At 69.1% G+C, this 113075-nt stretch carries 109 protein-coding genes and 1 tRNA gene (1 of these 110 running past the window's edge); 61 read left to right on the forward strand and 49 right to left on the reverse strand.

The genetic code is table 11. The features are described from left to right. Positions 1–222 precede the first annotated feature (222 nt). From OC372_RS00005 to OC372_RS00015, 3 genes are all read right to left on the reverse strand, one after another. Positions 223–663: a DUF202 domain-containing protein gene (locus tag OC372_RS00005; RefSeq protein ID WP_262000564.1), complete on the reverse strand. Its 441-nt coding sequence runs from the start codon at positions 661–663 to the stop codon at positions 223–225. Beyond that, positions 660–1016 carry a YidH family protein gene (locus OC372_RS00010; protein WP_262000565.1) on the reverse strand — a complete coding sequence of 119 codons (357 nt, stop codon included), beginning with the start codon at positions 1014–1016 and terminating at the stop codon, positions 660–662. The genes OC372_RS00005 and OC372_RS00010 overlap by 4 nt, the downstream gene beginning before the upstream one ends. A gap of 69 nt (positions 1017–1085) precedes the next feature. After that, positions 1086–1736 carry an HAD-IA family hydrolase gene (locus OC372_RS00015; RefSeq protein ID WP_262000566.1) on the reverse strand — a complete coding sequence of 217 codons (651 nt, stop codon included), beginning with the start codon at positions 1734–1736 and terminating at the stop codon, positions 1086–1088. A 70-nt stretch (positions 1737–1806) separates the two neighbouring features. On the opposite strand from OC372_RS00015, the gene OC372_RS00020 reads away from it, so the two are divergent. Beyond that, entirely contained in the window at positions 1807–2949 is a 1143-nt protein-coding gene (locus OC372_RS00020) for a DUF998 domain-containing protein (protein WP_262000567.1), read from the forward strand. 3 nt (positions 2950–2952) lie between these two features. Here OC372_RS00020 and OC372_RS00025 read toward each other — a convergent pair whose 3' ends face one another. From OC372_RS00025 to OC372_RS00050, 6 genes are all read right to left on the reverse strand, one after another. Next, entirely contained in the window at positions 2953–3873 is a 921-nt protein-coding gene (locus OC372_RS00025; protein WP_197021065.1) for a carbohydrate ABC transporter permease, read from the reverse strand. Then, the gene (locus tag OC372_RS00030) at positions 3870–4805 is read right to left on the reverse strand and encodes a carbohydrate ABC transporter permease (RefSeq protein ID WP_262000568.1); all 936 of its coding nucleotides are present in this window, start codon (positions 4803–4805) and stop codon (positions 3870–3872) included. Before OC372_RS00030 ends, OC372_RS00025 begins: the two co-directional genes overlap by 4 nt. 58 nt (positions 4806–4863) lie before the next feature. Beyond that, the gene (locus tag OC372_RS00035; protein ID WP_262000569.1) at positions 4864–6180 is read right to left on the reverse strand and encodes an extracellular solute-binding protein; all 1317 of its coding nucleotides are present in this window, start codon (positions 6178–6180) and stop codon (positions 4864–4866) included. A gap of 40 nt (positions 6181–6220) precedes the next feature. Continuing rightward, a complete protein-coding gene (locus tag OC372_RS00040) occupies positions 6221–6913 on the reverse strand; it encodes a PIG-L deacetylase family protein (RefSeq protein WP_029263046.1) in 693 nt (230 codons plus the stop codon). Then, complete coding sequence (locus OC372_RS00045; protein ID WP_197021064.1) at positions 6906–7889, reverse strand: GNAT family N-acetyltransferase; 984 nt, start codon at positions 7887–7889, stop codon at positions 6906–6908. The genes OC372_RS00040 and OC372_RS00045 overlap by 8 nt, the downstream gene beginning before the upstream one ends. A gap of 152 nt (positions 7890–8041) precedes the next feature. Beyond that, complete coding sequence (locus OC372_RS00050; protein WP_029263044.1) at positions 8042–8899, reverse strand: MurR/RpiR family transcriptional regulator; 858 nt, start codon at positions 8897–8899, stop codon at positions 8042–8044. Positions 8900–9033: 134 nt separating this feature from the next. Between OC372_RS00050 and OC372_RS00055 the strand changes: the two genes are divergently transcribed. The 5 genes from OC372_RS00055 (at position 9034) to OC372_RS00075 (ending at position 14324) form a co-directional block, all read left to right on the forward strand. Further along, positions 9034–9930 (forward strand): N-acetylglucosamine kinase, encoded by an 897-nt coding sequence (locus tag OC372_RS00055; RefSeq protein ID WP_262000570.1) that lies wholly within the window; start codon positions 9034–9036, stop codon positions 9928–9930. Next, on the forward strand, positions 9920–10855 hold the full coding sequence (gene murQ / locus OC372_RS00060; RefSeq protein ID WP_105709495.1) for an N-acetylmuramic acid 6-phosphate etherase: 936 nt from the start codon (positions 9920–9922) through the stop codon (positions 10853–10855). The genes OC372_RS00055 and murQ overlap by 11 nt, the downstream gene beginning before the upstream one ends. A gap of 85 nt (positions 10856–10940) precedes the next feature. Continuing rightward, positions 10941–11606 (forward strand): SDR family oxidoreductase, encoded by a 666-nt coding sequence (locus tag OC372_RS00065; protein WP_262000571.1) that lies wholly within the window; start codon positions 10941–10943, stop codon positions 11604–11606. 180 nt (positions 11607–11786) lie between these two features. Then, a complete protein-coding gene (locus tag OC372_RS00070; protein WP_262000572.1) occupies positions 11787–13235 on the forward strand; it encodes a glyceraldehyde-3-phosphate dehydrogenase in 1449 nt (482 codons plus the stop codon). Between the two features lie 42 nt (positions 13236–13277). Beyond that, complete coding sequence (locus OC372_RS00075; RefSeq protein WP_262000573.1) at positions 13278–14324, forward strand: winged helix DNA-binding domain-containing protein; 1047 nt, start codon at positions 13278–13280, stop codon at positions 14322–14324. 24 nt (positions 14325–14348) lie between these two features. Here OC372_RS00075 and hisC read toward each other — a convergent pair whose 3' ends face one another. Beyond that, positions 14349–15458 (reverse strand): histidinol-phosphate transaminase, encoded by a 1110-nt coding sequence (hisC, locus tag OC372_RS00080; protein ID WP_105709500.1) that lies wholly within the window; start codon positions 15456–15458, stop codon positions 14349–14351. 148 nt (positions 15459–15606) lie between these two features. Between hisC and OC372_RS00085 the strand changes: the two genes are divergently transcribed. Genes OC372_RS00085 through OC372_RS00105 form a run of 5 tightly spaced genes read left to right on the forward strand, consistent with a single transcriptional unit; the run spans position 15607 to position 20695 of the window. Beyond that, positions 15607–16575 carry a PDR/VanB family oxidoreductase gene (locus OC372_RS00085; protein ID WP_262000574.1) on the forward strand — a complete coding sequence of 323 codons (969 nt, stop codon included), beginning with the start codon at positions 15607–15609 and terminating at the stop codon, positions 16573–16575. A 23-nt stretch (positions 16576–16598) separates the two neighbouring features. Continuing rightward, on the forward strand, positions 16599–17801 hold the full coding sequence (locus tag OC372_RS00090) for an aromatic ring-hydroxylating dioxygenase subunit alpha (RefSeq protein WP_262000575.1): 1203 nt from the start codon (positions 16599–16601) through the stop codon (positions 17799–17801). 1 nt (position 17802) lies between these two features. Continuing rightward, the gene (locus OC372_RS00095) at positions 17803–18339 is read left to right on the forward strand and encodes a hypothetical protein (protein WP_262000576.1); all 537 of its coding nucleotides are present in this window, start codon (positions 17803–17805) and stop codon (positions 18337–18339) included. Beyond that, positions 18336–19517 carry an amidohydrolase gene (locus OC372_RS00100; protein WP_105709502.1) on the forward strand — a complete coding sequence of 394 codons (1182 nt, stop codon included), beginning with the start codon at positions 18336–18338 and terminating at the stop codon, positions 19515–19517. The genes OC372_RS00095 and OC372_RS00100 overlap by 4 nt, the downstream gene beginning before the upstream one ends. Then, entirely contained in the window at positions 19514–20695 is a 1182-nt protein-coding gene (locus tag OC372_RS00105; RefSeq protein WP_105709503.1) for a M20 family metallopeptidase, read from the forward strand. Before OC372_RS00100 ends, OC372_RS00105 begins: the two co-directional genes overlap by 4 nt. 36 nt (positions 20696–20731) lie before the next feature. Here OC372_RS00105 and OC372_RS00110 read toward each other — a convergent pair whose 3' ends face one another. Continuing rightward, positions 20732–21460 carry a FadR/GntR family transcriptional regulator gene (locus OC372_RS00110; RefSeq protein ID WP_105709504.1) on the reverse strand — a complete coding sequence of 243 codons (729 nt, stop codon included), beginning with the start codon at positions 21458–21460 and terminating at the stop codon, positions 20732–20734. 159 nt (positions 21461–21619) lie between these two features. Here OC372_RS00110 and OC372_RS00115 point away from each other — a divergent pair, with 159 nt between their 5' ends. The 7 genes from OC372_RS00115 (at position 21620) to OC372_RS00145 (ending at position 31339) form a co-directional block, all read left to right on the forward strand. Further along, on the forward strand, positions 21620–23287 hold the full coding sequence (locus tag OC372_RS00115) for a thiamine pyrophosphate-dependent enzyme (RefSeq protein ID WP_105709505.1): 1668 nt from the start codon (positions 21620–21622) through the stop codon (positions 23285–23287). A 1-nt stretch (position 23288) separates the two neighbouring features. Then, the gene (locus tag OC372_RS00120; RefSeq protein ID WP_105709506.1) at positions 23289–24728 is read left to right on the forward strand and encodes an aldehyde dehydrogenase family protein; all 1440 of its coding nucleotides are present in this window, start codon (positions 23289–23291) and stop codon (positions 24726–24728) included. Positions 24729–24830: 102 nt separating this feature from the next. Continuing rightward, positions 24831–26405 (forward strand): ABC transporter substrate-binding protein, encoded by a 1575-nt coding sequence (locus OC372_RS00125; protein ID WP_105709507.1) that lies wholly within the window; start codon positions 24831–24833, stop codon positions 26403–26405. Positions 26406–26409: 4 nt separating this feature from the next. Further along, positions 26410–27432 carry an ABC transporter permease gene (locus OC372_RS00130; RefSeq protein ID WP_091034413.1) on the forward strand — a complete coding sequence of 341 codons (1023 nt, stop codon included), beginning with the start codon at positions 26410–26412 and terminating at the stop codon, positions 27430–27432. Further along, on the forward strand, positions 27429–29354 hold the full coding sequence (locus OC372_RS00135) for a dipeptide/oligopeptide/nickel ABC transporter permease/ATP-binding protein (protein ID WP_262000577.1): 1926 nt from the start codon (positions 27429–27431) through the stop codon (positions 29352–29354). Before OC372_RS00130 ends, OC372_RS00135 begins: the two co-directional genes overlap by 4 nt. Further along, positions 29351–30154 (forward strand): ABC transporter ATP-binding protein, encoded by an 804-nt coding sequence (locus OC372_RS00140; RefSeq protein WP_197021063.1) that lies wholly within the window; start codon positions 29351–29353, stop codon positions 30152–30154. The genes OC372_RS00135 and OC372_RS00140 overlap by 4 nt, the downstream gene beginning before the upstream one ends. Further along, entirely contained in the window at positions 30155–31339 is a 1185-nt protein-coding gene (locus OC372_RS00145) for a M20 family metallopeptidase (RefSeq protein WP_262000578.1), read from the forward strand. A 21-nt stretch (positions 31340–31360) separates the two neighbouring features. Here OC372_RS00145 and OC372_RS00150 read toward each other — a convergent pair whose 3' ends face one another. The 3 genes from OC372_RS00150 to OC372_RS00160 are packed head-to-tail and all read right to left on the reverse strand — an operon-like array spanning position 31361 to position 35703. Next, the gene (locus tag OC372_RS00150) at positions 31361–32752 is read right to left on the reverse strand and encodes a S10 family serine carboxypeptidase-like protein (RefSeq protein ID WP_105709510.1); all 1392 of its coding nucleotides are present in this window, start codon (positions 32750–32752) and stop codon (positions 31361–31363) included. Then, positions 32749–34215: a S10 family peptidase gene (locus OC372_RS00155; RefSeq protein WP_262000579.1), complete on the reverse strand. Its 1467-nt coding sequence runs from the start codon at positions 34213–34215 to the stop codon at positions 32749–32751. Before OC372_RS00155 ends, OC372_RS00150 begins: the two co-directional genes overlap by 4 nt. 45 nt (positions 34216–34260) lie before the next feature. Further along, a complete protein-coding gene (locus OC372_RS00160) occupies positions 34261–35703 on the reverse strand; it encodes an XRE family transcriptional regulator (protein ID WP_029263022.1) in 1443 nt (480 codons plus the stop codon). A gap of 112 nt (positions 35704–35815) precedes the next feature. Here OC372_RS00160 and OC372_RS00165 point away from each other — a divergent pair, with 112 nt between their 5' ends. Next, the gene (locus OC372_RS00165) at positions 35816–37678 is read left to right on the forward strand and encodes a phosphoenolpyruvate carboxykinase (GTP) (RefSeq protein WP_262000580.1); all 1863 of its coding nucleotides are present in this window, start codon (positions 35816–35818) and stop codon (positions 37676–37678) included. 127 nt (positions 37679–37805) lie between these two features. On the opposite strand, the gene OC372_RS00170 is transcribed toward OC372_RS00165, so the two are convergent. Beyond that, complete coding sequence (locus tag OC372_RS00170; protein ID WP_262000581.1) at positions 37806–39692, reverse strand: ABC transporter ATP-binding protein; 1887 nt, start codon at positions 39690–39692, stop codon at positions 37806–37808. A 97-nt stretch (positions 39693–39789) separates the two neighbouring features. Continuing rightward, entirely contained in the window at positions 39790–39996 is a 207-nt protein-coding gene (locus OC372_RS00175) for an AsnC family protein (protein ID WP_262000582.1), read from the reverse strand. Between the two features lie 127 nt (positions 39997–40123). Here OC372_RS00175 and OC372_RS00180 point away from each other — a divergent pair, with 127 nt between their 5' ends. Continuing rightward, positions 40124–40375, forward strand: coding sequence for a FitA-like ribbon-helix-helix domain-containing protein (locus tag OC372_RS00180; protein WP_105709515.1), 252 nt, complete (start codon positions 40124–40126; stop codon positions 40373–40375). Then, a complete protein-coding gene (locus OC372_RS00185; protein ID WP_105709516.1) occupies positions 40372–40749 on the forward strand; it encodes a type II toxin-antitoxin system VapC family toxin in 378 nt (125 codons plus the stop codon). Before OC372_RS00180 ends, OC372_RS00185 begins: the two co-directional genes overlap by 4 nt. Positions 40750–40827: 78 nt before the next feature. On the opposite strand, the gene OC372_RS00190 is transcribed toward OC372_RS00185, so the two are convergent. After that, a complete protein-coding gene (locus tag OC372_RS00190; protein ID WP_105709517.1) occupies positions 40828–42288 on the reverse strand; it encodes an MFS transporter in 1461 nt (486 codons plus the stop codon). A 147-nt stretch (positions 42289–42435) separates the two neighbouring features. On the opposite strand from OC372_RS00190, the gene OC372_RS00195 reads away from it, so the two are divergent. Continuing rightward, positions 42436–42933, forward strand: coding sequence for a metallophosphoesterase family protein (locus tag OC372_RS00195; protein ID WP_262000583.1), 498 nt, complete (start codon positions 42436–42438; stop codon positions 42931–42933). A gap of 39 nt (positions 42934–42972) precedes the next feature. Here the strand turns inward: OC372_RS00195 and OC372_RS00200 are convergent, their stop codons facing one another. The 4 genes from OC372_RS00200 to OC372_RS00215 form a co-directional block, all read right to left on the reverse strand. Beyond that, positions 42973–44709, reverse strand: coding sequence for a glycoside hydrolase family 35 protein (locus tag OC372_RS00200; protein WP_262000584.1), 1737 nt, complete (start codon positions 44707–44709; stop codon positions 42973–42975). A gap of 66 nt (positions 44710–44775) precedes the next feature. Further along, a complete protein-coding gene (locus OC372_RS00205) occupies positions 44776–46137 on the reverse strand; it encodes an ABC transporter substrate-binding protein (protein ID WP_262000585.1) in 1362 nt (453 codons plus the stop codon). 65 nt (positions 46138–46202) lie between these two features. After that, on the reverse strand, positions 46203–47093 hold the full coding sequence (locus OC372_RS00210) for a carbohydrate ABC transporter permease (protein ID WP_051662277.1): 891 nt from the start codon (positions 47091–47093) through the stop codon (positions 46203–46205). 1 nt (position 47094) lies between these two features. Continuing rightward, the gene (locus OC372_RS00215) at positions 47095–48012 is read right to left on the reverse strand and encodes a carbohydrate ABC transporter permease (protein WP_105709521.1); all 918 of its coding nucleotides are present in this window, start codon (positions 48010–48012) and stop codon (positions 47095–47097) included. Positions 48013–48171: 159 nt separating this feature from the next. Between OC372_RS00215 and OC372_RS00220 the strand changes: the two genes are divergently transcribed. Next, the gene (locus OC372_RS00220) at positions 48172–49158 is read left to right on the forward strand and encodes a LacI family DNA-binding transcriptional regulator (RefSeq protein WP_410054850.1); all 987 of its coding nucleotides are present in this window, start codon (positions 48172–48174) and stop codon (positions 49156–49158) included. A gap of 10 nt (positions 49159–49168) precedes the next feature. On the opposite strand, the gene OC372_RS00225 is transcribed toward OC372_RS00220, so the two are convergent. The 7 genes from OC372_RS00225 to OC372_RS00255 form a co-directional block, all read right to left on the reverse strand. After that, positions 49169–49522, reverse strand: a complete 354-nt coding sequence (locus OC372_RS00225; protein ID WP_029263008.1) for a hypothetical protein — start codon at positions 49520–49522, stop codon at positions 49169–49171. Positions 49523–49593: 71 nt separating this feature from the next. Continuing rightward, entirely contained in the window at positions 49594–50067 is a 474-nt protein-coding gene (gene ribH / locus OC372_RS00230; RefSeq protein WP_262000587.1) for a 6,7-dimethyl-8-ribityllumazine synthase, read from the reverse strand. Then, complete coding sequence (ribA, locus tag OC372_RS00235; protein ID WP_262000588.1) at positions 50064–51332, reverse strand: GTP cyclohydrolase II; 1269 nt, start codon at positions 51330–51332, stop codon at positions 50064–50066. Before ribA ends, ribH begins: the two co-directional genes overlap by 4 nt. Continuing rightward, positions 51329–51958 carry a riboflavin synthase gene (locus OC372_RS00240; protein ID WP_029263005.1) on the reverse strand — a complete coding sequence of 210 codons (630 nt, stop codon included), beginning with the start codon at positions 51956–51958 and terminating at the stop codon, positions 51329–51331. Before OC372_RS00240 ends, ribA begins: the two co-directional genes overlap by 4 nt. Continuing rightward, on the reverse strand, positions 51958–53001 hold the full coding sequence (gene ribD, locus OC372_RS00245; RefSeq protein WP_262000589.1) for a bifunctional diaminohydroxyphosphoribosylaminopyrimidine deaminase/5-amino-6-(5-phosphoribosylamino)uracil reductase RibD: 1044 nt from the start codon (positions 52999–53001) through the stop codon (positions 51958–51960). Before ribD ends, OC372_RS00240 begins: the two co-directional genes overlap by 1 nt. 276 nt (positions 53002–53277) lie before the next feature. Continuing rightward, a complete protein-coding gene (locus OC372_RS00250; RefSeq protein WP_029263003.1) occupies positions 53278–54141 on the reverse strand; it encodes an Fpg/Nei family DNA glycosylase in 864 nt (287 codons plus the stop codon). Positions 54142–54192: 51 nt separating this feature from the next. Further along, complete coding sequence (locus OC372_RS00255) at positions 54193–54756, reverse strand: GNAT family N-acetyltransferase (protein WP_029263002.1); 564 nt, start codon at positions 54754–54756, stop codon at positions 54193–54195. Positions 54757–54835: 79 nt separating this feature from the next. On the opposite strand from OC372_RS00255, the gene mfd reads away from it, so the two are divergent. Beyond that, a complete protein-coding gene (gene mfd / locus OC372_RS00260; RefSeq protein WP_262000590.1) occupies positions 54836–58423 on the forward strand; it encodes a transcription-repair coupling factor in 3588 nt (1195 codons plus the stop codon). Positions 58424–58469: 46 nt separating this feature from the next. Continuing rightward, positions 58470–59072, forward strand: a complete 603-nt coding sequence (locus OC372_RS00265; protein ID WP_105709528.1) for a gamma carbonic anhydrase family protein — start codon at positions 58470–58472, stop codon at positions 59070–59072. Positions 59073–59133: 61 nt separating this feature from the next. Here OC372_RS00265 and gdhA read toward each other — a convergent pair whose 3' ends face one another. Together gdhA and OC372_RS00275 are read right to left on the reverse strand one after the other, a co-directional pair. Further along, positions 59134–60504: an NADP-specific glutamate dehydrogenase gene (gdhA, locus tag OC372_RS00270; protein WP_262000591.1), complete on the reverse strand. Its 1371-nt coding sequence runs from the start codon at positions 60502–60504 to the stop codon at positions 59134–59136. A 133-nt stretch (positions 60505–60637) separates the two neighbouring features. Beyond that, complete coding sequence (locus OC372_RS00275; RefSeq protein ID WP_262000592.1) at positions 60638–63331, reverse strand: phosphoenolpyruvate carboxylase; 2694 nt, start codon at positions 63329–63331, stop codon at positions 60638–60640. A gap of 113 nt (positions 63332–63444) precedes the next feature. Between OC372_RS00275 and nhaA the strand changes: the two genes are divergently transcribed. The 4 genes from nhaA (at position 63445) to OC372_RS00295 (ending at position 67509) form a co-directional block, all read left to right on the forward strand. Continuing rightward, positions 63445–64614: a Na+/H+ antiporter NhaA gene (gene nhaA, locus OC372_RS00280; RefSeq protein WP_262000593.1), complete on the forward strand. Its 1170-nt coding sequence runs from the start codon at positions 63445–63447 to the stop codon at positions 64612–64614. A 100-nt stretch (positions 64615–64714) separates the two neighbouring features. Continuing rightward, positions 64715–65320, forward strand: coding sequence for a MazG family protein (locus tag OC372_RS00285; protein WP_258134095.1), 606 nt, complete (start codon positions 64715–64717; stop codon positions 65318–65320). A gap of 64 nt (positions 65321–65384) precedes the next feature. Beyond that, positions 65385–66635 (forward strand): histidine--tRNA ligase, encoded by a 1251-nt coding sequence (gene hisS / locus OC372_RS00290; RefSeq protein ID WP_262001213.1) that lies wholly within the window; start codon positions 65385–65387, stop codon positions 66633–66635. 67 nt (positions 66636–66702) lie between these two features. Continuing rightward, complete coding sequence (locus tag OC372_RS00295) at positions 66703–67509, forward strand: SGNH/GDSL hydrolase family protein (RefSeq protein ID WP_410054845.1); 807 nt, start codon at positions 66703–66705, stop codon at positions 67507–67509. Here OC372_RS00295 and OC372_RS00300 read toward each other — a convergent pair. After that, a complete protein-coding gene (locus tag OC372_RS00300; protein ID WP_262000594.1) occupies positions 67478–68020 on the reverse strand; it encodes a VOC family protein in 543 nt (180 codons plus the stop codon). The two genes, OC372_RS00295 and OC372_RS00300, sit on opposite strands and share 32 nt — an antisense overlap. An 87-nt stretch (positions 68021–68107) precedes the next feature. On the opposite strand from OC372_RS00300, the gene OC372_RS00305 reads away from it, so the two are divergent. After that, positions 68108–68902, forward strand: coding sequence for an AraC family transcriptional regulator (locus OC372_RS00305; protein ID WP_262000595.1), 795 nt, complete (start codon positions 68108–68110; stop codon positions 68900–68902). Between the two features lie 2 nt (positions 68903–68904). Here the strand turns inward: OC372_RS00305 and OC372_RS00310 are convergent, their stop codons facing one another. Both OC372_RS00310 and OC372_RS00315 read right to left on the reverse strand, forming a co-directional pair. After that, positions 68905–70134 carry an APC family permease gene (locus tag OC372_RS00310; protein WP_262000596.1) on the reverse strand — a complete coding sequence of 410 codons (1230 nt, stop codon included), beginning with the start codon at positions 70132–70134 and terminating at the stop codon, positions 68905–68907. Positions 70135–70177: 43 nt separating this feature from the next. Beyond that, positions 70178–70648, reverse strand: a complete 471-nt coding sequence (locus tag OC372_RS00315; protein ID WP_105709536.1) for a PaaI family thioesterase — start codon at positions 70646–70648, stop codon at positions 70178–70180. A 102-nt stretch (positions 70649–70750) separates the two neighbouring features. On the opposite strand from OC372_RS00315, the gene OC372_RS00320 reads away from it, so the two are divergent. The 12 genes from OC372_RS00320 (at position 70751) to OC372_RS00375 (ending at position 81993) form a co-directional block, all read left to right on the forward strand. Then, positions 70751–71101 carry a GntR family transcriptional regulator gene (locus OC372_RS00320; protein WP_262000597.1) on the forward strand — a complete coding sequence of 117 codons (351 nt, stop codon included), beginning with the start codon at positions 70751–70753 and terminating at the stop codon, positions 71099–71101. Beyond that, positions 71098–72141 (forward strand): hypothetical protein, encoded by a 1044-nt coding sequence (locus tag OC372_RS00325; RefSeq protein WP_262000598.1) that lies wholly within the window; start codon positions 71098–71100, stop codon positions 72139–72141. The genes OC372_RS00320 and OC372_RS00325 overlap by 4 nt, the downstream gene beginning before the upstream one ends. A 5-nt stretch (positions 72142–72146) precedes the next feature. Continuing rightward, a complete protein-coding gene (locus OC372_RS00330) occupies positions 72147–73097 on the forward strand; it encodes a CPBP family intramembrane glutamic endopeptidase (RefSeq protein ID WP_262000599.1) in 951 nt (316 codons plus the stop codon). Between the two features lie 31 nt (positions 73098–73128). Next, the gene (locus OC372_RS00335) at positions 73129–73788 is read left to right on the forward strand and encodes an O-methyltransferase (RefSeq protein ID WP_105709539.1); all 660 of its coding nucleotides are present in this window, start codon (positions 73129–73131) and stop codon (positions 73786–73788) included. A gap of 118 nt (positions 73789–73906) precedes the next feature. Continuing rightward, on the forward strand, positions 73907–75187 hold the full coding sequence (gene eno, locus OC372_RS00340; protein ID WP_029262985.1) for a phosphopyruvate hydratase: 1281 nt from the start codon (positions 73907–73909) through the stop codon (positions 75185–75187). 98 nt (positions 75188–75285) lie between these two features. Next, complete coding sequence (locus OC372_RS00345; protein ID WP_105709540.1) at positions 75286–75852, forward strand: FtsB family cell division protein; 567 nt, start codon at positions 75286–75288, stop codon at positions 75850–75852. A 47-nt stretch (positions 75853–75899) separates the two neighbouring features. After that, positions 75900–76442 (forward strand): DUF501 domain-containing protein, encoded by a 543-nt coding sequence (locus tag OC372_RS00350; RefSeq protein WP_105709541.1) that lies wholly within the window; start codon positions 75900–75902, stop codon positions 76440–76442. After that, on the forward strand, positions 76439–77746 hold the full coding sequence (locus OC372_RS00355; protein WP_262000600.1) for a S8 family serine peptidase: 1308 nt from the start codon (positions 76439–76441) through the stop codon (positions 77744–77746). Before OC372_RS00350 ends, OC372_RS00355 begins: the two co-directional genes overlap by 4 nt. Positions 77747–77771: 25 nt before the next feature. Next, positions 77772–79286: an NAD(P)/FAD-dependent oxidoreductase gene (locus tag OC372_RS00360; protein ID WP_029262981.1), complete on the forward strand. Its 1515-nt coding sequence runs from the start codon at positions 77772–77774 to the stop codon at positions 79284–79286. A gap of 293 nt (positions 79287–79579) precedes the next feature. Beyond that, on the forward strand, positions 79580–80485 hold the full coding sequence (locus OC372_RS00365; RefSeq protein ID WP_262000601.1) for a cation-transporting ATPase: 906 nt from the start codon (positions 79580–79582) through the stop codon (positions 80483–80485). 6 nt (positions 80486–80491) lie between these two features. After that, entirely contained in the window at positions 80492–81157 is a 666-nt protein-coding gene (locus OC372_RS00370) for a DedA family protein (protein ID WP_262000602.1), read from the forward strand. Positions 81158–81372: 215 nt separating this feature from the next. After that, complete coding sequence (locus tag OC372_RS00375; protein ID WP_262000603.1) at positions 81373–81993, forward strand: hypothetical protein; 621 nt, start codon at positions 81373–81375, stop codon at positions 81991–81993. Positions 81994–82019: 26 nt separating this feature from the next. Here OC372_RS00375 and OC372_RS00380 read toward each other — a convergent pair whose 3' ends face one another. Continuing rightward, positions 82020–82736 (reverse strand): hypothetical protein, encoded by a 717-nt coding sequence (locus OC372_RS00380; protein WP_262000604.1) that lies wholly within the window; start codon positions 82734–82736, stop codon positions 82020–82022. A gap of 9 nt (positions 82737–82745) precedes the next feature. Next, positions 82746–83063: a helix-turn-helix transcriptional regulator gene (locus OC372_RS00385; RefSeq protein WP_315985373.1), complete on the reverse strand. Its 318-nt coding sequence runs from the start codon at positions 83061–83063 to the stop codon at positions 82746–82748. On the opposite strand from OC372_RS00385, the gene OC372_RS00390 reads away from it, so the two are divergent. Both OC372_RS00390 and OC372_RS00395 read left to right on the forward strand, forming a co-directional pair. Then, entirely contained in the window at positions 82984–83181 is a 198-nt protein-coding gene (locus OC372_RS00390; protein ID WP_262000606.1) for a hypothetical protein, read from the forward strand. The two genes, OC372_RS00385 and OC372_RS00390, sit on opposite strands and share 80 nt — an antisense overlap. 261 nt (positions 83182–83442) lie before the next feature. After that, on the forward strand, positions 83443–84051 hold the full coding sequence (locus tag OC372_RS00395) for a hypothetical protein (RefSeq protein ID WP_262000607.1): 609 nt from the start codon (positions 83443–83445) through the stop codon (positions 84049–84051). 329 nt (positions 84052–84380) lie between these two features. Here the strand turns inward: OC372_RS00395 and OC372_RS00400 are convergent. Then, positions 84381–84453: transfer RNA gene (locus tag OC372_RS00400), tRNA-Leu, on the reverse strand. An 87-nt stretch (positions 84454–84540) separates the two neighbouring features. On the opposite strand from OC372_RS00400, the gene OC372_RS00405 reads away from it, so the two are divergent. The 3 genes from OC372_RS00405 to OC372_RS00415 all read left to right on the forward strand — a co-directional run bounded on the left by OC372_RS00405 (position 84541) and on the right by OC372_RS00415 (position 87758). Beyond that, positions 84541–85788, forward strand: coding sequence for an alanine racemase (locus tag OC372_RS00405; protein ID WP_262000608.1), 1248 nt, complete (start codon positions 84541–84543; stop codon positions 85786–85788). Beyond that, a complete protein-coding gene (locus OC372_RS00410; protein WP_262000609.1) occupies positions 85785–87098 on the forward strand; it encodes a D-arabinono-1,4-lactone oxidase in 1314 nt (437 codons plus the stop codon). The genes OC372_RS00405 and OC372_RS00410 overlap by 4 nt, the downstream gene beginning before the upstream one ends. A 93-nt stretch (positions 87099–87191) precedes the next feature. Continuing rightward, positions 87192–87758, forward strand: coding sequence for a LemA family protein (locus tag OC372_RS00415; RefSeq protein ID WP_029262976.1), 567 nt, complete (start codon positions 87192–87194; stop codon positions 87756–87758). Positions 87759–87785: 27 nt separating this feature from the next. Here the strand turns inward: OC372_RS00415 and OC372_RS00420 are convergent, their stop codons facing one another. Together OC372_RS00420 and OC372_RS00425 are read right to left on the reverse strand one after the other, a co-directional pair. Then, complete coding sequence (locus OC372_RS00420) at positions 87786–88706, reverse strand: hypothetical protein (RefSeq protein ID WP_262000610.1); 921 nt, start codon at positions 88704–88706, stop codon at positions 87786–87788. Then, a complete protein-coding gene (locus OC372_RS00425) occupies positions 88703–89959 on the reverse strand; it encodes a winged helix-turn-helix domain-containing protein (protein ID WP_262000611.1) in 1257 nt (418 codons plus the stop codon). Before OC372_RS00425 ends, OC372_RS00420 begins: the two co-directional genes overlap by 4 nt. A gap of 88 nt (positions 89960–90047) precedes the next feature. Here OC372_RS00425 and OC372_RS00430 point away from each other — a divergent pair, with 88 nt between their 5' ends. Continuing rightward, positions 90048–91244 (forward strand): AI-2E family transporter, encoded by a 1197-nt coding sequence (locus tag OC372_RS00430; RefSeq protein ID WP_262000612.1) that lies wholly within the window; start codon positions 90048–90050, stop codon positions 91242–91244. Then, positions 91241–92470 (forward strand): threonine ammonia-lyase, encoded by a 1230-nt coding sequence (gene ilvA / locus OC372_RS00435; protein WP_029262972.1) that lies wholly within the window; start codon positions 91241–91243, stop codon positions 92468–92470. Before OC372_RS00430 ends, ilvA begins: the two co-directional genes overlap by 4 nt. Positions 92471–92535: 65 nt before the next feature. Here ilvA and greA read toward each other — a convergent pair whose 3' ends face one another. Beyond that, entirely contained in the window at positions 92536–93024 is a 489-nt protein-coding gene (gene greA, locus OC372_RS00440) for a transcription elongation factor GreA (RefSeq protein WP_029262971.1), read from the reverse strand. Positions 93025–93120: 96 nt separating this feature from the next. Further along, complete coding sequence (locus tag OC372_RS00445; RefSeq protein WP_029262970.1) at positions 93121–93507, reverse strand: DUF4307 domain-containing protein; 387 nt, start codon at positions 93505–93507, stop codon at positions 93121–93123. Positions 93508–93575: 68 nt separating this feature from the next. Between OC372_RS00445 and OC372_RS00450 the strand changes: the two genes are divergently transcribed. After that, positions 93576–93881 carry a hypothetical protein gene (locus OC372_RS00450; RefSeq protein WP_262000613.1) on the forward strand — a complete coding sequence of 102 codons (306 nt, stop codon included), beginning with the start codon at positions 93576–93578 and terminating at the stop codon, positions 93879–93881. Between the two features lie 48 nt (positions 93882–93929). Here OC372_RS00450 and trhA read toward each other — a convergent pair whose 3' ends face one another. Continuing rightward, a complete protein-coding gene (gene trhA / locus OC372_RS00455; protein WP_262000614.1) occupies positions 93930–94661 on the reverse strand; it encodes a PAQR family membrane homeostasis protein TrhA in 732 nt (243 codons plus the stop codon). A 98-nt stretch (positions 94662–94759) separates the two neighbouring features. Between trhA and OC372_RS00460 the strand changes: the two genes are divergently transcribed. The 4 genes from OC372_RS00460 to OC372_RS00475 all read left to right on the forward strand — a co-directional run bounded on the left by OC372_RS00460 (position 94760) and on the right by OC372_RS00475 (position 99351). Continuing rightward, positions 94760–95539 (forward strand): isoprenyl transferase, encoded by a 780-nt coding sequence (locus tag OC372_RS00460; protein WP_262001215.1) that lies wholly within the window; start codon positions 94760–94762, stop codon positions 95537–95539. Between the two features lie 40 nt (positions 95540–95579). Beyond that, positions 95580–96710, forward strand: coding sequence for an aminotransferase class V-fold PLP-dependent enzyme (locus OC372_RS00465; RefSeq protein ID WP_262000615.1), 1131 nt, complete (start codon positions 95580–95582; stop codon positions 96708–96710). A 158-nt stretch (positions 96711–96868) separates the two neighbouring features. Further along, positions 96869–98254 (forward strand): PhoH family protein, encoded by a 1386-nt coding sequence (locus tag OC372_RS00470; RefSeq protein WP_029262965.1) that lies wholly within the window; start codon positions 96869–96871, stop codon positions 98252–98254. 602 nt (positions 98255–98856) lie between these two features. Then, entirely contained in the window at positions 98857–99351 is a 495-nt protein-coding gene (locus tag OC372_RS00475; protein WP_258133898.1) for an endonuclease domain-containing protein, read from the forward strand. A gap of 147 nt (positions 99352–99498) precedes the next feature. On the opposite strand, the gene OC372_RS00480 is transcribed toward OC372_RS00475, so the two are convergent. From OC372_RS00480 to xseA, 5 genes are read right to left on the reverse strand one after another with little or no spacing between them, the layout of a single operon-like run. Further along, positions 99499–100920 carry a class II fumarate hydratase gene (locus OC372_RS00480; protein WP_105709551.1) on the reverse strand — a complete coding sequence of 474 codons (1422 nt, stop codon included), beginning with the start codon at positions 100918–100920 and terminating at the stop codon, positions 99499–99501. After that, complete coding sequence (locus OC372_RS00485; RefSeq protein ID WP_262000616.1) at positions 100917–101600, reverse strand: carbonic anhydrase; 684 nt, start codon at positions 101598–101600, stop codon at positions 100917–100919. Before OC372_RS00485 ends, OC372_RS00480 begins: the two co-directional genes overlap by 4 nt. Beyond that, positions 101597–102241 (reverse strand): DUF4245 domain-containing protein, encoded by a 645-nt coding sequence (locus OC372_RS00490; RefSeq protein WP_262000617.1) that lies wholly within the window; start codon positions 102239–102241, stop codon positions 101597–101599. Before OC372_RS00490 ends, OC372_RS00485 begins: the two co-directional genes overlap by 4 nt. After that, the gene (locus OC372_RS00495; protein ID WP_029262960.1) at positions 102238–102480 is read right to left on the reverse strand and encodes an exodeoxyribonuclease VII small subunit; all 243 of its coding nucleotides are present in this window, start codon (positions 102478–102480) and stop codon (positions 102238–102240) included. Before OC372_RS00495 ends, OC372_RS00490 begins: the two co-directional genes overlap by 4 nt. Before the next feature lie 36 nt (positions 102481–102516). After that, on the reverse strand, positions 102517–103794 hold the full coding sequence (gene xseA, locus OC372_RS00500) for an exodeoxyribonuclease VII large subunit (protein WP_262000618.1): 1278 nt from the start codon (positions 103792–103794) through the stop codon (positions 102517–102519). Between the two features lie 64 nt (positions 103795–103858). Between xseA and OC372_RS00505 the strand changes: the two genes are divergently transcribed. The 4 genes from OC372_RS00505 (at position 103859) to OC372_RS00520 (ending at position 107791) form a co-directional block, all read left to right on the forward strand. Beyond that, positions 103859–104938: a 4-hydroxy-3-methylbut-2-enyl diphosphate reductase gene (locus OC372_RS00505; protein WP_181156177.1), complete on the forward strand. Its 1080-nt coding sequence runs from the start codon at positions 103859–103861 to the stop codon at positions 104936–104938. Between the two features lie 2 nt (positions 104939–104940). Then, positions 104941–105732, forward strand: a complete 792-nt coding sequence (locus tag OC372_RS00510) for an IclR family transcriptional regulator (protein ID WP_029262957.1) — start codon at positions 104941–104943, stop codon at positions 105730–105732. 234 nt (positions 105733–105966) lie between these two features. Beyond that, complete coding sequence (locus OC372_RS00515; protein ID WP_262000619.1) at positions 105967–106500, forward strand: DUF6264 family protein; 534 nt, start codon at positions 105967–105969, stop codon at positions 106498–106500. A gap of 25 nt (positions 106501–106525) precedes the next feature. Then, positions 106526–107791, forward strand: a complete 1266-nt coding sequence (locus OC372_RS00520) for a hypothetical protein (protein WP_029262955.1) — start codon at positions 106526–106528, stop codon at positions 107789–107791. A 91-nt stretch (positions 107792–107882) separates the two neighbouring features. Here OC372_RS00520 and fbaA read toward each other — a convergent pair whose 3' ends face one another. Further along, on the reverse strand, positions 107883–108911 hold the full coding sequence (gene fbaA, locus OC372_RS00525) for a class II fructose-bisphosphate aldolase (protein ID WP_029262954.1): 1029 nt from the start codon (positions 108909–108911) through the stop codon (positions 107883–107885). Positions 108912–109096: 185 nt separating this feature from the next. Between fbaA and glpX the strand changes: the two genes are divergently transcribed. Both glpX and OC372_RS00535 read left to right on the forward strand, forming a co-directional pair. Continuing rightward, positions 109097–110083 carry a class II fructose-bisphosphatase gene (gene glpX / locus OC372_RS00530; protein WP_029262953.1) on the forward strand — a complete coding sequence of 329 codons (987 nt, stop codon included), beginning with the start codon at positions 109097–109099 and terminating at the stop codon, positions 110081–110083. A 177-nt stretch (positions 110084–110260) separates the two neighbouring features. Next, complete coding sequence (locus OC372_RS00535) at positions 110261–110551, forward strand: hypothetical protein (RefSeq protein ID WP_262000620.1); 291 nt, start codon at positions 110261–110263, stop codon at positions 110549–110551. A gap of 81 nt (positions 110552–110632) precedes the next feature. On the opposite strand, the gene OC372_RS00540 is transcribed toward OC372_RS00535, so the two are convergent. Then, positions 110633–111919, reverse strand: a complete 1287-nt coding sequence (locus OC372_RS00540) for a DNA recombination protein RmuC (protein WP_262000621.1) — start codon at positions 111917–111919, stop codon at positions 110633–110635. A 64-nt stretch (positions 111920–111983) separates the two neighbouring features. Beyond that, entirely contained in the window at positions 111984–112577 is a 594-nt protein-coding gene (locus OC372_RS00545) for an exonuclease domain-containing protein (RefSeq protein ID WP_262000622.1), read from the reverse strand. Between the two features lie 59 nt (positions 112578–112636). Between OC372_RS00545 and OC372_RS00550 the strand changes: the two genes are divergently transcribed. Further along, positions 112637–113075, forward strand: partial view of a class I SAM-dependent methyltransferase gene (locus tag OC372_RS00550; RefSeq protein WP_262000623.1) — the 5' portion only. 302 nt of this gene lie beyond the right edge of the window; 439 of the gene's 741 nt are visible here — the first part of the coding sequence; it begins with the start codon at positions 112637–112639; its stop codon lies beyond the right edge, outside the window.

Raw genomic sequence — 113075 nt, forward strand, 5'->3', positions numbered from 1 at the left:
CCGCATGCGCCACGGCACACCCCACGTCCGCGGACCCGCCTGGTGGGACCCCACCAGACGCTGGCGCACACCACAACCCCCGACACCACGACCCCCGACACCACGACCCCCGACACCACGAACAACGACCTCGCGAAACGACACGCGTTCTGTTCCGCTGCGGGTGTGAAGAGCTGCTGCGGGTGTGATCTGTCGTTGCCGGGAGGACGAGCGCCAGCCCACTCAGCGAACGAGGAGAGACACCGCGACGATGGCGAGGGAGACGGCGCCGAAGGCGGCGGCGAGCGCCGTCAAGGCGAGAAGCATCCCGCCTCCGGGCATCGCCTCGGAAGAGAGCTCCGCCGGTGTGGAGAGCTCCGCCGGTGTGGAGAGCTCCGCCGGTGTGGAGGAGGAGTGCAGGGCGGCGGTCGTCTGCAGCTGTCGGCGCCGGGCGGCCACCCAGAACGTGCATGCAGCGCCGATGCCGACAACTCCCGGCGCGAGTCCCCACGCAGCCGCGTCGGCCGGCAGCAGAAGGGGGAAGACCCTGAGGGAGACCACCGAGCCGATCGCGATGGCGAGCGCAGTCCGCCGCCACGCGAGTTCCGTGCGCTCCGGCTGCAGTCCCGGATCGAACGGACCCGAGACGAGTGCCCCCGGGGGGATGTGCCCCTGACCGGTCACCGCCAGAGCACCCCCGCCAGGACCAGCAGGCCTACGACCGTCACGACGACCGCGAGCACGACCGCAGAGAAGGCTCCCGGCAGCGGGCGCGACTGGCGCAGGGCGCGCTCCGCGCGCATCCACTCCCACCAGGCGAGGGGCGCGACCGCCGTGCCGGTGATCATCAGCAGCAGTGAGGCCGCGAGGCGGAAACCGGCGTGCAGGTCGAGGCCCAGGACTTCGAGCGCGACGCCACCCGCGATCAGCGCGAGGCCCGTGCGGGTCCACGCGAGGAACGTGCGCTCGTTCGCCAGAGAGAAACGCGGATCGGGTTCTTCGCCGATGCCGAACACCGAGGCGGGGAAACGTCGCATCGCCTCATCGTAGCGGCGGGGTGCGGCGGGGTGCGGCGGGGTGCGGCGCTCGCGGGGGAGCGACCGTCGTCAGGGAATCGTGATCTCGAAGCCGGCCGCGGTGGGGGTCACAGCCACCTGTGAGAGATCCGTGACCAGGACGGTCGGGTTGTGTGCTGCCGCGTGCTTCCCGACGCCGACGACCCGCATGCCGGCCGCGAGACCCGCCTGGATTCCCGCGCCGGAGTCCTCGAACACGATGCAGTCCGCGGGGTCGATCCCCAGCAGGCCCGCGGCACGGACGAATCCCTCGGGATCGGGCTTGGAGGCGGAGACGTCTTCGGCGGTCACGCTGCGCTCGGGGACGGTGAGCCCGGCGGCCTGCATCCGAGCGGTCATGAGGGCGACGTTGGCGGAGGTGACGATCGCGTGCGGGAACGGCTGCAGCGCCTCGAGCAGCGCCCGTGCGCCCGGGATCTCGATCACACCGTCGACATCACTCGCCTCCGTGGCGAGCATGACCTCGTTCTCACGGAGGTTGATGGCATGGTCGCGCTCGGGCAGCATGATCGCCATGCTCTGGTGACCCTGGCGGCCGTGCACGACGCGGAGCACCGTCTCGCGGTCGATGCCGTGCGGCTCCGCCCAGGCGAGCCAGAGCCGCTCCACGACAGCTGTCGAATCGACGAGGGTCCCGTCCATGTCGAGAAGGACGGCGCGGGCGGCGAGAGTCTGGGGCACCCCTCCAGGCTAGTGCGGGGCGGATCGGACGCCTGCCGACTTCTATGATGTGGACCGGGAGGCACGGACGATGAATGCACTCGCGAAGAGAGTCGTGCAGGTGCTGCGGCAGGTGCGGGGTCCCGACACGGCGGATGCCGTGTTCGAGGCGACTGCGCTGATCGTCGGCGCCGGGTTCCTCGTGATCGGCTTCCTCGTCGCGCTCCCGGTGTTCTGGGGACATGATCTGGCGATCAGCGGCAGCGGTTCGATCGGTGTCTTCGCCGCGTTCGGCGGAGCGATCACCGCGGCCATCGCCTTCGCCCTCGGACGCATCGCGGTGCGGCCGGAACAGGTGGATCCGGCCGCGGTCCGCGACGGCTTCACCGTGCCGGGCGATCGACTGCGCTGGTACGACCTCGCCGCCATCGCGTTCGCGCACGCGGCGATCGCCTACCTCGGCTGGCTCGGCGTCGCGGAGCTCCTCGAGCGGAGCTTCACGGATGCGCCGGTGTTCGCCTTTCCCGGCGCGGTGCTGGTGGCGGTCGCGTTCGCTCTGACCGGCTACGTCTCGTTTCTCAGCGCGGTGGCGCTCACGCCCATGGTCCTCTCGCTCGTGCTCGCGGTCTTCCTCGTCGTCGGCGCCTTCGCCAGCATGCTCGCCTCCAGCGACGTGCACTGGTGGCGCGACAACCTGTCGGCGCTCGGGATGAGCAGCAACAGCTCGTCCGTGGCCTTCAACGCGACCCTGATCATCGCCGGCATCATGGTGACGACCATCGCCCGGTATGCGACAGCCGGGCTCCCCGCCGACGATCCCGCCGACCGCCGCGGACGTTTCCTCGTGCGCGGAGGTCTGATCCTCCTGGGGATCTTCCTCGCCTGTGTCGGGCTGTTCCCCGTCGACGAGTTCTTCCTCCTGCACAACACCGTCGCGACCGGCATGACGGTCGTGTTCGGCGTCGTCGTGGTGGGACTGCCGTGGCTCCTGCCCAGCATCCCGAAGGTGTTCGTGGGTTTCGGCTGGGCCTTCGTGCTGGTGATCATCCTGCTGGCCGCATTCTTCGCGGTCGGTTACTACAACCTCACCGCGGTCGAACTCATCGCCGCAGTGCTGATCTTCAGCTGGATCATCGTCTTCCTGCGCACGGCGGGCTCGATCGGAACAGCGCCGCCCGCCCGCATCGACGAGGTCGAGCGGACGGGCGGCACCGTGCCGGGGGCTGCGGCGTGAGCGTCAGCCCTTCACACCACTGGCGGCGATTCCGGCGACGAACACCCGCTGCGTGACCAGGAACACCAGGAGCGTCGGAAGCGACGCGATGATCGCACCGGCCAGCACCACGTTCTGATACTCGAAGCTCATCGTGTAGGACATGAGCCTGTTCAGGGTCAGGACCACCGGGTAGAGCGCCTCCGAACGCAGGATCGAGAGCGGCCAGATGAAGTTGTTCCACGCATAGACGAACATGAAGACGGCGAGCGTGACGATCGCGGGCTTCAGCAGCGGAACGACGAACTGCCAGACGATCCGGAACTCTCCGGCGCCGTCCATCCTGGCCGCTTCGATGAGTTCGTCCGGAATGTCGCGGATGAACTGCCGCATCAGGAAGATGCCGAACGCGTTCGCCAACCACGGCAGCATCACGCCGAGATACGTGTCGGAGAGTCCCATGCTGTTGACCAGGTAGTACAGCGGCACCAGGGTCACGATCGGGGGCAGGAACATCGTCGCGACGATCGACCAGAAGAGTAGATCGCGCCCCTTGAAGGTGTGCTTGGCGAACACGTACCCCGCAAGGATGCTGGTGGCGAGGACACTGAGTGTGCTGCCGCCGGCGATGATGAGGCTGTTCATCATGGACTGCATGAACGGCACCGCCGTCAGCGCGGTCGCGGCCTGATCGAGCGTCGGGTCGGTCGGGAACCAGGTCGGCGGGATCTGGGAGAACTCCGCGGGCGACTTCAGCGCCGAGATCACCAGCCAGTACAGCGGGAACAGCGGCACCAGGGCGACGATCGCCAGCAGCACGTAGAGTCCAGCCGTCGACAGCCGCCGCCGCATCGGAACCGGACGCCGAGAGGCCGGCGCCGTCTTCGGCTTTGGAGCCCGAGGCGGCGTGGAGGTCGGGGTCGAGGTGCTGGTCTGAAGACTCATCGCGTGCGTCCCTTCATGATGATGCCGAGGACCCCGCCGACGGCGATGATCATGAGGAACAGCGAGACCGCGAGGGCCGAGGACTCACCGGCCATGCCGTACTGGAACGCGGTGCGCTGGATCTCGAACGAGACCATGTTGGTCGAGTTCGCGGGCCCGCCCTGGGTGAGGAGGTAGATCGGATCGAACACCTGGATCGAGTTGATGAAGGTCATCAGCACCACGAACACCAGCGACGGGCGCAGCAGCGGGATCGTGATCGACCAGGTCTGACGGACGATGCCCGCGCCGTCGATGCGTGCGGCCTCGTAGAGGTCCTCGGAGATCTGGGTGAGCCCGGCGATGAGCAGGATGACGTAGTAGCCGAGCATCTGCCAGACGTTGAAGATCACGAGCGAGACCAGGGCCCACTGCGGGTCGCTGAGCCATCCGGGTGGGTCTATCCTGACCGCGGCGACCATGGTGCTCAGCGGGCCGTAGCCGGGCGCGTAGATGTTGCTCCAGATGATCACGATCGCGATCGTCGGGATCACATAGGTCGCGAAGAGCAGCACCCGCACGATGCCCTTGCCCTTGAGGCGCGGAAAGTACAGCAGCAGCGCGATCAGCAGGGCGATCGGCACGGTGATGACGATCGACAGCAGCACGTAGAGGGCAGTGTTGCCGAGCGCCTGCACTCTGGTCGCATCGGCGAACAGCCCGGAGTAGTTGTCGAGCCCCACCCACGTCATCTCGGTGATGGGGGTGAACATCGACCAGCGGTGGAAGCTGATCCAGACCGTCATCAGGGTGGGGATGAGGGTGAAGACGCCGATGATGAGCAGCGCCGGGCTGAGGAACAGCGCCGACCAGCGTCGGGTGGAGGCGATGCTCCGGCGCTTCGAGGTGCGCACGACGGGCGGCGCGGCGGCGGGACGTTCGAGGGTCGTCAAGTCAGGCCTTTCGGGAGGATGGCGGGGAGGCGGTCGAGGCCGCCTCCCCGCCGGGGTGTCACTGAGCGGCGCTGAGCGCGGCGTCGACGTCGCGAGCGGCGTTCTCCATCGCCGTCTTCGCATCGACCTGGCCGTTCACGAGTGCCTCCAGCTGTCGCTGCAGGGCATCGGTCGCAGCCGGTCCGCCGAGCACGGTCGGGAACGGGGTCGCGTTCTCCAGAGCCGTCACGTACGACGACAGGAACGGCGTCTCCAGCTCGGCGGCGTGCGCCTCCAGGTCGGAGGAGCGCGTGGGCAGGATCCCCATCGACAGCAGGATGTCGGCCATCGCCGAGGAACCGGCTTCGCCGGAGTCCGGGCCGTTGAGGTAGGTGAGGAACTCCCACGCCGCCTTCTGACGCGCGTCGGAGGCCTTGCCGTTGACCATCGTCATCCAGGAGTACGAGATCGACGAGGACTCATCGCCGCTGGGGCCGACCGGGATCGGCGCGGTGGCGACGTTCTCGAAGTCGTCGCCCATACCGTCGCGGAGCGCGCTCTCCCACCAGTTGGCCATGACGATCATGCCGGTCTGACCGTTCACGAAGGCGTCGAGGTACGGGCCGGTGGTGTTGGCGTTCGCCGTCGACTTCCTGGGGTCGCTCGACCCGTCGGCGACCAGCTTCTCGTACAGTTCCGCCGTCTCGAGGGCTTCCGGGCTGGTCAGCTCGGAAGCCGTGCCCTCCTCGTTCAGGAACGAGCCGCCGTTCGACGCGAGCAGCGACAGGAACGGATGCACCACGCCGGAGTTCCAGCCGGTGATGAGGCCGAAGCCCTGCTGGTCTCCGGTGGTGAGCTTCGCGGAATCCTCGACGAGGGCGTCCCAATCGGCCGGAGGCTCGGCGATGCCCGCCGCGTCGAACAGCGCGGAGTTGTAGTTGAGCTGGTACAGGTCGATCTCGTTCGGGATGCCGTACACGTCGCCGCCGTTGCTCGCCGCCGAGACGACGCCGGCCGGCCAGTTCTCCGTGACCTCGTCGGCGACGTCGGCGGGCGCGGCAGCGGCGAGGCCGTCGCGCACCAGCTCGGGCAGCCACGCGTCGTAGATGCCGACGATCGCCGGGCCGTCCGCCGACGCACCCTGCGTACGCAGGGTCGAGAGCAGGTTGCCGAACGGGACCGCCTGCACCTTGACGGTGATGTCGGGATGGTTTTCGGTGAACGCCGCGCCGGCGGCCTCCAGCATCGCGACCTGGTCCGGTCCCCAGTGCGTGAGGAAGGTGAGTTCCTGGGGGCCGCCGGCATCGCCGGAGCCGCCGGAAGAGCCGGAGCAGCCGGAGAGGGTCAGCGTCGTCGCGAGCCCCAGAGCGGTGACCGCGAGAAGTGATTTCTTCATGGTTCCTTCGTTTCTGTGCGTATCGGGTGGGTGAGGAGGATCAGGGGCCTGCGAGGGTGAACTTCTCGGCCCCCGCAGATCGGAATGCGGCTGCGCGCCGCTCACCGACCAGGCAGCCCTTGACCTGCATGAGCGCGGAGTAGTAGTCGATGAAGCGGAAGCCGTAGGTCTCGCCGCGCGCGAAGGCGTGCTCCTGGATTCCGGTGAGCCAGAGGTCGAACGCCTCGTCGGGGATGCCGAAGAACGTGTCCGCCTCGAACCCCTCCATGTCCTCCCAGTTCTCGGCGTGCAGGATCCGCGGAACGGAATGCCGGGCCGCCTCGATCTCCTCGAGGGGGATGGAGGCGAGGAAGGCGCCGCGGAGGGCCGCCTGCGCCGCGCGCTCGTGGTCCCGGTGCATGGAGTGCACCCAGTGGGTGATCAGGACATCGGGCTTGGTCGCACGGATGATCTCGGCGATCTGCTCGGCGACCGCCTCGTCGTCCGGGAGGAACCCGTCGGAGTAGTCGAGGGTGATCAGCTCAGCGCCGATCGTCTCGGCGAAGAAGCGGGCCTCGTGGAGTTTCTGCTCGCGGTAGACGCTCGGTGCGACCGTCGGATGCCCGCGCTCGCCGTAGGTGCAGTCGACGATGATGGCGCGGCCGCCCTCGAGGACGACCTTGGCGAGTGTGGGGCCCGCCGTCAGCTCCATGTCGCCGATGTGGCCGCCGACCGCGATGACGGTGTTAGACATTGCTCTCTCCGATCTCTGCGCGCAGGATGTCGAATGTGCGGGTCGCGGCGAACCCGGTCTTGGCGTACAGGGCCGATGCGGTCGATCCCTCATCGGCCCAGAGGAACCAGGCGCTGTGTGCGCCGAGGGCGGTCATCCGCTCCAGGGTCAGGTGGAGAAGCGCCTTGCCGAGTCCCGTTCCGCGGCTCTCCGGGAGCACACCGAAGGGGCCGAAGCGCTCGATCACGGACTCGTAGGTGCCGTGCATGGCCCAGCCGAGTACCGTGCCCTCAGGGTTCTTGGCGATGAGGATGCGTTCCAGCGGCAGCCCGCCGAGAACGCCTTCGCGGATCGCACGCGCCCAGTCGGAATTGAAGGCTTCGCCGGCGATGCGGATCAACGGCACGAGGTCGTCGTCGCTCGGCGTTCCGAGATACCACCCGTCGGCGCGCAGCGCTTCGATCCGAGTGCGGACGTCGTCGGGCATCTGATAGCCGATCAGTGAACGGTCCATCGCGCTCGGACGCTCGATGCGAGAGAACCCCAGCGATTCGAGCAGTGCCGACGCGGCGGGGTAGCGGGCGGTATCGAGACCGGGCAGCACGTAGTTCGGCGTGTACGCCGAGAAGACGACCTCGGTCGCGCCGTGCGAGCGGAGCCAGCCGATCGCCTGGGTCAGCAGGCTGCGCCCGAGACCGTGTCCGCGCTGCTCGGGGACGACGAAGAAGAACGGGATCCACCCGGTCTCCGGCTGGAGATCGCCGGCGTCGTGTGCGATGCGGCGGCGGACGGCATAGGCCGCTCCGACGATCGCGCCGTCGCGCTCGGCGATGAGGAGGCCGTCCGCATCGAAGTTCCGATCGAGCAGGACCAGATCGCGCAGTCGTGCGGGCGTGATCCCGTCCTGCGGGGCGGATCGGGTCCAGGCCTCGGCAAGAGCAGCGCTCTCACCGGGTCGGAAGGGGCGCACCATCGTGGTGCCGTGCTCATACGTCAACGTCGTCGTCCTCTCGCCTTCGGGTGTGGCCAGTATGGCAACAATGTTCAAGAAAGTCGAGAGATACGTAGATCGTTTACATCACGGAAATATGACGATCTCGCCGCCGGTCGCCGTGGGTGTCGAACCTGGGGGAGGAGGCCGGCGCGAGCTCAGTCGCGGAGGGCGCGGGTGGCCTCGCGGGTCCGGCGCAGCGCGTCGACGGTTTCGGCGAAACGGCGCTTCGCGATGCCGACGAACAGGCAGTCGACGAGCGCCAGCTGCGCGATCCGGCTGACCATCGCTCCGGCGCGGAAGGTGGATTCGCGCACCTCGGTGAACAATGCGTGATCGGCGGCGCCGGCGAGGGGGGAGTCCTTGGCCGACGTGACCGCGATGGTCGCCGCGCCGTTGGCACGCGCCGTCTCCAGGAAGCGCACCGTCTCCGCGGTGGAGCCCGCATGCGAGAACCCGATGGCGACCGTGGGGGAGGTCTGCAGGACGGTCGCGGCGATCGCTTCGTGCGGATCGGAGGGGACGTGGGCATTCCTGCCCACGCGAAGGAGCTTGTGTGCGAGGTCTTCTGCGACGAACTGGCTCGCCCCGATGCCGAAGATCAGGATGCGGTCGGCGCGGTCCACGGCGTCGATCGCTGCCTCCAGTACGTCGAAGTCGAGTCGGGCCACCGTCTCCTCTATCGCGAGCAGTTCGAGAGAGGCGAGTTTGGACACTGCTTCGCTGAGCGTGTCCTCGTCGGAGATCTCGGACCCGAATGCGCCCCGCGCCGAGAACTGCGCCGCCTCCTTGCCCAGCTCGGTCGCGAGCGCCATGCGTAGCGGCGCATAGCCGCTGAATCCGATCGCGCGGCAGAACCGTACGACCGAGGCCACGGAGGTGTGGCACTCCTCGGCGAGTTCGTTGATGGTCATGTCGATGACGACGGACGGATTCTCCCGAATCGCTGCGGCGACGCGGGCGAGAGACGGGGGCAGCGTCGCGGCCGCTGCCTCGATCGTCGACTGAATGCTCATCCGCTTCCTCCAGAGATGTGGGATTCTCAGTATGTCGTGGGCCCCTGCGCAACGTTGGGTAAATTCTTTTCAGTAAGTCTAGATCCGATGTAGACTCTTTCCGAACTGTTGTGAACATCACAGCGAGGAGAAAGATGAGTAGCGCCCCGACGGCCGTAGCGATCGACCTCGGCAAGACACGTTGCCGCGCCATGGTCGACGCCGAGCAGCGCGTCGTACGCTCGGGCATCGGCTCCCCGGGGCTCGCGACGCCGAACGGCGTCGAGGACGCCGTCGCGTCGATCCTTCCTCTGCTCGACCCGGACGAGGCACCCGAACTTCTCGGGGTCGGCGCAGCCGGCGCCTGGGTCGCACCCGACGCCGCTCTGGCGCTCGCGGCCGCTCTCGCCGCGTCGGTGCGGGCGCGCGTCGCCGTCGCGTCCGACGTCGTCACCGCCCACGCGGGCGCTCTCGGCGGTTCGCCCGGAGTGCTGCTGATCGCGGGCACCGGCGCTGCGGCACTCGGCGCCGACGCAGACGGCATCCGTCTGATCGACGGCTGGGGGCCCGACATCGGCGACCTCGGCAGCGGATCCTGGCTCGGCCGCGAAGCGGCCAGAGCCGTGCAGCGGGCGACCGCCGGGCTCGGACCCGATACGCGACTGAGTGAAACAGTCGCCGCGAGCATCCTTCCCGCCGACGACGTGGTCTCCTGGCTCGCCGAGGACGGATCGGTCGCTCGGCGTCTCGGCTCCCTGGCGCCTCTCGTGCTCGACGCTGCGGAGACCGGTGACGACGTCGCCCACCGGATCGCGACGGAAGGCATCCGCCTGCTCACCGCCACGGCCGTCGCCGCCTCGTCACTGACTCGCGACATCGCGCTGCACGGCGGCCTCACGGATCACGCCTGGTTCCGAGACAGCCTCATCTCCTCGCTGCACGCCGCCGGACGCCGGGTGATCCCCGCCGCCGGCGACGCCCTCGACGGCGCGCTGCTGATCGCACGCCGCACCGATCTCCCTCACGAAAGGTTCGTCCACCGTGCCGAATGACGACTCCCGCCTCGCCTCCCTCCTCTCCGTACTGGAAGGCCTCGGCACCGAGGCATCCACGACCGAGCGCGGGGATCTCGACCTGTTGAGCACGGCCGAGCTCGTGCATCGGATGAACGACGAGGACCGGCGGGTCCCCGAGGCGGTCGCCGAACGGGCGGACGAGATCGCGGCGGTCGTCGACGCGATCACGGAGCGGTTCCGGCGCGGCGGTCGGCTCATCTACATCGGGGCCGGCACGGCAGGCCGCATCGGCGTGCTGGATGCCAGCGAGTGCCCGCCCACCTTCGGCACGGACCCCTCGATGGTGGTCGGGCTGATCGCCGGCGGCGAGATCGCGATCCGTTCGGCCGTGGAGAATGCGGAGGACGACGCGGAGGCGGCAGGTGGATCCCTGCGTGAACTCGGACTCTCGGCCGACGACACGGTGGTCGGCATCTCGGCTTCCGGCCGGACGCCGTATGTCGTCGGCGGGCTGAACTACGCCCGCAGCGTCGGCGCGTTCACGGCGGCGATCGCCTCGAACGCGGACTCCGAGATCGGTGCCGCCGCGGAGGTCGCCATCGAGGTCGTGACCGGACCGGAGTTCATCTCCGGATCGACGCGGCTCAAGGCCGGCACCGCGCAGAAGCTCGTCGTGAACATGCTCACGACCCTGTCGATGATCAAGCTCGGCAAGACCTACCGCGGGGTGATGGTCGATCTCCTCGCCACGAACGAGAAGCTCCACGCGCGCTCCATCCGTACCGTGTCGCAGCTCGCCGGCGTCGACATCGACGTCGCGGCCGCCGCGCTGCAGGGGGCGGACGGCTCGGTCAAGCGCGCCCTGCTGATGCTGGCGGTCGACGCCACACCGCAGGCCGCGGCATCCGCGCTCGATGAGGCCGACGGGGTGCTCCGCGACGCGATCGCCGCTCTCGCCTGAGGGGAGCGGCCGGTGCCGTCGTGATGTGTCTCGGCCCCTGCGCGGGCCGCGCCGAGCCCGGGAGTCGGTCCGGTAGCGTGGCCGGATGCCCCTCGCCCTGATCACCGGCGCCGCGCGCGCGAACAGCATCGCCGCCGGCATCGTCCCCCGCCTGCGTGCGGCCGGCTGGACCGTCGTGACGAGCGACCTCCGCGACGCCGACCACCTCGCCGACCTGTCGACCGTGGATGGACCGGAGGCCCTGATCGCCGAGGTGGTGGCCGCGCACGGTCCGATCTCCGCGCTCATCCTCAGCCATGCGCACGACGTGCAATCCGGCATGCTCGACACCACGGCCGAGAGCTTCGACCTGCACGTCGCCGTGAACGCACGGGCGAGCCTGCTGCTGATCGCGGCGTTCGCGCGACAGGTCGGCGACGACGGGGGAGTGATCCTCGCCCTCACCAGCGACCACGTGACCGGAAACCTCCCCTACGGCGCATCCAAGGGCGCTCTCGACCGGTTGGTCATCTCGGCTGCCCGCGAGCTCGGTCCGCGGGGCATCTCGGCGAACGTGCTGAACCCCGGACCCATCGACACCGGTTGGATGGACGACGAGACGCGCACGGAACTGGCCGGGATGACGCCGCTCGGGCGACTCGGACGGCCCGCCGACGTCGCGGCCGTGGTGGAGTTCCTCGTGTCGGACGAGGGCCGCTGGGTCTCGGGACAGCTGCTCAAGTCGGACGGGGCATTCTCGGCGCAGTACTGACCGAGCGTGACGGGGTGCGGATCTCCATGACGAGGGGAGACCGCCGGCGATCCGCAGCCGGTGCGTGCCGCCGATTCGGCTCGTCATCTCGCGGCTTGTACGCTGGTGGCATCCCCCGATCCACCCGGCACATTCGCGCGCCGGCGATCTCGGCGCGCGCTCACACATGCAAGGACGCAGATGAACGATTCCGCGGCACACCGCGACGACTGGGCTGAGAGCGAAGAGCTGGCGGAGCGGATGATCCCGCTCATCGGGGCGCTTCGACGCGAACACGATGTGGTCACCTCGCTGCACGGGCACCGACTGCTCGGGCTCTCGGCGACGGGACTGGTCGAGGTGCACGAGCGCGTCGCCCAACTCGGGCACGAGCGGCTCCCGATCGAAGACACGCTCGCCGTGCTCGAGGCGATCCACGCCCTCGCTCCCGGCGCCTCGTCGCTCGACGTCGCGCGCCTGGTCGCGGGGCACGCCGAGAGCGGCCGGCCTCTGGACGACTACCTCGCCGAGGAACTCGCACCCGCCATGGGGGCCGTCGCCGCCGAGCCCACCGACGTGGTGCTCTACGGCTTCGGTCGCATCGGTCGCCTCCTCGCCCGCATCCTCATCGCCCACACCGGCGGCGGCAGCGGACTGCGGCTGCGCGCCATCGTCGTCCGCCGCGGGGCGGAGAACGACCTCGCCAAGCGCGCCTCTCTGCTGCTGCGCGATTCGGTGCACGGCCGCTTCGCCGGCTCCGTCACCGTCGACGAGGAGGCCGAGCAGATCATCGCGAACGGCACCCGCATCCAGGTGATCTACTCCGACGACCCGGCATCCATCGACTACACCGCCCACGGCATCCACGACGCGATCGTCGTCGACAACACCGGACGCTGGCGCGACGAGGAAGGCCTCTCCCAGCACCTGCGCTCGACGGGCGTCGCCCGCGTGCTGCTCACCGCACCGGGAAAGAGCCCGCTCAAGAACATCGTGCACGGCATCAACGACGAGACGATCGCCGCCTCCGACCGCATCCTCTCCGCGGCCTCCTGCACCACGAACGCCATCACCCCGGTGCTGGCGGCGATCGACGAGGCGTACGGCGTCGTCAAGGGGCATGTCGAGACCGTGCACTCGTTCACGAACGACCAGAACCTGATCGACAACTTCCACAAGGGCGACCGCCGCGGTCGCTCTGCGGTGCTCAACATGGTCATCACCGAGACCGGAGCCGCGAAGGCCGTCGCCAAGGCGCTGCCGCAGCTGGAGGGCAAGCTCACCGGCAGCTCGATCCGCGTACCCACCCCCGATGTGTCGCTCGCGGTGCTGCACCTGACCATCGAGCGCCCCGCCACCAAGGAGCAGGTCAACGACTACCTGCGCCGGGTCTCGCTGCACTCGAAGCTGCGCCAGCAGATCGACTACGTCGAGAGCCCCGACGTCGTCTCCACCGACTTCGTCGGCTCGCACCGCGCCGGCATCGTCGACGGCCTCGCCACGATCGCCGACGAGGACACCCTGATCCTCTACGTCTGGTACGACAACGAGTTCGGCTACTCGTGCCAGGTGATCCGCGTGCTCGAGGTCATGGCGGGCTCGCATCCGATCGTGCTGCCCGAGCGCCGCGAGGTGACGCTGCAGGGTTGAGCTCCTCTGCGCCGCGTCGGTGGTGCCCGGCATGATGGGGGCATGAAGACCGCGACCCTGCTCACCGAGCGTCTCCGATCGCATCGGCTGAGCGCGCCGACGCGCACGGTGACCGATGCGGCGCATCACATGCTCGCGGTGCAGAGTCAGGACTTCACCGCGGGGCGCTGGGCGCTCGCCGCGCGTACCCGCGGGCCGGTGCGTCTGCGCGACGTCGACCGTGCGTTCGACCGCGGCGACCTCGTGCGGGCGTGGACCATGCGCGGCACGCTGCACACCGTGCCGGCACGCGACCTGGGCTGGATGCTCGAGGTCACCGCCGCCCGACAGCGGCAGCAGGCGGTCTCCCGTCACCGTCAGCTGGGCATCGACGACAGCATGGTCGCGACGGCGGTGCGCGCGCTGACGCCGCAGCTGCGCGACGGTGGCCGCACCCGCGCCGAGGTGTTCGAGATCCTCGAGGGCGTCGGCATCGACCCGACGGGGCAGCGCGGCATCCATCTGCTCTTCACCCTCACGATCGACGGCCTCATCTGCCAGGGGCCGGTCGCCGCGCGGGCGGGCATCACCAGAGACCAGAGGTTCGTGCTGGCCGAGGAGCACATCCGCGAGCACACCCGCCCGGCAGACCCACTCGCCGAGCTGTTCGTGCGGTACATCGACGGACACGGACCGGCGGCCGTCGCCGACTTCGCGTGGTGGTCGGGACTCACGCTCGGACAGTCACGCGAGGCGGTCGAGCGCGCGGCAGGGCGGGTCGACGAGGTGGACGAAGGGCTGTTCGTGTCGCTCCAGCGTCCGCGGCGCGCGACGGGTGCGACGACGGTCCACGCCCTCCCCGCGTTCGACGAGTACTACATCTCCTACGCCGACCGCACGACCGTGTGCGCGCCCGAGCACCTCGCGATCGTCGGTCCGGGTAAGAACGGCATGGTGCGCGCAACGATCGTCGAACAGGGACGCGTCATCGGATGCTGGACGCACGCGAGCGCGACCCGCGACCTGCCGCCGGAGCTGTTCGTGGAGCCCGCCGAGCCGGCAGCCGTGGAGGCCGCGCTGGCGCGATTCGCCCACTTCGCCGGCGACTGAGCGCGTCGCCGGCGAAGAAAACGGTCACCGCGAGGCGAGCACGGCCTCCGCGGGGGCGACGAGTGCGGCGATCTCGGGTGCCAGCGCGATGAGCCGTTCGTTGGCCTCGGGCTCGGCGACGGTCGCCCGGAGCCCTTCGCCCGGGAACGGCCGCACGAGCAGGCCGTGGCGTTCCAACAGCTCGGCGGCAGCGGCCGTGGCATCACCGAGGGGAAGCCAGACGAAGTTGCCCTTGCTCTCGGGAAGCGCGAGGCCGGCGGTGGTGAAGGCGGCGACGACGCGCTCCCGCTCGACGACGAGCTCGGCGACCCTGGCCTCGAGCTCGTCCTCGGCGGCGAGGGAGGCGATCGCGGCCGTCTGCGCCAGGTCGGTCACGCCGAACGGGATGGCGACCTTGCGCAGCGCGATGCCCAACTGCTCGGGGGCGATCGCGTAGCCGATGCGCATGCCGGCCAGGCCGTAGGCCTTCGAGAAGGTGTGCGCGACGGCGACGTTCGGGTAGCGGCGGAAGTACTCGATGCCGACGGGGGAGTCGTCGCGGTCGTTGAACTGCACGTACGCCTCGTCGATCACGACGACGATGTGCGGCGGGACCTGGGCGAGGAATCGATCGAGCTCGGCGTCGCCGATGGTGGTCCCGGTCGGATTGTTGGGGTTGCACACCAGGATCAGGCGCGTGCGGTCGGTGATGGCCGCCCGCATCGCGTCGAGGTCGTGCCGGTGGTCGTCCGTGAGGGGGACCATGACGGGCACGGCTCCGGCCGCGCGAGCGAGCATCGGATACGCCTCGAACGACCGCCAGGCGAACAGGATCTCGTCGCCCTCACCGGCCGTCGCGCGCATCAGCTGCGACACGACCTCGACCGATCCGCTGCCGAGCACGACGTTCACCGGCTCGACGCCAAACCGCTCACATAGCACCGCGGTGAGGGCCGTCGCCGCGGTCTCGGGGTAGCGGTTGATGTGCGCGAGCCGGTCGGCGATGGCCGCGGTCACCGACGGGAGCGGGGGATAGGGGTTCTCGTTCGACGACACCTTGAACACCGGTCCGGTGGTCTCCGCCTGCGGCGCGGCCTTCCCCGGGGTGTATCCGGGGATCGCGTTCAGGTCCTCCCGCAGTCTCAGCTCCGACATCCGTTCCGCCTCTCTCATCATCCGCTCGTGCGGCACCCGTCCGTCCGTTTGACAGTGCCGGGCATCATCCATACTATCGCAATTGAATATATCGAATGTGGTCAATTCGGTCGATGGCGGCCGGAACGACGGAAGGAGCGGAGCGACGGTGCCCCAGTCTGCGGTGGATTCCCCGGAAGCGTCCCTCGCCCTGCGCGTGCGGGCGATGCGGTGGGAGGCGCGGGACGTGCTGTCCCTCGAACTCGACGACCCGACGGGCGCGCCCCTGCCCGCGTGGGAGCCCGGTGCGCACATCGACCTCCGCTTCGCGAACGGAGTGGAGCGCCAGTACTCGCTGTGCTCCGACCCCGCCGACCGCACTGCCTGGCGCGTCGCGATCCTGGCCGAGAGCCCGAGTCGCGGCGGCTCCCGCTATGTGCACCAGAGTCTCCGGGTCGGCGAACTCGTGACCGTCTCCGCCCCGATCAACCACTTCGCGCTCGCCCCCGCAACGGAGTACGTGTTCGTCGCGGGCGGCATCGGCATCACGCCGATCCTGCCGATGCTGTCCGAGGCCGTCCGCCGCGGGATCCCGTGGCGCCTGGCGTATCTCGGCTCGGCGGAGGAACGGATGGCGTTCCTCCGCTACCCCCAGCTGGCCGGGGGCGAGACGCTCCTGGTCCGTGGCGACGCCGACGAGCGACTCGACCTCGCCGCGTGGATCGGCGTCCCCTCCGCTGGGACCGCCGTGTACGCGTGCGGCCCCGAACGCATGCTGGATGCCCTCGAGCAACTCAGCCTCGACTGGCCGCACGGCGCGCTGCACCTCGAGCGCTTCCAGCCGAAGACCTTCGGGGAGTCGCAGGGCGCCGACACCTTCGAGGTCGTCGCGACCAGGTCCGACCTCGTCGTCACGGTCGACCGCGGCTGCAGCATCCTCGAGATGCTCGAGAGCGCCGGGATCGGGGTGCCGAGTTCCTGCCTCGAGGGCGTCTGTGGCACCTGCGAGACGACCGTGATCGACGGCACCCCCGAACACCGGGACTCGATCCTCACCCCCGACGAGCGCGAGAGCAACGAGACGATGATGATCTGCGTGTCCCGCTCTCTCGGCGAGCGTCTCGTCCTCGACATCTGACCCCCCGCACGAACGGAGCGAACATGGACACCGGAACCGCATACGGCCTACGCCTCGGGCAGCCGCTCAACGAGCTCGCCCAGGTCGGCCCCGGTACCCCCTACGGCGAGGTGCTTCGCCGCTACTGGCACCCGGTCGCGAAGGTCGAGGATGCGACGACGCGCCCGATCTCGCTGCGGGTGCTGGGCGAGGAGCTCGTGCTCTTCCGCACCCGCAAGGGCAAGGCCGGCCTGCTGCACCCGCGCTGCATCCATCGCGGCGCCTCGTTGTTCTACGGCGGCGTCGAGGAGGAGGGCATCCGCTGCTGCTACCACGGGTGGGTGTTCGACACCGAGGGGCACTGCCTCGAGCAGCCGTGCGAGCCCGAACTGGGCCTGCACCGCGATCGTGTGCGCCAGCCCTGGTATCCGGTCGAGGAGCAGTACGGCCTGATCTGGGCGTACCTGGGCCCGCCCGAGAAGAAGCCCGTGCTTCCGCGGTACGACACCCTTGAGGAGCTCGCCGACGACGAGCAGTTGATCGTCAACGACCAGGGCGTGGGAGGCGGCGGACCCGCCCAGCTCGACTTCAACTGGTTGCAGCACTGGGAGAACGTGATGGACCCGTTCCATGTGCCGATCCTGCACGCGCGCTTCAGCGGCAACCAGTTCACTCCCGAGATGGCGCTCATCCCCGAGGTCAGCTACGAGTACACGCCGCTCGGCGTGCGCAGCATCCAGATGCGCGAGCTCGGCGACGGTCGTCAGCTGCGCCGCGTCACCGAGGTCATCTTCCCGAACCTGCGGGTCGTGGCCAGCCCGAAGCTCAGCTCGGGGCAGACGAACATGATCGGCTGGGTCGTGCCGATGGATGACACGAACTTCCGCATCTTCACCGTGGCGCGCGATGCCGATCCCGACTTCCTCGCGAAGCTCCGCTCCACGCACGAGGGCAAGCCGTGGAAGGAGCTCACCGACCTCGAGCATCAGCGCCTGCCCGGTGACTACGAGGCGCAGAAGTCGCAGGGTGCCATCTCGCTGCACTCCGAGGATCACCTCACGACCACCGATCAGGGCATCGCGATGATCCGGCGGATGATGGCCAAGCAGCACCGCGCGGTCGCAGCCGGCGGCGACCCGGTGGGCGTGAGCTTCGATGAGGCGGAGCGGCTGGTGCGCATCGAGGGCGGCAACTACTTCGAGGGTGCCGCAGACGCGCCGCTGCTCGCCGACGCGGTGGACGACTGACATGGCGAAGTACACGGCGCGACCGCCGCGCGGAGACCGCCCGGTCCTCGTGCTCGGGATCAGCGACGTGTTCGTGATCGAGGGCGAGCCCTCGGTCCCGGTGAGCATGCACCACCTCTCCGCCTGGGGCCGGTGGGTCCGCGACGTCGCCATCCCGGACTCGGCGGCCCGACGCCTGCACGAGCTGGCCGAGCACTTCGACATCGTCTGGGCATCCGAGTGGGGACACAACGCGCACACGGCGTTCCGCGGGCCGCTCGAGTTGCCGGAGGAGCCCTGGCCCTTCTTGCCCGTGCAGTTCGACAAGCTCGCGCACATCCGCCGCTATGCCGATGGTCTGCCGTGGGTCTGGGTCGACGATCCTCTCGTGGATCTCAGCGGAGAGCCGCCGGAGTGCGAGGACGGGATCGTCGTGCGGGTCGACCCCGCGGCCGGCATCCTGAGCCTCGACCTCGACGATCTGCTGACACGGACGCGCGCGCTCGTCGAGCGGCGCGCAGGAGAGAACACGATGCACACGAGCGAGGAGCAGGGATGAGCGCTGACGTCGCGATCGTCGGCGGACGCGTGGTCACCGGCCTCGGTGAGGAGCTCGACGGCGGCACGGTGCTCGTGGCGGGCGGCCGCATCGAGGCGGTCGGTGTCGGGATCGCGGTGCCGGACGGTGCGCGGGTGATCGATGCGACGGGATGCTGGGTCCTGCCCGGACTCATCGACCCGCACAGCCACATCGGCGTGCACGAAGAAGCCAACGGCCCCGCGGGCTTCGACGGCAGCGAGGTGTCGTCGCCCGTGACCGCCGGCGTGCGGGCGATCGACGCGATCAACATCGAGGACATGGCGTTCGCCGACGCGTTGGCAGGCGGCATCACGGCGGTCGTCGTGAAACCGGGATCGGGGAATCCGATCGGCGGGCAGAGCGTGGCGATCAAGACCGCCGGTGGACGCTCGGTCGACGAGCAGGTCATCCGCGCGGCGCTCGGCATGAAGTCGGCGCTCGGCGAGAATCCGAAGCAGGCCTATGGGGAGCGTAAGCAGCTGCCGTCGACCCGTCTCGGCATCGCGCTCGTCATCCGGCAGGCGCTCCTGGATGCGCGCGACTACGCCGAACGGCGGGATCGCGCCCGCGCCGAGGGCACACCGTTCGCGGTCGACCTGGGAAAGCAGGCGCTCACCGAGGCCCTCGACGGCGCGCTCTCCTGGGAGCAGCACGCGCATCGGCACGACGACATCGCGACGGCGCTGCGCATCGCCGAGGAGTTCGGGCTGCGTCTCGTGCTCAACCACGGAACCGAGGCCCACAAGCTCGCCGACGTGCTCGCGGAGCGCGATGTGCCCGTCATCTTCGGCCCCATCCTGTCGAGCCGATCCAAGGTCGAGGTGCGCGAGGCCGATCCTGCGAACCTCGCGACCCTCGCCGCCGCGGGAGTGCGCGTCGCCCTGACCACCGATCATCCGGTGGTTCCCATCGGGCTCCTCGCTCTGCAGGCTGCCGTCGCCGTGCGTGCCGGGCTTCCCCGCGAGACCGCCATCGCCGCCATGACCTCCGCCGCGGCCGACATCGCCGGCATCGGCGACCGCGTCGGTGCGCTGGAGGTCGGCCGCGACGCGGATGTGGTTCTGTGGACCGGAGACCCGCTCGACGTCGCCTCGACCGTGCGGGAGGTGCTCATCGACGGACGGACCGTCTACACCGCGAAGAAGGAGAACTTGTGACGCTGCGCGACGATGCCGCCCGCCTGCTGCCCGAGCTGGTCGATCTGCGACGCCGCCTGCACCGCATCCCCGAGGTCGGTTTCGAGCTTCCGCAGACGCAGGCCGTCGTGCTCGCGGAACTCGCCGACCTCGGCCTCGAGATCACCACCGGCAGTGACCTGAGCTCGGTCACCGCGGTGCTGCGCGGAGCGGCGGACGGGCCGTCGGTGCTGCTGCGGGGCGACATGGACGCGCTGGCGATCGTCGAGGAGACCGGGCTCGAGTACGCGTCCGTGAACGGCGCCATGCACGCGTGCGGACATGACCTCCATGTGGCGGGACTCGTCGGTGCCGCCCGGCTGCTCGCGGCACGGCGGGAGAGCATCGCGGGGTCCGTCGTCTTCATGTTCCAGCCGGGCGAGGAGGCCGGCGGAGGTGCGCCGCTGATGATCCGCGACGGCGTGCTCGAGGCGTCAGGCGCGAGGGTCGAAGCGGCATACGGCATCCATGTCGGTCCGGGGGAGCGCGGCACGTTCCAACTCAAACCGGGCACGATCATGGCCGGTGCGAATGTGCTGAGGGTCACCGTGCACGGCCGGGGTGGCCACGGCTCCCGCCCGCATCAGGCGGTCGATCCGGTGCCCGCGGTCGCCGAGATCGTGCTGGCGCTGCAGAGTTGGGTCACCCGGCGCGTCGACGTGTTCGACCCCGTGGTGCTCTCGGTGACGAAGCTGTTCGCGAGCGAGGTCGTGAACGTGATCCCCGAGCAGGCCGGCCTCGCCGCGACGCTGCGCACGTTGTCCGAGGCCTCGATCGCACAGGCCCAAGCGGAACTTCCGCCCCTCATCGAGCGCATCGCGGCCGCGCACGGGTGCACGGCCGATGTCGAGGTGATCATCGGCTATCCGGTGACCGTCAACACGGCCCCGGAGACCGCGGCGGCGACGGCGGTGCTGCGCGAGGAATTCGGCGACGAGCGGGTCGAAGAGCTCGCCGTGCCGTGGATGGCCTCGGAGGACTTCTCGTTCGTGCTCCGCGAGGTTCCCGGGACGTTCCTGTTCCTGTGTGCCACGCCGCCGCACGTCGATCCGGACGACATCCCGATGAACCATTCACCGCACGCGGTCTTCGACGATGCGGTGCTCGGCGATCAGGCCGCGGCGCTGGCCGCGCTCGCTCTCTGGCACGTGTCCCGCTAGGCGCGGGCGCCGTCCGGTCGCGGTACCGAACCGCGGTCAGCGGCCGAGCGTGCGGTGGTCCAGCACGGCCTTGCGCCCGGCCTCGACGTCGCTGCTGCGGATCGCATCGATGAGTGCCTCGTGGATGTGCAGGCGCTCGTCCGTGTCCTGGCGGAATCCGGGGACGGCCAGTGCGTCCTCATCCGCCGCGCCGGCGGTCTCGCCCTCGATGTAGTCGACGAGGTTGAGGTAGAACGTCCGCAGCACCGCGTTCGGCGAGATCTCGGCGATGCGGCGATGCAGCCGCCAGTTGCCGTGCAGCCCCTCGATCGGGTCGTGCCAGTGGTCGGCGAGGTCGGACATGACCGCGTCGAGGTCGGCGATGTCCGCATCGGTGCGGTTCAGGACGGCGTCATGCATGACCGCCTCGTCGAGCGCATCGAGCACCTTGATCACGTCGTTGACCGGAGCGCCGGTCTGGCGCAGACGGAGCACGCTGTGGGCGAGGCGGATGAGTGGCGACTGGTCGGCGACGAAGATGCCGCCGCCCGGGCCCGGGCGCAGGTCGACGGAGCCGCGGGCGCGCAGCACGCGCAGCGCTTCGCCGAGTGTGGCCGGCGCGACGCCGAACTGCTCGCACAGGTCCTGTCGTGTGCCGATGCGGTGGCCGGGGGTGAGGCCCTCGGACTTGATCATCGCTTCGACCTCGGTCACGACGCGGTCGGCGACGGACTGTGCGGGCGCGACACGCTGGAAGGTGCGCGCGTCATCCTGGGTGCTGGCCACGGGAATCCTTCGGTCGGGGCAGTGTTCTGCAGCGGATCTCTCACATCCTAGGGACGCCCCGCCGCCGGGGAGCGGCGGCTCAGGGCGATTCTCCTATTTGCAGTAATTGAATGTATCTAATACAGTCAATCACGCAATGCTGCTCACGAGAGGAAACAGATGACCGACCACACCGGTGGCGATCTGCTCGCAGACTCCCTCATCAACCAGGGAGTCTCACGGATCTTCGGTATTCCGGGCGTTCAGCTCGATGCCGCCGCAGACGCCCTCCACGCCCGCGCCGACCAGGTCGACTTCATCTGCGCCCGCAACGAGCAGGCGACGACCTACATGGCCGACGGGTATGCGCGCAGCACCGGAGACGTCGGTGTCGCGATGGTCGTTCCCGGCCCGGGAGTGCTCAATGCCCTCTCCGGTGTGGCGACGGGCTACTCCGCGAACTCGCCGATGCTCCTCATCGCCGGACAGATCGATTCGAAGGCCATCGGCCGCGGACTCGGCGCCCTGCATGAGATCCCCGACCAGACGGGCATCCTCGAACGGCTCACCAAGTGGACCGGCATCGCCCGCTCCGCCGACGAGATCCCCGGACTCGTGCGCGAGGCCTTCGTGCAGCTGCGCAGCGGCCGCCCGCGTCCCGTCGCGATCGAGGTGCCGCCGGACGTGCTCGCCGCCACCTCGCGGATGGCGGCGGCCGAGATGGTCGCCGACGCCCCGCTCGTTCCCGACGAGCAGCAGATCCGCGACGCGGCGGCCCGGCTCCTCGCCGCCCGGCGGCCGATGATCGTCGTCGGCGGCGGAGTGCTCGCCTCGAACGCGTCCGTCGCTCTGCAGGCGCTCGCTGAGGCGCTGGAGATTCCCGTGCTGATGACCGAGAACGGCCGGGGAGCGCTCGACGCCCGGCACCGCCTCGCGTTCGACTCGCTCGCGCTCCGCGCCTTCCGTGAGGACGCCGATCTCGTACTGGCGGTCGGAACCCGCTTCGTCTCCACCTTCGGAACCCAGGTGGACACCCATGGTGCACCGGTGATCCTCGTGAACGCGGAAGAGGCAGACCTCGGCGGCCCGCGCGCCGCCGTGCAGACCCTCCACGCCGACGCCCGGCTGGCGCTCGCCGCGCTCGCCGCCGAGGTGGGGTCCCCGCAGCGCGATTCCCGCGAGAGCGAGTTCGTCCGCGTCCGCTCCTGGCTCGCCGAGCAGTTCGACGACATCGCCCCGCAGCGCGAGTACCTCGCCGCGATCCGCGGTGCGCTGCCCGAGGACGGCGTCTTCGTGAGCGAGTTCACCCAGGTCGGCTACGCGGCCAGCGCCTGCTACCCCGCGTATCAGCCGCGCACCTACATCGGCCCCGGTTACCAGGGCACGCTGGGCTACGGCTTCGCGACGGCTCTGGGCGTGAAGGCCGCGGATCCGAGCCGCTCCGTGGTCTCGGTCAACGGCGACGGCGGATTCTCCTGGACGCTGCAGGAGCTGTCGACGGCGAAGCGCTACGGCCTCGGACTGGTGACGATCGTCTTCCACGACGGCTTCTACGGCAACGTGCGCCGCATCCAGAAGAACCGCTACGGCGCGCGCTACTTCGCCAGCGACCTGACGAACCCCGACTACGGCAAGCTCGCCGACGCGTACGGCATCCGCTCTGCGCGGGCGTACACGCCGCAGGAGCTGGCGGGTGTGCTCGCCGATGCGGTCCCCGCGAACGAGCCGATCCTCATCGACGTGCCGGTGGGGGAGTTCCCCTCGCCGTGGCACCTCATCCATGAGGGCGTCCCGCGTCCCGTTCCGCTCGCGCCCGACGCGCACCTCGTGCAGCGGGCAGGGGTCTGACATGACCATCGGGCACGACATCGCAGGCATCAGGGAAGATGTCGATGGCCTCAGGGCGATCGATGTCGTCAGCCCGGCCGACGGCACCGTCATCGGCGCCGTCGTCGCAGGCGGCCCCGCGGACGTCGATCGCGCGGTGGCTGCGGCCGCGGACGCGTTCGGCAGCTGGTCCACGACGCCGATGGCGCAGCGGATCGCTTACGTAGAGGCGCTCGCCGAGGGGTTGGCGCGCCACCGTGAGCTTCTCGCCGCGACCCTCAGCGCCGAGATGGGCTCGCCGATCGCGTTCGCGCGTTCCGCTCAGGTCGGGGTCGCGATCGCCGACCTGAACATGCTCGCCGATGCTGCCCGCGCGCACGTCGAGCGGGAGGCGGTGTCGAACTCCCTCGTCGTCTCGGAGCCGGTCGGCGTCGTCGCCGCGATCACCCCGTGGAACTTCCCGCTGCACCAGATCGTGCTCAAGGTCGGCGCCGCCCTTCTCGCGGGCTGCACGGTGGTGCTCAAGCCCAGCGAGGTCGCCCCTCTCAACGCCGCGATCATCGGGGACATCCTCCGCGAGATCGGATTGCCGGCCGGTGTCGTGAACATCGTGCACGGCGACGGCGCAGGAGTCGGCTCGCCCCTCGTCGCCCACCCGGGCGTCGACATGGTCACCTTCACCGGCTCACGCCAGGTGGGGGAGCAGGTGGCTCGCGCCGCGGCGGCGACCATCAAGAAGGTCGCTCTCGAGCTGGGCGGCAAGTCCGCCGCGATCGTGCTCGACGACGCACCGCTCGAGGAATCGGTGCGGGGAGTGCTCGCCTCGTGCTTCGCGAACGCCGGCCAGACCTGCGCCGCGCAGACCCGCGTCCTGGTACCGGAGAGCATGCGCGATGCCTGGCAGAAGGCCGCGCTCGAGGTCGCCGCGGGCTGGGCCCCCGGTGATCCGCGCGAGGAGGGGACCGCGACCGGGCCCCTCGCCTCGGCTCTGCAGCGCGATCGCGTCCGGGCGCACATCGCCACGGCGATCGACGAGGGCGCGCAGGTGCTGACCGGCGGTCTCGATATCGTCGAACCGACGGCAGGCGGCGCCTACGTGCAGCCCACGATCTTCACCGATGTGACGCCGGACATGCGGATCTTCCACGAGGAGGTCTTCGGTCCGGTGCTCACGATCACCCCCTACGGCACGGTCGATGAGGCTGTCGACCTGGCCAACGACAGCGTCTACGGACTGTCGGGCGGCGTGTGGTCGAGCGACCCTCGACGCGCCCTCGACATCGCTCTGCGCATGCGCACCGGGACCGTCGGCATCAACGGCGCAGGCCTCGATGTCGGTGCACCCTTCGGCGGATACAAGCAGTCGGGCGTCGGCCGGGAGTGCGGTGTCCACGGGTTCGAGGAGTTCCTCGAGCTCAAGTCGGTGATGGGCGCCGCTGCCCTCCTCGACGATCGCTCGTGAAGTTACATACCCGAAACACCGGCGACACGAGCCAATAAAGAGTAATTCATAACATTCAATTGGGTTGACCCGCACCGTGCGGAACCCGTGAGAGAGGACACCATGAGACGCAGCATTGTCGCCGCGGCCGCCGTCGGCGTGACGGCCCTCGCCCTGTCCGGCTGCGCCGGTACGGCGGAGCCCGGGGGAGGAGAAGCACAGACGATCAAGATCGCCGTGCAATCGGATCCCGGAACGCTCAACCCGATCACGAATGCGACGAACGCGAGTGAGTCCGTATCCACGTTCGGGTACGAGTCGCTGCTCTTCTACCCGACCGGGGAGGAGCCCCGAGGGCTGCTCGCGGATTCGTGGGAGTCGACCACGACCGGCGTGGAGTTCACGCTCAAGGACGGCATCCTCTGCGCCGACGGCACGCCGTTGACCGCGACCGATGTCAAGTCCACATTCGAGTACGCCGCGGCCGACGAGACGGGCTCGCCCTACAAGGGCGTGTACTTCCCGGCCGAGGGCCTCACGATCGAGGCGGACGACGATGCCCGCACGGTCACCTTCACCAGCGCGAACGCCCAGAGCTTCCTCGCCGAGACGATCGGCGCCCTGCCGATCGTGTGCGCGTCCGGTCTCGCCGACCCGGCCGTTCTCGACACCGAGTTCCACGGCACCGGCGCCTACGCGTTGAAGGCGTCCTCCCCGGGGCAGTCGTACACGTTCACGCTGCGTGACGACTACACCTGGGGTCCCGACGACACGACCAGCGAGACAGCGGGGCTGCCCGGCACGGTGGAGATCTCGATCATCGAGAGCGACTCGACCGCCGCCAACATGCTCCAGACCGGCGAGGCCAACGTCGCAGAGGTCGGCGGCAGCGAGCGCGACCGGCTCGACAAGACCGAGTTCGCGAAAGAACTCGAGGTGCCGCTGCGCCCGGGGCTGATCTTCTTCAACCAGGCGGAGGGCCGGGTCGGCCACGATCTCGCCGTCCGTGAAGCTCTCGCCCAGGCTGTGGACCGCGAAGCCGTCGGACCTGTCGCCTCCGCGGGTCGCGGCGAGCAGATCACGACACTCGTGTCCGAGTTCGGCGCCGCGTGCACCGCGATGGACAGCTCCGGCGCCATCCCCGACTACGACGTGGATGCTGCTGCTGCCGCACTCGACGCCGCGGGCTGGGTCGAGGGCGCCGACGGCATCCGCGCGAAGGACGGCAAGCCGCTGTCCATCCTGATGCTCTACCCGGCATCCGAGAGCCAGGGCGTCACCGCCGCGATCGAACTGCTGCAGACCGAGTTCAAGAAGATCGGTGTGGACGCGGTTCCCACCCCGTCCGCGTCCTACACCGACGTGATCTTCTCCGGCGGCGACTGGGACATCGTGTGGGCCCCGATCTTCACGAGCCTCCCGAGCGACTGGGCCGGCATCCTGGGCGGCGAGTTCCCGCCCAACGGCGGCAACTGGACCTACAACAGCAACCAGGAGTACTTCGACCTGGTGGGCGAGGCGCAGGCGCTGGCCGGAGCCGACTCGTGCGACGCCTGGCAGGCTGCGCAGGACTCCCTGTTCCGCAACCTCGAGGTGCTGCCCGTCTACTCGTCGACGTCGACTTTCTACGGTGTCGGTGTGGAGTTCGGCATGTCGAAGAGCATCCTCGCTCCGACCACGATCCGCGTGACAGAGTGACAGGATGACGTCGCAGATCGTGACGCGGCCGAAGACCGTCGTGGTGGCCACCCCTCGGGGTGGTCGCCACGGCGGCGGCCGCTGGATCCCCTTCCTCCTCCGGCGCATCGGCCGGATGCTCATCGCGATGTTCGTGATCGTGACGGCGGCGTTCGTCGTCCTCCGCGCCGCCGGGGGAGACCCGGTCCGCGCGGCACTCGGGCCGACCGCACCGGCATCCGTGGTGGCGGAGCGCCGGGCGCAGCTCGGGCTCGATGATCCTCTCATCGTGCAGTTCTGGAACTACCTGACCGGGATCGTGTTCCGTGGCGATCTGGGCGTCTCCCTGATCACCGGACGATCGGTGAACGAGCTGGTGGAGTATCGGCTCCCCGCCACCGTGCAGCTCGCCGGCATCGCGTTCATCGTGATCCTCCTCATCGCGATCCCCCTCGGGCTCGCCATCGCGATCCTCACCGCCGGCAACCGCCGTCGCCCCGTCGAGGTCGCCTTCACCTCGGTGACGGGCTTCTTCGCCGCCGTGCCGGAGTATCTGATCGGTGTCGCACTGCTGACGCTGTTCGCGATCACGATCCCGCTCCTCCCGGTCGCCGGCATCAGCGGCCCGCAGTCGTACATCCTCCCCGTCCTCGCGCTCGCGCTCGGCGCGTCGGCGTCGCTGTCCCGCATCGCTCGTGTCGAGGCGCTCAATGTGCTCAGCGACGACTACATCCGCACCGCGCGCTCCAAGCGGCTCCCGGCCGCGATGGTGTACTTCCGGCACGCCCTGCCGAACATGCTCACCGCCACCCTGACCCTCGGCGGCGCCCTGCTCGCGACGATGATCGCCGGCAGCGTCCTGGTCGAGCGGGTCTTCAACTGGCCGGGCATGGGCAGTGCCTTCGTGCAGGCGATCATCACCAAGGACTACGGCATCGTGCAGGGGCTCGCGATCGTCTACGCGGCGATCATCCTCGTCGTGAACCTGCTGGTGGATGTGGTGCTCGCCATCCTCGACCGTCGTACGACCATTCTGGAGACCGCATGACCTCCTCGCACCGGCGGCGCACCTGGCTGCTGCAGTCCCCGATGGCGCTGATCTCGCTGACCTTCATCGCGATCTTCGCCCTCCTCGCCGTGTTCGCCCCGATGTTGTGGGGTACGCAGGCCGAGACCCCGTCGCCCGCCGACCTCCTCCAGCCACCGAGCGCCGAGCACCCTCTCGGCACCGACGCGCTCGGGCGGGACCTGCTGCTGCGCACGCTCGTGGCCACGCGGCTGTCGCTCGTGATGGCGCTGACCGCGACCGCTCTGGGTGCCGTGGCCGGGCTGATCCTCGGTGCGCTGCCGGTCGTCGCCGGTCCGCGCGTGCAGCGCATGTTCGGCTCGGTCATCAACACCTGGCTCGCCTTCCCGGTGCTGCTGGTCGCGATGCTCACAGTGATCCTGCTCGGCACCGGCTCCACGACGGCCGTGATCGCGCTCGCGCTGACCATGACCCCCTCGTTCGCCCGCCTCGCACAGACCCTCTCCTCGCGCGTCGGGGGTTCGGAGTACCTGGCCGCGGCCCGCCTGCTCGGGGTGTCGAAGACGCGTCAGTTCACCCGCTACATCCTCCCCAACATCGCCGAGCCGGTGATCGTCAACGTCACGATCTCGATCGGCGGGGGACTCCTCGCCCTGTCGAGCCTCAGCTTCCTCGGCGTCGGCGTGCAGCCGCCCGAGTACGACTGGGGCCGCCTGCTCAGCGAGGGCTTCGAGCAGGTCTACAGCCAGCCGTCCGCGATCGTCGGGCCGGGTGTGATGGTCGTGCTCGCCGGAATCATGTTCGGCATGTTCGGCGAGGCGCTGGCCTCCCACATGCGCGGCCGGGGGCGCACCCGCACGCTCAGCGTCCGCGAGCTCGGCGATCCTGACCGCGTCTCCTCGACCACTGCCGTCGAGGAGCGGAGGGACGACGTGGAACCGCTGCTGGACGTTGCGGGCCTCAGCGTCTCCTTCCCCGGTGAGCACGGCTGGGTGCGCCCCGTGCAGGACGTCTCGTTCCGCATCGCACCCGGCGAGATCGTCGGCGTGGTCGGCGAGTCCGGCAGCGGCAAGAGCGTCACGATGATGGCGATCGCGCAGCTGGCTCCGGCCGGGGCCGCCGTCAGCGCGCAGCGCCTCACCTTCGCGGGAGAGGAGCTGTCCGGACTGTCGAGCGAGCGTGCGGCGAAGAAGCTCGGCACGAGGGTCGGTATCGTGTTCCAGGACTCGCTCACCGCGCTGAACCCGGCGCTCCGCGTGGGCACGCAGCTCGCCGAGGTGCCGCGCGTGCACCAGAAGGCGACGCGGCGGGAAGCGGATGCCGCGGCCGTCGACGCTCTGGCTGCCGTGTCGATCACCGATCCGGCGCGTCGGGCCAAGCAGTTCCCGCACGAGTTCTCCGGTGGCATGCGGCAGCGTGCGCTCATCGCGATGTCGCAGATCGGGAAGCCGCGGCTGATCATCGCCGACGAGCCCACCACGGCGCTCGACGTCACGGTGCAGCAGCGGGTGCTCGCCCTGCTCCGCCGCGAGTGCGAGGAGACCGGGGCAGCGGCGATCGTCGTCTCGCACGACATCGCGGTGCTGGCCGAGCTCTGCCAGCGCATCCTGGTCATGTACGGCGGCCGCATCGTCGAAGACGTCGACGTCCGCCACCTTGCAGAACCCGAACGGCTGGCGCATCCGTACACCCGCGCGCTGGCGGAGTCGCTGCCGGATCTCGACACCGACCGCACGGCACCGCTCGCGACGATCCCCGGCGAGCCGCCGGACCTCGCGCAGCCGGTGGTCGGCTGCGCGTTCGCCCCGCGCTGTGCGTTCGCCACCGAGCTCTGCCGCACCGAGACCCCTCAGCTCGTCGCGCACGGCTCCGGCCGCGTGGCGTGCTGGCACCCGCAGGACGTGGGCGTGCACGAAGACGAATTCGCGAAGGCGGGTGCATGATGGCCGATCTCGTCATCGAGAACCTCGTGGTCACATTCGGCCGCGGGCCCCACGCCGTGAATGCGGTGGACGACGTGTCGCTCACGGTGCCGCACGGCACGACGGTGGGGCTGGTGGGCGAATCCGGATCGGGCAAGTCCACGGTCGCACGCACGGTCGCGGGGCTCCAGAAGCCGACGTCGGGCCGGATCCTGCTCGACGGCAAAGACCTCGCGGTCGGACGCCGTGATCGCCGGGCCCACGCCCGAGACGTGCAGATGATCTTCCAGGACCCGTACTCGTCGCTGAACCCGCGCATGTCGGTGGGCGAGACCCTGGACGAGGCGCTGGCCACCCACGGCTCCGGCAACGCCAAGGCTCGTGCGGCCGGCGTCAAGGAGCTGCTCGAACTCGTGCGGCTGAAGCCCGGTGTGTCGGAGTTGCATCCGTCGAGCCTGTCCGGCGGCATGCGGCAACGCGTCGCGATCGCCCGCTGCCTCGCGGTGAAGCCGCGCCTGATCATCGCGGATGAGATCACGTCCGCCCTCGACGCCTCGGTGCAGGGCGCGGTGCTCAACCTGATGCGCGACCTGCAGCGCGAGCTCGAGCTCTCGGTGCTGTTCATCACCCACAACCTCGCCGCGGTGCGCTACATCGCCGACACCACGGCCGTGATGCGCAGCGGCGAGATCGTCGAGCACGGCGATGCCGACGCGATCGTCACGAACCCGCAGCATCCCTACACACAGGCGCTCGTGGCGGCCATCCCGCGCATCCAGAACGCCGGCACCGACAGCCTCCTCCACTCGATCGGATCCTGAATGACCCTGCTCGACGACGCTCAGGTCCTGCTGCCCGAGCTCGTGGCCCTGCGCCGCGCCATCCACGCCGACCCCGAGCTGGGTCTCGAGCTGCCGCGCACCCAGCGACGGGTGCTCGACGCGCTGGAGACCCTCGGACTCGAGGTGGTCCTCGGTGAGGGCCTGAGCTCGATCGCCGCGGTCGTGCGCGGCGCGCATCCCGGACCGACCGTGCTGCTGCGTGCCGACATGGACGCGCTTCCGCTCGTCGAGGACACGGGGCTCGACTACGCGGCGACGGGGGAGCGGATGCACGCCTGCGGGCATGACCTGCACGTCGCCGGTCTCGTCGGAGCCGCGCACCTGCTGGCGGGGCGTCGCGAGGAGCTCCACGGCGATGTCCTGCTGATGTTCCAGCCCGGCGAGGAGCTCGGCGACGGCGCGAAGCGGATGCTCGCCGAGGGGCTCCTCGAGACCACCGGGTCCCGGCCGGTCGCGGCCTTCGGCATCCATGTCGTGCCCGGCGAGTACGGCGTGTTCTCGACCCGTCCCGGCGCGCTCATGGCCGGCGCGATCGAGGTCGAGATCACCGTCACGGGAGCCGGGGGCCACGCCTCGGCACCGCACCTGACCCGGGACCCCGTGCCGGTGGCCGCCGAACTCGTCACCGCGCTGCAGACGTTCGTCACCCGCCGCTTCGATGTGTTCGACCCGGTCGTCCTCAGCGTCACGCAGCTGCATGCCGGGGGACCGGCCCGGAACATCATCGCCGACACCGCGACGCTCGTCGCCTCGGTGCGGGTGCTGTCGCACGAGTCGAGTGCGCGCGTGCAGACGGAGCTCCCCGCACTCGTCCGCGAGATCGCGGCCGCCCACGGTTGCACGGCCCAGGTCGATGTGACCGTGCTGTGCGCGCCCACCGTGAACGATGCCCGCGCGGTGGAGCGGGTGCGAGCCACGCTGCGGGGCCTGTTCGGCGACGAACGCGTGTGGGAGACCGCGCACCCCGTGATGGGATCGGAGGACTTCTCCTTCGTGCTCGAACAGGTTCCGGGGGCGTTCCTGTTCCTGCGGGCGACGCCGGCGGAGGTCGACCTCGAGACGGCGTCTCCGAACCACTCTCCGACGGTCGTGTTCGACGATGCGGTCCTCGCCGATCAGGCCGTGGCGCTCGCGGCTTTCGCGATGGAGACGCTCACGGCCTGATCTGCAGCCTCGTCGGACTCCTCAGCGGGTGAGGAAGGCGCGGAGGTCGGCGTTCAGGCGCACCGCGACCTCGGGGTCGCTGTACATCATGTGCCCGGCGCGGTACCAGTGGGTCTCGGTGCGCTCGCGCGGCAACCCCCACTGCCGCAGCAGGTGGTCGGCCGCGCCGACGGTCGTCAGCGAGTCGTACACGCCGGTGCCGATGAACAGTCGTCCGCGCGGTGTCTGCTTCATCCAGCGTGACAGCCGTGCCGGGTACGGGTACGTGCGGAACGGGGAGGGGCGTCCGTAGGCGACGAACCCCGCACCGCCCTGCTCGTCCCACTCCCAGTCGCGGCCCGCCTCCGGGTCGACCACGCGATACGGCTGCGCGGGGGCGGTGCCGAAGACGTGTCGCATCAACTGCTGCAGTCCCGCCACGTACCGCGGGGAGAGTGCCACATCGGAGGGGTCGTGGTCGAGCTCACCGGAGCGGCGGTCGGCCGCCGGTGCGGAGTACCGACTGTCGGTCACTCCGAGCACGCGTCCGGGGAGCAGGCGCGAGCGGAAGTCCTGCTTGCTGACCCAGAGTCGATCGTCGGCGAGCTCGCCCGTGGGAATCCCGATCATCCGCGAGAGGCGCTCCGAGATCCCGGCACGCTCGTCGGCCGGCAGCTGGTCGCCCTGCAGCATCGCGAGGGCGAGGTCGCCTCGAGCGAAGTCCAGTGCCGCGGCGATCGCGTCCTCGACCGTCTCGTGTTCGCGGGAGCCGACGCCGTGATACCAGGCCGTCGCTGCCTTGTACGGCAGGTTCGCGAGCGCTCCGACCACGTTGCCCGGACGATCCAGCGTCTCCTGGATGTTGACGGCCTGCCCCAGCAGCACCATGCCGTCCAGCGGCGCGGTGTCTATGCTGTGCGATGAGGTCGCGAGGAATGCCGCACGCAGGGTGCCGTAGCTCTCTCCGAGGAAGAACTTCCGGGAGTTCCAGCGACCGTGCCTGTCGACCCAGTCCGAGATGGCGGCGGCGATGGCGTCGGCGTCTCCCTCCACGGAACGGAAGTCCGACGCATCGGCATCGTCGGCGAAGCCCCCGAACCCGGTACCGGGTGCGTCGAGGAACACCAGATCGGCGACGTCGAGGATCGTCGACGGGCTCTCCTCCACGCCGTAGGGAGGGAGCCCGTCGTCGGCGAGGTCGACGGGGACGTGCGCGCGCATCGGCCCGATCCCGCTCAGGTGCAGATAGAGCGTCGACACCCCCGGACCGCCGTTGGTGAGGAACAGCACGGGGCGATCCGTGCCCTCGACGATGTAGCTGAACGCCGAGATCCTCCCCTGGACTGCGCCGTCCGAGCGCCGCAGCGGGAGCTCCTCGAGGCGGGCGGTGTAGGCCAGGTCGCCGACCCGACCCGCGGCCCCGAGCCCGATCATCCGTGCGTCGTGGCGTCGCGGTAGAAGTCGTCGAGATCGCTCTTCATGCGCTCCACCGCCCGTTCGTCCACGAAGGTCATGTGACCCGACTCGTAGAACGTGAACCGGATGTTCTCCCGCAGGCTCGGCGCCAGGTACAGGCGCGCCACGTCGACCTCGGGTCCGAAGAACGGAGTGGCCAGGTCGTAGTACCCGCCCATCACGAAAACCTTCAGGTTCGGGTTGCGGCGCACGGCGGCCGACAGGTCGATGGAGACGTCGGGCACCAGCTGCGGGGCATCCACGCCCGGTGCCTTGTGCTTCCAGTCCCACGCGCGGGAGATCGGCATGTTGTGCAGGTGGCGGTAGTGCAGGTCGCTGGTGAAGCCGATGTCGTCCACGAGGTGCGCGCGGTACGTCGAGAGGTGTGCGCTGTTGACGCCGGCGGTGGCCGCGTCGTCGGTGGCCGGGTCGTGCGAGCCGTTGCCGACGACGTACTGGTGCTCGGCGGTGAAGCGGGTGTCGAAGCGGCCGATCACGCGCCCTTCGTCGGCGAGCAGGGCGTAGCGGTACTGCTCCATCCCGATGCGGAAGTGGTACTTCTTCAGGTAGTCGGCGTCGAGCCCGATGAGGGCGCTCATCCGTTCGGCGACGGCGTCCTCGAGGTCGGCGGGCAGCAGATCGCCGCGTAGCAGCGCCTCGGCGAACGGACCCTGCGCGAACTCGCGTGCCTCCAGGAGGAGTGGCTCGAGCTCGGTGTGCCCGGTGCGGGCCTTGCCGTGGTACCAGGCGGTCGCCGCGTACGAAGGGAGCAGATTGATGTACTCGCGGGGTCCGCCGAGGTTGCTCTCGCCCCAGTTGAGCACGGTCGACAGAAGCACGACGCCGTTGAAGTCGAGGCCCTGGTTCTGCAGCCGATGCACGAGCGACGCAGCGCGCGTGGTGCCGTACGACTCGCCGAACAGGAAGCGCGGCGCATTCCAGTTGTTCGTGATCGTGAGCCAGCGCGTGATCGCCTTTGCGAACGCGGCGACGTCCTGGTCGACGCCCCACAGCTCTGCCGGGGTCGCATCGCCGAGGAGACGTGAGTATCCGGTGCCGGGCGCGTCGATGAACACGAGGTCGGAGGCGGTGAGCAGCGTGTGCGGGTTGTCGCCGCTCGCGTAGGGGGCGGGCGGCGTCGCGAGGGGTGTGTTCGTGGGCGTGCGCTTCGGTCCGAAGCCACCGATGTTGAGCCAGAGGCTCGCCGAACCTGGGCCGCCGTTGAACAGGAACGTCACGGGGCGCACCGGGGCGCCCTCCTCGCGGTCGGCGATGTACGAGGTGTAGAACACGCTCGCGAGTGGGCGGTGCTCGTCGTCGCGGACGATCACGGTGCCCGCGCCGGCGGTGTAGTCGAGCGAGCGGCCGCCCGCGGTGATGCGGTGGCGGCGCGAGGTGAAGGTCTCCGTGTCAGGTGCGTCTGCGGGGGTCGGCTCGGTCACAGGTCTCCCTCGGGAAAATGAATGAGTGAATTGAATATAGCTTAATCACTCACTCGCGTGCCGACCGAGGAAGTTGTAGACCTCGTTGTCGTCCACGCCGGGGAACGCGCCGCGGGGGAGCGGCGAGAACATGTGCGTGTGCACGCGCGCGCTCGGCCAGGCCCTGCCGTTCCAGCGTTCGGTGAGCTCGGCGGAGGGGCGACGGCAGCAGGATTCGTCGGGGCAGGTCGACACGGCGCGATCGCTGGTCTCGCGCCCGCGCCACCAGCGCGCGTCGTCGAAGGGGACCCCGACCGTGATGGAGAACTCTCCGTCGGTCGACGCCCCGGTCTGTGTCGAGCACCAGAACGTGCCCGAGGGCGTGTCGGTGTACTGGTGATGCTCCGTGGTGCGGTTCTGCTGGGTGAACGCCGCGCGCGCCTGGAACTTGCGGCACACCCGCTGTCCCTCCACCGCGCCGGTGACGTCCATGGGCAGCGGCAGGTCGTCGTTCTCGTAGACCCTCGTGATCGCGCCCGTGGCGTCCACGCGGAGGAAGTGCAGCGACATCCCGAGGTGCTGGGTGAGCAGGTTCGTCATGCGCATGCCGGCTCCCTCGTGCGTCACCCCGAACGCGTCGCGGAAGTCCTCGACCGCGAGGTTGCGATCCTTCTTGGCCTGCTGCAGGAACGCGACAGCGGCCGTCTCCGGCATCAGGCAGCACGCGGCGAAGTAGTTGATCTCCAGCCGCTGCTGCAGGAAGTCGGCGTAGTCGGTCGGGGGCGTGTGCCCCAGGTAGCGGTGGGCCATGGCTTGCAGGGCCATCGAGCGGAGGCCGTGACCGCCGGGGATCGATGCCGGCGGCAGGTAGATCCGCCCGTTCTCGAGGTCGGTGACCGATCGCGTGGAATGGGGCAGGTCGTTGACGTAGATCAGCTCGAAGCCGAGCTTCTCGGCCATGATGCTCACCGTGCGGTGGGTGAGCGCGCCCTGCACGTGCCCGGCGGCCTTCAGATGCTTCTCGGCGAGCTTCTCGATCTCGGGGAGGTAGTTGTTCTGCGCGCGCATGCGCAGCCGCATCTCGGTGTTCGCGCGCCGTGCCTCCTCCGGGGTGGCGATGGCTTCGCGTTCGCGACGCTGCAGTTCGCGGTGCAGTCCGAGCACCGACTCGATCGTCTCGTCGCTCATGCCCTTGGTCACGCGCACGGGTGCGACGCCGAGCTGCCGGAAGACGGGGCTCTCCTGGGCGCGTTCGAGTTCGATCTCCAGGGCGGCGCGACGGTTCGGCGGCTCGCCCGAGATGAGGTCGGTCACCTCGGTGCTCGTGGCGTGCGCGATCGCCTGCAGCAGCGACAGCTTGGGTTCGCGCTTGCCGTTCTCGATCAGGCTGAGCTGCGACCCGGCGACGCCGACCAGCGCGCCGAGCTCGTCGAGGGTGAACCCCTTCTCGAGCCGGTGGTGACGGATGCGATGACCGAGAGTCGTGAGGTGTATGCCGGAGGACGCCATTCCTTGAGTGTAGCGAAAGAATTGCAGTTCTTATCGCTCGATTTGTCCGAAAGTCCGGTCGGAAGCGGAAGAAGATAGGTGCAACGCCCCACAATTCAAAGGAGCACACGTCATGGCCTTCGCCGAAGTCTTCACCCCTCGCACGTCTCCCGTCGCACCGACGCGTACGTTCGGCGCGGCTCCGACGTATGACACCCCCGCCATGGCCGAGCTGGCCGCGTGGGTCGAGGAGATCCGCGCTCTCACCCAGCCCGACTCCGTGCACTGGGTCGACGGCTCGCGCGCCGAGAACGACTGGCTGCTGCACGGCCTCGTCGACGAGGGCAAGCTCATCAAGCTCAACCCCGAGTGGCGTCCCGGCTCCTACCTCGCCCGCTCGCACCCCAGCGACGTCGCCCGCACCGAGGGACGCACGTTCATCGCCTCCGAGCGCGAAGAGGATGCCGGCCCCACGAACAACTGGGCCGACCCCGCCGAGATGCACTCGAAGATGGACGAGATCTTCGAGGGATCGATGCGCGGCCGCACGATGTACGTCGTGCCGTTCTCGATGGGACGCGTGGGCGGCCCGCTCTCGCACATCGGCGTGCAGATCACCGACAGCGCCTACGCGGTCGCGTCGATCGGCATCATGACGCGCGTCGGCGATGCCGTCACGCGTCAGATCGCCGAGGGGGCTCCGTGGGTCAAGACCGTGCACACGGTCGGCGCGCCCCTCGCCCCGGGCGAGAACGACGTCGAGTGGCCCTGCAACGACGACAAGTACATCGTCCACTTCCCCGAGACGCTCGAGGTCTACTCCTACGGTTCGGGCTACGGCGGCAACGCGATCCTCGCCAAGAAGTGCTTCGCGCTGCGCATCGCCTCGGTGATCGCCCGCGACGAGGGCTGGCTCGCCGAGCACATGCTGCTCATCCGCGTGATCGACCCGCAGGGCAAGGCGTACCACGTCGCGGCCGCGTTCCCCTCGGCGTGCGGCAAGACGAACCTCGCCATGCTCCGCCCCACGATCCCGGGGTGGAAGGTCGAGACCCTGGGTGACGACATCGCCTGGATCCGTCCGGGCGAAGACGGTCGCCTGTGGGCGATCAACCCCGAGGCCGGCTTCTTCGGCGTCGCGCCGGGCACCGGCGAGTCGACCAACGTCACGGCGGTCGAGACGCTGTGGGGCAACACGATCTTCACCAACGTCGCGCTCCGTCCCGACGGCGACGTGTGGTGGGAGGGGCTGACCGACGAGGCGCCCGCGAACCTGATCGACTGGGAGGGCAACGAGTGGACGCCCGACTCCGGTCGACCGGCAGCGCACCCCAACTCCCGGTTCACGGTGTCGGCGGCGCAGTGCCCGCAGATCTCCGACGACTGGGAGGAGGCCGTGCCACTCGACGTCATCCTCTTCGGCGGACGCCGCGCCAGCAACGTCCCGCTCGTGGTCGAGGCCACCGACTGGACGCACGGTGTCTTCCTCGGCTCGAACATCTCGTCGGAGCGCACGGCTGCGGCCGAGGGCACGGTCGGGGAGCTGCGCCGTGACCCGTTCGCGATGCTGCCCTTCTGCGGCTACAACATGGCCGACTACTTCGGCCACTGGCTGAAGGTCGGTCGTGGTCTGCGCTTCGACCGCGCACCGCGCATCTTCCAGGTGAACTGGTTCCGTCGCGGTGACGACGGCCGGTTCCTGTGGCCCGGCTTCGGCGACAACTCGCGTGTCGTCGACTGGATCATCCGCCGCATCGCCGGCGACGTGCCGGCTGTCGACAGCCCGATCGGACGCCTGCCGCGCGTGGAAGACCTCAACCTCGACGGACTCGACATCCCCGCCGCCGACCTCGACGAGCTGTTCGCCGTCGACGCCGCGGCGTGGCAGACCGAGGCCGACCTGACCGAGGAGTTCTACGACACCTTCGGCGACAGGGTTCCGGCGGCGCTGCGCGCCGAGCTGGCATCGCTGCGCTACCGCCTCGCCAAGGCGTAGCCCCAGACCGGTGCCGGTTCGGGGGAGCCGGCACCCTCACACCCGCGAAGGCGGGACATCAGAGACGAACCCATGGCTGAGTGGTCTCCGACGTCCCGCCTTCGTGTTGTCCGGGAACGGACGTGAATCAGGTGAGCAGCTGATGCCGGGCGAGGTCGCGGTAGAGCGGCGTCGTCTCGACGAGCTCCTCGTGCGTGCCCTGGCCGACCACGACGCCGTCCTGCAGCACCACGATCAGGTCGCTGTCGACCACGGTCGACAGGCGGTGCGCGATCACGATGAGCGTGCGGTCGGTCGAGACGGCATCGATGGCTTCGCGCATCCGCTGCTCGTTCACGCCGTCGAGCGATGACGTCGATTCGTCGAGCAGCAGGATCGGAGCATCGGTGAGCAGGGCGCGGGCGATCGCGAGACGCTGACGCTCGCCGCCGGACAGCATGACGCCGTCCTCGCCGACGGGCGCGTCGATGCCCAGCGGGTTGCGTTCGAGCACGTCGCCGAGGTTCACGGCACGCAGCACCCGTTCACAGTCCGCGTCGGAGGCATCGGGTGAGGCGAGACGCAGGTTCTCGGCGAGCGTGCCGGCCAGCGTGGGAGCATCCTGCTCGACGTACCCGAACTGGGCGCGCAGCTCGTCGCGCGGGTAGGTGCGCGCGTCGTGGCCGTGCAGGCGGATGGACCCGCCGGTCGGGTCGTAGAACCGCTCGATCAGCGACAGGATCGTGCTCTTTCCCGCACCGCTGGGGCCGACGAGGGCGACTCTGGCGCCGCGCGGAACGGCGAACGACACCCCGCGGAGCACTTCGTGGTCCTGCGCGGCCGGCGGTGCACCCTCCGCGGATTCCAGGTGCGCGTCGGCGAGCAGGTTCCGGGCCTCCTTCGCTGCGGCCTGACGGGCTGCCACCACGTTCGCGGGGTAGTGGAAGCGCACGTCGCGGAACTCGATGGCCGGTGCGCCGGGTGCTGCGTCCTCGGGAGGGAGGGCGGCGGCGATGGCCTCGTCGTCCTGCGACTCCGTCGGCAGGTCCAGCACCTCTTGGATGCGACCGAGTGCGCCGAGTGCCTGGTTCACCGAAGTGATCGCGCCGAAGGTCGTGGCGAGCGGCATCACGAGGAGGAACAGGAACATGATGAACGAGATCAGCGACGCGATGGTGATCGCGCCGGCGGCCACCCGGAACCCGCCGACGCCGAGGACCACGAGCAGCGACAGCTGCAGCGCGATGCCGGAGACGGGCACCACCATCGACGAGATCTTGGCGATGCGCACGCCGATGCCGTACGCGTCGGTGGCGAGCTCCGACACCGCGGCCGTCTCGCGCTCGGTGGCGCCCGAGGCGCGGATGGTGCGGATCGAGCCGACCGCACGCTCCACGCCGGAGGCGAGTTCGCCGACTTTCTCCTGCTGCGCGGTCGAGGCGGTGCGGATGCGGCCGCTGAGCAGCACGACGACCGTGACGGAGATGCCGATCACCACCACGATGAGCAGCAGGAGGATCGGGTCGATCAGAAGCATCGCGATCAGCGCGCCGAGGAAGAGCACGGCGCTGCCGACGGCATCCGCGAGGCCCTGCGTGAGCACGGCGTAGAGGAGGGTCGTGTCGGTGCCGACGCGGGAGACGAGGTCGCCGGTGCGGCGGGCATCGAACTCGGAGGTCGGCAGGTGCAGGATGCGGGCGATCAGCTTGCGGCGGCTCGAGTGCACGACCGCGGTGCCGGTGCGCTGGAGCAGATAGTGCTGAAAGCCCGAGATGACGGACGACACGATCACGAAGCCGACGAGCAGCCACACGAGGATCCCGATCCCGGTGTCGGACTGCACCGCCTCGATGACCTGGCCGACGAGCAGGGGTTGCACGAGAGACGTGGCGGCACCGACGACGCTGAGCACGGCGACCACGATCAGGGTTCGCTTGTGTTCGAAGAGGAAGGGGAGGAGCTGGCGGAAGGTGGCGCGCGGGCCTTCGGGCTGTGCGCCACGTCCGCGGCGGCGTGCTGTCGCCGAACCGGACATGCGGGACCTCGATCTGGAGATGGTACTTCGACCGTACTTCGTTCGCGGCCGAATCCTATGGGCGGGCTGTAAGGGTGCGCGGTGTCGGGGCCGGGCGTCAGGAGCGACCGAACCGCCGGTGCGCGGCCTGCTTGCTCACGCCGAGCGCGCTCGCGATCGCCTGCCACGAGTATCCGAGGTTGCGGGCGCGGCGCACATTCGCCTCTTCGGCGCGGGCGATCTCCTTGCGTGTCTCGGCGAGCCTGTGCAGCGCGGCCAAGGGCTCGCTGCCGTCGTCCTGTGCGATCGCGGTCGGCATTGTCATGATGCACCTCCTGCGTCAATTCTTGTTGACTTTGCCACGGATGTCAATTTTTGTTGACGCCGCGGGTTATCCACAGACCGCTCTTTCGCGCATGCGCAACACATGCGATCCTGGAAGAGTGGGTCGGATGCTGCAGGTACGAAATCTCCCGGACGATGTTCATGCACGCCTCAAGGAACGCGCCGCCGCGGAGCGCATGTCGCTGTCCGACTACGTGGCCCGCGAACTCGCGGACCTCGTGCAGTACCGGACGAACGCGGAGATCATCGCCGCAGCGCGCGCGAGGTCGGTGAGTGACGGAAGCGCGCTCACACGCAGTCAGATCCTCGCGGCGCGTGACGCGGCTCGTGCCGACAGGGACGACGAGCTCGCCCCATGAGCACCGCGGTCGTGCTCGATGCCTCCGCAGCGATCGATGCCCTGCTGGGCACGAGTGACTGGGTGAACGGCGACGACTTTCACGCACACGCCGGGCTCGACATCGAGGTGCTCTCGGTGTTGCGGCGTCAGACGCTCCACGATGGCCTGCCGGCTCACCGCGCGCGGGAGGCGCTCGACCTCTTCGGCGAGCTGCAGATCACGCGGCATCCGCTGCGCCGGCTGATACCGCGGATCTGGATGCTGCGGGACGATGTCACCGCCTACGACGCCGGGTATGTCGCGCTCGCCGAGGCCCTCGGCATCCCGCTGCTCACGCTCGACCGGAAGCTCGCGAAGACGGCGGCGCGCTACTGCGAGGTCATCGTCCTCTGACGGGCGTCACGCCCGCGTGCTGATCTGAGTCCTGCGGGAGCGGCAGCCTCCGACGTCGGACACTGCCGCTCTCCGTGATCAGAGCTCGACGGCGGCGGCGACCCCGAGGTCGTCGTCGTAGTCGTGATCTTTCGTCTCCGGGGAGAGAAGCAGTGCGACGAAGGTCAGCACACCCATCGCGGACAGGTAGAGGCCCACCAGCCACGGGGCGCCGTCTCCGAGCGCCCACAGCCAGAGCGCGATCAGAGGTGCCACAGCTGCGCCGAGGATCGACGACACGTTGTAGGCGATCGCCGACCCCGTGTACCTCACGTTCGTCGGGAACAGCTCGGGGAGCAGCGCGCCCATCGGGCCGAACGTCGCCCCCATCAGCATGAACCCGAACACGAGGAACGCCTGAGCGAGTGCACCGGTGAACTTCGGGTCGACGGCGGGGAGGAGGAACGTGTTGAACGTGAAGCCGAACACGATGATCGCGCCCGTGACCCAGAGCAGCAGCTTCCGGCGTCCGACAGCGTCGGCGATCGGCCCGGAGAGCAGCGTGAAGATCCCGAAGAACACCACGCCGATGATCTGCATCAGCACGAAGTCGGTGTAGCCGAATCCGAGGCCGGGGTAGAACTGTGCCGCGAACTTGGTCGGGTCGAACGGTGCGCCCGTCGCTTCGGCTGCGGCTTTCGCGGCGGCCGAAGCGGTCTCGAGCGACGCGGGCTTGGTGCCGTAGGCGAGCGTGAAGTTGGTCATCAGATAGAACAGCACGTAGGTCGCCAGCATGATGAACGTGCCGAGGATCAGCTGCTTCCAGTGGTGACGGAACACCGTCGCGAGCGGGAGCTTGCGGATCACGCCCTTCGTCTCGGCCTTCTTGAACGTGTCGGACTCGACGAGCTTCAGTCGCACCCACAGGCCGATGATCACCATGACGGCCGAGAAGAGGAACGGGATGCGCCAGCCCCAGGAGAGGAACGCCTCGGACTTGAGGACCGGGTTCTCGGCGTGCGGCAGCAGCCAGTTGATCGAGAGGAAGAGGAAGTTGGCGATGATGAAGCCGAGCGGTGCACCCAGCTGCGGGAAGGTGCCGTACCAGGCGCGCTTGCCCTTCGGGGCGTTCTCGGTGGCGACCAGCGCGGCACCCGACCACTCGCCACCGAGCGCGAAGCCCTGGGCGAGACGCAGGATCAGCAGCAGGAGCGCTGCCCACCAGCCGATGTCCTGGTACGTGGGGAGCAGACCGATCACGAAGGTCGCGATTCCCATGGTCAGCAGCGATGCCACGAGGGTGGCCTTGCGGCCGAACTTGTCGCCGAAGTGGCCGAAGACCACGGCGCCGATGGGACGCGCGACCATCGCCGCACCGAAGACGGCGAACGACGACAGGAGCGAGGTGGTGTCGTCTCCGGTCGGGAAGAACAGCACGGGGAACACGAGAACGGCCGCCGTCGCATACGCGTAGAAGTCGTAGAACTCGATGGTCGTGCCGACCAGACTCGCGGTGATGACGCGCGAGCGCGGGTTCGCGGGCGCAGTGGCAGTACTCATGAGGCTCCTCCGTTCAGCCCCTTTGGTATACCGGGGACTCGGCGAGTTTACGCCTTCCTGAGTGTTGGCTGTGTACGCGTTTCGCGTGTCATCCGGCGCGCGATGCCGTTGCATAGAGTCGGAGGCGGCGCAAGACGGGGAGGAACGATGACCACGAGGATGCTGCTCCTGGCCGACACCCACGTGCCGAAGCGGGCGAGAAGGCTGCCGGATGCGGTGCTGCAGGCGGTGGACGATGCCGAGATCGTCGTGCACGCGGGCGACTGGGTCGACGAAGCCACGCTCGATCTGCTGGAGTCCCGGGCGCGAGTGCTGCACGGAGTGTTCGGCAACAACGACGGCCCCGAGCTGCGGGCACGCCTGCCGGAGGTCGCCCGGTTCACGGTCGAGAGCGTCGATATCGCCGTCGTGCATGAGACGGGGGAGTCCCGCAGGCGCGAAGAGCGGATGGACGAGGCGTACCCCGGCATCGATCTCCTCGTATTCGGGCACTCGCACATTCCCTGGGACACCGTGTCCCCTGCGGGCCTGCGACTGCTCAACCCCGGGTCGCCCACGGACCGCCGTCGGCAGCCGGCGTGCACCATGATGTGGGTCACGATCGAGGGGACGAATGTGGACGCGACGCTGGTGCCGCTGCCGTGAACCATCCGCCCGTCTCCCGCGCTCCGATGCGCTCCCGCGTCACTCCTCCGTGACGCCGAGCGCCGGTGCCTCGACGAAGCGGGCGACGGGTGCCAGGATCTGCTCGAGCTCGAGCACGACGAGCCGGTTGCCGCCGGTGCGTGTCGCCGGGGCGGGCACGTAGAGCGTGCGCTGCGGCCCGTTGCGCCAGTAGCGGCCGAGGAAGAAGCCGTTGACGAACGCGTATCCCTTGCTCCACGGTGCGGTGTCGAGGAACAGGTCGGTCGCGGTGTCCACTGTGAACTCGGCGGTCCACGCGAGCGGGCCGTCTCCCGCAGCATCCGTCGGCTGTGCCGAGGCGAGCTCGGCGGCGATGGCGGCGACGTCGAGCGGTGTCGAGCGCCACCCGGTCACGACTGTGCCGTCGAGAGTGACCGCGCCGATCAGCCCCTTCTCCTCGCCGAGCCGGTGGTCGTAGTTCACCCGGCCCTGGTCCTCGACCAGGATGCTGAGGGTGCGGCCGGCCGGAATGCGGATCGCACGGTCATGCCGCGTGCGGGAGAGCGTGCCGGCGGCGACGCCATCGACGCTCACCCAGGCGAGGTCGCGCACCTCGTCGATGAGCAACTGGCCGCCCTTCCCGTCCGGGAGGTCGACGTCGTATCGCACCAGCGCGCTCAGATGCCCGAGGGCGTCGAAGCTCTGCGGCTGTGCGGCGACCGCACCGGATCCGGCAGCATCCGTCCACGCCCCGACGGGGGAGAGGGAGACTTCGAGCGCCGGTGCCGCGCTCGCGAAGGCTGGCACCTCTTCCGGCACCGGGGCGTACTTCGCGATCACCTCTCGGAAGGCGAAGAACTTCTCCGTGGGGGTGCCGGCCTCGTCGAGCGGCGCGTCGTAGTCGTAGGAGGTCACGAGCGGCAGGTAGCGACCCTTGTCGTTCGCGCCGTTGGTGAGCCCGAAGTTCGTGCCGCCGTGGAACATGTAGATGTTGACCGATGCTCCGGCGGCGAGCAGGGCGTCGAGGTCGGCTGCGGCAGCGGTGACGTCGGTCGTGTGATGCACTCCGCCCCACCAGTCGAACCAGCCGTCCCAGAACTCCGAGCACATCAGGGGGCCGGTCGGCTGGTGCCGGCGCAGGGTCGCGAGGCGTTCCGCGCTGCGGGATCCGAAGGAGCCGGTCTTGTGCAGCTCGGGGAGGCTGCCGTCGCTCAGCATCTGATCCACGGGTTGATCCACGGTCGTCAGCGGCACCGTGATGCCGGCGTCCCGCGTGACGGCGACCAGTGCCTCGAGGTAGGCCTTGTCCGCTCCGTAGGCGCCGTATTCGTTCTCGATCTGCACGAGCACGACGGGTCCGCCCCGGTCGATCTGGCGCGGCGCGACGATGTCGTACACGCGTCGCAGGTAGGCGCTCACCTCGACGAGGAAGTCGGGAGCCGACGATCGCAGGTTCTCCATGCTCCCGGTCAGCCACACCGGCAGACCGCCGTTGTGCCACTCGGCGCAGATGTAGGGACCCGGGCGCACGATCGCATCCAGACCCTCGGCATGAACGAGGTCGAGGAAGCGTCCGAGATCGTTCCACCCGGTCGTGTCCCACTCACCGCGCCGCGGGGCGTGCGCGTTCCAGGCGACATACGTCTCGATCGTGTTCAGGCCCATCAGCCGTGCCTTGCGGATGCGGTCCTGCCACAGGTCCGGGTGCACCCGGAAGTAGTGGATGGCGCCGGAGATCACCTGATGCGGCTGACCGTCGCGGAGGAAGTCGGTGTCGCCGAGAGAGAACGTGGTCACGTGTCGGAGTGCTTTCGATCGAGGAGCTGAGCCGGCCCCGCTCTGGGGCCGGCTCAGCCACGGGTGTTACTTGTTGACGGTGAAGCCCTGCGCGTTGCCGTACTCGACCAGCGCGTCCTGCCAGGCCGTCAGGCCCTCGTTCAGGTCGGTGCCGTTCTGGTACGACTGGCCCACGGTGTCGCCGAAGATGCTGTTCGCGTACACCTGGTAGGGCAGGTAGCTCCAGTCCTCGACCACGTCGTCGGCTGCGGCCGCGAGGACCTCGTTGATCTTCTGGCCACCGAAGTACTCCGGAGCATCGGCGAGGAACTCTTCGCTGGAGAGCTCGGCGGTCGTCGACGGGAAGCCGCCTGACTCGAGGAAGATCGAGATGCTTTCCTCCGAGTTGTTTAGCCACCACAGGAAGCCGGCCGCGAGCTCCGGGTTCTTGCTCTGCGTCGTGACGGCCTGACCGCCACCGCCGTTCTCGGCGCTCGCCGGAGTGCCGTCGTAGGTCGGCATCGGCGCGACGCGCCAGTCGCCTGCGCCGTCGGGGGCGCCGGTGATGAGGTTGCCGGGCATCCAGGCGCCGATTACGAGGGTGGCGAGGCTGCCGTCACCGAGGCCGCGGAACCACTCGTCGCTCCAGCTGCCGTAGGGCGCGACGAGGTCCTCTTCGACGAGGCGGTTCCAGTTCTCGGTCCACTTCTTCGACCCTTCGTCCTGCAGGTCGATCGTGACATCGGTGCCCGAGGTCTCGAACGGCTTGCCTCCGGCCTGCCAGATCATGGAGGTCGCGAAGCCGGCGTCGCCGGTGTCGTTGGTGATGTAGGCGTCGGGGTTCGCGGCGTGGATCTTCTTCGCCGCCTCGTAGTACTCGTCCCACGTGGTCGGCACTTCGACGCCCGCGGCGTCGAACACGGTCTTGTTGTAGAACAGCGCCATGGGGCCGGAGTCCTGCGGCAGGCCGTAGATGGCGTCACCGCTGGTGACCGAGTTCCAGGTGGATGCGGTGTAGTCGTCCTCGAAGTCGGCGAAGCCGTACTTCGACAGGTCGGCGAAGGCGTCGGTCAGTGCGAACTGCGGGAACGCGTAGTACTCGATCTGCACGACGTCGGGCGCGCCCGAGCCTGCCTTGATCGCGTTCTGCAGCTTCGTGTACTCCTCGTTGTTGGTGCCGGCGTTGACGAGGTTGACCTTGACGTTCGGGTATTCCTTCTGGAACGCCTCGACCTGAGCCTCGGCAGACGGCGTCCACGACCAGTACGTGATCTCGCCGCCCTTCTCGAGCGCGGCCTCGACGGAGTCGAAGGAGCCGGATCCGGCGTCGGAGCCGGAGCCGCTGCCGGCGTCGCTGCCGGTGCTGCAGCCGGCCAGCGCCAGTGCTGCCACGGTTCCTGCGGCGAGCACCGCGAGGGCGCGCCGTGTCGGTGAGGGAAGGTGCTTCATTGCTGTGTCCTTTCGGGGGTGCGATCCAGCATCGGATCGCGAGGGGGTGAGGAAGGAGTGCGGGGCTACTGCTTGACGCTTCCCGCGGTGAGACCTGACTGCCAGAAGCGCTGCAGCAGCAGGAAGGCGATGACGATCGGGATGATCGTGAGCAGAGAGCCCATGATCACGAGGTTGTAGATCGGCTGGGAGCCGGCGCCGATGGCCTGGGCGCTCCACTGGTTCAGACCGACCGTGAGCGGATACCAGGCGGGATCCGACAGCATGATCAGCGGGAGGAAGTAGTTGTTCCAGGTCGCCACGACCGTGAACAGCGCGACCGTCACGATGCCCGGCGCGAGCAGGCGCATCGAGATCGTGAAGAACGTGCGGAACTCTCCGGCGCCGTCGATGCGCGCGGCCTCCAGCAGCTCGGTCGGCACGGACTCGGAGGCGAAGACCCAGATCAGGTACAGCCCGAAGGGGCTGATGAGAGACGGGATGATCACGGCCCAGGGGGTGTTGGTCAGGCCCAGCTCGCTGAACAGCAGGAACGTCGGGACGGCGAGTGCCGTACCGGGAACGGCGACTGCTCCGAGGACGACGGCAAAGACCGCGCGCCGACCCGGGAAGCGGAACTTCGCGAGGCCGTAGCCGGCCAGTGTGGCGAGCAGAGTCGCGCCGCCCGCGCCGACCACGACGTACAGGAGCGTGTTGCCGAGCCAGCGCAGGAAGATGCCGTCGCGGTAGGAGAACGTGGCGACGAGGTTGTCGAAGAACGCGAAGTCGTCCGAGAACCAGAGCCCGAAGGAGCTGAAGAGTCCTGCCTGCGTCTTCGTCGAGCTGAACAGCAGCCAGACCAGGGGCACGAGCGTGTACAGCGCGTAGACGATCATGACGATCAGCAGCGTGTTGGACTTGCGCGGGTTCAGCGGATCGTGACGTCGGCGAGAGGGGCGGGCGAGGGGGAGTGCCATGTCAGCGCACCTCCGACTTCGAGCCGCGCAGCTGCACGACGTAGGCGATGACCGCGGTGATGATGCCCATGATGATGGCGATCGTGGCGGCGTAGTTGAACTGCTGTCCGGCGAACGACAGGTTGTAGGCGTACATGTTCGGCGTGAAGAACGTGGTGATCACGTTCGGAGCCAGGGGCCGCAGGATGTTCGGCTCGTTGAAGAGCTGGAAGCTGCCGATGATCGAGAAGATCGTCGCGATCACGAGCGCGCCGCGCACGGAGGGGATCTTGATCGAGAAGATCGTGCGCCATGCCCCCGCTCCGTCGAGGGAGGCGGCCTCGTACATGTCGGTCGGGATGGTCTTGAGTGACGAGTAGAAGATCAGCATGTTGTAGCCGACGAACTCCCACGTGACGATGTTGCCGATCGAGACCAGCATCCACTCCTTGGCGAACGGCGTGATCGCATCGACTCCGAGGAAGTCGTTGATGTTGCTCGTGAGTCCGAACTGGTCGCCGTAGATGTAGCCCCACATCAGCACCGCGACGACGGCGGGCACGGCGTAGGGAAGGAAGATCAGGATGCGGAAGAACGATGCTCCGCGCAGACGTGCGCTGTCGATGGCGAGGGCGGCGCCGAGGGCGAGGACCAGCATGATCGGCACCTGCACGACGAGGAAGATCAGCACGCGGCCGAACGCCTCCCAGAACTGCGGGTCGGTGAGCGCGCGGACGTAGTTGTCCAGGCCGACGAAGGCGTTGCCACCGATGAGCTTCTCCTGGAAGAAGCTCAGGTACAGCGCGTAGGCGAGCGGTGTCAGGAACACCAGGGCGAAGACGACCATGAACGGGCCGACGAAGGCCCAGCCCTTCCAGTCGCGCTTGTCGCGGCGCCGGAGGCCGGAGGCGCCCAGGGCTGCGGGGGTTTCAGTCGTCATCGACGATTCCTTCTTACGGTTCCGGCGCACCGTGCGCCGTGTGTCAACGTCAACATATGCGATCCGCTGCTAGTGTGTCAACGTCAACATATGAGGGGATGGGTGATCGTGACCCCAGAGCATCCGACAGAGACGTCGGCGCGTCGTCGTGAGCCTTCGATGGAAGACGTCGCCCGCGAGGCCGGCGTCTCCGGACAGACGGTCTCCCGCGTCGTGAACGCCAGGGGATACGTCGGTGCCGCCACTCGCGAGCGAGTCGAAGCCGCGATGCAGAGCCTCGGCTACCGCCCCAACAGTGCAGCCCGCGCGTTGCGGTCAGGGCGATTCCGCACGATCGGCGTCGTGATGTTCTCGTTCAGCTCCTACGGCAACCAGCGCACGCTCGACGCGATCGCGGTGCGCGCCGCCCAGTTCGGCTATGCGCTCACCCTCATCCCCGTGGAGTCGAGTGCCGGCGAGACCGTGGCCGGTGCGTTCCGGCGCCTGGAGGAGCACGCGGTCGACGGGATCATCATCGTGATCGAGGCACACCAGCTCGACGAGGCCGATATCGAGATCCCCGATGCCCTGCCCGTGGTGTTCGTCGACTCCAACCGCGGCGAGACGCTGCCGTTCGTCGACACCGACCAGGCGCAGGGTGCGCGGCTGGCGACCGAGCATCTGCTCGAACTCGGACACGACACGGTGTGGCACGTCACCGGTCCCGCGCGCTCGTACTCCGCGGAACGGCGTCGCGATGCCTGGCGGGAGACGCTCGAGAAGCACCGACGCCCGGTGCCGGAACCGTTGCAGGGCGACTGGTCGGCCGCCTCGGGGTATGCGGCGGGGATCCGGCTCCGCGAGATGGACGGCGTCACCGCGGTGTTCGTCGCGAACGACCAGATGGCGATCGGCGTGCTCCGCGCGTTCCGGGAGGCCGGACGCGATGTGCCGGGCGATGTGAGCCTCGTCGGCTTCGACGGATTGCCGGATGCCGCGCAGCTGTGGCCGCCACTGACCACGGTGCAGCAGCATCCGGAACAGGTCGGGGCCCTCGCGGTGGATGCGTTGCTCGCCGAGCTCGACGGCACCGGACGTCAGCAGACGCCGCTCGTGAGCACCGAGCTCGTCGTGCGCGAGAGCACGGCGGCGCCGCGGAAACGCTGAGCGCTCGCGCTCAGCGCCAGATCGCGGCGATGGCGGCGTTGGCAGCGGTGAGGATGCCGACGAGCCAGAACACCGCCGGCGGGATGGCTGCTCCGCGGCGCTGACGGCCCAGGCCGATTCCGAGCAGCGCGCCGATGACGAGCAGGATCACGAGCTTGACGCCGATCTTGACGTAGTTGAGCTCGTACGAGATTCCCCAGGGGGCGGCGAGGGCGAGCCCGGCGACCGCGGCGATCGCCATGCCGATGTTCATCAGACGCGTGAACTCGCGCTTGCCGCCGAACGCCTGGACCGCCCACGCTCCGAAGAGCACGGCGAAGCCGATGAGGTGGACGAACAGCACGATGTGGCGCAGAGTCTCCATGCCCTCACCGTAGGAGGTGCGGGGCGGTCTGCGCTAGCAAGGCCAGGCTGACCTGCGCGGTGGGGCCCGCCTCAGCCGCGCAGTTCCCGGACGACGAGGGCGGTGCGCAGTGCCGCGTCCGCCGCCTCGGCGCCCTTGTCCTCCTTGGAGCCTTCCAGGCCCGCGCGGTCGAGCCCCTGCTGCTCGTCGTCGAGGGTCAGCACGCCGAACCCGACCGGCTTGCCGGCGTCGAGCGCGACGCGGGTGAGGCCGTCGGTGGTCGCCGCCGACACGTACTCGAAGTGCGGAGTGCCGCCGCGGATGATGACGCCGAGTGCGACGACTGCGTCGGCGCCGCCGGCGAAGGCGGCCTGCGCGGCCAGGGCGAGCTCGAACGAGCCGGGCACCCGCACGAGGCGGTGTGTGGCCTGGGCCTCGTTCAGCACGCGTTCCGCGCCGGCGATCAGGCCGTTCGAGATCGTCTCATGCCAGGTGCCGGCGACGATCACGACGTTCAGACCGCGTCCATCGATGTCGCCCGTCTCGGGTGCTCCTGCGCCGCTCATTTCTCGTCCTTCCCGTGGGCGAGCGCCTCTGCGAGTTCCGCTTCGCCGATGATGTGACCCATCCGGTCACGCTTGGTCTCCAGGTACTGGTGGTTGTTCGGTCCGACGCCCACGATCAGGGGGACCTGTTCGATGACGTCGAGTCCCAGTTCGCGCAGCTGCTCCACCTTGTCGGTGTTGTTCGTCAGCAGCCGCACCTTCGATACGCCGAGATCGGCGAGGATGCCCGCTGCTGCGGCATAGTCGCGCGCGTCGGCGGGCAGGCCGAGGGCGAGGTTCGCGTCGACCGTGTCGAGGCCCTCCTCCTGCAGGCTGTATGCCCGCAGCTTGTTGATGAGGCCGATGCCGCGTCCCTCGTGACCGCGCATGTAGATGACGACGCCGCCCTGCTTCTCGATCGCATCGAGCGCCGAATCCAGCTGCGGGCCGCACTCGCACTTCAGCGAGCCGAACGCCTCGCCGGTCAGGCATTCCGAATGCACGCGGACGAGAGCCGTCTCGCCGAGTTCTCCCGAGACGACGGCGATGTGATCGGTCCCGGTGACGCGGTCCTTGTAGGCGAGGAATCGGAAGGTCCCGTGGGTCGTCGGCACCGTGGCGTCGGCACGCAGGCTCACTCGGCGCCCGCGATGCGCCGAGGGCGTGGCGCCTTCGGGGTCGATCTCGTTGAGGTGCGCGATGAGCTGCTCGATCGTGATGACCGGCACACCGTCGCGAGCACCCAGTTCGATCAGGCCGGGCAGGCGCATCATGCTGCCGTCTTCCGCGACCACCTCGGCGATCGCGCCGACCGGACGCAGGCCCGCGAGTTTCATCAGCTCGACGGCGGCTTCGGTGTGACCACTGCGCTCGCGCACGCCACCGTCGACGGCGCGCAGCGGCAGGACATGGCCCGGACGGATGATGCTGGTCGCCGTCGAACCCGGATTCGCCAGCACGTTCAGCGTGTGCGCGCGGTCGTGGGCGCTGATGCCGGTGGTGACGCCGTCGGCCGCGTCCACACTCACGGTGTAGGCGGTGGAGCGGGCGTCTTCGCTAGCGGCCACCATGGGCGGCAGGTTCAGGTGGTCGGCGAGGTCGGTCGGCATGGGGGCGCAGATGAAGCCGGACGACCAGCGCACCGTCCAGGCCACCCACTCGGGCGTGGCCAGCTCGGCCGACAGGATCACGTCGCCCTCGTTCTCGCGATTCTCGTCGTCGGCGACGAGCACGGGACGCCCGGCGCGCAGCGCGTCCAGGGCCTCGGCGATGGTGGAAAGGCTCATCGCGAGCCTCCTTCCGGTGCGGCGCGGAACGCGAGCAGGCGCTCGACGTGACGGGCGAGGATGTCGGTCTCGAGGTTCACACGGTCGCCGACGGCGCGGCTGCCGAGGGTGGTCGCGGCGAGGGTCTCCGGGATCAGTGAGACCTCGAACCACGGGGAGGGGTCGGCGGGCTCGCTGACGGCGCTCACGGTCAGTGACGTTCCGTCGACGGAGATGGATCCCTTGTCGACCACGAGCGGGGCGAGGTCGGACGGCAGGCTGATGCGCAGGACGCTCCACTGGGCACCGGGTCGCACCTCGAGCACGTCGCCGACTCCGTCGACATGACCCTGCACGATGTGTCCGCCCAGTCGTGCACCGACCGGCATGGCCTTCTCGATGTTGACGCGGGTACCGACCGTCGCCGATCCGATCGCGGCGACGTCGAGCGTCTGCTTCATCACGTCGGTGTCGAAGGTGTCGGCAGTCGAGCCGACGACCGTGAGGCACACACCCGAGACGGCGATGGACTCGCCGTGCACGGCATCCGCTGCAGCGCGCGGGGCCCGCACGGTCAGGCGCCAGCCGTCTCCCGCGGGCGCGATCGCGGTGATCTCGCCCATCTCCTCGATGATTCCGGTGAACATCAGGCGGCTCCTTCGTTCTGAGGGTCTGTCGGTGCTGCGGGGCGTGCGACGGCGAGCAGGTCGCGTCCGAGCGGGACCCACTCGTCGATCGTGAGGCGGCGCGCATGGTCGATCGACGCCACGCCGATGTCGCCGAGAGCGAGCTTGTCGCCGCCGAGCAGCACCGGCGCGATGTAGGCGAGCACCCGGTCGGCCAGGCCCGCCTCGATGAAGGCGCTGGCCAGGGTCGGCCCGCCCTCGACGAAGACGCTCTGGATGCCGCGCGCGTGCAGATCGGCGGTCACCGTGCGCAGATCTCGGGTGTCGTAGAAGAGCGGGGAGTGCGGATGACGGTGCACGGCGGCGTCCGTCGGCGTCGGGCGCGAACCGATGACGACCGGGACGGGCTGGTGCGGCAGCAGATCGTCGCCGTCGCGGGCGGTGAGCGCCGGGTCGTCGGCGAGCACGGTGCCGGTGCCCACGACGATCGCGTCGGCGTCCGCGCGTCGGTGGTGCACGTCGGCGCGCGCGGCAGGCCCGGTGATCCACTGGCTCGAGCCGTCGGCAGCGGCAGCGCGGCCGTCGAGGCTCTGCGCCCATTTGACCGTGATGTGCGGGCGTCCCAACCGCTGCGCCATGAGCCAGCCCTCGATGAGCGCGTGCGCGGCGTCTGCCTGCTCACCCGATTCGACGTCGACGCCGGCGGCGCGCAGGCGGTCCGCTCCGCCTCCCGATTCGGCGCCGGGATCGTCGAGGGCGTACACGACCCGCGCGACACCTGCCTCGATGAGCGCGACGGCGCAGGGCCCGGTGCGGCCGGTGTGGTTGCAGGGCTCGAGCGTCACGACGGCGGTGGCGCCGCGGGCATCGCCCGGTGCGAGCTTCGACAGCGCGTCGACCTCGGCGTGCGGGGTGCCTGCTCCGTGATGCCAGCCCTCGGCGAGGACCGTGCCATCGGGGGAGAGGATGACCGCGCCGACCTGCGGGTTCGCCCCACGGGGTCCGCGCGTGGCGAGCTGGAGCGCGCGATCCATCGCGCTGCGCTCTGCCGCGTTCACTGCCATCCGTCGTCCTCCTCTGAGGCTCCGGGGTCAGACAAGGATGGCGGAACGGACGCACGCATGCGTCTCGTGCTGCCTCCCTTCCGGACTAGCGAGGTCTCCCTCGCATCACCGTCGGTCCCGGAATTCCACCGGATCGGCATCCCGATCTCTCGAGACGCTCGCGGACTGTCACCGCCGGTTCGGATTCCCACCGACCCCGGAGCACGTTGTTGCTCTGAGTGTACTCAACGCACCTGCGCGCATTTCATTCCAAGACATGGACCGGCAGGGCCGCGATCACTTCAGCAGTCGAGAGAGACGGCGGTCGGCGAGCACCTTGCCGCCGGTCTGGCAGGTGGGGCAGTACTCGAGCGAGCGGTCGGCGAAGAACACGCTGCGGACGGTGTCGCCGCAGACGGGGCACGTCTCGCCGCGACGCGCATGCACCTGCATCCCGCGGCGCTTGGCATCCTTGAGGTCGGCGGGCGGCTTGCCCGATGCCTCGGCGACCGCTTCGGTCAGCGTCTCGCGCATCGCGTCGAACAGGCGGTCGATCTCGGCATCGTCGAGCTTCCCGGCGATCGCGTACGGCGACATCCGGGCGGCGTGCAGGATCTCGTCGGAGTAGGCGTTGCCGATCCCCGCGATCACCGCCTGGTCGCGCAGCAGCCCCTTGATCTGCATCCGCCGGTCCTCCAGCAGCGCGGCGAAGGCGTCGCGGTCGAAGGCGGAGTCGAGCGGGTCGGGCCCGAGCCGCTCGATGCCCGGCACCTCCTGCGGGTCGCGGACGACGTAGACGGCGAGCGACTTCTTCGTTCCGGCCTCGGTCAGGTCGAAACCGCTGTCGTCGTCGAGCGCGATGCGCAGAGCGATCGGCGACTTGCCGGGTTTGATGAGCGTCGTCGGCAGCGTCTCGTACCAACGCAGCCACCCCGCCTTCGCGAGGTGGAACACGAGGTGCAGCTCGTCGCCGCAGGACAGCACGACGAACTTGCCGAGCCGGGCGGCCGCCGTGATCGTGGTGCCCTGCAACGCGGTGATCGGCGGATCGTAGGTCTTCAACGCGGCGATCGCCGCGACGCTGGCGCGGGTGATCGTGCGCCCCACGGCGCGGTCGGCGAGGAACGTGGTCAGGCCCTGGACTTCCGGCATCTCCGGCATGCCCTCATCCTGTCATCGGCCGCCGACACTGTCACCCGGTGGGCTCACTCCTCAGAGGATCGGCCAGTCCACCGGCGTGCGGTCGTCATCGTGCAGCAGGCCGGCGATCCAGCCGTCGTCGCGGCCACGCGGGCTCGTGAGCGCCTGGCGCTGCAGGCCTTCATAGCGGAAGCCGAGCGCGCGGGCGGCCCGCGCCGAAGGGACGTTCCCGGCGACGGCCTGCCAGCGGATGCGGACGAGCCCGAGCTCGGTGAAACCCCAGTCGATCACGGCGCGTGCCGCTTCCGCGAGATGACCCTTGCCCCGAGCGGCCGGGGTCACCCAGTACCCGAGCTCGGCGGCCCCACCCGTGACGTGGGTGGCGATGCCGTGCAGACCGATCATGCCCACGAGCTCGTCGCCGGCGTACATGCCCCAGACGGCCTCCGAGCCGTCGGCCCACGACCCCGCGACGAGACGCACGAAGTGCTCGGCATCCTCGCGGTTGTACGGGCTCGGAACCGTCGTCCAGCGCGCGATCTCCGGATCCTGGCACGCCTCCGTGATCGCATCGATGTCCGCCTCCGTCGGTGCATGCAGGACGAGACGTTCGGTGGACAGGGCGACGGATTCCATCCCGACAGCCTATTGAGGTGAGCCCCCTCGAAACGAGCGGGCGGGCCGGAGTGTCGGCGGGCGCGACTAGTCTTGTCCGGTGACTGTTCCGGGGATTCTGCGCGCCTTGGAAGAGGCGTCTCTGTACCGTGACGCTCTGCAGTGGGCGCACACCGATGCCGACCTCGGTCTGGTCGACGGGCTCGATGCGCCGGCGCTCGCCGGTCTGCTCGGCAAGCGCGCGGCGGCGGGGCATCCTCCCGCCCTCCTCGCGGTCGTCCCCACCGGGCGCCGCGCCGAGAGCCTGGCGCTGGCGATGCATGCCTACCTGCCCACGGCCGACATCCTGACGTTCCCGGCCTGGGAGACGCTGCCGCACGAGCGCCTGAGCCCCAGCGTCGACACGGTGGGCCAGCGCCTGCAGACACTGCGCCGCATCGCGGAGTGGTCCGGTGACCACCCGCTCGTGATCGTCGCCTCCGTGCGCGCGGCGCTGCAGCCGATCGCGGGCAACCTCGGGGAGATCGCGCCGCTCGAACTCTCCGTCGGCAGCAGGGGCAACGAGCTCGACCGCGTGGTCGAGCAGCTCGTGGAGCGGGCATACTCCCGCGTCGACATGGTGTCGCGTCGCGGTGAGTTCGCCGTGCGCGGGGGCATCCTCGACGTCTTCCCTCCGGTCTCGGAGCACCCGTTCCGCGTCGAGTTCTTCGGCGACGAGATCGACCAGATCCGCGCCTTCTCCGTCGCCGATCAGCGCTCGCTCCCGGGCGACGTTCCCGGCGTCGATCTTCCGCCCAGCCGCGAGCTGCTGCTGACCGCCGATGTCCGCGATCGCGCGCGCGCCCTGATCGAGGGCTTCCCGGCGATCCGGGGGATGCTCGAGAAGATGGCCGAGGGTATCCCGGTCGAGGGCATGGAATCGCTCCTGCCGGCGGTCGCGGGACCACTGAAGTCTCTGGCCGAGTATCTGCCGGCGGGGGCGGCGACGGCCGTCGTCGATCCCGACCGCTCCACCGCGCGTGCGATCACGCTGGGTGACACCAACCGCGAGTTCCTCGATGCCGCCTGGAGCGCGGCCACCTCTGGTGCGTCGGCGCCCATCGACCTCGGGGCCGGCGACTTCCTCACGGTCGCCGAACTGCGCGAGGTCGTGCGCGACCGGGGTGGCGTCTGGTGGCAGCTGAGCCCCTTCGGCATCAGCGTCGGCGACGGCGATGCGGCTTCCGACACGGATGCCGCCACCCTCGGTGCCGCCATCATCCCGTCGTTCCACGGCAACGTCGACGGGGCGATCTCGTTCGTCGAGGCCAAGGTCACCGACGGCTGGCGCGTCGTGGTGATCGCAGCCGGAAGCGGCCTGGTCGACCGTGCACGCGATGTGCTGTCCGATCGCGGCCTCGCGGCCCGCGTCGTCGAGAGTCTCACGGATGCGCCCGAGGCCGGTGTCGCGACCCTGGTCATGGGGTCCGTCGAAGCCGGATTCCAGGTGCCCGAGGCGAAGCTCGCCGTCCTCACCGACAACGAGTTCTACGGACGCACGATCGGTGGCGACCAGCGGGTCGTCAAGAGGCTCGCCTCGCGGCGCAAGAACGTCGTCGACCCCTTGCAGCTGAAGCAGGGCGACTTCGTGGTGCACGCCACGCACGGCATCGGACGGTTCGTCGAGATGACGCAGCGCGAGGTGTCCACCGGTGGACGCAACGCCACCAAATCCGTGCGCGACTACCTCATCCTCGAATACGCCCCCTCCAAGCGCGGCTACCCCGGCGACAAGCTGTATGTGCCCACGGATCAGCTCGACTCCCTCTCGAAGTACGTCGGCGGCGAGGCTCCGACCCTGTCGAAGATGGGCGGCAGCGACTGGTCGCAGGCCAAGGGCAAGGCCCGCAAGGCGGTGCGCGACATCGCCGTCGAGCTCGTGAAGCTGTACTCCGCGCGCATGAGCGCCAAGGGCCATGCCTTCGGCCCGGACACGCCTTGGCAGCGCGAACTCGAAGAGGCCTTCCCGTTCGCCGAGACGCAGGACCAGTTGCAGACGATCGACGAGATCAAGGCCGACATGGAGCGGCCGATCCCGATGGACCGGCTGCTCTCCGGCGACGTCGGCTTCGGCAAGACCGAGGTCGCCGTGCGCGCGGCGTTCAAGGCGATCCAGGACGGCAAGCAGGTCGCGATGCTCGTGCCGACGACGCTCCTGGTGAAGCAGCACATGGAGACGTTCACCGAGCGCTTCGCCGGTTTCCCGGTCAAGGTGCGCGCGCTGTCGCGCTTCCAGACCGACAAGGAGGTCCGGCTCACGCTCCAGGGGCTGCTGGAGGGGTCGGTCGACATGATCATCGGCACCCACCGCATCCTCACGGAAGGGGTCATCTTCAAGGATCTCGGCCTGATGATCATCGATGAGGAGCAGCGGTTCGGCGTCGAGCACAAGGACGCGCTGAAGAAGCTGAAGACCAACGTCGACATCCTCGCCATGAGCGCCACCCCCATCCCGCGCACGCTGGAGATGGCGGTCACGGGCATCCGCGAGATGTCCACGCTCGCGACGCCGCCCGAGGACAGGCATCCGATCCTGTCGTTCGTCGGCCCCCGCAGCGACAAGCAGATCGCCGCGGCCATCCGGCGCGAGATCCTGCGCGAGGGGCAGGTCTTCTTCGTGCACAACCGCGTGCAGTCGATTCAGCGCGTCGCGGCGCAGTTGGCGGAGCTCGTGCCCGAAGCGCGCATCGCCGTCGCCCACGGGCAGTTGGGTGAGCACCAACTGGAGCAGGTCGTCGACGACTTCTGGGAGCGCAAGTTCGACGTGCTCGTCTCGACCACGATCATCGAGACAGGCCTCGACATCTCGAACGCGAACACGATCATCATCGACCGCGCCGACAAGTACGGCCTCAGCCAGCTGCACCAGCTCCGCGGTCGGGTCGGGCGAGGGCGTGAGCGGGCGTACGCGTACTTCCTCTACGACGAGATGAAACCGCTCTCCGAGACCGCCGCCGATCGGCTGCAGACGATCGCGGTCAACAACGAGCTCGGCTCGGGCATGCAGGTCGCGCTGAAGGACCTCGAGCTCCGCGGCGCAGGCAACATGCTCGGTGCGGAGCAGGCCGGACACATCGCCGGCGTCGGATTCGACCTGTATCTGCGGATGATCGGCGAGGCGGTGGCGACGTTCCGCGGCGACGAGGTCGAGACCGGGCAGGAGCTGCGGCTCGAGCTTCCCCTCGATGCCCGCATCCCCGAGTACTACATCGACAGCGAGCGGCTGCGTCTCGAGGCGTACCAGAAGCTGTCGGCGGCGTCGGCGGCCACAGCGAAGGACGGGGCCATCGATCTCGTGATCGAGGAGCTCGTCGACCGCTACGGCACGCCGCCGGAAGAGGTCGAGGGACTGCTGGCGATCTCGCGACTGCGTCGTCGGGCTGCGCGCGCCGGGCTGACCGACGTGGTGGTCATGGGCTCGAACCTGCGCATCGCACCGGCGCGGCTCGAGGACTCGATCAAGGTGCGGCTGCAGCGGTTGTATCCGAAGGCGAAGCTCGTGGCCGGGGGAGAGGCGCTGGTCGTGCCGATGCCCACGGTTCCCGCCGCTGTGGGCGTGGGGCTCGAGCCGCTGCCCGACGCACAGCTTCTCGAATGGGTCGAGCAGCTGTTCACCGCGATCTTCCCGGAACCGGCCAAAGCCGAGTAGCGTGCGGTGGCTGCTTTCGCGGCTGCGGCGGGACTAGTCTGGCCGCATGTTGTACGAGCACCTCGGGGCTCGCCCCCGCATCCATGACACCGCCGTCATCGCCCCCACCGCCGTTGTCTCCGGCGATGTGGAGGTGGGGCCGGGCTGCCAGGTGCTGCACGGCGCCGTCATCACGGCGGAGGGCGGCCCGATCACCCTCGGCGAGAACGTGATCGTGATGGAGAACGCGCTGATCCGCGCCACCGCGGCCAATGCGGTCCATGTCGGCGCGCACACGCTGATCGGAACGCTGGCGAGCATCGCCGGGGCGACGGTGGGTGAGGAGGTCTTCTTCGCCTCCGGCGCCCGCGTCTTCAACGGTGCTCTCGTGGGGGCCCGCTGCGAGGTGCGGGTCAACGCGATCGTGCACCGCCGCGCCGTGCTGCCCGAGGGCACGGTGGTCCCGATCGGGTGGGTGGCCGTCGGCGACCCGGTGCAGCTGCTCTCACCCGACCGGGATCAGGAGATCGCCGCTGCGCAGCCCGAGCTCGACTTCCCCGGTCACGTGTTCGGCGTCGACCGAGACACCCCCGACCTGATGGTGCAGCTCACCGAGCGCTACGGCAGCTCGCTCGCCAGGCACGCCCACGACCGCGAGATCACGGACTGAGACGCCGCGGAGACGATGAGGCCGGGCACCCCTGCGGATGCCCGGCCTCATGTCGTTCGGATCAGATGACGCCCTGGGCGAGCATCGCGGCGGCGACGCGTTCGAAGCCCGCGATGTTGGCGCCGGCCACGTAGTCGCCGCCCACGTCGTGACGTTCTGCCGCGTCGAAAGCGGCGTCGTGGATGTCGGCCATGATCTCGCGCAGCTTGTTCTCGCTGTCGGCGAAGGTCCAGCGCTGACGCGAGGCGTTCTGGCTCATCTCGAGCGCCGAGGTCGCGACACCGCCGGCGTTCGCGGCCTTGCCGGGGGCGAACAGCACGCCCGCTTTCTGGAAGGCCTCGACGGCGTCGGGCACGCACGGCATGTTCGCGCCCTCGGAGACGGCGCGCACGCCGTTCGCGATCAGGGCCTCGGCATCCGCGAGGCTGACCTCGTTCTGCGTGGCGGAGGGGACGGCGATGTCGACCGGGACCTCCCAGACGCTGCCGCCTTCGACGAAGCGCGCGCTCGGACGACGGTTGGCGTACTCGACGATGCGGGCGCGCTCGACCTCCTTGAGCTGACGGAGCAGGTCGACGTCGATGCCGGCGTCGTCGACGACGTAGCCGGACGAGTCGGAGGCCGTGACGGCGGTCGCGCCGAGCTGGGTGGCCTTCTGGATCGCGTAGATCGCGACGTTGCCCGAGCCCGAGATGCCGACGCGCTTGCCGGTGAGAGAGTCGTTGTGCACGGCGAGCATCTCCTGCGCGAAGAACACCGCCCCGTAGCCGGTCGCTTCGGTGCGCACCTCGGCGCCGCCCCAGCCGGTGCCCTTGCCGGTGAACATGCCCGACTCGTGGCGGTTGGTGACCTTGCGGTACTGGCCGAAGAGGTAGCCGATCTCGCGGCCGCCGACGCCGATGTCGCCCGCGGGGACGTCGGTGTGCTCGCCCAGGTGGCGGTAGAGCTCGTTCATGAACGACTGGCAGAAGCGCATGACCTCGGCGTCGGACTTGCCGTGCGGGTCGAAGTCGGACCCGCCCTTGCCGCCGCCGATGCCCTGACCGGTGAGCGCGTTCTTGAAGATCTGCTCGAAGCCGAGGAACTTGATGATCGACAGGTTCACCGAGGGGTGGAAGCGCAGTCCGCCCTTGTACGGGCCGAGCACAGAGGAGAACTGGATGCGGTAGCCGCGGTTGACCTGCAGCTTGCCGGCGTCGTCGATCCACGGCACGCGGAAGAGGATCTGCCGCTCGGGTTCGACGAGCCGCTCGAGGATCCCGCCGTCGACGTATTCCGGGCGTCGCTCCAGCACGGGGGCGATCGAGTGCAGCACTTCGTGGACGGCCTGGTGGAACTCCGGCTCGTGCGGGCTGCGGGACAGCACCGTGTCGAACACGGGCTGCACGGAGGCGGCGAGCGGATGGAAGTCGGCGGGAGTCGTAGCGGTCACGCGGAAGGGACTTTCTGATGGGGGATTGTGGTGCAGGCGATCGTGTCGCGTGAGGCATCGCCGGAGTCGGCGGAGGTTTCACTCTAGCGGCCGGCCGAATGCGGATCGCGCACCCGGCCGGACGGTATCTCGGTCACCCGGTGTTCTGAAGGCCGGCGGCGACGCCGCTGACCGAGAGCAGGAGCAGGCGCTGCTGTTCGGCATCGGCGCCCGAGCCGGTGGGCTCGTCGCTCGCCGAGCGCAGCGCCCGCAGGGCGCGCAGCTGCAGCAGCGAGAGCGCGTCGACGTAGGGGCTGCGCAGCTGCACGGCCCGCTGCAGAACCGGCTTGTTCTCCAGCAGGCGCTCGCCGCCGGTGAGCCGGATCACCCAGCGCCGCGTGATCGCGAGTTCGTCGAGGACGAGCTGTGCCAGATCATCGCGGTCGCCCAGCGCCAGGTACTGCCGCGCGATGCGCTCGTCGGTCTTGGCGAGGCTCATCGCGACGTTGTCGATCATGGTGCGAAGCAGCGGCCACTCGCGGTACGCCTCGACGAGCAGCTCCTCATCGCCGACGGCGTCCAGGGCGGTGCCGAGACCGAACCAGCCGGCGAGGTTGATGCGCGCCTGCGTCCACGCGAACACCCACGGGATGGCCCGCAGATCCTCGAGCGACTCGACGGACAGTCCGCGGCGCGCCGGGCGGGAGCCGAGCGCGAGCAGCCCGATCTCCTCCATCGGGGTGACCGTGGCGAACCAGGGCGCGAATCCATCGGCCTTCACGAGCGAGAAGAAGCGCTCGCGGGAGGCGGCGTCCATGACCGAGGCGACCTCCGCGTAGCGCTCGGCCGCGCGACTGGTGCGCTCCTCCTCGGTGGGGGACGACGCGAGCAGCGTGGCGGCGGCGACCTGGTCGATGTGCCGCATCGCGATGGCCGGCTCGCCATAGCGCGCGAAGATGACCTCACCCTGCTCGGTGAGCTTGAATCGACCGTCGACCGAGTGCGGCGGCTGCGCGAGGATCGCGGAGTTGGCGGGCCCGCCACCGCGCCCGAGGGCGCCACCGCGACCGTGGAAGAGCGTCAGCTCGATCTCGGACTCCTGCGCCCAGCGCGCGATCTTCTCCTGCGCCTCGTACAGGGCGAGGTTCGCGGCGACGGGGCCGACATCCTTCGACGAGTCCGAGTATCCGAGCATGACCTCGAGGCGGTTGCCGGTGGCGGCCATGCGCTCGCGGAACTCCGGGAACGTCACGGCCTCGGCCAGGATTCCGGGCGCTGCCTGAAGGTCGGCGAACGTCTCGAACAGCGGCACCACGTCGAGCACCGGAGCGTCGTCACCGAGCGCGTACCGAGCGAGGCGGTGCACGTTGGCGAGATCCGAGGCGGCCTGGGTGAAGGAGACGACGTAGCGTCCGGCCGCGCGCAGGCCGCGGTCGCGCTGGATGTCCGCGATCGCGCGGAAGACCTCCAGCACCTCCTCGGTCTGGGCGCTGATCGCCTCTCCCGCATCGAGTTCGGCCAGAGCCTTCGCGTGCACCTGCGAGTGCTGACGCACCTCGAGCTCGGTGAGGTGGAAGCCGTAGGTCTCGACCTGCCAGATCAGGTGCTGCACGCCGCCGAAGGCGTGGCGCTTGGCGCCGGCCTCCGCGAGCGAGGATTGCACGGCCCGCAGGTCCGCGAGAAGTTCCTCGGGACGCGAGTAACCCTGGGGCGAGTCGCCGTGGCGAGTCGCGGCGACCCGTCGGGACAGGACGAGCAGCACGCGGCGGTGGGGCTCATCGGGGGAGCGGGCCGCGAGTTCGGCGGCGAGTTCCGGTTCGGCCGCCACGAAACGGTCCCACAGGGCGACGACCTCGGCGTTCGGCGGGGTGTCGTCGGCCGAGAGCGTGAGGGTCCGGCCGATGCGGTCGAGCGCGCGCTCGAGGCCGCGCAGGACGTGGTCGGCCGCGATCTGCGAGGCCTCACGCGTCACGGAGGCCGTGACGAACGGGTTGCCGTCGCGGTCGCCGCCGACCCAGGAGCCGATGCGCACGAACGCGGGCACCACCGGGGCGCTGGATCCTGACTCCTCGCCACGGAGAGCATCGTCGATGCGGCGGTACACGTGGGGCACGGTCGTGAAGAGCGTCTCGTCGAACACGCCCATCACGGTGCGGACCTCGTCCGTCGGGGAAGGCTTCTGCGATCGCAGCGGCGCGGTGCGCCAGAGAGTGTCGATCTCCTCCAGCATCCGGCGGCGGGCGCGGTGCTCCTCGGATCCGCCGGCGCTCGCCGCGTCGTGCTGGGTCAGCAGTTCGGACAGGCGGCGGATGCTCGAGGAGACGGCGCGGCGGCGGGCCTCGGTCGGGTGCGCGGTGAAGACCGGGTGGAAGCGGAGGCCGTCCAGGCGGCGGCGGGCTTCTTCGTCGCCGACCTCGCTGCGCAGTCGGGCATAGGCGGTCGCGACGGTGTCGGCGGCATCCTCCCGTCCCGGCTGTCCGGCGCGCTCACGCAGCACGCGAACGCGCTGGTGTTCCTCGGCCAGGTTCACGAGGTGGAAATAGCAGGTGAAGGCCCGGGCGACCTCGTCGGCCCTGGCGATCGTGAACGACTCGGCGATCGCCGCGGCACGCTCGAACGCGTCGGGCGTCTCCTCGTCGTACGCCTGGATCGTCGCGAGGCGCAGACGCTCGACGTCTTCGAAGAGGCCGTCGCCGCCGGCTTCGCGCAGCACCTGCCCGAGCAGCTGCCCGAGCATCCTGACATCGGTGCGCATCGCATCCGGCGTGCCGCGACCGGCTTCGAATCGGCCGATCACACGGATCGCCTCGGTGTTCGTGGGCTCGGAGAAAGAGTGTGCGGGGGTCACCCTTCGAGAGTATCCCGGGCGGTGGGGGTGTCCTGCACGCATGACGCCCGGCGCCGGAGCGACGCAGCGAGACCGCGGGCGCGGCGATATCCCGGCGACCTACGATGGAGGGGATGCGCATCTCAGCGAACCCCCTCCGCGGTCAGCAGTTCCCCGCCGTCCTCCTTCTCGTCGCCGCCGGCCTCGGCCTGCTGCTCGCGAACCTGCCCACGCACGACGGGTTGGCGGCGTTCCTCGACTTCCACATCGCGGTGCCGGGCACCGCGCTCGATCTGTCGATCTCGCATTGGGTGTCCGACGGCCTCCTCGCGATCTTCTTCCTCGTCGTCGCGATCGAGCTGCGTCACGAACTCACGCATGGCGAGCTCGATTCGCCGCGCAAGGCCGTGCAGCCGGCGATCGCCGCGGGCGGCGGAGTGCTCGTCCCGATCGCGGTGTATCTGCTGATCGCCGGCGGTGACAGCTCCACGTCGTCGGGCTGGCCGATCCCGACGGCGACCGACATCGCCTTCGCTCTCGGGGTGCTGGCGATGTTCGGCAAGGGGCTGCCCTCGCGCGTTCGGGTGTTCCTCCTCGCCCTGGCGATCCTCGACGACATCATCGGCATCATCTTCATCGCGGTGCTCTTCGCCGACGACGTGCAGTGGTTGCTGCTGGGCCTCGCGGTCGTGGGTGTCGCCGTGTTCTGGGCGCTCAGCCGTGTCCTGCACGCGAAGGGGCACCCGCTCATCGCGGTCGCCATGGTCGTGGTGGGTGTCATCACCTGGGGTCTCGTCGCCTCCTCCGGCATCCATGCGACGATCGCCGGGGTGCTGCTCGGGCTGGTCATGTCGCCGGTCCCCGCGGGCCGCACGCGGCACGCGCTGGAGCCGACCGTGAACGGCGCGATCCTCCCCGTCTTCGCCTTCGTCGCGGCGTTCGTCGTGATCCCGGCGGTGTCGATCACGCAGCTGTCACCCGCGTTCTGGGCGATCGTGGTGGCGCTGCCCGTCGGCAAGATCATCGGCATCTCGCTGTTCGGCTGGATCGCGATGCGCATCCGTCCGAAGGGCGCAGATCCTGCGCTGCCGTTCGCCGACATCCTCGCGGCCGGTGCGCTCGGCGGTATCGGCTTCACGGTCTCGCTCCTCCTGGCCAACCTCGCCTTCGCGAGCGACGGCGGCATCCGCGACCAGGCGATCCTCGGTGTGCTCGTCGGCTCGCTGATCGCGCTCGTCCTCTCCGGGTTCATCGTGTCGCTGCGGGCACGCTGGTACCGTCGGGTCGCATCCGCCTCGTCGTGAGCGCGGATCCGGACCGACCGAAGGAGGTCGCGTGAACTCGCAGCCCGCGTCTGAGTCCCGTCCTGACGGGGAAGACCCGCTCCGCACCGCCGCCGACACCATGCACGCGGTCCGCGACCGCTGCGTGTGGTCGCAGCAGATCACGCACCGCGACCTCGTGCCGTATCTGATCGAGGAGTCGCACGAGGTGATCGACGCGGTCGAGTCCGGCACCCGCGACGACCTCCGCGAAGAGCTCGGAGACCTGCTGTGGCAGGTGCTGTTCCACGCGGCGATCGCGGCGCAGGATCCGGAGGACCCGTTCGACATCGACGACGTGGCGCGCACCCTGACCGAGAAGATGGTGCGCCGGCATCCGCACGTCTTCGCGGGAGAGGTGGCCGAGACGCCCGAGCAGGTGCTGGTGCACTGGAACGCGGCGAAGGCCGCGGAGAAGCGGACCCGCCGCAGCGTGCTCGACGGCGTGCCGCGGGGGATGCCGGCGCTCGCGCTCGCCCAGAAGCTCGTCGGTCGCGCAGCCGGTGTCGGTGTGACGGTCGCGCCGGTTTCGACGGCAGTGTCCCCGGCATCCGAAGCCGACCTCGGTGAGGCACTGCTCGCGCTCGTGGCGACCGCGCGCGCCGAGGGCTGGGACGCGGAACGTGCACTGCGCGAACGGCTCCGCGCGCTCGAAGACGACGTCCGGGCGGCCGAAGCCGGCTCCTGACGTACGGCCGGGGTGCCCGACCTGGGAAGATGGACGCGTGGCTACTGTGAACCCGCCGCGCGGCATGCGCGACATCCTCCCCGCCGACAAGGCCCGCCGTGAGCGCGTGCTCTCCGTCATCCGCGAGCGCTACCTCGCGCACGGATTCGACGAGATCGAGACTCCCGTGGTCGAGGACTACGAACGCCTGCATGCCGGGATCGGCGGAGACAATGAGAAGCTCTCGTACAACATCCTGCGGCGCGGGCTCGACGCCGACGCGATCCGTGCGGCGGCCGACGACCCTGCCGCGCTCTCGGACCTCGGCCTCCGCTACGACCTCACCGTGCCGCTCGCCCGTTTCTACGCGAGCAACCGCGGTCAGCTGCCCACCGTCTTCCGCTCGATCCAGATCGGACCGGTCTGGCGTGCGGAGCGCCCGCAGAAGGGACGCTACCGGCAGTTCGTGCAGTGCGACATCGACATCATGGGAGACGACTCGTCTCGTGCCGAGGCCGAGCTGATGGTCGCCTCGCTCGACGCGGTCGACGCCCTGGGTCTCGAGGGCGCGACCGTGCGGATCAACGACCGACGCGTTCTGGACTGGATGCTGGACTCCTTCGGGTTCACCGCCGAGGAGCGTCCCGGCGTGCTCATCACGATCGACAAGCTCGACAAGATCGGTCCGGAGGGAGTCGCCGCCGAGCTGCATGAGCGCAGTGCCTCGACCGCTGCCGCCGACGCCTTCGACGCCTTCCTGCGTCGGCCGCAGACGATGGAGTACAACCCGTTCGGGGAGCGTCAGATCCGCAAGGCGCTGCCCGACGGCGCCCCGGCCGAACTGATCGAGCACCTCGTCGGCATCGGCGAGGCCGTCGCCGCGGGGCGCGGCCAGAGCGACATCCCGCTCGTCTTCGACCCGTTCCTCGTGCGCGGCATGGGGTATTACACCGGCACGATCTTCGAGCTCGCGCACCCGTCTGTCGCATACTCGCTCGGCGGCGGCGGGCGGTACGACGGCATGATCGGTCGCTTCCTCGGGCAGCAGGTGCCCGCGGTCGGGTTCTCGCTGGGCTTCGAGCGTCTGGTCGATCTGATCGCCGATGAGGTGGATGCTGCGGCCGAGGCGGTCGTGCTGATCCACGACGCCGACGTTCCCGTGCATGAGCTCGTCCGTCACAAGGCCGCGCTCATCGCCGAGGGTGCCCGGGTTCGGCTCGAGCGACGCACGAAGAACGTCAAGGCACTGCTCGAGCGCTCGGCGGCCGACGGATACACGGCCTTCGCGACCGTGTCCGCGGGTGCCGACGACCTCGAGGTCAAGCCGCTCTCCTGACGCGAGGTTCGGAAGGCCCCCGCGTCGCGTTCACGCCGCGTTCACGCCGGCGCGGTGGAATCGGGGTGTGAGCCGCTTCCGCACCCTCGCCGTCGTGACGCTGGCCCTCGTGGCGGTGCTGAGCGGTGCGCGTTTCGCCCTCGTGCAGCAGGCCGCCATCGCGCGGAAGCGGATCGGGAAGCCGCTGGGGGAGGAGTCCCTCGACGCCGACCGGGTGTGGCGTCGCGAGCTCGACGGTGAGCCCCTCGATCTGCTGGTGTTGGGCGACTCGATCGCCGCGGGTCTCGGGGCGGAGCGCCGCAAGGAGACGCTCGGCGGTCGGCTCGCGAAGAGCGTGGGCCGGCGGATGCATCGACCGGTGCGGCTGCGCACCGCTGCGGTCGTGGGCTCGGAGTCACCCGACCTTCCCGCGCAGCTCGACGCGCTCCCCGCCGACTACCGTCCGCACGTGGCGGTGATCGTCGTGGGCGGCAACGATGTCACGCACCGGCTGCCTGTGGCGCTGTCCGCACAGCACATGCACGAGGCGATCGGGCGGCTGCGGCAGACCGGCACCGAGGTCGTCGTCGGCACCTGTCCCGACCTCGGTGCATTGCGTGCGGTTCCGCAGCCGCTCCGTCGGATCGCGTCGAGCCTGTCGCGCCGTCTCGCCGTGATCCAGGACGAGACGGCGCGACGGGCGGGCGCCGAGCCGGTCGACCTGCGCCGCGCGGTCGGCCCGATGTTCTTCGACGAGCCGGAGGAGATGTTCAGTCTCGACCGCTTCCACCCGAGCGCTCTGGGTTACCGGCGCACCGCCGAGGCCCTGCTGCCTGCCGTGTGCCGTGCGGCGGAGGTGGCGCTCAGTTCGCGCCGTCGCTCGGGGCCGTACTGAACGACGCGGCCCACTCGGCCACCCGCCGGCTGCTCTCCTCGTCGGAGATGTCATCGACACGGGTCATCACCGACCAGCGCACGCCGAACGGGTCGCGGATGCTCGCGAAGCGGTCGCCCGAGACGAACGGTGCGGGTGCTTCGCGCACGGTGGCTCCTGCCGCGACGGCCTTCGCCACGACCGCATCGACGTCGGAGACGTACAGGCCCATCGAGTAGCAGTCGTCGTCGCCTTCGGGCCCGCGGACGAGGTGGTACTCCGGGTTCGGTTCGCCGAGCTGGAGGATGCCGAGCCCGAAGTCGAGGTCGGCGTGCGCGACCATGCCGCCGAACTCGGTCACGTCGATGACCCTGGCGCCGAACACGTCGCGGTAGAACTCGATGGCCTGCCTCGCGTCGGGGATCGCCAGGAACGGCGTGAGCGAGGTCGCGCTGTTCGGGCGGCCGTCGGTCGTGTATGTCCCGGTGGCGCCTGTCGTGGGGGCCTCTGTCGTGGGGATGTCGTTGCTCATGCCGCCACGTTAGGTCGCGGGGAAGGCCCGCGGCTTGAACATCCGCGACAACCTCCCGACGTCGGTGGGGGAGCCTACGCTGAGCGCATGGTGAACCCGACCCGTGGGGTGCTCTACCCCGCCCGCCTGCCCGAGTTCCACCGCCTCCCCGCACCGGCAGCGGCGACGGAGCTGGTCGCCTGGTTCTGGATTCCGGAGTGGGACATCGAGCGCGGGCGTTCGTCGCGCCAGGAGATCGTCGCCTATCCGGCGCTCAACCTCGTCGTCGATGCGGATGCCGTGACGCTGTCGGGCGCCACGACCCGGATGACCCACCGTGATCTCCGGGGGAGAGGCTGGGCCGTGGGTGCTCTGCTGCGCCCCGCTGCTGTCGCCGCCCTGATCGACGACCCCCGCGTGCTGGTCGACGGCGAGCGAGTCCTGGGCGAGTCGACGGCGGAGGTCGCCGAGCTGCGCGGTGCCCTGGTGGCGGCGATGGGTTCCGGAGACGGGCATCGCGATCGGGCGGTCGCGGCCTTCGCCCGGTGGCTCGGGGAACGGGTCGGCCCGGTCGGGGATCCCGCCCGCCAGGCCAACGCGCTCATGGAGGTCTTGATGGGGGAGGGAGCCGCGCTCACTCCGGAAGAGGCGGCCGCGCGCCTCGCGGTGTCGGTTCGCACTCTCCAGCGGATGGCCCATCGCCACGTCGGGCTCTCGCCGGCAGCGATGATCCGGCGACGGCGCCTGCAGGAGGCAGCTGTGCGCGTGCGGGAGCACCCGGACATCGACCTCGCGTCGATCGCCGCCGAGCTCGGATACGCGGATCACGCCCATCTGACGAGGGACTTCCAAGCCGTCCTCGGTATCGCGCCGCGCGCATACCGCTCCGAGTCGAGCCGCTGATCTCAGACGCGCGCGAGTCGGAGTCGCAGCATCCGGTATCCCACGCCGAGCAGGACCACTCCTGCTCCGATGGTGGAGGCCAGGACGGGAAGGGTCGCCACCAGCACGAGGCAGCCGAGCGCGCCGATGACCTGCAGTGCGCGGGGGTAGCGGCGTGCCGGTCCCGTCTGCCGGAAGGCCGCCGCATTGGCGATGAAGTAGTACAGCAGCACACCGAAGGATGAGAAGCCGATCGCCCCGCGAAGATCGGCGAACATCACGATGGCGATCACGATGACGGCGATCATGATCTCGGCGCGCTGCGGCACGTGGTGGCGCTCGTCGATCTTCGCGAGGAACCTCGGGACGTCGCTCCCCCGTGCCATGGCGAGGGTCGTCCGGCCGATCCCGGTCAGCAGTGCCAGCAGCGCGCCGAGTGAGGCGGCCGCTGCAGCCACACGGATGACCGGGGCCCACGCGGAAGCGCCCGCCGCGTCGAGCAGGTCGACCAGAGGCGCCGTCGATCTGATCGCATCCCCGCCGAGGACCAGGACGACCGCGACGCAGACGAGCGTGTAGACGACGACGGCTCCACCCAGTGCGAGGACGATCGCGCGCGGAATCGTCTTCGACGGGTCGACCACCTCCTCGCCCATGGTCGCGATGCGCGCGTAGCCGGCGAACGCGAAGAACAGCAGCCCGGCACCCTGCAGCACGCCGTAGGCGGTGGCGTCGGGCAGCGGACCGGGGGCGGCGGTCGGTGCGGCGCCGAGCCCGAATCCGACCGCGACGGCGATCCCGAGGAGCGAGCACACGACCAGGATGCGGGTGAGCAGCGCGGTCCTGGTCACGCCGAAGCAGTTCACGACCGCCAGCGCGGCGACGGCGACCACGGCGACCGGCACCTGCCATCCGGCGGGGGCGGCATAGGCGGCGAAGGTCATCGCCATGGCGGCGCAGCTCGCGATCTTGCCGATCACGAAGCTCCAGCCGGCGACGAATCCCCACCAGGGTCCGATCTCGGCGCGGGCATACGCATACGTGCCGCCCGCGACGGGATGCGCGGCCGCGAGCTGCGCCGATGCGGTGGCGTTGCCGTATGCGACGACGGCGGCGATCGCGAGGGCGATGAGGATGCCGCTTCCGGCGGCCCCGATCGCCGGAGCCCACACGGCGAACACGCCGGCGCCGATCATGGAGCCGAGACCGATGGCGACGGCGTCTCCGAGCGTCAGTCGGCGAGCGAGGGGCATCCGTCCATGGTGACAGTCCGCGGTGAACGGCGGGTGACGCGGTTCACCCTCGGGACGCCGTGACCCGCTTCTTCTCCCGGATGTAGACCTCGCGGCGCACCTTCGCGACGACATCGCCCTCGCGGTCCGTGATGACCGTCTCGAACCACTCCAGGACCTTCGCCCCGCCGCGGGCGCGTTCGCGGATCTCCTCGGCCTTCTCCTTCGACACCTCGAACTCCGCAGTGAGCACGCCGCGGCCGGGCTTGAGGAACTCGATCTCGCCGCGGGTGTCCCACACCACGTGGTCGCGCCCGAGCTGATGCATGACGAGCATGAAGAAGTACGGGTCGGTCATCGCGGACATCGACCCGCCGAACGCGGTCTTGACGTAGTTGCGGGTGAAGACGTTCACGTGCAGCTCGACGGTGGCGTGGGTCCAGTCCTCGCTGAAGCGACGGATGCGGATGCCGCTGAAGAGGTTCGGGATCCACAGGCTCATGCCGAGGGCGAGGCGGCGGGGAGTGATGCGCATCCCGCCAGTGTGGGGGACGCGGGCGAGGACGACGAAGACGTCTGGAGGGTAGCCACAGTTGTTCTAGTTCGAGTAGAATAACGCGAACAAGACGGAGGTCGGATGCTGATCAGGGTCGACATGGCGAGCGGGGTGCCGCTCTACGAGCAGGTCGCCGCTTCTGTGCGCGCCGACATCATCGCCGGCAGACTGGCGCCGGGAGACCGCCTTCCCTCGGCGCGCGAAGTCGCCGAGACCCTCGAGATCAACCTGCACACCGTCCTGCACGCATACCAGCAGCTGCGCGCGGAGGGCCTGATCGACCTGCGACGTGGTCGTGGTGCAGTGGTCTCGGCTTCCGTCGGTCCGCTCGTCGACCTAACGAAGGATCTGCATGATCTGGTGTCGCGCGCCGCCGCGCTCGGCGTCGCGCCGGCCACACTCGCCGCTCTCGTGAAGGAGATCACCGTATGACCCCCGCCGTCCGCCGTGCCCGCACCGCCTTCCTCTGGGTGGGGGTGATCATTCCGCTCACGATCCTGGCGGTGTCGGCGGTCATCGTCGCGTTCTGGCTCCCCGAGATCCCGGAGCCTGCGGCGATCCACTGGTCGGAGGACGGCGTGAACGGCTTCGGGCCCGGCTGGACCTACCTCGCCATCCTCGGCGGCATCGCGGTGATGGTCATCGGGTTCGCGCTCCTCGCGTGGTTCGCGCACCGACTCCCGCAGAACGGGCAGCCGGTTCCCTCCGCAGAAGCCGAGCGCCCGCAGTGGTCGATCACGGCGAGGTTCCTCGGCGCGATGAACCTCGGTCTCGCGGCCATCATCTCCTTCATCACCCTGGTCGGTGTCGACGCGCAACGCGGTCTCGCGGATGCCGCCGACACACCCGACATCGGCTTCGAGGTGCTGATCGGGTTCCTGCTCATGGCCGCCGGCGTGGCGATCGGGTGGTTCCTGCAGCCGTCCACGCCCCTGCCGGACACGAGCGGGTCCGAGAGCCCGGCGGAGCCCCTCCCGACCTCCGCCACGGAACGCCTCGTGTGGATCGGCACCCCAGCGATCGCCGGTGTCGCGTCGGCCGTGCTCGGCGGCGCGGTGCTGCTCGCCTGTGCGCTCGCCGCCGTCATGATCGCGACGGGAGCGGGCGGAGTGATGACCGCGGTCATCATGCTCGCCTCGTGCGGGATCCTGATCGCCGCGCTCGTCACCACCTTCGCGTTCCGCGTGCGCATCGGGCCCGCCGGACTGCTCGTGCGGTCGCTGGCGGGCTGGCCGAGGATCGAGATCCCGTCCGCCGATATCGCGTCGGTACGCGCGATCGACGTCGATCCCTTCGCCGAGTTCGGGGGATGGGGGCTGCGCTACGGCCTCGACGGACGGTACGGCGTGGTCCTGCGGCGAGGTGAAGCGCTCGAAGTGACGCGGGTCGGTGGACGGCGGTTCGTCGTCACGGTCGACGACGCACAGACAGCGGCGGCGGCGCTCGCCGCCGTCACGAGGAAGGAAGCGTGAACAGCATGGACTCACCCACCCCCACGTCTCGAAGAGTCGAGTGGCCCGCCATCATCGTCTTCGTGGTCGTCGCCTGCGCGCTGGCCTGGCTGGTGGCACTGCCACTGTGGCTCGGAGACGGTCTCGCCGAGCCGATGTCCGTCTTCCTCCTCCCGGTCATGATGTTCACTCCGGCCATCGCGGTACTGGTCGTCACCTTCGCGATGCGCGTGCCCGCGCGGGGACAGCGTGCGCGCTTCCTGGGCCTCTGGCCGCTACGGCCCGCCAAGCGCGTGGTCTGGCTCATGGTCGCCGCATGGCTCGTCCCGCCGGTCCTGGTGGCGCTCACGATCGTGGTGTCCGCAGCGCTCGGGTTCGTGCAGCTCGATCTGACGTTCGCCGGCTTCGCGGCTGAGCTCGCGAAGTCGCTGCCCGATGGTGTTCCGGTGCCGCCGGTCGAGATCGTGGTGTTCGCGCAGATCGCGATGGTTCCGCTCGGGGCGCTGCTCAACAGCTTCTTCGCCTTCGGGGAGGAGCTCGGATGGCGAGGCTGGCTGGTGCCGGCCCTGCGACCGCTCGGCACCTGGCCCGCTCTGATCCTCAGCGGCGCGATCTGGGGCCTGTGGCACAGCCCGATCATCCTGCTCGGCTACAACTTCGGGCGCACCGACATCACGGGAGTCCTGTTCATGGTCGGCGGCTGCGTCGCGTGGGGCATCCTGCTCGGCTGGCTGCGCCTGCGCTCGGCATCCGTCTGGCCGGCGGTGATCGCGCACGGATCACTGAACGCCGCCGCCGGGCTCATCGTCCTGTTCGCGGCCACGCAGCCCGACATGGCGCTCGCCGGACCGCTCGGCGTGGCGGCATGGATCGTCATCGCGGTGGTCGTCCTGGTGCTCGTGCTGACCGGCCAGTTCCGGAAGCAGCCGGAGCTCGCCGACGCGCCCGGTCGTCTGCTCTCGCCGCCGCGGGGTTGACGGAGGCCACAGCCGGCGGTTGGCTGAGGTCATGGACTCCACCCCCGCCGCCTGGTCGCAGGCCGATTCGTACCTCGCCGACACGCTCGTCGGGCCCGACGCCGAATTGGAATCGGCTCTCGTCGCGCAGCGGGAGGCGGGGCTGCCCGAGATCGAGGTCGCTCCCGTCGCCGGCAAGCTGCTGAACCTGCTCGTCCGCATCAGCGGTGCGCGAAGGGTGCTCGAGATCGGCACGCTCGGCGGCTATTCGACGATCTGGCTCGCCCGCGCCGTCGGTTCCGAAGGCCGCGTCGTGACGATCGAGGCGGAGGCTGAGAACGCCGCCGTCGCACGGGCCAGCATCGATGCCGCCGGTGTCGGCGACCGGGTCGACATCCGCATCGGCAGGGGCGCCGAGGTGCTGCCGACTCTGGTCGGCGGGTTCGATCTGGTGTTCATCGACGCCGACAAGGAGTCCAACACCGTCTATCTCGACTGGGCCGCGCGACTCGGTCACTCGGGCACGGTCGTCGTGCTGGACAACATCGGGCGCGAAGGCGAGATCGTCCGCGACGACAGCACCGACTCGAAGGTGATCGGCACCCGTGACGGACTGCGGATGCTGGGGGAGGACCCGCGCTTCGACGCCACGGCGCTGCAGACGGTCGGGGCGAAGGGCTGGGACGGCTTCGCGATCGCCGTCGTGGTCTGAGCCCGCTCCGCGCGCGGCGGTCGGACGAGTCCCTGATCGGGTCGCACGGCCGGGCTAGACTGGGCGCGGATCGACGACGCTCCACACCACGTTTTCCCCCTGAGCAAGGAGCACATCAGTGGCACTGATCGAGGCTGTAGGCGCACGCGAGATTCTCGACTCGCGCGGAAACCCGACCGTCGAGGTGGAGGTCCTCCTCGACGACGGCATCGTGCAGCGGGCGGCCGTCCCGTCCGGTGCATCCACCGGTGCGTTCGAGGCGTACGAGCTCCGCGACGGCGACAAGAGCCGCTACGGCGGCAAGGGCGTCCTCAAGGCCGTCGAGGCCATCATCGACGAGCTGGGACCTGCGATCGAAGGTGTCGAGGCGAGCGAGCAGCGCATCGTCGACGAGATCCTCATCGAGGTCGACGGCACCGAGAACAAGAAGCGCGTCGGCGCCAACGCCATCCTCGGCGTGAGCCTCGCCGTCGCCAAGGCGGCCGCAGACTCCGCTGACCTCCCGCTGTTCCGCTACCTGGGTGGCCCGAACGCGCACGTGCTGCCCGTTCCGCTCTTCAACGTCATCAACGGCGGCGAGCACGCCGACAACGGCATCGACATGCAGGAGTTCTTCCTCGCGCCGGTCGGCGCGGAGACCTACTCCGAGGCGCTCCGCTGGGGCGTCGAGACCTACCACGTGCTGCGCGCAGAGCTGAAGGCCGCGGGCTACGCGACCGGTCTCGGCGACGAGGGCGGCTTCGCCCCCGACCTGCCCAGCAACCGCGAGGGTCTGGACTTCCTGGTGAAGGCGATCGAGAAGGCCGGCTTCACCCCCGGCACCGACATCGCCCTCGGCCTCGACGTCGCGGCGACCGAGTTCTTCAAGGACGGCGTCTACCGCCTCGACAACAAGGACTGGGACGCGGCCGCGCTCACCGAGTACTACGTGGGCCTCGTCAACGACTTCCCGATCGTCACGATCGAGGACGCTCTCGCCGAGGACGACTGGGACAACTGGAAGCACCTCACCGACGCTCTGGGCTCCAAGGTCCAGCTGGTCGGCGACGACCTGTTCGTCACCAACCCGCAGCGTCTCGCCGACGGCATCAAGCGCGGCGTCGCCAACTCGCTGCTCGTCAAGGTCAACCAGATCGGCACGCTCACCGAGACGTTCGATGCGGTCAGCCTGGCGCAGCGCTCCGGCTACACGGCGATGCTGTCGCACCGCTCGGGTGAGACCGAGGACACCACCATCGCCGACCTCGTCGTCGCGACGAACTCCGGTCAGATCAAGGCGGGTGCGCCCGCTCGCAGCGAGCGCGTCGCGAAGTACAACCAGCTGCTGCGCATCGAGGAGGAGCTCGGCGACGCCGCGGTCTTCGCCGGTCGTTCCGCGTTCCCGCGTTCGCAGGCCTGAGAACAGCTGACACACGAAGAAGCCGCGCGAGCGGCGGCCGAGAAAGCCGTCGCCCGCGGCGCAGGAAGCCGCTGAAGCGGTACGACGAAGGAGGGGCCGTGGCACGACGACCGGCTCCTCCTTCGTCGTCTCCGAACCCGAAGGCGACCGGAAAGGGGCGCGGCGGGTCGAAGGCGTCCGCTGCTGCCGCCCCCGCGCCCAGGGCCGCGGGGAGGAACCGCGGCGACGCGGCACGTGTCGATGTGCGCGAGTGGGCCTCCGGCATCCGCCTCTCGGCGTTCTCGGTCATCATGCTCTCGCTCGTGGTGCTGGGGGCCTGGGTCCTCGTGCCCACGCTCGGCACGTTCATCGACCAGCGTCAGAAGATCGCGGCGCTCGAGGCATCGGTGCAGGTGAGCGAAGACGAGATCACGGCGCTGATCGCCGAGCGCGAGCGATGGAACGACCCCGCCTACATCACCACTCAGGCGCGCGAGCGTCTGTACTACGTCAAGCCGGGTGAGGTCGTCTATCTGATCGACAACGACCTCGATCCCTCCGTGCTCCCGCGTGAGCAGGCGCCCGTGAGCGACACACTCGAGGAGAAGCCGTCGGACTGGATGCCGCAGCTGCTGCGCACCCTGGTCGCGACGGGACTCAGCGACACGGCGACGACCGCTCCCTGAGTGTCCGCTCCGAGCATCCTCTCGGCCGGCTCCCCTACGCTGGTGGGGTGACCACGCCGCCGTTCCCCGCTCCCACGCCCGCCGAGCTCGCCGTCGTCTCGGCCCAGCTCGGTCGTCCTGCCCGGGGTGTGGTGGGCATCGCCGCTCGCTGCGCCTGCGGCAACCCCACGGTGGTCGCGACGACGCCGCGCCTCCCGGACGGCACACCGTTCCCCACGTTCTACTACCTGACGCACCCGGCTGCCACGGCCGCGATGTCGACCCTCGAGGCCAACCAGGTGATGCCGGAGCTCGCAGCGCTCCTGGCCGACGATGAAGATGTCGCCGCCGCCTACCTCGCCGCGCATGAGGCCTACCTCGCCGACCGCGCGCAGTTCGGGGAGGTGTCCGAGATCGACGGCATCTCGGCGGGAGGGATGCCGACGCGTGTGAAGTGCCTGCATGCACTCGCGGGGCATGCGCTCGCTGCCGGTACGGGAGTGAACCCCATCGGTGATGCCGCGCTGGCGCGGTCGTCCTGGTCGCCCGAGGTGTGCCGGTGCGAAGACCCCGGTGCCGCCCAGCGCGAGGCGGCGGCGTCACCGGCATGACAGCCCGTCTGACGCTGCGCAGCGCCGCCGCCATGATGGTGGTCGCGGCGTCTGTGCTGCTCCTCGGGGCCACGGCGACGCCGCCGCCGATCCCGGACGACCCCTCCGACCCGACCCGCGCATCGGAGTATTGGCTCGACGGCGCCCGCATCCGTGAGGCGTGGCAGACGACCCGCGGCAAGGGTGTGACGATCGCCGTCATCGACACCGGCATCGGCAAGGTGCCCGAGGTGTTCGGCGATGCCGTGGTCGGCGGCACGGACGTCTCCGGTGCGGGCACGCCGGATGGACGGACGCCGCTCGGCGCGATCGACGGAAATCATGGCTCCTGGGTGGCTTCGCTCGCCGCCGGACGCGGCGCCGCCGACGGGACCGGCATGATCGGAGTCGCGCCGGAGGCCAACCTCCTCTCCATCTCGGTCGGCTTCGGCGCGGCCGCCGCCGTGCCGTTCACGGAGCAGGTGGCGAAGGGCATGCGCTGGGCGGTCGACAACGGCGCCGACATCATCAACCTCTCGTTCACGACGAACACGCTCGACTGGGACGAGAGCTGGGACGACGCGTTCCTCTATGCGTTCGAGCACGACGTCGTGGTCGTCGTCGCCGCGGGCAACCGGGGGAGTGGCACGAACATCATCGGCGCACCGGCGACCATCCCCGGCGTGCTCACGGTGGGCGGCGTGGACCAGACCGGCACGGCGAGCGTCGAGGCTTCCACCCAGGGCATCACGATCGGGATATCCGCTCCGAGCGAGGGCCTGATCGGAGTCTCCGCCGACGGCAAGGTCGAGCGGTGGCGAGGGACGAGCGGCGCGGCGCCCATCGTCGCGGGGGTCGCCGCGCTGATCCGCTCTGCGCATCCCGACATCAAGGCGATCGACGTCATCAACCGCATCATCAAGACGGCGATACCGGTCCCCGACGCCGTCAAGCCGCAGGATCCGCTCTACGGCTACGGGCTGGTGGATGCCGCCGCGGCGATCTCCGCCAACATCCCCCCGGTGAGCGCGAACCCCATGGGCGACCTGGCGGAATGGGTGCGCTACTTCCGTCGCGCGGAGTCGGAACCGCAGCCCGTGCCGTCGATGACGCCGGTGGCCGTGCCCCCTCTTCCCGCGGCCGATGCGCCGAGCGAGGCGGCTTCACCGTTGCTTCCCAGCGCCGATTCGCTGCGCTACGGTACCCTGCCGCTCATCGCGCTCACCGTGCCTGGTATCCTGGTAGCGCTTGGCGTCACCGCAGCTGCCCGGCGCATCCGATCGGCGCGCGTTTCCGTACGCCAAATCCCCGACTCCGAGGAGTAGTTCTTCTGTGCCTCAGAACAGCACTGTGCCCAAGATTCTGATCGTCGGCGGAGGGTACGCAGGCTTCTACACCGCGTGGAAGCTCGAGAAGCACCTCCGCAAGGGTGAGGCCGACGTGACCATGGTCGACCCGCTGCCGTACATGACGTACCAGCCGTTCCTGCCCGAGGTGGCCGCCGGCTCGATCGAGGCACGTCACTCGGTCGTCGCCCACCGCCGTCACCTCAAGCGCACCCACGTCCTCACCGCCAAGGTGACGAACATCAACCACGCGCAGAAGGTCGCGACGATCACGCCGCCCGTCGGCGAGCCGTACGAGTTCGCGTACGACCAGATCGTCGTCACCGCGGGAGCCGTCTCCCGCACCTTCCCGATCCCGGGCATCGCCGACAACGCGATCGGGCTGAAGACCATCGAGGAAGCCGTCGCGATCCGCGACAAGGTCATGTCGAACTTCGACAAGGCCGCCTCGCTCCCCGCCGGACCCGAGCGCGACCGTCTGCTGACCGTCGTCGTCGTCGGCGGCGGGTTCGCCGGTATCGAGGTGTTCGCCGAGCTGCGTTCGCTGGCTTCCGCGCTGGTGGGCAAGTACCCGCAGATCAGCTTCGAAGACACGCACTTCCACCTCATCGAGGCGATGGGCCGCATCATGCCCGAGGTCTCGCTGCAGACCAGCGAGTGGGTGCTCAAGGACCTCGCCAAGCGCGGTGCCAACGTGCACCTCGACACGCAGCTGACGAGCGCGGTCGACGGCAACGTCGAGCTCTCCACGGGCGAGGTCATCCCGACCGACGTCATCGTGTGGACCGCCGGTGTCATGGCGAACCCGACCGTGGTTCGTGGCGGCGACCTCCCGGTCGAGGAGCGCGGTCGCATCCAGACCCGTGCCGACCTGCGCGTCGGCACGCCCGAGGCCTTCGTCGAGGGCGCCTGGGCTGCGGGCGACGTGTCGGCCGTCCCCGACCTCTCGGGCGGCGGAGTCGGCGGCTTCTGCGTGCCGAACGCTCAGCACGCGGTACGCCAGGCGAAGCTTCTCGCGAAGAACCTCGTCGCCGTGCTCCGTGGGGAGAACCCCAAGGACTACTTCCACAAGAACATGGGCGCGGTGGCGGGGCTCGGCCTGTACAACGGTGTCTTCCAGTCCGGCAAGATCGCCCTCAAGGGCTTCGTGGCCTGGGTCGCGCACCGCGGCTACCACGGTCTCGCGATGCCGACGTGGGAGCGCAAGTTCCGCGTCATCTGGGGCTGGTGGAACAACCTGTGGCTGGGTCGCGACCTGGTGAACCTCGAGACGGTGCAGAACCCGCGCTACGTCTTCGAGGAGTTCGCCGCGCGTCCGCGTCCGGCAGCTCCCGCGGCGCCCGTGGCAGATGCTGCTCCTGCGGCGAAGGCTGCTCCTGCCGCGAAGGCTGCTCCGGCGGCCTCGGAGACGACTGCCGAGAAGAAGCCGGCCGCGAAGAAGCCGGCCGCGAAGAAGCCTGCGGCGAAGAAGCCTGCCGCCGAGAAGGCTCCTGAGCCGGCCGAGGCTGCAGCGAAGTAGCAGACCCTCGAATCAGATTGAGATCGGCCCCGCGCGCTCTGCGCCGGGGCCGATCTTCGTTTCTTCGGGGCGGCTCCGAGGCGAAGCACAGGTGCGGTCGGTAGCGTGAGGGCAGCAAGGGGAGTACTCCCGTCTGCAGCGTCGTCGTCATTACGAGCACGAGATCGTGCTCCGGCCCGCTGGCCCGTGAGGGTGGAGGAGACCTTGGCACCCGCATAGCGGGGTGCCGAGAAACCCCTGCCGTCGCTCCGACGTGGGAATCCCCGGTGGCCCGCACCACGAAAGGGACACCCATGGGAAAGCTCTCCCGACTGATCGGAATGGCATCCGACGCGCTCGAGAAGAATGCCGGTTCCGGACGCACCGACCATTCGGCGGGCGGGTCCCGCTCGACGGACTGGGGCGGGATGCTCCGCGGAGCCGTGGACGCGGTCCGCGGTCCGGCGGACGGAACTCCTCGCGCCGAGCAGAGCGCACGGGTCGCGGGGGCGGATCCCTACGCACCGCCGGCACCCGGTGCTCCGAGCGTCAGGGCCGGTTCGACCCCTCCGCGGGATCGTTACGCACCACCGGTCGCCGGATCCGCGCGTACATCCCCTGCGGCAACCGACGCCGATAGAGCGGCCATCGCCCGCTACGACTACCTGCTGCAGACGGCCGACCCGCAGCGTGTCGAGCAGATCCACCGCGAGGCATTCGCCCGGCTGACTCCCGAGCAGCGCACGCTCGTCGAGGCGCGGATGCGGCAGGAGCTCGAACCGGGGGAGCGTCCGAGGTCTTCATCTCCCGATGATCTCGCTCGCGCGGCCGGGCGTGCGGAGGCCATGAAGCCGGGGCGGATGCGCGGACTCCTGTCGCGCGTGCGCGGCGCGGGTGCCGGTGGTGCTGCGGTCGCCGCAGGCGGTGCGGCGGTGGGACTGCTCGGCGTGGTCGCCGGTGGTGCGGTGCTCAGCACGGTGGCCGGTCCGCTTCTGGAGCAGGCCGCGAACATCGGCGTCGACTTCGGCGCGCTGGCCGAGGGCGTCGACGTCGAGTCGCTCGCCGCCGGAATCGATGTCGAGTCGATCGCCGGCGGGGCCGGCGACCTCATGGGTTCCGCAGGCGAGGCGGCGTCCGGACTGGGCGAGACGGCCACGGGATGGGGCGAGCGGCTCGGCGACCTGGGCATCCCGGGCATCGGCGATCTGTTCGGACGCTGAGCTCGGATGTTCTTCGCAACCGACGCCGAACACGGCTTCACCGGTCTGACCGGATTCGCGGCCGACGTGCTCACCTCCCTCGGCGACGTCGGGGTCGGGGTGCTCGTCTTCCTCGAGGTGCTGATCCCGCCGATCCCGAGCGAGGTGATCCTGCCGTTCGCCGGATACCTCAGCCAAAGTGGGGAGCTGAACCTGGGATGGCTCATCTTCTGGAGCACGCTGGCCTCCTGGCTGGGAGCCCTGCTGCTGTATGGACTCGGCGCGGCGATCGGCATGCAACGGGCGGTGCGGCTGCTGGCGGCGACCCGGTTGGTGAGCCGCTCCGACCTGGAGCGGGGAGCCGACTGGTTCACGCGCAGCGGCGGCTGGACGGTGCTGGTGGGCCGGATGGTCCCGGGTGTGCGCAGTCTCATCTCCATCCCCGCCGGGGCATCGCGCATGAATCTCGCCACCTTCAGCATCTACACGATCGTCGGCAGTGGCGCGTGGAACGCTCTGCTCCTCGGTGTCGGTGCGGCGCTCGGCACGCAGCACGAGCAGTTGGAGCAGTACCTCGGGTACCTCGACTACGCCGTCTACATGGCCATCGTGATCGCCCTCATCGTCCTGGTCGCTCGCCGGGTGCGTGAGGCTGCGGGAGAGCGGAGGGCGGTTGCCGACGGCGAGAACTGAGAAGCGGAGTGCCCCCGCTGGGACTCGAACCCAGACTGAAGCGATTTTAAGTCGGTTCAGCCCCGTATTGGACGGTCCTGGCATGTACCTCCGATGTCCCGCGTGAGTGGGAGAAACAACGTGATCCGTACCCCGTAGGTACCTCAGCACTTGTCGCTGTCCGTATCTGTGCTCTCATGCCATCAATGTCCGTTCCGTCGTACAGAATGAGCGACATGTGGAACACGATCTTCGCTGCGCCTGCGCCGACGCAACCCGAGTGGACCTGGGAGGCGACTGCGACGATCATCCAAGCCGTGGCGACGGTTGTCGCCCTCGCCGGTGTGGGGGTCACTTTCTACTACTCGCTCCGGGCGGAACGCCGTGAGCACGCGCGGACCCAGGTCGAAGCTCAGCGGGCACGCGAGGACGCTGAACGTTCGGAGGCGAGTGCCGAGCGCGCTGAGCGGGCCGCCGCGTTGAGCATCGACACGATGGGGCGCATCGCGGAGGCCGTCGAGGCGCTAGGCGAGCGGGGGATCGCGGCCACTATGGTGCCGGTCGCGGAGCCGAAACGAGTTCGCTGGTCGCTGGGGCATCACCAGAACGACGCATACATACTGACGAACATAGGGACGAGTCCAGCCTTCGACGTCCGCGTCACCGCCGACCCAACCATGCTGACAAGGAGGCTTCCGAGCGCGGCCACGATCCAACCTGGCGAGGGAGTGACCTTCGTAGCGACCGCGACGATGGGAACTCGGGACAGGACAATTACTGTTGAGTGGTCCAGCGCTGAGGGCGACGCCACCGAGTCGTGGCGCTACCCGTTGCCACCTCGACCGCCGCGACGGTGAGAAGCCTCGTTGGGCTTCCCCGGAGACTATTGACGTCCGACTGAGTCGGGGTCAATCAACGATCCGAACAAGCGACCCGGGCTACCGAAAACGCCGTTCATGCCCGCACGATGCAAGGTGAACCACAAACGCCTCAGGCTGTCGGCAACCTGCGCTTGAACGGCAGCATAGAAAGCATCGGCAGCATCATTGCTCATGATGTCGTCTTGGGACGCCTGCTGTAGCGCAGCTACGTGCGGTGATGCGAGGGTGGCGTTCTCGGCCGCGTCCCACATTTGAGCGGGCGACTCGCCAGGTTGAGGAGAATCACCGAGGCGATCCAAGTTGTAGAACCGACCGTAACTCCCGTAGCGGTCGAGCACCGACAAGAGCGGTGGCAGCACGGGGTCGTTTGCGAGGGCTACGAAGAGGCCCTGGACATACGGGGTAGACGCGCGTACGCCAGGGGTCGCCTCCGCAAGAACTGTCTCGTACAGCCGGAGAATGCCATGCCCGTGCTCTCGCATCTCTGCTTTGGTCGGCCATTGCTCGCCGCGTGCAACACGGGCAACGCCCATGTTTAGCTTCAACAGTTTCTCGACACCGATAGACAGCATTGTCATGATCGGGTCCAGCGTGGTCTCGATGAAGCGAGCTTCCCGGAGCACCTTCGATCCGTAGCCCAAGAGGTTCTGCGACGAGTGGATCTCAGCGAGGAAAGCCCCGTGCTGGACGCTGTCGAGCTGCGGTATCTGGGATGGCATGGCCCAACGCTACTGGTACAGCGGCCCTACGAGTTCGCCCAGGTCGACATCGAACGCCTGAGCGATCCTGTACCAGGTGGCAAGGATGCCGGTAGTTGCGGGGCGGTCTGGGTTCCGGCGAGATTTCCCGCTTTCCAAGGAGACAAGGGTGCTGCGTCCGACTCCTGAGCGGGCTGCGAGTTCGTCGTAGCTCCAACCACGCTCATGCCGGAGGCGGGCGAGGTGAAGACGCAGGGCGTCGAAGTTCATGACTACACGGATTCCACTGTTCATCGGCCTCGTCCTTGCTGGGATCCCAGACGTCCTCGCCATCATCTTCTGCATCATGGGTGTTGTCCGCGCGCGGAAGATCGGAGGCAAGGGCATGTCACTCGCGGTCGTCGGACTTGTGCTCGGATCACTCGCCTTCATCTCGATCTTCTTCGGCGCCGGGACGATCTGGTAGTGGTAGGCCGACGCATTGGATCATGCTCGCTCGCGCAAGCGCGGGCCGCGGCCACGACGTGTAGATAGGCGTTGGTTCCGGCGGTGCTGGCGCGATCAAGTTCATCTTTCGATCTCGGTCGAAAATCGAGACGTTGATAGGCGGCGCAGTTTTGCCGGAAGGAACAGCGAGGCATCGACCGCAGCGTGTGACGGGTTGAGGGCGGGGACTGCTCTGGTTGGCGTTATCGCTCCGTGATTTCTCGCCGCTATTGTCCTGAACATGACGCACATCGCCCGGGTCGTGCTGCCCGTCGCTCTCATTTTGTCCTTCGGACTCGCGGGTTGCTCCGCCGCTGTTCCGCACCAGGAGCCTGCACCAGCCAAGACCACCGAGGCGCCCGCTGTTGCAGAGTCGGAAAAGCCCGAAGAACCTGCTGCCGCTGCCGGCACGAGGGAGAACCCGATCCCCGCCGACACGGTGACCGAGTACGACCCCGCGTCGATGTGGAGGTTCTCTGTCGGCGTGACCAACCCGGACGCGACTGCAGATGTCATGGCGCAGAACGAGTACAACACCCTTGCCGACGGAAGCGTCTTCGTCACCGCGCCCTTCTACGTCCAGGTGAAGTCTGAGGCAGATCCGGCGGGAGCAGATCCGTCAGGAAGCCTGCTGATCGAGTACGTCTCCGCGAAGGGGAACTCGTTCGCCACAGACGGGACGTGCACGATCAATGATCCTCTCTACGTGATCGGAACCATGTACCCAGGCGCTGAAGGGCGAGCCACCTTATGCGCTGCGGTACCTAGCGACGCGACCATCGGCGGAACCTGGAAAGTGACTTCCTACGCAAAGCCGGACTCCTTCATCTTCCTGGACGGCGCGAACTAGCCTCCCCGCATCTGGGAGTAGCTGACGGCGAGGGCGCCGGGCTTCACCTCCATCATGTTGACGCCCAAGTGCGACATGCGCCACTCGGCGATCTCGCTATTGCTCCAGCAGGGCGTTCCCGTCGCGAAGCTCGCGGGGCACGATCCGGCCACGGGCACGCGACCGACGCGAACCGTCTCGCAACCGATCTGCCGGGCGCCTCTACGGCTCCTGAACGTGAGGGTTGCCGGAGTGCGTGTGACAGGCGGCGGGTATCGCGAGACATCAGCAGCTATGCCGAAGGCGGCACCGGACTTCGGAACCGGCGGAATCTCGGTGAGAGGCCGGAGTGCCCCCGCTGGGACTCGAACCCAGACTGAAGCGATTTTAAGTCGCCTGCCTCTGCCATTGGGCTACGGGGGCCGCGTCGTCAGCCTATCGCCGTGCGGTGGCTGCGACCCGGTGCCGCAACGGGTGATCCGGAGTACGAGGAGGCCTTAGGGTGGGGGAGTGCTCGACCTCATCGACGAACTGAGCCCCGTCCAGGGTGCGCCCGCGATCGCCCCCGAGTGGGAGGATCCGGCGCGGTACTGGCCACGCCTCTCCGCCGCGACCGGACATCTGCCGGCGCCGGTCGGGGTGATCGATCGCGAGGCCCTCCGCTACAACGCGATGGACCTGCTGGTGCGCGCGGGCGGGCTCCCCATCCGTGTCGCCTCGAAATCGGTGCGGGTGCGGGCCGTGCTCGATGCCGTGCTAAAGCTCCCCGGATTCCGCGGGATCCTCGCGTTCACGCTCGAGGAGGCGCTGTGGCTGGCCGAGACGCACGATGACATCATGCTCGGCTATCCGACGGTGGATCGTGCGGGACTGGAACGGCTCTTCTCCGACGAGCAGGCGGCGCAGCGCATCACGCTCATGGTCGACGATCTCGTCCACCTCGACCTGATCGACAGTGTCGCAGGTCCCACCTCGCGCCCCGAGATCCGTGTCGCGATCGATGTCGATGCGTCCTGGCGCTCTTCCCTCCTCGGCCACATCGGCGTGCGCCGCTCGGCGCTCTTCACGCCCGGCGAGGTCGCCGGCTTCGCCCGCAAGGTCGTCGCCCGTCCCGGCTTCCGCCTGGTCGGACTTCAGATGTACGACGCGCAGATCGCCGGTCAGGGCGATGACGCCGGTGCCGACGCGCCGCTGATCCGCGTGGTGCAGGCACGTTCGAGGAACGAGCTGCGGGAGCGACGGGCAGCCATCGTGGCCGCCGTCGGTGCGATCGCTCCGCTGGAGATCCTCAACGGAGGGGGCACCGGCTCGCTCGAGTTCACGGGGAGCGACGAATCACTCACCGAGGCGAGTGCCGGGAGCGGGCTGCTCGGTGGCCACCTGTTCGACGGCTACCGCTCGTTCCGTCCCGCTCCTGCCTCGGCCTTCGCGTTCGATGTGGTGCGCCGACCGGCCGCCGACATCGCCACCGTGCTGGGTGGAGGGTGGATAGCTTCCGGTCCCGCTCTCGCCTCCCGTCAGCCCCGTCCGGTGTGGCCCGAGGGACTCCGCACACTCGGGCGCGAGGCCGCCGGTGAGGTGCAGACGCCGCTGCAGGGCCCCGCCGCCACGTCGTTGGGCGTGGGGGACCGGGTCTGGTTCCGGCATGCGAAGAGCGGCGAGCCCGCGGAGCGCATCGAGCGCTATCACCTGGTGTCGGGGGAGCAGGTCATCGACGAGCTCCCCACCTACCGCGGCGAGGGAAAGGCGTTCCTGTGACGAGAATCGGCGGCTCCTGGCAGAACTGGGGCCGGTCGGCCTCGGTGCGCCCCGTGCGCGTGGAGCGTCCGCGCAGCCCCGAAGGCGTGCAGCGCGCGGTGATCGCGGCGGTGAAGCACGGTCTCAGCGTGAAGGCTGTGGGAGCGGGGCACAGCTTCACCGGCATCGCCGTCGCACCCGGCGTTCTGCTGGAGCTGAACGACCTGCAGGGACTCGTATCGGCGGATGCAGCCAGCGGCCGCGTCACCCTCCTCGCAGGAACCCGTCTGCACCGCATCCCCGGACTACTCGCGCCCTATGGGCTCGCCATGGAGAATCTGGGCGACATCGATCGCCAGTCCATCGCCGGAGCGATCTCGACCGGTACCCACGGCACGGGCGCGCAGTTCGGCGGCCTGGCGACTCAGGTCGTCGGCGTCACGATGGTCACGGCGGCCGGAGAATTCCTCCGCATCGACGACGATCACGAGAGCGAGCTGCTGCCCGCCGTCGCGCTCGGGCTCGGCGCGCTCGGCATCATCGTCGAGGTGACGCTGCAGTGCGCGCCGGCGTTCGTGATGCACGCCATCGACGAGCCGGCGCCCCTCGACGACGTGCTCGCCACGCTCGAGGAGCGCGTGGCCTCGTCGGACCACTTCGAGTTCTACTGGTTCCCGCACACCGAGGTGGCGCTGACGAAGCGTCAGACGCGACTGCCGGAGTCGACGGTGCGCAAGCCGCTCCCGGTCGTGGGCAGGTGGATCGATGAGACGCTCCTCTCCAACGGGGTCTACCGCGTCGTGTGCGCTGCGGGGCAGGTGGTGCCTGCGGTGACTCCGCCGTTCAGCAGGTTGGCGGTCAAGCTCACCGGGGACCGTGAGTACACCGAGCTGTCGCATCGGGTGCTCATCCAGAGCCGCACCGTGCGTTTCCGCGAGATGGAGTACGCGCTCCCGGCCGAGAACGTCGTGCCGGCGTTCCAGGCGGTCCGCGCCCTCATCGCTCAGCGCGGGTGGCGGATCGAGTTCCCGATCGAGGTGCGCTTCGCGGCGGGCGACGACCTGTGGCTGTCGACGGCGCACGGGCGGCCGAGCGCCTACATAGCCGTGCACCGGTATTGGCGCGCCGACCCCACGGAGTACTTCAACGCGGTCGAGGAGATCATGCTCGAGTTCGGCGGACGGCCGCACTGGGGCAAGCTGCACACGTTGACGGACCAGGCGCTGCGCGAGCGCTACCCTCGATTCGACGACTTCGTCGCGCTCCGCGACCGCCTGGATCCCGAGCGGCGCTTCACGAACCGCTATCTCGAACGGGTTCTCGGAGCCTGACCCGGCTCGAGGCCGCAATCCACGCCGCGCGCCCAGTCCACGTGCAGGGTGCGCGTCTAGGATGAGAGAAACACGAGGAAGGGTGGGCCTCTGATGGAATGGCTCGTGCCGGTACTGATCGTTGTCGGAGTGATCCTGCTCGCCGGCATCTATCTGTGGGCCACGTACAACTCGCTGGTGCAGCTGAAGGTCCGCGTCGACGAGGCGTGGAGCGGCATCACGGTGCAGCTGAAGCGACGAGCCGACCTCATCCCCAACCTCATCGAGACGGTCAAGGGATACGCCTCCCACGAGAAGGCGGTCTTCGAGAACGTGACTCGTGCGCGCGCCGAGACGCTGTCGGCCGGCGGTCCCGGTGAGGCCGGCATCGCCGAGGGACACCTCCAGCAGGCGCTGCGCAGTCTCTTCGCGGTCGCCGAGGCGTACCCGCAGCTGCAGGCGAGCACGAACTTCCTCCAGGTGCAGCAGGCGCTGGTCGACACCGAAGACAAGATCCAGGCTGCGCGCCGGTTCTACAACGGTGGCGTGCGCGAGCTCAACACCAAGATCAAGGTCTTCCCGAACAACCTGTTCGCCAAGGGGCTCGGCTTCACCGAGCGCGAGTTCTTCGAGGTCGCCGACAGCAGCGCGATCTCCGAGCCGCCTCGCGTCCAGTTCTGATTCGAATCGCATTCACCAGGGGCCCGCTCACCAGGCGCTGAGCACCACGCCCTCTGCGGTGAACGACACGTCGCCGCGCAGACTCCACGAGTCGGTCCGGTAGGTGGCCTCACGTTTCGCGCCGTCCTGACCGGTTCCGGTGACTGTGGTGACGAGGACGCCCCCCTCCGCCCCGAATCCTTTGCCGGACAGGGCCAGCGTCGGTAGCTTCTCGATGCGGTAGCGGAACTCTGACACGGCGCGGAATTCGGTACCCCAGGGAATGCGGATGCCGCAGCCCTCGGGCGCGGCGGTGCCGGGCTCCGCGCACGTTTCGAGGTGCTCGTCGAGCTGCTTCTGCGCGGCGGCTGTCGCCTCGGGGCGTACCGACACATCGATGTCGACGGCCGTCTCGTCGCCGGGGAGCACGGTCACCGATGTCTCTCCGCTGAGCAGCGACACCGGTGCGGCGGCGACGGTGTAGCTCGCCGGCAGCAATGTCGTGGCTTCGCCCGCGGGCAGCGTCTGCCCGCCGATGGAGATGAACGAGCCGACCGAGGGGCGGGCGGTCACGGTGCCCCGCCCGGACTCATCCACGACCCACCGCCCGTCGATGGGGGAGAGTGTGAGCGCTGCCGTGTGCTTCTCGTCGGCCAGGCGGAACGTGATCTCGGCCGTCGCCGTCACACCACCGACCGGCGCGCTGTCGTCTCCGCTGACGGAGATCACCTCCGCATCGTGCACGAGTGCCGTCGCGTCGGAGAACGCGTCGAGGGTCTCCCGTTGCATCACGGCACCAGTGGCCTCCACCGCTGCGGGGTCACCGGATTCGAGTGCGCGCAGGTACTCCGCCGCCGCCTCCTCCGCCGTGGCGGGGCGGCCGGTCGCCTGCCAGATCCACAGGCCCCCGGCGACGAGCACGACGACACCGACCGCACCGGCGATCAGCCACCAGCGCCGCCGGCTCACGGGGCACTCTCTCTGGCGTGCACGTGTCTGTGCACCTGCGCGCCCGCGCCGCGCAGCGAATCATGAAGCGCGGCCGTGGCATCACCCCAACCAGAGACCGACACGCGCTCCAGACCCTGCCAGGCGGCGGCGAGGGCCAGTTCCGCAGCGACCGGCTCAGCATCGCCCGGCCGGGCCTGCGGCTCCCACCACGCGGACTGCACCTGCAGTGTCGAGGTGGCGCGGTCAGCCTTCAGGTCGACCCTCGCCACGATGCGGTCGCCGACGAGCACGGGCAGCGAGTAGTAGCCGAACCGGCGCTTCTCGGCCGGCACGTAGATCTCGATGCGGTAGTCGAGATCGAAGATGCGCAGCGCCCGGTCGCGGAACCACACCACCGGATCGAACGGAGTCAGAACGGCCGCGGTCTCGATCTTGCGGGGCAGCACGGCATCGCGATGCCGCCACGCGCGCAGCGGACGGCCTCCGTGTTCCCAGCCGCGCACCTGCACCGGCTGCAGCTCGCCGGCGTCGACGAGCTCGGTGATCGATCGGGCGACCGCGGCACGGTCACGGATGCGGTAGTAGTCGGCGAGGTCGGACTGCGTCGCGACACCGCTCGAGCGAGCCGCACGGCGCGTCAACTCCAGGATCGCCTCGTCTCGGGAGATCTCCCGCGATCGGATCACGTCGGGGATCACCTGGTCGGCCAGCGCGTACGTGCGCTCGAAGCCCCGGCGGCCGCTCACGGCGACATCGCCCGTGCGCCAGAGGTGTTCGAGCGCGAGCTTGGCTTCGTCCCAGTCCCACCATGTTCCGCGCTCTCGCGGCGCGTCGTCGCGCAGGTCGGCGGGACGCAGCGGACCCCTGGCGCGGAGTTCGTCCTGCACCCACTGCACCGTGCGCGCGTTGTTGCTCATCCACGAGTCCTCATCCGCCCACTTCCGCCGGAAGTCGTCCATGCGGAATCGCCACAGCGGCCAGTCCGCCACCGGGATGAACGTCGCCTCGTGGGCGAGGTACTCGACGTAGTGGGTGGTGCGGGAAAGGAAGACCCTGTCGAGCAGTGTCGGGTCGTAGGAGCCGAGACGCGAGAAGAGCGGCAGGTAATGCGACCGCGCGAACACGTTCACCGAATCGATCTGAAGGACGCCGAGCCGATCCATCACGCGGTGCACGTGGCGCGCGGTGACCGATGCGGGTCGGGATCGGGTGAACCCCTGAGCGGCGAGGGCGATCCGCCGGGCGTGCGGGGAGCTGAGGGTCTCGGTCACGCCGTCAGCGTATCGCCGGGCACCGACATCTCCGCTCTTCAGCGATGGATGCGTCGAACGGCATACGGCTTGACCGTAGACTTGGGCGATGAGCGAGGACCAGCGCCCCCGGCTGCGAGATCTCTTCCGTCCGCGCCCGGTCTCCACCGACCGCACCGTGACGACCGATGCCGATGAGGCGGTGCCCTTGCCGCTGCGCATCACGGCGAGCTACTCCTGGCGGCTGCTGATCATCGCCGCAGCGATCGGCGTCTTCATCTGGCTGGTGATGCTGCTGAAGCTCCTGGTCATCCCGCTCATGGTCGGCATCCTCATCACCGCACTCCTGTGGCCGGCGTTCTCGTGGATGCTGCGACGCGGATTCCCACGCTGGCTGGCGATCACGATCTCGCTGATCGGAACGGCCGCCATCGTGACCGGACTGATGTGGCTGGTCGTCTGGCAGGTGCGCGCTCAGCTGCCCGACGTGCAGGCACGCTCGACCGAGGCGTTCGACCAGTTCCAGGTCTGGCTCCACGAGGGTCCCCTGAACCTCTCCGACACCCAGATCGCAGACTACCTGCAGCAGGGCCTCGACTTCCTCGACGAGCAGACGCAGGCGCTCTGGACGGGCGCACTGGCCATCGGCACGACGGTCGGACACGTCGCGACCGGTGCGCTGCTGTCGCTGTTCATCCTCATCTGTCTCCTCGCCGACGGCGCAGGAATCTGGCGCTGGACCCTTCGGATCTTCCCGCGCAAGGCGCAGCCCGCCGTCGACGGTGCCGCCCGAAACGGCTGGGCGACGATCGTGAACTACGCCCGCACTCAGTTGTTCGTGGCCACCATCGACGCGATCGGCATCGGCCTCGGGGCGTTCCTGCTGCAGGTGCCGCTCGCGCTTCCGGTCGCCGTCCTGGTGTTCCTCGGCTCCTTCATCCCGATCGTGGGTGCGGTCGCGACCGGCGCCGTCGCCGTGTTCCTGGCTCTCGTCTACAACGGGCCGTGGATCGCACTGTGGATGCTCGTGGTCGTGCTGGCGGTCCAGCAGATCGAGGGCCACATCCTGCAGCCGATCATGATGGGCTCCGCGGTCAAGGTGCATCCGCTCGCCGTCGTCCTCGTCGTGGCGGGCGGCGCGATGATCGCCGGCATCCCCGGAGCACTGTTCGCCGTTCCGCTTGCGGCCTTCGTCAACGTCGCGGCCGTGACCATCAGTTCCGGTTCCTGGCGCACCGGCGTCGGGCCCAGCGGAGACCTTATCTGGAGCACAGTACCGCGCGAGCGGAGACGGAGGAATCGATGAGTGCAGTCCCCAGCCTGACCGAGTTCGAGCTAGCGGCTCAGAGTCTGGCTGAGGTGATCTCGCACACGCCGACGCTGCCGTCGCGAGCCCTCTCCGACATTCACGGAGGCACCGTCCTGCTGAAGATGGAGAATCTTCAGCGCACGGGCTCGTTCAAGATCCGCGGTGCCGCGTACCGCCTCTCACGCCTGAGCGCTGAGGAGCGCTCGCGGGGCGTCGTCGCCGCATCCGCCGGCAACCACGCCCAGGGCGTCGCGCTCGCGGCGCAGGCGCTCGGCATCCCCGCGACCATCTTCATGCCGCTGGGGGTTCCGGTTCCCAAGCTCCTCGCCACCCGCGGGTACGGCGCCGAGGTCGTGCTGGAGGGTGAGACCGTGGCGACATCGCTGCGTCTGGCGGCGGAGTTCTCCGAGCGCACCGGTGCGGTGCTGATCCACCCGTTCGACCACCGCGACGTCGTGATCGGGCAGGGGACGCTCGGACTCGAACTGCTCGAGGACGCCCCGGATGTCGACACCGTGGTCCTCGGCATCGGTGGCGGAGGCCTGATCGCGGGCGTCGCCGCGGCCGTGAAAGCGCGTGCCGCTGAACTCGGGCGCACCGTCCGCATCATCGGCGTCCAGGCCGAGAACGCCGCCGCTGTGCCCCCGTCGCTCGCTGCGGGCGAGCCCGTGGACATCGTCACCCGTCCGACCATCGCCGACGGCATCCTGGTCGCGCGCCCCGGCGCCATCCCGTTCGACATCATCAAGGAGCTCGTCGATGAGGTCGTCACGGTCTCGGACGATGACCTCGCTCGGGCGATCCTGATCCTGCTGGAGCAGGCGAAGGTCGTGGTCGAGCCGGCCGGTGCGGCCGGCGTCGCGGCGATCCTGGCCGGCAAGGTCTCCGGCACCGGCACGACGATGGCGGTGCTGTCGGGCGGCAACATCGATCCGCTGCTCCTGCAGCGCGTGGTCTCGCACGGGCTTGCGGCATCGGGCCGATACCTCACCATCCGCGTCCCACTGCCCGACCGTCCGGGCCAGCTCGCCCGCGTCTCCGAGCTCATCGCCGAGGCGGGGGCGAATGTCATCGAGGCGATGCATACCCGTCATGGTCACGGACTCCAGATCAGCGAGGTCATCCTCGAACTCAGCGTCGAGACGCGTGGCCCCGAGCACTCGGAGCACACGCTCGACACGCTGCGGCGGGCCGGCTTCGAGCCCATCCTCGTCGCCGACTGACCTTCCCACCCACGCAGAAGCGCCCCCGCGTCCGAGAGGATGCGGGGGCGCTTCTGCGTGGGTGGTCAGCCCGCGTAAGTCTCGACGTTCACGATCTCCACGCTGATGGAACGCCCGTTGGGCGCCTCGTAGGCCGACTTCTCGCCGACCTTGAGGCCGAGGATGGCCTGACCGAGCGGGCTGGCCTCGCTGTAGACGTCGAGGTCGCTGCCGACCGCGATCTCCCGGCTGCCGAGGAGGAAGACCTCTTCGCCGCCGGCGACGAGAGCCGTGACGACGGTGCCGGGCTCGACGATCCCGCGGCTGGCGGGAGCCTCGCCGACCTTGGCGGTCTTCAGCAGAGCCTCGAGGGTGCGGATGCGGGCCTCCTGCTTGCCCTGCTCATCCTTCGCGGCGTGGTATCCGCCGTTCTCCTTGAGGTCGCCTTCTTCGCGAGCCGCCTCGATGCGCTTGGCGATCTCATCGCGACCGACGGTCGACAGGTGCTCCAGCTCGGCGACGAGCCGGTCGTAAGCCTCCTGCGTGAGGAAGGGAACCTGAGCATCGGTGGACATGGCGAAGCTCCTTCTTTCGGGATCCCTCCGGCGTGCTGCGGGGGATATGCCAAGACGCCCCGGCTCGTGCCGGGGCGTCGTATGTCTGCCACGAGTCTAGGCGACCCAGCAGGTGTTCACCAAACCTGTCGTGGCCTCGGCGACCGTCGGGATGGTGACCGACTTCGCCTGTGAGTGACTGTCCCCGGCGGGGATCTCGACGATCTTCCAGCCGACCACGCCGAACTCCTCATCGAGGGCTTCGAGAGCGCACACGACGTCCCGGCCCTGCACGCCGGTGACCTGGAAGCTCACCTCCACCGAGTGCTCGTCGACGAGCGTGAAGCCCAGATCGTCGGCGTCCACGGAGGCCATGGACTGCGCGACGGTCATCCAGCTGAACGCACCGATCACGAGCAGCGCGAGGCCGCCGCCGACGATCCACGGCCACCGACGCCGTCGGGTTCGTCCATAGCGTTCGTCGAGCTGTTGTGCGGTCGTCACAGGTGGGTCTTCCCGGTCGTTAGGCTGGTGGTACCAGGTTATGCGACCTGCGTACGAAAGGCCGATTCATGCTCGCTCTGACCGAGACCCCGATGCCGACGCCCAGCATGACCGTCGATCCGGTGTCCGTCACCCCGGGGTTCGTGGGCTTCGCGGTGATCGTGGTGATCGTGATCGCCGTGATCCTGCTGATCTGGGACATGAACCGTCGGATCCGCCGCGTCCGGTATCGCGACGAGGTGCGCGAGGAGCTCGACGCCGAGGAAGCCGCACGCGCCGCTGCGGGAGCACAGGCCGACACGAGCGCGACGGGATCGACCGAGGTCGACGGCGCCGGCGCCCGCGACGAGGGCGAAGAACCACCGGCACGCTGAGTACCCCAGGGCGCCGGAGCGCCCGAGCGAGCCCAGGTCGACGGGTGACTACGGAGCGCCGAGCGAGGGCGACAACGGCGCGATGGCGATGAGCAGGCACGCGGTCCAGTGGCACAGGAACGCGAGCACCGTGCACACGTGGAAGATCTCGTGGAAGCCGAAGTGGCCGGGCCAGGGGTTCGGTTTCTTGAGGGCGTAGACGACCGCGCCGCCCGTGTAGAGGATCCCGCCGACGATCACGAGCACCATCATCGCGACGTTCGCCGCGAGAAGGTCGCCGATGTACATCACCGCCGCCCAGCCGAGCAGCAGATACAGTGCGACGTACAGCCAGCGGGGGGCGTTGATCCAGAAGACGCGGAAGAGGATGCCGACGAGGGTCCCGCCCCAGACGAGGCAGAGGAGCAGCACTCCCTTCGCAGGCGGCAGCGCGAGCACGGCCAGCGGCGTGTAGGTGCCGGCGATCAGCAGCAGGATGTTCGCGTGATCGATCCGCTTCAGGAGCACCTTGACCTTCGGCTTCCAGTCGAACCGGTGGTAAAGCGCCGAGTTGCCGAACAGCAGCATGGACGTGACCATGAAGACCGCGGAGGCCCATTTCGCTGCGGCCCCGTCGGCCACGAGGATCAGGATCGCGCCGGCGACCACCGCCACCGGGAAGGTGCCCGCGTGGATCCACCCTCGCCACGTGGGTCGGATCTCCACCGCGGCATCGACTTCCCCGGCAGCGTGCAGCGGGAGCTCGGGGACATCGGGACCGGAGTGTTCGGGAGTGCTCACGTGCTCACTCTAAGCCGACGCGCATACCTCGACGAGCACATGATCCTCAGCATCCGCACACCGTGGCGAAAGCCGGGGCACGGTAGCGTAGGGAGGTGATATCACGCGAGAATCCGGTGCGAGGGCCGCTGTATCGGCTCTACACCAGTCGGCTGCGTCGCCACCTCGATCCCGCTTCCGTCCCGCATCACGTCGCGATGATGATCGACGGCAACAGGCGATGGGCGCGCCAGCTCGGGTTCGACAGCGCGGCAGAAGGCCACCGGGCCGGGGCTGCGAAGATGCGTGAGTTCCTCGGCTGGTGCGACGAGCTCGGCGTGCGCGTCGTGTCGCTGTATCTGCTCTCCAGTGACAACCTGCGAAAGCGGGACTCCGCGGAGCTCGCCGACCTCATCGAGATCATCGCCGAGCTGGCGGAGGCGCTCTCCCAGGAGGGCAACTGGCGGGTCAAGCACGTCGGACGCTCCGACATCCTGCCGCCCGAACTCGCCAGAGTGCTCGCCGACGCCGAAGCGCGCACCAAAGACCACAGCGGACTCCACGTGAATCTCGCCGTCGGCTACGGCGGCCGCAACGAGATCGTCGACGCCGTTCGCAGCATCATCACCAAGCACGAGGCATCGGGCGGCACGATGGAGGATCTCGCCGCCCACCTCACCCCGGAGATGATCGGGGAACACCTCTACACCGGGGGACAGCCGGACCCGGACCTCGTCATCCGCACGAGCGGTGAGCAGCGACTCAGCGACTTCCTGCTCTGGCAGAGCGCTCACAGCGAGTTCTACTTCGTGGAGGCACTCGGGCCCGATCTCCGACAGGTCGACTTCCTCCGCGCGATCCGCGACTTCGCGGATCGCGACCGACGGTTCGGTCGCTGAAGCCGGGGCGGCGCGCTCGGCACCGTGCCACAATGACGCAGTGAGCACTTTCCAGGACTACGTCGACACTTTCGACAACGAGTCCGGCTACCTGAACTGGGCAGCATTCGGTCCGCTGTCCCCCTCCGTGCGCGAAGAGGTCTTCGCCGATGCCGACCTTCTGGGAAGCGGGCGCCCCTCCTCCCTGTCGCTGGTCGCCGAGCGCGTCGGCCAGGCGCAGGAGCTCGTCGCGGAGCTCCTCGGCGCAGACGCCGCCGACGTCACCCTGCAGCCCTCGTCGACGCACGGACTCATGCACGCGCTGTACGGCATCTCCGGGGCGGTCATCGCGAGCACGGCGGAGTTCCCCAGCGTCAGCCTGACGCTCGAGCGGGCCGCGATCGCATCGGACCGCGCGGTCACGCCCCGGTGGATCACGCCCGACGACGGACGCGTGACGCCGGAGGCAGTCGCCGAGGCGCTCGACGACGAGGTCGTCGCGCTGGCAGTGAGTCACGTCGACTTCCGCACCGGATACCGGGCCGACCTCGCCGCACTGCGTGACGTCATCGGCCCCGACCGCCTGCTCATCGTCGACGCGGTGCAGTCGTTCGGCGTGATCGACGTGGACTACGCGGCCGCCGACGTGGTCGTCGGACACGGATACAAGTGGTTGCGTGCGGGCAGGGGCAGCGCCTTCGCCTGGTTCGCGCCGCGTGCACGGGAGCGGATCGTCCCCGTGCTGTCCGGGATCACCGGAACGACGGCGAGCGGACTGTTCGTCGATGAGCTGCCGGGGCCGGCGGCATCCGCGAGTGCCTACACGGTCAGCCAGCCGGACACCCTCGCTGCCGGGCGCCTCGCGATCGGCGTGCGGGACATGCGCGACGCCGGAGTCGCCGCCATCGAGGAGCGGCTCGCCGAGAACGTCGACCGTGTCATCGAGATCGCCGACCGCCATGGGATCGAGGTGAGTTCGCCGCGCGAGCGCGTGGAGCGGGCCGGCATCGTCGCGCTGGCGCCGGAAGAACCCGCACGCCTCGCCGCCGCGCTCGCCAACGCAGGAATCGTCGTGACGGCCCGAGGTGCTTCGGTGCGGGTCGCCCCGCACGCGGGTACGGATGCTGCCACTTTCGAGCTCCTCGACGACGCCCTGCACGCGTTCGGCAACGAGACGTTCATCAGCGCGTAACGAGTCCCTGGCGTGTCGAGTTCGGGTTAATCCCCTGGGCGGTCGTACGTTCTAGGCATCGGGCAAGGCGCCCGTTCGGGTCGGCCTCAGGTTCGCGGCTCGTGACCCCCTGGTCGACTCGTTCGAATAGCCGGGATTCCCCGGGTCGGGAGTGGGTCGTGACCACACGTACAGCGCAGCAGGCCACCAGCACCGCGCAGCAGTCCACCCGTAAGACGTCGAGCCGGGCATCGTCGTCCGCCGATCCGGATCAGGATCTGCGCACCTACGTGCTCGACACCTCCGTTCTGCTGAGCGATCCGCAGGCGTTCTTCCGCTTCGCCGAGCACTCGGTCGTCGTCCCGGTCGTCGTGATCACGGAGCTGGAGGGCAAGCGCCACGACCCGGAGATCGGCTACTTCGCACGGCAGGCGCTGAGGCACCTCGACGACCTGCGCATCGAGCACGGCCGCCTGGACTTCCCGGTCGAGGTCGGGGAGGGCGGCACGCTCCGCGTCGAGCTCGCCAACACCGACTCCTCGGTGCTCCCGGCTGGCATCCGTCTCAGCGACAACGACACCCGCATCCTCTCGGTCGCGATGCACCTCGCGCAGGACGGCCAGGACGTCACGATCGTCTCGAAGGACCTGCCGATGCGCGTGAAGGCCGCATCGCTGGGACTCCGGGCCGAGGAGTACCTCGCCGAGCAGGCGGTGGACTCCGGATGGACCGGCATCGCGACGCTCGACCTCTCCGGAGACGACATCAGCGACCTCTACGAGAGCGAAGTCGGCATCAGCGACCAGGCTCGGGGGATCCCGGTGAACACCGGGCTGATCATCCACTCCGAGCGCGGATCCGCTCTCGGGCGCGTCACGGGTGACGGCGAGTTCCGCCTGGTGCGCGGCGACCGCGACATCTTCGGCATGCACGGCCGTTCGGCGGAGCAGCGGATCGCGATCGACCTGCTGCTCGACCAGGAGGTCGGCATCGTCTCCCTCGGCGGTCGTGCGGGAACCGGCAAGTCGGCGCTCGCACTGTGCGCCGGGCTCGAGGCCGTATTGGAGCGCCAGCAGCAGAAGAAGATCATCGTGTTCCGGCCGCTGTTCGCGGTCGGCGGCCAGGAGCTCGGCTACCTGCCCGGCGACCAGGGCGAGAAGATGGGCCCCTGGGGGCAGGCGGTGTTCGACACACTCGGCTCGGTCGTCTCCGGCAACGTCATCGAAGAGGTCGTCGAGCGCGGACTGCTCGAAGTGCTGCCCCTCACGCACATCCGTGGACGCTCTCTGCACGACGCCTTCGTGATCGTCGATGAGGCCCAATCCCTCGAGCGGAACGTGCTGCTCACCGTGCTGAGCCGCATGGGACAGAACTCGCGGGTCATCCTCACCCACGACGTCGGTCAGCGGGACAACCTCCGCGTCGGCCGGCACGATGGGATCGCCAGTGTCATCGAGACGCTGAAGGGGCATGAGCTCTTCGGACATGTCACCCTGACGCGCTCCGAGCGCTCGGCCATCGCCGCCCTCGTCACCGAGCTCCTGGAGGGCGGAGAGCTCAGCTGACGACCGGAAACGACGGATGCCGCGAGGAACGAGTCCTCGCGGCATCCGTCGTCGTGTGCGCGGGGTCTCGCCTTCCGCCGAATGCATGAGTGGCGCCCGGATGCATGACCGTTCGGGCGCTGGACATCCTGCGTTCGTGCAATCCTCATGCATCCGGGGGCGGACCGGGTGGTCCGGGACTGCACAGCCGTGGTTTGAGAAACGTGATTCCACGGATTGCACTCCGGCGTGCGAGAGCAATGGTCACGTGCATCCAGGATGAGACGATGATCGACGTCGGCACCGTCCTCGGGCACTTCGGAGGGGTCGCGCGCGGCACCCGACTTCAGGCGTTCGGCTGCTCGCGTTCGCGGCTGGGCGTCGAGTGCAGGGCCGGACGTATCGTTCGGGTGCGGCCCGGGGTTTTCGCGTCGGTTGACGCCGCACCGGAAGTGGTCTCGGCAGCAGCGCACGGTGGCGCCCTCACATGCGGTGGAGCTTTGCGCGCTCGAGAAGTGTGGACGCTCGAGATGCCGAAAGAGGTGCACGTGTGGATGGGTCTCGGTGGTCGACGTCATCATCCGGAGCGGTGCGGCTGCGTCGCCCACTTCACCCCAGGACGTATGGATATCGGAATCGCTCCGATCGATGTCGCGCTTCTGCACGCATTCGCCTGCTATGGCGAGGAGTTCTTCTTCGCTGCATTCGAGTCGGCATGGAACAAGCGGATGCTTACAGCCGCGGCACGCGCGAGGGTCCGGGCGGCTCTTCCTGCTTCCGCGCGCTGGCTCGTCGATCTTGCGCGGCCCGATGCGGAGAGCGGCTTGGAATCGCTGGTACGGCTGAGGCTCCACCTCATCGGAGTCGAGGTGCGAACGCAGGTCGCAGTCGCAGGAGTCGGACGAGTCGACTTCGTCATCGAGGGGCGGGTGATTCTGGAAGCAGACGGTCGGGAGAACCACGACGGACCGAGTCAGCGTCACCGGGATCTCATGCGCGATGCCGCGGCATCACGCCTCGGGTTCGAGACGCTTCGCTTCGACTACGCGATGATCTTGCACACCTGGGATGTGGTTGTGGCGGCCGTGATGGCAGCACTCGGCCGTGCGCGGGTCTGACCCGCACCATCCGCATGAGTTCTTGCCAGATGCATGAATGTTCGTGTTGGGTTCTCATGCACCCGGAACACGGTCATGCATTTGTGGACCGGAAACGACGGATGCCGCGAGGAACGAGTCCTCGCGGCATCCGTCGTTTCGTGCGGGTCAGCCCGGGTGCGTCATCGACAGCAGGTCGAGCTTCTCGTCGAGCTGCTCGAGAGTGAGGTCACCGCGCTCGACGTAGCCGAGGTCGATCACGGCGTCGCGCACGGTGATGCCCTTGGCGACCGAGTGCTTGGCGATCTTCGCGGCAGCCTCGTAGCCGATGAGCTTGTTCAGGGGGGTGACGATCGACGGGCTCATGCCCGCGAAAGCGGCGGCGCGTTCGACGTTCGCCTGCAGGCCGTCGATGGTCTTGTCGGCGAGCACGCGCGAGGCGTTCGACAGCAGACGGATCGACTCGAGCACCGCCGTGCCCATCACCGGGATCGCGACGTTGAGCTCGAACGAACCGGATGCTCCGGCCCAGGCGACGGTCGCGTCGTTGCCGATCACGCGCGCGCACACCATCAGCACGGCCTCGGGGACGACCGGGTTGACCTTGCCGGGCATGATCGAGGAGCCGGGCTGGAGGTCGGGGATGTGCAGTTCGCCGAGACCCGTGTTGGGGCCGGAGCCCATCCACCGCAGGTCGTTGTTGATCTTGGTGAGCGAGACGGCGATCGTCCGCAGAGCACCGGAGGCCTCGACCAGGCCGTCGCGGTTGGCCTGCGCCTCGAAGTGATCCTTCGCCTCGGTGATGGGCAGCTCGGTCTCGGCCGCGAGCAGCGCGATGACCTTCTGCGGGAAGCCGAGGGGCGTGTTGATGCCGGTGCCCACGGCGGTGCCGCCCAGGGGAACCTCGGCGACGCGCGGGAGGGCCGACTGCACGCGCTCGATGCCGAGGCGGATCTGACGGGCGTAGCCGCCGAACTCCTGGCCGAGGGTCACGGGCGTGGCGTCCATGAGGTGCGTGCGGCCGGACTTGACCGCGTCCTTCCACAGTTCCGCCTTCGCCTCGAGGGCCACCGCGAGGTGGTCGAGCGCGGGGATGAGTGTGTCGATGAGGGCCTGCGTCACGGCGATGTGCACCGACGTCGGGAACACGTCGTTCGAGGACTGCGAGGCGTTCACGTGGTCGTTCGGGTGCACGGCCGAACCGAGGATGCCGGTTGCGAGGGTGGCCAGCACCTCGTTCATGTTCATGTTCGACGACGTGCCGGAACCGGTCTGGTAGGTGTCGACCGGGAACTCGCCGTCGTGCGCGCCGGAGGCCACCTGGTCGGCGGCCTGGGCGATCGCGTCGGCGATGGCGCCGTCGAGCGTGCCGAGTTCCTTGTTGGCGAGCGCTGCAGCCTTCTTGATCCGCGCGAGGGCGGCGATCTGCGTCGATTCGAGGCCCTTGCCCGAGATCGGGAAGTTCTCGACGGCGCGCTGCGTCTGCGCCCCGTAGAGCGCGTTCACGGGCACCCGCACCTCACCCATGGTGTCGTGCTCGATCCGGTAGCCCTGCGCATTCTCGCCGCTGCGCTGGTCGGTGTCGGTCATTCAGAACCCTCCTTGGTTTCGGGGTCGATCCCCTTGGTGACGTCGGTGTCGAGCCCGACCGTGATGACGGGCACCGCCTCGCCCTCGGCCAGACGGTAGTTGGCGCCGACGATGCCCAGACGGCCTTCGGCGACGGCGTTGCTGATGATCTCGGACGACTGCAGCAGGTCGCGCACGGTGTTGCGCAGATGCTCGATGCCGACGAGCTCCGAGTCGATGTCGGCGACGGTGCCGCCGCCGCTCTCTGCCAGGACCTTCCGCGCGGCGGGGACGATCGGGGCGATCAGCTTCCAGATGTGCGGCGGCAGGGGAGCGGCGTCGATCGCGGTGCCGTCGATCGCCGCGCGAACCGCGCCGCAGGAGTCATGGGCGAGCACCACGATCAGGGGCACTTCGAGCACCGCGACCGCGTACTCGAGGCTCGCGACGATCGATTCGCCCATGACCTGGCCGGCGTTGCGGACGACGAACAGGTCGCCGAGGCCGAGGTCGAAGATGATCTCCGCGGCGAGACGTGAGTCCGAGCAGCCGAACAGTGTGGCGACGGGGTGCTGCGCCGCCGCCAGGTCTTTGCGTCGGAGCACATCCTGGTTCGGGTGACGCGGTTCGTCCGCGACGAAACGGCGGTTGCCCTCCTGCATCTGCTGCCAGGCTGCGGCCGGGGTCAGGGGGTGCGTCATGAGGCCTCCGAGATGTCGCGGATCTGCGGGATGAGGGATTCTGCGAGCTCCGCGGTGGAGTCTGCAGAGCGCGCGCCGTAGAGCAGGATGTAGTCGTCGCCCGCCTGAGTGCCGATGGCGTAGGTGACGTTCGCGTTGGACTCGGCGCTGCCGGGCTTGTAGACGTCCCAGTCGAGTCCGCCGATGCGCACCGTGTCCGTGGGTGCGATGCCGTTCAGGCGCTGCGGGGCCCAGGACGCGTCGGCGTCGAAGGCCTGCGCGACCTTGACGAAGCCGCGCTCGGTGTCGGATTTCGGCGCGAGCGTCACTTCCCAGACGACCGTGGCGCCACCCTGCATCTCCGCATTGTTCGCGCGCCAGAAGGTGCCGAGCTCGGGGATGAGGACGGGGCGCTCCATCGAGGACTCCACGCCTTCGGCCACGGCCGCGACGTCGAGCGGCTTGCGTTCGACAGGCTCGCCCCGGGGCACCGCGAAGATGATGACGGCGACGACGGCCACTGTGACCAGCAGCGCCGCGATGAGGTTGCGGAAGGTCTGGCTGGATCGGTAGGCCTTGCTCGACGCCGCCTTGCGGGCGGCGGTCTCGTCCGGCGTCTCCGGGCGTCCGAGCTCGGCGATGATCGGAGGCTGCTTGCTCATGCGTCGCCGCCAGGAGTCTCGTCGTCCGACGCGGCTGCGCGAGCGGCATCCAGACGGCGTTTCGCGCCGAGCAGCCACTCCTCGCAGCGAGCGGCCAGCGCCTCGCCGCGCTCCCAGAGGGCGAGCGAGTGCTCGAGGGTCGGAGAGCCCTGTTCGAGCTCGGCGACGACCTTCACGAGCTCGTCACGGGCTGCCTCGAACGACAGCGTCTCCACGGGGATGTCGTTCAGGGCGCTCACCCCTCCATCCTACGTCGTGCGTCGTGTCGGCCCGGCTCAGTCGTTCTCAGGGATCTCGCCCTCCGAGCGGGCAGCCACCGATCCACGATCGACCGTGATCGTCAGGGCGCTGCCTGCCGGCGCATCCGCCGCATCGCGAAGGATCACGCCGCCCTCGAGGTGCGCGATCGCATAGCCGCGAGCCAGGGTCGCCGCGGGGGAGAGCGCCCGCAGGGAGGCGCGCAGCTCGCTGGTGCGACGGCCGGCGAGGTCGAGCTGCCGGGTGAGGCTGTCGCGGCCACGGGACAGCAGGAGCCACAGCTCCTGAGCACGCGCGTCGATGATCGGCGCGGGGGAGCGGAGGACCGGGCGGGAGCGGAGCTGCTCGAGCTGTGCGATGTCGTGCGTGAGGCGCTGCGTGAGGCGCGACGTCGCGCGGGATCTCAGCTGCGCGATCAGAGCCCGCTGCTCTCCGACGTCGGGTACCACGCGCTTCGCCGCATCCGTCGGGGTGGACGCGCGGAGGTCGGCGACATCGTCGAGGAGGGGGTGGTCGTTCTCATGTCCGATCGCACTGACGACGGGAGTGGTCGCCGCGGACACCGCCCGCACGAGACGCTCATCGCTGAAGCCGAGGAGCGTCTGCGGGTCACCGCCGCCGCGGGCGATGATGATGACGTCGACCTCGGGGTCCGCGTCCAATTTCGCGAGGGCCGCCAGGGTGTCGGGCACACAGCGATCACCCTGCACGGCGGCGTACTCGGTGCGGAAGCGCACCTGCGGCCAGCGCAGCTCGGCGTTGCGGTGCACGTCTTTCTCGGCGTCCGAGCGCTCGCCGGTGATCAGCCCGATGACGTGCGGGAGGAACGGCAGGCGCTTCTTCCGGGCCGGGTCGAACAGGCCCTCCTGACGCAGCTGCACACGGAGCTTCTCGAGACGCTCGAGCTGATCGCCGAGCCCCACGTGTTTCATCGCGGAGACCGCGAAGCTGAAGTCTCCGGCTTTGACGAAGTAGTCGGCCTTCACCGCCACGACGACGTGATCGCCGACGCCGATGTCGGACGGGATGCGTCCGCGCACACTCGACCACACGCGGATCGAGATCTGCGCGTCCGAGCGGGTGTCCTTCAGTCGTGCGAAGACGTTGCCGGCGCGCACGTTCCATGACGTGATCTCACCTTCGACCCAGACCGTGTTCCAGCGGGCGATGAAGTCGCGGATCGTCGCGTTGAGCCTCGTGACCGAGGTGGGGGCATCGGCTGTGGAATCGCGAGGGGCGACCGAATCGGCGGGCGGCGTCTCACCCTGGCCCGTCGTCGCTTCGAAGACTGTCATCCGCTCCCGTTCCTGACCCTGGTCTCTCCGGCCCCGCACAGCCGCGCGGCGGTAGAATCCAAGGGTGACTTCGACTGCCGTGCATCTCCCCGTCCCCCGTCTCCCACGTGTTCGTGCGGCGGCCGGACGGCTTCAGGATAACCCGGTGGCCGGACGCAAGCGGGTCCTGCTCGCCGCGCCGCGCGGATACTGCGCCGGCGTCGACCGCGCCGTCGTCGCCGTCGAGAAGGCGCTCGAACGCTACGGCGCCCCGGTCTATGTGCGCAAGCAGATCGTGCACAACATCCATGTCGTGACCGAGCTCGAGGAGAAGGGCGCGATCTTCGTCGAAGAGGTCGACGAGGTCCCCGAGGGCGCGCACGTCGTCTTCAGCGCGCACGGCGTCTCCCCGGCGGTCGTCAACGCCGCATCCGATCGTGGATTGCACGCGATCGATGCGACCTGCCCTCTGGTCACCAAGGTTCACCGCGAGGCCGTGCGCTTCGCCCGCGACGACTTCGAGATCCTGCTCATCGGTCACGAGGGTCATGAAGAGGTCGAGGGGACGGCAGGCGAGGCCCCGGAGCACGTCACGGTCGTGAACTCCCCGGAAGAGGCAGACACCGTCGTCGTGAAGGACCCCAACAAGGTCGTCTGGCTCTCGCAGACCACGCTCTCGGTCGACGAGACGATGGAGACGGTGAACCGGCTGCGCACGCGCTTCCCCGAGCTGCACAATCCGCCTTCCGATGACATCTGCTACGCCACGCAGAACCGGCAGGTCGCGATCAAGAAGGTCGCGGCCGGTGCCGACCTCGTGATCGTCGTCGGCTCGTCGAACTCCTCCAACAGCGTGCGCCTCGTCGAGGTCGCGCTCGAGTACGGCGCGAAGGCCGCCTACCGCGTCGACTATGCGGAGGAGATCCAGCAGGAGTGGCTCGACGGCGTCGAGACCGTCGGCGTCACGAGTGGTGCATCCGTGCCCGAGGTGCTGGTGCGCGAGGTACTGGATGCGATCGGCGACGCCGGATACCGTGATGTCGAAGAGGTCAAGACCGCGGAGGAGGACCTCATGTTCTCCCTGCCCAAGGAGCTTCGACACGATGCTTCCGGTCAGCGTGACGATCGTGCACTCGGCGGTCGCGCCACTGGAGGAGGCGCGTAGCGTTGAGCGCCGCGGAAGCGGAGCCGACCCTCATCGGGTCGGTACAGCGCGCGCTGCGACTGGTCGACATCGTCGCCAACTCGCCTCGGCCGCTTCCGACCAAGATGCTGGCGGCGATCACGGGATTGACGCCGGGCACGACATACAATCTCGTGCGCACCCTCGTCCATGAGGGGTATCTGAGCTCCGAACCCGACGGATTGGTGCTCGGGACCCGGTTCCCCTCGTTCCAGCAGCAGATCGACTCGCGGGGCGTCTTCCTGGCTCGAGTCCGAGCCGCCCTCCGGGACGTGACGGAGGATGTGGGGGCGACCGCGTACCTCTCCCGGTTCGCTGATGGAGAGATGCACCTGGTCGACATCGTCGACGCGGTGCGCAACCCGAGGGTGGAGCTGTGGGTCGGACTGCAGTCGAGCGCGCACGCGACGGCTTTGGGGAAGCAGATCCTGGCGGACCTGCCCGATGATGAGCGACTGGACTATCTCTCCCGACATCGCCTGGAGGAGCTCACGCCGCGCACGATCAGCGACCGCACGACACTGCTGACCCAGCTGGAGCACTCGCCCGGATGGGCGGTGGATCATGAGGAGTATGTGATCGGCGCGACCTGTGTGGCGGTGCCGGTCATCGCCCCCGGCGTCACCGCGTCGCTCGCGATCTCGTTGCCGGCCGACCGCGCAGTGGTGGACAGCGAGCTGGTGGCGACGCTGCAGCGAACGGCCAGACGGCTCTCGCTGCAACTCGGCGCCGACAACCTCGACGCGGGTTCCGACGGCGCGGAGTTCACTATCTGAAGTCTGACCCCTGGTGCTCGGGCACACGTTTTCCTATGATCAGGTGAGTAGCGGCATGCATCAGCGCTACTGATCACCACAGGCGTCCCCAGCGCCGGTGATCAAATTGGATGAGAAGCGTCCCCAGCGCTTCACGTCCGCGGCCCCGCGAAGTCCCCACTTCTCCGGGGCCGCTATCGTTTTCACGCGCCCTCGCTGTGAATCGCCCAGGGTCGGGACGGTTAGCATGGCGGGATGACCGATCAGCGCCCGCAGTACGGCGAACTCGCCACGCCCGAGGAGCAGCGGCGAGCCGCCGGCTTGCCGCCCCTCGACGAGGTCGTCGTCGCCCCGCCGGCACCGCCGGCCGCAGGCCCGACGGTGCCCGATCCGAGCGCGAGCGCCCCGGCGGCACGTCCGCACCCGGTCGACCGCTTCGTGACCATCGCGCTGCTTGCCTACGGCCTGGTGAACATCATCATCACCGGGTTGTCGTATCTCGATCTGCCCACCGTGATGAACGAGACGATGAAGGTCCTCGGCATCGAGGGGGAGTTCACGAACTTCGCCCAGGGGCGGATCTGGGGGACGATCGCGGCCATCGTGCTCGCCGTCGGATGGTCGATCACGGCGGCGCTGTCGATCCGACGTCTGCGGCGTCGACGGATCAGCTGGTGGGTGCCGATCGCGGGTGCGCTGGCGACGATGATCGTCGTGACGATCTGCATCTCGGTGCCGATGATGAACGACCCGGCTTTCGTGGCCTACCTCGCGACCGTCGGGCAGTAGCCGCGGGAGCACGTACTGTCGAAGGATGCTTCAGAACAGCTTCGGCATCCAGCTCTCCTACGCCTCCGTGGATCGTGGCGACGGCTCCGACCCTCGGCCATCGGCCCGAGACATCCTCTCCCTGTTGCGTGTTCCCGCCGGTATGCGCGATGCGACAGCCGCGTGGGATGACCGGGAGGAGGCCGTGCTCGCGATCCCGGTGACGGACGACGGCCACGTCCTGACGCTCAGCGAGGAGGACACGGTCGAGTCGACCCTGTCGACGAGCGAGCTGAAGTCAGCCTTCGAGGCGGAGGGCCTGACGCTCTGGCTGGACGTGGACGCGGACGTGGATGAGGACGAGGCGTACGGCTTCGATCCGGTGGAGGAACTGGTCGACGAGCTCATCGACGATTCGGCCGAGGTGGGCGCCGACGAGTCGGAGGATGCCTCGATCGATTCCGCACTGTTCGCGGCTTCGGCGGTGAGGGTCTCCGCGTTCTCGCACCGCGGCCCCGGCATCGCGAGGATCCTGGCGACGGCGCGCAGAATGCCCGTCGATCACCGGGAGTCCGGCGACTGGTCGCTTCAGCAGTTCGAGACCGCGGAGCCGACCGGTGATTGGTCGACCTCCAGGGCGGAGGTGCCCGTGATCGAGCTGAATCGCGCGGACGCCGACGTGTGGTTCGAGGTGACCGCGGGCAACGGCGGTCCGGTGCCGTTCTGGACGGATGCGGAACGCGACACCCTGCCCGTGCTCGACATCGACGCCATCCGTGTTCCCGAGACTGCGGAGATCTACCGTCGACTGCTCACCGAGGGTGACGGGAGCCGCGATGAGCTCCTGGAGCTGGCCGCCGCCGTCAGGCTCGATGTGGATGCCGCCCACCGCGCACTGATTCCCGAGGCATTGGGTGGTGTGATCGGTGCCGAGTCCCGCGAGCGAGCCTTCCTGGCCGCCTTCGGCGTCGCGCCGGACTTGATCGACGCCGCGTTCGGCGGGGCGACCGCACGGCCGCAACGGCGGTTCCTGCCGGTGGGGTGGTGGACCGCGGTGCGGGAGACGGCGATCGCCGGGGTCGGGGAATTCACGCCTCTCACCCGTCGGGAACGCCCGCTCGCGCGGCTCGGCGAGGCTCTCCGCCGCCGTCCCGTGGTGGGCCTCGCCCTGTCGTTCGGGGAGTTCGCCGCGGGAGCGTGGGTCACGTCTCGCGTGCGGGGAGCGGGCAGGACCCTCGGGTTGCTGCTCGTGATCGATGCGTTGATCGATGCAGCGATCTCGATCGTCCGGATCCGCCGCGGCCGAGGCTGACGGCTGCCCGGCTGGCCGACCGCGCCACGCTGCGAAATGAGAGATGCCCCAGCCGACCGGCTGGGGCATCTCTCATCGAAGTCGCGACGGATCAGCTCTTCGACTGGCCGTACGAACCGAGCTGACGGGTCGATTCGACCACGCGGGCGGCCATCGCCGACTCGGCGATCTTGCCCCAGGCGCGGGGGTCGTACTGCTTCTTGTTGCCGACCTCGCCGTCGACCTTCAGCACGCCGTCGTAGTTCTTGAACATGTAGTCGGCGATCGCACGCGTGTAGGCGTACTGCGTGTCGGTGTCGATGTTCATCTTGATGACGCCGTTCGCGACCGCGAGGGCGATCTCCTCGTCGGTCGAGCCGGAGCCACCGTGGAAGACGAGATCGAGCGGCTTGGCGCCCGTGTTGTACTTTGCTGCGACCTCGGCCTGGATCTCGCCGAGGAGTTCCGGGCGCAGCTTGACGCCTCCCGGCTTGTACACGCCGTGCACGTTGCCGAACGTGAGGGCGGCGATGTAGCGGCCCTGCTCGCCGAGACCGAGGGCCTGCACGGCCTGGTCGACGTCCGCGAACGTCGTGTAGAGGGCGTCGTTCGAGCCCTCGTGCTGCACGCCGTCCTCTTCGCCGCCGACGACGCCGATCTCGACCTCGAGGATGGCGTTGATGTTCTTCATGCGGGGCAGAAGGTCCTTCGCGATCTCGATGTTCTCCGCGAGGGGAACCGCCGAGCCGTCCCACATGTGGGACTGGAAGATCGGGTTGCGGCCGGCCTTGACCTCGTCCTCGGAGGCTGCGATCAGCGGCTCGACGAAGCCGGCGAGGGCGTCCTTCGGGCAGTGGTCGGTGTGCAGCGCGACGGTGATCGGATAGTTCTTGGCGACCTCGGTGGCGAAGCGGGCGAAGGCCAGAGCGCCGGTGGCGCGTGCCTTGACGGTGTGGCCGGCGAAGTAGTCGGCTCCGCCCGTGGTGACCTGGATGATGCCGTCGGAGCCGGCCTCGGTCAGCCCCTGGAGGACGGAGTTGATCGTCTGCGAGCTCGAGACGTTGAATGCGGGATACGCGAAGCCGCCGGCCTTCGCGCGGTCGAGCATTTCGGCGTACTGATCCGGGGTGGCGACGGGCATGAGAACTCCTGCGATAAGGGAAGCCGGGACAGGTGCCACTCTATCGGGGCCACCGGAGTCGTATCGAAGGTCGGCCGCACCGCTCGCACGGTCGCTCGTGCCCAGGCGTTAAGAATCGCGATTCCTTCGCGGGATAGAGGCGGAAAACCGGGCTGTTCGCTCGCTTCGATAGCTAGGCTGACCGCATGGTGAGTCTGACTGCGGATCTGAGCCCTCTTCGTCCCGACCGTAACCTCGCGATGGAGTTGGTGCGAGCGACGGAGGCTGCGGCCATCCGCGCGGTCCCTTTCATCGGTCGAGGCGCGAAGGAGGCCGCCGACGGGGCGGCCGTCGACGCGATGCGCGCGTTCCTGGGCACCGTCGACTTCCAAGGCCGCGTCGTGATCGGCGAGGGCGAGAAGGACAACGCACCCATGCTGTTCAACGGCGAGGTCGTCGGCACCGGGCGCGGACCGCTGTGTGACATCGCAGTCGATCCCATCGACGGAACCTCCCTCACCGCAGCGGGTCGGCAGAACGCGCTGTCCGTGATCGCGGTGTCCGACCGGGGCACGATGCTGGATGCCTCCACCGTCTTCTACATGGACAAGCTCGTCACGGGACCCGCAGGCGTCGGTGTCGTCGACATCCGGCTCCCCATCGGCGAGAACATCCGCAAGCTCGCCGGTGCGCTCGACAAGCCCGTCGACGAGATCGTCGTGTCGGTACTGAACCGTCCGCGTCATGAGCAACTCATCCAGGAGATCCGCGATGCGGGCGCCGGCACCCGACTGATGAGCGACGGTGACGTCGCGGGTGGGATCAACGCCGCCCGGCATGATGCGCGCACCGACATGTGCGTCGGCGTCGGAGGCAGCCCCGAGGGCATCGTCACGGCATGCGCCATCAAGGCGCTCGGCGGACACATCCAGGGGCGCCTGTGGCCGCGTGACGACGACGAGCGTCAGCGCGGGATCGACGCCGGGCTCGACATGGACAGGGTCTACGAGGCCGACGACCTGGTGCAGGGCAACAACACGATCTTCGTCGCGACGGGCGTGACCGACGGCCAGCTCGTTGCCGGCGTCCGCCGCGAGCGGGGCTATGTGTACACGGAGAGCGTCGTGCTCCGCGGTGCTTCCGGGACCCTCCGGCGCATCGCCTCGGAGCACCTCGTCTCGAAGTGGCTCTGATTCACAGGCCCCTCTGAGGGCGCGTTCTCCCGGCCGACGACGACGGCATCGTTATCGAGCCGGTATAGGGCTGGGGTGGCGTGAGCCACGCTTTCCGGAGCGCCGTGTCACAATTGTCACTGGGTTTGTCGCCGTGGACGGAGCCGTCAGGCACCGCAGGCACAGGAGGGCGAACGGATGACAACGCAGCACACGAGCGGCTCGAATGCCGCCGCGACGAAGATCATCACGACGAACACCGGGCGAATTCTCCGAGTGAGCGCCGACGCCGAGCCGGGCGTCGCAGCCACCCCGTCCGTCACCACCCCACCGGCGGCGGTCGCCGATCCGGCTCGCCGCGCTGACGTGCTGTTCCGCGTCCGCCGCGACGAGGGCCATGAGATCAGCGCCTGGTGGATGATCGGAGCTTTCCTCGCCACCAGTGGCCTTGTGATCCTGCTGCTCAGCGGCGTACCCGGTATCGCCTGAGGCGCTGCTCGACAGTTCGTCCGCGCGCTACGCCGTAGGCCGCAGTGCAGGCGTGACGGCGGTGCACAGCGTCGGTGGCCCCTAGATCTCGTCGAGACGAACCCGTACCTCGCCCACGTCCGCGCGCACTGATGCCGCTCCGATGTGATCCGTGGCTCCTGGCATTTCGGCGACGGGTTCGTCCCCGTGCTCGTCTGCGGCGATCAGCTCGGGAGCGGTGAACCGTCGTCCCGTGCCCTCCGTCACCGCCGGAACGGATGCGAGAGCCGCGGCGTCGACGCCGGGGAACTGCCGCGCCGTCACGAGCACGCGCGTCTCGAGCGAGCCGGCGAAGCGGTTGTAGCTGTCAACCGTGCGCTCCAGGGCGCGGCGCAGATCGTCGGCATGCCCGGCGAGAGTGCCCAACCGGTCGTAGAGCTGCGTGCCGAGAGTGAGCAGCGTACGTGCCTCGGTCGACACCTCCTGCTGCGTCCATGTGAATGCCACGGTCTTCAGGACGGCCCAGAGGTTCACGGGAGACGCGAGCGCCACTCGTCGGCTGAACGCATAGTCGAGCAGTGTCGGGTCTTCGTCGATGGCCGCGGCGAGCAGCGACTCGCTCGGCAGGAAGCAGATCACGAACTCAGGACTCGCGTCGAGTCCTGCCCAGTACGCCTTTTTGGCCAGGGCATCGATGTGCGCGCGGACAGCTTTCACGTGCTTCTGCATGAGGGCGCGCCGCTGCGGCTCCTGGGCGTCACCCGCCGACAGCGCCGAAGCCTCGAGGTACGCGTCGAGCGGCACCTTGGCGTCGACCGCGATGGAGCTGCCGCCGGCGAGACGGATGACCATGTCGGGCCGACCCTGGCCCCGGTCGGAAGAGATCGTCGCCTGCAGATCGAAGTCGATGTGACGCGTGAGCCCCGCCGCTTCCACCACACGGCGTAGCTGCGTCTCGCCCCACACTCCGCGAGTGGCTGTCGAGCGCAGCGCTCCGGCGAGGGACTCCGTCGTCGCCCGCAGCGCCTCGTCGGACTCCTGCGCGCGTCGCAGCTGCTCCTCCAGCGTGCCGAACTGGGCGTGGCGCTCGCGTTCGATCGCGGTGACCTTGGTCTGCATCTGCTGCAGGCTCTCCCGCACCGGAGCCAGCGCCGTCAGCACCGCGTTCTGCTGCTGCACGCGCTGCGCCTCGGCTCGCTGCTCGTTCCGTGAGTGCTCGACGGCATCGCGGTAGAGGTCGTACTGGCGGTCGCGGTCGTCGCGCGCGGCGGCCAGCTCGGCCTGAGCGCGCGCGAGATCAGCGGCCCCACGTCCTGCGTGCAGGAACCAGCCCACAGCGACACCCACCGCGAGGGCGACGAGGAGGAGAACCACAGCCAGAGCATCCATGTGTTCATGATGCGGCCGGCATCGGACATTACGAGGTCGCCGCGCACGGGAGCGGTGTGTCGGCTCAGGCGACGGCGCGCTCCAGAGCAGGCGCGACGGGTGCGGTGACGCGCAGGCTCAGCGCGTCGGCGAGCGCGAACACGTCGGCGGCACCCGCCCTGGCGGCCGCATCGATCACGATCTGCGCGCAGGCACGAGCATCGGCGAGGGCATCGTGGTGCGCGAACTCCTCGAACCCGGCGGCGGCTGCGGCGACGGGCAGGCGATAGGAGTCGAGCGCATACGTCTTCCGCGCGACCTGCAAGCTGCAGAGCGAGCGGTACGGCGGGCAGAGCTGGCCTGTGGCCTCCGAGGCGCGGCGCAGCACGTTGAGGTCGAAGCCGGCGTTGTGGGCGACGAGCACGTCGGCCCCCGCGAAGGCGCAGAGTCGATCGAACTGGTCGACCCACGTAGCAGCCGACAGCACATCCTCCGGTTGGATGCCATGGATCCGCACATTCCACTCCTGGAACTCGTCGTGACCGGGCGGCGGTTGGATCAACCATCCGGTGGTGGCGACGACCTCGCCGCCGCGCACACGGACCAGTCCGACGGAACAGGCGGAGGCGGGGCTGGAGTTCGCGGTCTCGAAGTCGATCGCAGTGAAGTCCAGTGGCACGTCTCCACTCTCACCCCGAGGTCGGCGACCAGGCGGGAGACTCGCCGTAGGCTGGCCGCATGGCTGAGGACATGGCGACGTCGTTCGGAGCACAGGCCGCGGACTACGAGGTCGGACGACCCGAATACCCCTTCGATGCGGTGGCGTGGATGCTCGAGCGGATGCCGCACGGAACCCGCCGCATCGCCGATGTCGGTGCCGGGACGGGAAAGCTCACCCGGGTACTGGCGCACGCGCCGGATGCCGAGGTCGTCGCGATCGATCCGGATTCCGAGATGCTCGCGACGCTGCGCGGTGCCGTGCCGGGCGTACCGACCTTCGTGGGGTCGGCAGAGCGGCTGCCCCTTCCCGATGCCAGCGTCGACGCGGTCGTCCTGGGGCAGGCCTGGCACTGGGTCGATCCCGTCGCCGGATCCGCCGAGATCGGTCGGGTCGTACGCAGCGGGGGAGTGCTCGGTCTCATCTGGAACATCCGCGACGATCGGGTCGACTGGGTGC

The organism is Microbacterium sp. Mcb102, assembly GCF_024519805.1.
Classification (GTDB): domain Bacteria; phylum Actinomycetota; class Actinomycetes; order Actinomycetales; family Microbacteriaceae; genus Microbacterium.

Excerpts from the sequence above, each read along its gene's own strand:
- OC372_RS00170 (WP_262000581.1), bottom strand. The coding sequence starts at position 39,692 with ATGTCCGGTTCGGCGACAGCACGCCGCCGCGGACGTGGCGCACAGCCC.
- OC372_RS00485 (WP_262000616.1), bottom strand. The coding sequence starts at position 101,600 with ATGACGCACCCCCTGACCCCGGCCGCAGCCTGGCAGCAGATGCAGGAG.
- OC372_RS00305 (WP_262000595.1), top strand. The coding sequence starts at position 68,108 with ATGGTGAACCCGACCCGTGGGGTGCTCTACCCCGCCCGCCTGCCCGAG.
- OC372_RS00220 (WP_410054850.1), top strand. The coding sequence starts at position 48,172 with ATGGAAGACGTCGCCCGCGAGGCCGGCGTCTCCGGACAGACGGTCTCC.
- OC372_RS00165 (WP_262000580.1), top strand. The coding sequence starts at position 35,816 with ATGGCCTTCGCCGAAGTCTTCACCCCTCGCACGTCTCCCGTCGCACCG.
- ribD (WP_262000589.1), bottom strand. The coding sequence starts at position 53,001 with ATGGCAGTGAACGCGGCAGAGCGCAGCGCGATGGATCGCGCGCTCCAG.
- OC372_RS00375 (WP_262000603.1), top strand. The coding sequence starts at position 81,373 with ATGTGGAACACGATCTTCGCTGCGCCTGCGCCGACGCAACCCGAGTGG.
- OC372_RS00075 (WP_262000573.1), top strand. The coding sequence starts at position 13,278 with ATGAAGACCGCGACCCTGCTCACCGAGCGTCTCCGATCGCATCGGCTG.
- OC372_RS00145 (WP_262000578.1), top strand. The coding sequence starts at position 30,155 with ATGACCCTGCTCGACGACGCTCAGGTCCTGCTGCCCGAGCTCGTGGCC.
- OC372_RS00190 (WP_105709517.1), bottom strand. The coding sequence starts at position 42,288 with ATGAGTACTGCCACTGCGCCCGCGAACCCGCGCTCGCGCGTCATCACC.
- OC372_RS00185 (WP_105709516.1), top strand. The coding sequence starts at position 40,372 with ATGAGCACCGCGGTCGTGCTCGATGCCTCCGCAGCGATCGATGCCCTG.
- OC372_RS00380 (WP_262000604.1), bottom strand. The coding sequence starts at position 82,736 with ATGCCATCCCAGATACCGCAGCTCGACAGCGTCCAGCACGGGGCTTTC.
- OC372_RS00335 (WP_105709539.1), top strand. The coding sequence starts at position 73,129 with ATGGACTCCACCCCCGCCGCCTGGTCGCAGGCCGATTCGTACCTCGCC.
- OC372_RS00475 (WP_258133898.1), top strand. The coding sequence starts at position 98,857 with ATGGATATCGGAATCGCTCCGATCGATGTCGCGCTTCTGCACGCATTC.
- glpX (WP_029262953.1), top strand. The coding sequence starts at position 109,097 with ATGGTGAGTCTGACTGCGGATCTGAGCCCTCTTCGTCCCGACCGTAAC.
- OC372_RS00250 (WP_029263003.1), bottom strand. The coding sequence starts at position 54,141 with ATGCCGGAGATGCCGGAAGTCCAGGGCCTGACCACGTTCCTCGCCGAC.
- OC372_RS00255 (WP_029263002.1), bottom strand. The coding sequence starts at position 54,756 with ATGGAATCCGTCGCCCTGTCCACCGAACGTCTCGTCCTGCATGCACCG.
- OC372_RS00090 (WP_262000575.1), top strand. The coding sequence starts at position 16,599 with ATGGACACCGGAACCGCATACGGCCTACGCCTCGGGCAGCCGCTCAAC.
- OC372_RS00355 (WP_262000600.1), top strand. The coding sequence starts at position 76,439 with ATGACAGCCCGTCTGACGCTGCGCAGCGCCGCCGCCATGATGGTGGTC.
- OC372_RS00490 (WP_262000617.1), bottom strand. The coding sequence starts at position 102,241 with ATGAGCAAGCAGCCTCCGATCATCGCCGAGCTCGGACGCCCGGAGACG.
- OC372_RS00385 (WP_315985373.1), bottom strand. The coding sequence starts at position 83,063 with ATGATGCAGAAGATGATGGCGAGGACGTCTGGGATCCCAGCAAGGACG.
- OC372_RS00300 (WP_262000594.1), bottom strand. The coding sequence starts at position 68,020 with ATGAGCAACGACATCCCCACGACAGAGGCCCCCACGACAGGCGCCACC.
- OC372_RS00140 (WP_197021063.1), top strand. The coding sequence starts at position 29,351 with ATGATGGCCGATCTCGTCATCGAGAACCTCGTGGTCACATTCGGCCGC.
- nhaA (WP_262000593.1), top strand. The coding sequence starts at position 63,445 with ATGCGCATCTCAGCGAACCCCCTCCGCGGTCAGCAGTTCCCCGCCGTC.
- ribA (WP_262000588.1), bottom strand. The coding sequence starts at position 51,332 with ATGAGCCTTTCCACCATCGCCGAGGCCCTGGACGCGCTGCGCGCCGGG.
- OC372_RS00520 (WP_029262955.1), top strand. The coding sequence starts at position 106,526 with ATGCTTCAGAACAGCTTCGGCATCCAGCTCTCCTACGCCTCCGTGGAT.
- OC372_RS00100 (WP_105709502.1), top strand. The coding sequence starts at position 18,336 with ATGAGCGCTGACGTCGCGATCGTCGGCGGACGCGTGGTCACCGGCCTC.
- OC372_RS00540 (WP_262000621.1), bottom strand. The coding sequence starts at position 111,919 with ATGGATGCTCTGGCTGTGGTTCTCCTCCTCGTCGCCCTCGCGGTGGGT.
- hisC (WP_105709500.1), bottom strand. The coding sequence starts at position 15,458 with ATGTCGGAGCTGAGACTGCGGGAGGACCTGAACGCGATCCCCGGATAC.
- OC372_RS00010 (WP_262000565.1), bottom strand. The coding sequence starts at position 1,016 with ATGCGACGTTTCCCCGCCTCGGTGTTCGGCATCGGCGAAGAACCCGAT.
- OC372_RS00330 (WP_262000599.1), top strand. The coding sequence starts at position 72,147 with ATGGACTCACCCACCCCCACGTCTCGAAGAGTCGAGTGGCCCGCCATC.
- OC372_RS00125 (WP_105709507.1), top strand. The coding sequence starts at position 24,831 with ATGAGACGCAGCATTGTCGCCGCGGCCGCCGTCGGCGTGACGGCCCTC.
- OC372_RS00095 (WP_262000576.1), top strand. The coding sequence starts at position 17,803 with ATGGCGAAGTACACGGCGCGACCGCCGCGCGGAGACCGCCCGGTCCTC.
- OC372_RS00285 (WP_258134095.1), top strand. The coding sequence starts at position 64,715 with ATGCACGCGGTCCGCGACCGCTGCGTGTGGTCGCAGCAGATCACGCAC.
- OC372_RS00215 (WP_105709521.1), bottom strand. The coding sequence starts at position 48,012 with ATGACGACTGAAACCCCCGCAGCCCTGGGCGCCTCCGGCCTCCGGCGC.
- OC372_RS00050 (WP_029263044.1), bottom strand. The coding sequence starts at position 8,899 with ATGAGCATTCAGTCGACGATCGAGGCAGCGGCCGCGACGCTGCCCCCG.
- OC372_RS00180 (WP_105709515.1), top strand. The coding sequence starts at position 40,124 with ATGCTGCAGGTACGAAATCTCCCGGACGATGTTCATGCACGCCTCAAG.
- fbaA (WP_029262954.1), bottom strand. The coding sequence starts at position 108,911 with ATGCCCGTCGCCACCCCGGATCAGTACGCCGAAATGCTCGACCGCGCG.
- greA (WP_029262971.1), bottom strand. The coding sequence starts at position 93,024 with ATGTCCACCGATGCTCAGGTTCCCTTCCTCACGCAGGAGGCTTACGAC.
- OC372_RS00040 (WP_029263046.1), bottom strand. The coding sequence starts at position 6,913 with ATGTCTAACACCGTCATCGCGGTCGGCGGCCACATCGGCGACATGGAG.
- OC372_RS00265 (WP_105709528.1), top strand. The coding sequence starts at position 58,470 with ATGTTGTACGAGCACCTCGGGGCTCGCCCCCGCATCCATGACACCGCC.
- OC372_RS00175 (WP_262000582.1), bottom strand. The coding sequence starts at position 39,996 with ATGACAATGCCGACCGCGATCGCACAGGACGACGGCAGCGAGCCCTTG.
- xseA (WP_262000618.1), bottom strand. The coding sequence starts at position 103,794 with ATGACAGTCTTCGAAGCGACGACGGGCCAGGGTGAGACGCCGCCCGCC.
- OC372_RS00365 (WP_262000601.1), top strand. The coding sequence starts at position 79,580 with ATGGGAAAGCTCTCCCGACTGATCGGAATGGCATCCGACGCGCTCGAG.
- OC372_RS00025 (WP_197021065.1), bottom strand. The coding sequence starts at position 3,873 with ATGAGTCTTCAGACCAGCACCTCGACCCCGACCTCCACGCCGCCTCGG.
- OC372_RS00115 (WP_105709505.1), top strand. The coding sequence starts at position 21,620 with ATGACCGACCACACCGGTGGCGATCTGCTCGCAGACTCCCTCATCAAC.
- OC372_RS00325 (WP_262000598.1), top strand. The coding sequence starts at position 71,098 with ATGACCCCCGCCGTCCGCCGTGCCCGCACCGCCTTCCTCTGGGTGGGG.
- OC372_RS00370 (WP_262000602.1), top strand. The coding sequence starts at position 80,492 with ATGTTCTTCGCAACCGACGCCGAACACGGCTTCACCGGTCTGACCGGA.
- OC372_RS00315 (WP_105709536.1), bottom strand. The coding sequence starts at position 70,648 with ATGCGCATCACTCCCCGCCGCCTCGCCCTCGGCATGAGCCTGTGGATC.
- OC372_RS00035 (WP_262000569.1), bottom strand. The coding sequence starts at position 6,180 with ATGAAGAAATCACTTCTCGCGGTCACCGCTCTGGGGCTCGCGACGACG.
- OC372_RS00240 (WP_029263005.1), bottom strand. The coding sequence starts at position 51,958 with ATGTTCACCGGAATCATCGAGGAGATGGGCGAGATCACCGCGATCGCG.
- OC372_RS00130 (WP_091034413.1), top strand. The coding sequence starts at position 26,410 with ATGACGTCGCAGATCGTGACGCGGCCGAAGACCGTCGTGGTGGCCACC.
- OC372_RS00480 (WP_105709551.1), bottom strand. The coding sequence starts at position 100,920 with ATGACCGACACCGACCAGCGCAGCGGCGAGAATGCGCAGGGCTACCGG.
- OC372_RS00065 (WP_262000571.1), top strand. The coding sequence starts at position 10,941 with ATGCCCCTCGCCCTGATCACCGGCGCCGCGCGCGCGAACAGCATCGCC.
- OC372_RS00160 (WP_029263022.1), bottom strand. The coding sequence starts at position 35,703 with ATGGCGTCCTCCGGCATACACCTCACGACTCTCGGTCATCGCATCCGT.
- ilvA (WP_029262972.1), top strand. The coding sequence starts at position 91,241 with ATGAGTGCAGTCCCCAGCCTGACCGAGTTCGAGCTAGCGGCTCAGAGT.
- OC372_RS00430 (WP_262000612.1), top strand. The coding sequence starts at position 90,048 with ATGAGCGAGGACCAGCGCCCCCGGCTGCGAGATCTCTTCCGTCCGCGC.
- OC372_RS00150 (WP_105709510.1), bottom strand. The coding sequence starts at position 32,752 with ATGATCGGGCTCGGGGCCGCGGGTCGGGTCGGCGACCTGGCCTACACC.
- OC372_RS00395 (WP_262000607.1), top strand. The coding sequence starts at position 83,443 with ATGACGCACATCGCCCGGGTCGTGCTGCCCGTCGCTCTCATTTTGTCC.
- OC372_RS00415 (WP_029262976.1), top strand. The coding sequence starts at position 87,192 with ATGGAATGGCTCGTGCCGGTACTGATCGTTGTCGGAGTGATCCTGCTC.
- OC372_RS00055 (WP_262000570.1), top strand. The coding sequence starts at position 9,034 with ATGAGTAGCGCCCCGACGGCCGTAGCGATCGACCTCGGCAAGACACGT.
- OC372_RS00450 (WP_262000613.1), top strand. The coding sequence starts at position 93,576 with ATGCTCGCTCTGACCGAGACCCCGATGCCGACGCCCAGCATGACCGTC.
- OC372_RS00120 (WP_105709506.1), top strand. The coding sequence starts at position 23,289 with ATGACCATCGGGCACGACATCGCAGGCATCAGGGAAGATGTCGATGGC.
- OC372_RS00310 (WP_262000596.1), bottom strand. The coding sequence starts at position 70,134 with ATGCCCCTCGCTCGCCGACTGACGCTCGGAGACGCCGTCGCCATCGGT.
- OC372_RS00020 (WP_262000567.1), top strand. The coding sequence starts at position 1,807 with ATGAATGCACTCGCGAAGAGAGTCGTGCAGGTGCTGCGGCAGGTGCGG.
- OC372_RS00320 (WP_262000597.1), top strand. The coding sequence starts at position 70,751 with ATGCTGATCAGGGTCGACATGGCGAGCGGGGTGCCGCTCTACGAGCAG.
- ribH (WP_262000587.1), bottom strand. The coding sequence starts at position 50,067 with ATGAGCGGCGCAGGAGCACCCGAGACGGGCGACATCGATGGACGCGGT.
- hisS (WP_262001213.1), top strand. The coding sequence starts at position 65,385 with ATGCGCGACATCCTCCCCGCCGACAAGGCCCGCCGTGAGCGCGTGCTC.
- OC372_RS00135 (WP_262000577.1), top strand. The coding sequence starts at position 27,429 with ATGACCTCCTCGCACCGGCGGCGCACCTGGCTGCTGCAGTCCCCGATG.
- OC372_RS00390 (WP_262000606.1), top strand. The coding sequence starts at position 82,984 with ATGACTACACGGATTCCACTGTTCATCGGCCTCGTCCTTGCTGGGATC.
- OC372_RS00535 (WP_262000620.1), top strand. The coding sequence starts at position 110,261 with ATGACAACGCAGCACACGAGCGGCTCGAATGCCGCCGCGACGAAGATC.
- OC372_RS00205 (WP_262000585.1), bottom strand. The coding sequence starts at position 46,137 with ATGAAGCACCTTCCCTCACCGACACGGCGCGCCCTCGCGGTGCTCGCC.
- OC372_RS00515 (WP_262000619.1), top strand. The coding sequence starts at position 105,967 with ATGACCGATCAGCGCCCGCAGTACGGCGAACTCGCCACGCCCGAGGAG.
- OC372_RS00070 (WP_262000572.1), top strand. The coding sequence starts at position 11,787 with ATGAACGATTCCGCGGCACACCGCGACGACTGGGCTGAGAGCGAAGAG.
- OC372_RS00195 (WP_262000583.1), top strand. The coding sequence starts at position 42,436 with ATGACCACGAGGATGCTGCTCCTGGCCGACACCCACGTGCCGAAGCGG.
- OC372_RS00225 (WP_029263008.1), bottom strand. The coding sequence starts at position 49,522 with ATGGAGACTCTGCGCCACATCGTGCTGTTCGTCCACCTCATCGGCTTC.
- OC372_RS00210 (WP_051662277.1), bottom strand. The coding sequence starts at position 47,093 with ATGGCACTCCCCCTCGCCCGCCCCTCTCGCCGACGTCACGATCCGCTG.